Source organism: Flavobacterium sp. IMCC34852, assembly GCF_030643905.1.
Taxonomy (GTDB): Bacteria; Bacteroidota; Bacteroidia; order Flavobacteriales; family Flavobacteriaceae; genus Flavobacterium; species Flavobacterium rivulicola.
Genome location: NZ_CP121446.1, coordinates 865071 through 980413, shown reverse-complemented (window position 1 = coordinate 980413; position 115343 = coordinate 865071). Strand labels below are relative to the sequence as shown.

General features: G+C 38.1%; 93 protein-coding genes and 2 tRNA genes (2 of these 95 cut by a window edge). 51 read left to right on the top strand and 44 right to left on the bottom strand.

Annotation, left to right across the window (positions count from 1 at the left end; genetic code table 11):
• From P7V56_RS04335 to P7V56_RS04310, 6 genes are all read right to left on the bottom strand, one after another.
• Nucleotides 1-652, bottom strand: partial view of a hydroxymethylglutaryl-CoA reductase, degradative gene (locus tag P7V56_RS04335; RefSeq protein WP_171220911.1) — the beginning only. It extends 665 nt beyond the left edge of the window; the window shows 652 of its 1317 coding nt (coding positions 1-652); its start codon is at nucleotides 650-652; its stop codon lies off the left edge, out of view.
• A gap of 72 nt (nucleotides 653-724) precedes the next feature.
• Nucleotides 725-3502: an AsmA family protein gene (locus P7V56_RS04330; RefSeq protein WP_171220912.1), complete on the bottom strand. Its 2778-nt coding sequence runs from the start codon at nucleotides 3500-3502 to the stop codon at nucleotides 725-727.
• Nucleotides 3503-3622: 120 nt separating this feature from the next.
• Nucleotides 3623-6487, bottom strand: coding sequence for an alpha-amylase family glycosyl hydrolase (locus tag P7V56_RS04325; protein ID WP_171220913.1), 2865 nt, complete (start codon nucleotides 6485-6487; stop codon nucleotides 3623-3625).
• Nucleotides 6488-6548: 61 nt separating this feature from the next.
• Nucleotides 6549-7598 (bottom strand): SusE domain-containing protein, encoded by a 1050-nt coding sequence (locus P7V56_RS04320; RefSeq protein WP_171220914.1) that lies wholly within the window; start codon nucleotides 7596-7598, stop codon nucleotides 6549-6551.
• A gap of 18 nt (nucleotides 7599-7616) precedes the next feature.
• Entirely contained in the window at nucleotides 7617-9167 is a 1551-nt protein-coding gene (locus P7V56_RS04315; protein WP_171220915.1) for a RagB/SusD family nutrient uptake outer membrane protein, read from the bottom strand.
• Between the two features lie 19 nt (nucleotides 9168-9186).
• Nucleotides 9187-12273 (bottom strand): SusC/RagA family TonB-linked outer membrane protein, encoded by a 3087-nt coding sequence (locus tag P7V56_RS04310; RefSeq protein WP_171220916.1) that lies wholly within the window; start codon nucleotides 12271-12273, stop codon nucleotides 9187-9189.
• Between the two features lie 226 nt (nucleotides 12274-12499).
• Here P7V56_RS04310 and P7V56_RS04305 point away from each other — a divergent pair, with 226 nt between their 5' ends.
• The 12 genes from P7V56_RS04305 to P7V56_RS04250 all read left to right on the top strand — a co-directional run bounded on the left by P7V56_RS04305 (nucleotide 12500) and on the right by P7V56_RS04250 (nucleotide 31849).
• Entirely contained in the window at nucleotides 12500-13519 is a 1020-nt protein-coding gene (locus P7V56_RS04305; RefSeq protein ID WP_171220917.1) for a LacI family DNA-binding transcriptional regulator, read from the top strand.
• A 187-nt stretch (nucleotides 13520-13706) separates the two neighbouring features.
• A complete protein-coding gene (locus P7V56_RS04300) occupies nucleotides 13707-15236 on the top strand; it encodes an MFS transporter (RefSeq protein WP_171220918.1) in 1530 nt (509 codons plus the stop codon).
• Nucleotides 15229-15882: a beta-phosphoglucomutase gene (gene pgmB / locus P7V56_RS04295; RefSeq protein WP_171220919.1), complete on the top strand. Its 654-nt coding sequence runs from the start codon at nucleotides 15229-15231 to the stop codon at nucleotides 15880-15882. Before P7V56_RS04300 ends, pgmB begins: the two co-directional genes overlap by 8 nt.
• Before the next feature lie 34 nt (nucleotides 15883-15916).
• Entirely contained in the window at nucleotides 15917-18223 is a 2307-nt protein-coding gene (gene mdxK / locus P7V56_RS04290) for a maltose phosphorylase MdxK (protein WP_171220920.1), read from the top strand.
• A 61-nt stretch (nucleotides 18224-18284) separates the two neighbouring features.
• On the top strand, nucleotides 18285-20114 hold the full coding sequence (locus P7V56_RS04285) for a glycoside hydrolase family 13 protein (protein WP_171220921.1): 1830 nt from the start codon (nucleotides 18285-18287) through the stop codon (nucleotides 20112-20114).
• Nucleotides 20115-20118: 4 nt separating this feature from the next.
• On the top strand, nucleotides 20119-22539 hold the full coding sequence (locus P7V56_RS04280; RefSeq protein WP_240976548.1) for a glycoside hydrolase family 31 protein: 2421 nt from the start codon (nucleotides 20119-20121) through the stop codon (nucleotides 22537-22539).
• Between the two features lies 1 nt (nucleotide 22540).
• The gene (locus tag P7V56_RS04275) at nucleotides 22541-24202 is read left to right on the top strand and encodes an alpha-amylase family glycosyl hydrolase (RefSeq protein ID WP_171220922.1); all 1662 of its coding nucleotides are present in this window, start codon (nucleotides 22541-22543) and stop codon (nucleotides 24200-24202) included.
• A 2-nt stretch (nucleotides 24203-24204) separates the two neighbouring features.
• The gene (locus P7V56_RS04270; protein WP_171220923.1) at nucleotides 24205-24852 is read left to right on the top strand and encodes a glycerophosphodiester phosphodiesterase; all 648 of its coding nucleotides are present in this window, start codon (nucleotides 24205-24207) and stop codon (nucleotides 24850-24852) included.
• On the top strand, nucleotides 24849-26066 hold the full coding sequence (locus P7V56_RS04265) for a BaiN/RdsA family NAD(P)/FAD-dependent oxidoreductase (RefSeq protein WP_171220924.1): 1218 nt from the start codon (nucleotides 24849-24851) through the stop codon (nucleotides 26064-26066). The genes P7V56_RS04270 and P7V56_RS04265 overlap by 4 nt, the downstream gene beginning before the upstream one ends.
• On the top strand, nucleotides 26063-26560 hold the full coding sequence (locus tag P7V56_RS04260; RefSeq protein ID WP_171220925.1) for a nuclear transport factor 2 family protein: 498 nt from the start codon (nucleotides 26063-26065) through the stop codon (nucleotides 26558-26560). The genes P7V56_RS04265 and P7V56_RS04260 overlap by 4 nt, the downstream gene beginning before the upstream one ends.
• A 69-nt stretch (nucleotides 26561-26629) precedes the next feature.
• Nucleotides 26630-28639 carry a T9SS-dependent choice-of-anchor J family protein gene (locus tag P7V56_RS04255; protein WP_171220926.1) on the top strand — a complete coding sequence of 670 codons (2010 nt, stop codon included), beginning with the start codon at nucleotides 26630-26632 and terminating at the stop codon, nucleotides 28637-28639.
• A 57-nt stretch (nucleotides 28640-28696) separates the two neighbouring features.
• Entirely contained in the window at nucleotides 28697-31849 is a 3153-nt protein-coding gene (locus P7V56_RS04250; RefSeq protein WP_171220927.1) for a DUF7619 domain-containing protein, read from the top strand.
• Between the two features lie 49 nt (nucleotides 31850-31898).
• Here the strand turns inward: P7V56_RS04250 and P7V56_RS04245 are convergent, their stop codons facing one another.
• The gene (locus P7V56_RS04245) at nucleotides 31899-32375 is read right to left on the bottom strand and encodes a TspO/MBR family protein (protein ID WP_171220928.1); all 477 of its coding nucleotides are present in this window, start codon (nucleotides 32373-32375) and stop codon (nucleotides 31899-31901) included.
• Nucleotides 32376-32463: 88 nt separating this feature from the next.
• On the opposite strand from P7V56_RS04245, the gene P7V56_RS04240 reads away from it, so the two are divergent.
• The 6 genes from P7V56_RS04240 (at nucleotide 32464) to P7V56_RS04215 (ending at nucleotide 38764) form a co-directional block, all read left to right on the top strand.
• Complete coding sequence (locus P7V56_RS04240; RefSeq protein ID WP_171220929.1) at nucleotides 32464-33552, top strand: diphosphomevalonate decarboxylase; 1089 nt, start codon at nucleotides 32464-32466, stop codon at nucleotides 33550-33552.
• A gap of 4 nt (nucleotides 33553-33556) precedes the next feature.
• On the top strand, nucleotides 33557-34495 hold the full coding sequence (locus P7V56_RS04235) for a mevalonate kinase family protein (RefSeq protein WP_171220930.1): 939 nt from the start codon (nucleotides 33557-33559) through the stop codon (nucleotides 34493-34495).
• 10 nt (nucleotides 34496-34505) lie between these two features.
• Nucleotides 34506-35432 (top strand): geranylgeranylglycerol-phosphate geranylgeranyltransferase, encoded by a 927-nt coding sequence (locus P7V56_RS04230; RefSeq protein WP_171220931.1) that lies wholly within the window; start codon nucleotides 34506-34508, stop codon nucleotides 35430-35432.
• A 171-nt stretch (nucleotides 35433-35603) separates the two neighbouring features.
• The gene (locus P7V56_RS04225) at nucleotides 35604-36503 is read left to right on the top strand and encodes a pseudouridine synthase (RefSeq protein ID WP_171220932.1); all 900 of its coding nucleotides are present in this window, start codon (nucleotides 35604-35606) and stop codon (nucleotides 36501-36503) included.
• A gap of 64 nt (nucleotides 36504-36567) precedes the next feature.
• Nucleotides 36568-36930, top strand: coding sequence for a nuclear transport factor 2 family protein (locus P7V56_RS04220; protein ID WP_171220933.1), 363 nt, complete (start codon nucleotides 36568-36570; stop codon nucleotides 36928-36930).
• A gap of 67 nt (nucleotides 36931-36997) precedes the next feature.
• Entirely contained in the window at nucleotides 36998-38764 is a 1767-nt protein-coding gene (locus P7V56_RS04215) for a DUF885 domain-containing protein (RefSeq protein WP_171220934.1), read from the top strand.
• A gap of 37 nt (nucleotides 38765-38801) precedes the next feature.
• On the opposite strand, the gene P7V56_RS04210 is transcribed toward P7V56_RS04215, so the two are convergent.
• Nucleotides 38802-39566: a hypothetical protein gene (locus P7V56_RS04210; protein WP_171220935.1), complete on the bottom strand. Its 765-nt coding sequence runs from the start codon at nucleotides 39564-39566 to the stop codon at nucleotides 38802-38804.
• A 152-nt stretch (nucleotides 39567-39718) separates the two neighbouring features.
• A tRNA-Leu gene (locus tag P7V56_RS04205) sits at nucleotides 39719-39800 on the bottom strand.
• Nucleotides 39801-39906: 106 nt separating this feature from the next.
• On the opposite strand from P7V56_RS04205, the gene P7V56_RS04200 reads away from it, so the two are divergent.
• Complete coding sequence (locus P7V56_RS04200; RefSeq protein WP_171220936.1) at nucleotides 39907-41295, top strand: dipeptidase; 1389 nt, start codon at nucleotides 39907-39909, stop codon at nucleotides 41293-41295.
• Between the two features lie 96 nt (nucleotides 41296-41391).
• Nucleotides 41392-41778 carry a hypothetical protein gene (locus tag P7V56_RS04195; RefSeq protein WP_304986238.1) on the top strand — a complete coding sequence of 129 codons (387 nt, stop codon included), beginning with the start codon at nucleotides 41392-41394 and terminating at the stop codon, nucleotides 41776-41778.
• A 31-nt stretch (nucleotides 41779-41809) separates the two neighbouring features.
• Here P7V56_RS04195 and P7V56_RS04190 read toward each other — a convergent pair whose 3' ends face one another.
• Nucleotides 41810-42625 (bottom strand): hypothetical protein, encoded by an 816-nt coding sequence (locus P7V56_RS04190; protein ID WP_171220938.1) that lies wholly within the window; start codon nucleotides 42623-42625, stop codon nucleotides 41810-41812.
• Nucleotides 42626-42925: 300 nt separating this feature from the next.
• Between P7V56_RS04190 and P7V56_RS04185 the strand changes: the two genes are divergently transcribed.
• The gene (locus P7V56_RS04185) at nucleotides 42926-44026 is read left to right on the top strand and encodes a DUF4407 domain-containing protein (protein ID WP_171220939.1); all 1101 of its coding nucleotides are present in this window, start codon (nucleotides 42926-42928) and stop codon (nucleotides 44024-44026) included.
• Nucleotides 44027-44135: 109 nt separating this feature from the next.
• Here the strand turns inward: P7V56_RS04185 and P7V56_RS04180 are convergent, their stop codons facing one another.
• From P7V56_RS04180 to P7V56_RS04155, 6 genes are all read right to left on the bottom strand, one after another.
• Complete coding sequence (locus tag P7V56_RS04180) at nucleotides 44136-44843, bottom strand: PH domain-containing protein (RefSeq protein ID WP_171220940.1); 708 nt, start codon at nucleotides 44841-44843, stop codon at nucleotides 44136-44138.
• 45 nt (nucleotides 44844-44888) lie between these two features.
• The gene (locus P7V56_RS04175) at nucleotides 44889-45260 is read right to left on the bottom strand and encodes an MmcQ/YjbR family DNA-binding protein (protein ID WP_171220941.1); all 372 of its coding nucleotides are present in this window, start codon (nucleotides 45258-45260) and stop codon (nucleotides 44889-44891) included.
• Between the two features lie 3 nt (nucleotides 45261-45263).
• Nucleotides 45264-46037 carry a cyclase family protein gene (locus P7V56_RS04170; protein WP_171220942.1) on the bottom strand — a complete coding sequence of 258 codons (774 nt, stop codon included), beginning with the start codon at nucleotides 46035-46037 and terminating at the stop codon, nucleotides 45264-45266.
• An 11-nt stretch (nucleotides 46038-46048) separates the two neighbouring features.
• Nucleotides 46049-47182: a radical SAM family heme chaperone HemW gene (gene hemW, locus P7V56_RS04165; RefSeq protein ID WP_171220943.1), complete on the bottom strand. Its 1134-nt coding sequence runs from the start codon at nucleotides 47180-47182 to the stop codon at nucleotides 46049-46051.
• A gap of 63 nt (nucleotides 47183-47245) precedes the next feature.
• Entirely contained in the window at nucleotides 47246-47800 is a 555-nt protein-coding gene (gene ruvC / locus P7V56_RS04160) for a crossover junction endodeoxyribonuclease RuvC (RefSeq protein ID WP_171221568.1), read from the bottom strand.
• A gap of 99 nt (nucleotides 47801-47899) precedes the next feature.
• On the bottom strand, nucleotides 47900-51163 hold the full coding sequence (locus P7V56_RS04155) for a zinc-dependent metalloprotease (protein ID WP_171220944.1): 3264 nt from the start codon (nucleotides 51161-51163) through the stop codon (nucleotides 47900-47902).
• Between the two features lie 163 nt (nucleotides 51164-51326).
• Here P7V56_RS04155 and P7V56_RS04150 point away from each other — a divergent pair, with 163 nt between their 5' ends.
• Together P7V56_RS04150 and P7V56_RS04145 are read left to right on the top strand one after the other, a co-directional pair.
• Nucleotides 51327-52244, top strand: coding sequence for a hypothetical protein (locus P7V56_RS04150; RefSeq protein ID WP_171221569.1), 918 nt, complete (start codon nucleotides 51327-51329; stop codon nucleotides 52242-52244).
• Nucleotides 52235-53368: a glycosyltransferase family 2 protein gene (locus tag P7V56_RS04145; protein WP_205959298.1), complete on the top strand. Its 1134-nt coding sequence runs from the start codon at nucleotides 52235-52237 to the stop codon at nucleotides 53366-53368. Before P7V56_RS04150 ends, P7V56_RS04145 begins: the two co-directional genes overlap by 10 nt.
• Nucleotides 53369-53569: 201 nt before the next feature.
• Here P7V56_RS04145 and P7V56_RS04140 read toward each other — a convergent pair whose 3' ends face one another.
• From P7V56_RS04140 to P7V56_RS04120, 5 genes are all read right to left on the bottom strand, one after another.
• On the bottom strand, nucleotides 53570-54046 hold the full coding sequence (locus P7V56_RS04140; protein WP_171220945.1) for a hypothetical protein: 477 nt from the start codon (nucleotides 54044-54046) through the stop codon (nucleotides 53570-53572).
• A gap of 118 nt (nucleotides 54047-54164) precedes the next feature.
• The gene (locus tag P7V56_RS04135) at nucleotides 54165-57476 is read right to left on the bottom strand and encodes an FIDD domain-containing protein (protein WP_171220946.1); all 3312 of its coding nucleotides are present in this window, start codon (nucleotides 57474-57476) and stop codon (nucleotides 54165-54167) included.
• Nucleotides 57477-57774: 298 nt separating this feature from the next.
• Nucleotides 57775-57848: transfer RNA gene (locus P7V56_RS04130), tRNA-Asp, on the bottom strand.
• 86 nt (nucleotides 57849-57934) lie between these two features.
• Nucleotides 57935-58861, bottom strand: a complete 927-nt coding sequence (locus P7V56_RS04125; RefSeq protein ID WP_171220947.1) for a DUF58 domain-containing protein — start codon at nucleotides 58859-58861, stop codon at nucleotides 57935-57937.
• 63 nt (nucleotides 58862-58924) lie between these two features.
• On the bottom strand, nucleotides 58925-61132 hold the full coding sequence (locus P7V56_RS04120) for a phage tail-like protein (protein ID WP_171220948.1): 2208 nt from the start codon (nucleotides 61130-61132) through the stop codon (nucleotides 58925-58927).
• A gap of 135 nt (nucleotides 61133-61267) precedes the next feature.
• Between P7V56_RS04120 and P7V56_RS04115 the strand changes: the two genes are divergently transcribed.
• A complete protein-coding gene (locus P7V56_RS04115; RefSeq protein ID WP_171220949.1) occupies nucleotides 61268-61972 on the top strand; it encodes a LytR/AlgR family response regulator transcription factor in 705 nt (234 codons plus the stop codon).
• A complete protein-coding gene (locus P7V56_RS04110) occupies nucleotides 61969-63957 on the top strand; it encodes a tetratricopeptide repeat protein (RefSeq protein ID WP_171220950.1) in 1989 nt (662 codons plus the stop codon). The genes P7V56_RS04115 and P7V56_RS04110 overlap by 4 nt, the downstream gene beginning before the upstream one ends.
• 47 nt (nucleotides 63958-64004) lie before the next feature.
• Here P7V56_RS04110 and trxA read toward each other — a convergent pair whose 3' ends face one another.
• On the bottom strand, nucleotides 64005-64322 hold the full coding sequence (gene trxA / locus P7V56_RS04105; protein WP_121312549.1) for a thioredoxin: 318 nt from the start codon (nucleotides 64320-64322) through the stop codon (nucleotides 64005-64007).
• Between the two features lie 187 nt (nucleotides 64323-64509).
• On the opposite strand from trxA, the gene P7V56_RS04100 reads away from it, so the two are divergent.
• Nucleotides 64510-65829, top strand: coding sequence for an O-antigen ligase family protein (locus P7V56_RS04100; RefSeq protein ID WP_171220951.1), 1320 nt, complete (start codon nucleotides 64510-64512; stop codon nucleotides 65827-65829).
• Here P7V56_RS04100 and dnaE read toward each other — a convergent pair.
• The 3 genes from dnaE to P7V56_RS04085 form a co-directional block, all read right to left on the bottom strand.
• Nucleotides 65816-70315, bottom strand: a complete 4500-nt coding sequence (gene dnaE / locus P7V56_RS04095; RefSeq protein WP_171220952.1) for a DNA polymerase III subunit alpha — start codon at nucleotides 70313-70315, stop codon at nucleotides 65816-65818. The two genes, P7V56_RS04100 and dnaE, sit on opposite strands and share 14 nt — an antisense overlap.
• Before the next feature lie 174 nt (nucleotides 70316-70489).
• Nucleotides 70490-70810 (bottom strand): RNA-binding regulator, encoded by a 321-nt coding sequence (gene rbp / locus P7V56_RS04090; protein WP_171220953.1) that lies wholly within the window; start codon nucleotides 70808-70810, stop codon nucleotides 70490-70492.
• Nucleotides 70811-70941: 131 nt separating this feature from the next.
• A complete protein-coding gene (locus P7V56_RS04085) occupies nucleotides 70942-71658 on the bottom strand; it encodes a DUF6252 domain-containing protein (protein WP_171220954.1) in 717 nt (238 codons plus the stop codon).
• Nucleotides 71659-71857: 199 nt separating this feature from the next.
• On the opposite strand from P7V56_RS04085, the gene P7V56_RS04080 reads away from it, so the two are divergent.
• From P7V56_RS04080 to P7V56_RS04070, 3 genes are read left to right on the top strand one after another with little or no spacing between them, the layout of a single operon-like run.
• Nucleotides 71858-72505 (top strand): 30S ribosomal protein S16, encoded by a 648-nt coding sequence (locus P7V56_RS04080; protein WP_171220955.1) that lies wholly within the window; start codon nucleotides 71858-71860, stop codon nucleotides 72503-72505.
• Between the two features lie 14 nt (nucleotides 72506-72519).
• On the top strand, nucleotides 72520-73044 hold the full coding sequence (rimM, locus tag P7V56_RS04075) for a ribosome maturation factor RimM (RefSeq protein ID WP_171220956.1): 525 nt from the start codon (nucleotides 72520-72522) through the stop codon (nucleotides 73042-73044).
• A 54-nt stretch (nucleotides 73045-73098) separates the two neighbouring features.
• Nucleotides 73099-73809, top strand: a complete 711-nt coding sequence (locus tag P7V56_RS04070) for a tRNA1(Val) (adenine(37)-N6)-methyltransferase (protein WP_171220957.1) — start codon at nucleotides 73099-73101, stop codon at nucleotides 73807-73809.
• 1 nt (nucleotide 73810) lies between these two features.
• Here the strand turns inward: P7V56_RS04070 and P7V56_RS04065 are convergent, their stop codons facing one another.
• On the bottom strand, nucleotides 73811-74632 hold the full coding sequence (locus P7V56_RS04065) for a hypothetical protein (RefSeq protein ID WP_171220958.1): 822 nt from the start codon (nucleotides 74630-74632) through the stop codon (nucleotides 73811-73813).
• A 134-nt stretch (nucleotides 74633-74766) separates the two neighbouring features.
• Between P7V56_RS04065 and P7V56_RS04060 the strand changes: the two genes are divergently transcribed.
• The 4 genes from P7V56_RS04060 (at nucleotide 74767) to P7V56_RS04045 (ending at nucleotide 78571) form a co-directional block, all read left to right on the top strand.
• Entirely contained in the window at nucleotides 74767-75498 is a 732-nt protein-coding gene (locus tag P7V56_RS04060; protein WP_171220959.1) for a BamP family beta-assembly machinery protein, read from the top strand.
• A 247-nt stretch (nucleotides 75499-75745) separates the two neighbouring features.
• Complete coding sequence (locus P7V56_RS04055) at nucleotides 75746-76924, top strand: acyl-CoA dehydrogenase family protein (protein ID WP_171220960.1); 1179 nt, start codon at nucleotides 75746-75748, stop codon at nucleotides 76922-76924.
• Nucleotides 76925-77040: 116 nt separating this feature from the next.
• Nucleotides 77041-77823, top strand: a complete 783-nt coding sequence (locus P7V56_RS04050) for a DUF3050 domain-containing protein (protein WP_171220961.1) — start codon at nucleotides 77041-77043, stop codon at nucleotides 77821-77823.
• Between the two features lie 43 nt (nucleotides 77824-77866).
• Complete coding sequence (locus tag P7V56_RS04045; RefSeq protein ID WP_171220962.1) at nucleotides 77867-78571, top strand: SGNH/GDSL hydrolase family protein; 705 nt, start codon at nucleotides 77867-77869, stop codon at nucleotides 78569-78571.
• Here P7V56_RS04045 and P7V56_RS04040 read toward each other — a convergent pair whose 3' ends face one another.
• From P7V56_RS04040 to trmB, 7 genes are all read right to left on the bottom strand, one after another.
• Nucleotides 78572-78904: a 2Fe-2S iron-sulfur cluster-binding family protein gene (locus tag P7V56_RS04040; protein ID WP_171220963.1), complete on the bottom strand. Its 333-nt coding sequence runs from the start codon at nucleotides 78902-78904 to the stop codon at nucleotides 78572-78574. It lies immediately after the preceding gene.
• Between the two features lies 1 nt (nucleotide 78905).
• On the bottom strand, nucleotides 78906-79964 hold the full coding sequence (locus tag P7V56_RS04035) for an NAD(P)/FAD-dependent oxidoreductase (RefSeq protein ID WP_171220964.1): 1059 nt from the start codon (nucleotides 79962-79964) through the stop codon (nucleotides 78906-78908).
• A 164-nt stretch (nucleotides 79965-80128) separates the two neighbouring features.
• Nucleotides 80129-80368 (bottom strand): NifU family protein, encoded by a 240-nt coding sequence (locus P7V56_RS04030; RefSeq protein WP_171220965.1) that lies wholly within the window; start codon nucleotides 80366-80368, stop codon nucleotides 80129-80131.
• 96 nt (nucleotides 80369-80464) lie between these two features.
• Nucleotides 80465-81598, bottom strand: coding sequence for an Mrp/NBP35 family ATP-binding protein (locus P7V56_RS04025; RefSeq protein WP_171220966.1), 1134 nt, complete (start codon nucleotides 81596-81598; stop codon nucleotides 80465-80467).
• Between the two features lie 169 nt (nucleotides 81599-81767).
• The gene (locus P7V56_RS04020) at nucleotides 81768-82094 is read right to left on the bottom strand and encodes an MGMT family protein (protein ID WP_171220967.1); all 327 of its coding nucleotides are present in this window, start codon (nucleotides 82092-82094) and stop codon (nucleotides 81768-81770) included.
• A 1-nt stretch (nucleotide 82095) separates the two neighbouring features.
• Nucleotides 82096-82722 (bottom strand): lysine transporter LysE, encoded by a 627-nt coding sequence (locus P7V56_RS04015; RefSeq protein WP_171220968.1) that lies wholly within the window; start codon nucleotides 82720-82722, stop codon nucleotides 82096-82098.
• The gene (trmB, locus tag P7V56_RS04010) at nucleotides 82723-83397 is read right to left on the bottom strand and encodes a tRNA (guanosine(46)-N7)-methyltransferase TrmB (protein WP_171220969.1); all 675 of its coding nucleotides are present in this window, start codon (nucleotides 83395-83397) and stop codon (nucleotides 82723-82725) included. It lies immediately after the preceding gene.
• 116 nt (nucleotides 83398-83513) lie between these two features.
• Between trmB and P7V56_RS04005 the strand changes: the two genes are divergently transcribed.
• Nucleotides 83514-84335, top strand: a complete 822-nt coding sequence (locus P7V56_RS04005; RefSeq protein ID WP_171220970.1) for a UDP-2,3-diacylglucosamine diphosphatase — start codon at nucleotides 83514-83516, stop codon at nucleotides 84333-84335.
• Between the two features lie 5 nt (nucleotides 84336-84340).
• Nucleotides 84341-85396 carry a glycosyltransferase gene (locus P7V56_RS04000; RefSeq protein WP_171220971.1) on the top strand — a complete coding sequence of 352 codons (1056 nt, stop codon included), beginning with the start codon at nucleotides 84341-84343 and terminating at the stop codon, nucleotides 85394-85396.
• Here P7V56_RS04000 and P7V56_RS03995 read toward each other — a convergent pair.
• Both P7V56_RS03995 and P7V56_RS03990 read right to left on the bottom strand, forming a co-directional pair.
• On the bottom strand, nucleotides 85370-86413 hold the full coding sequence (locus P7V56_RS03995; protein ID WP_171220972.1) for a sensor histidine kinase: 1044 nt from the start codon (nucleotides 86411-86413) through the stop codon (nucleotides 85370-85372). The two genes, P7V56_RS04000 and P7V56_RS03995, sit on opposite strands and share 27 nt — an antisense overlap.
• The gene (locus P7V56_RS03990) at nucleotides 86414-87097 is read right to left on the bottom strand and encodes a response regulator transcription factor (RefSeq protein ID WP_171220973.1); all 684 of its coding nucleotides are present in this window, start codon (nucleotides 87095-87097) and stop codon (nucleotides 86414-86416) included.
• Nucleotides 87098-87289: 192 nt separating this feature from the next.
• On the opposite strand from P7V56_RS03990, the gene P7V56_RS03985 reads away from it, so the two are divergent.
• From P7V56_RS03985 to P7V56_RS03960, 6 genes are all read left to right on the top strand, one after another.
• Nucleotides 87290-90058: a TonB-dependent receptor gene (locus P7V56_RS03985; protein WP_171220974.1), complete on the top strand. Its 2769-nt coding sequence runs from the start codon at nucleotides 87290-87292 to the stop codon at nucleotides 90056-90058.
• Between the two features lie 159 nt (nucleotides 90059-90217).
• Nucleotides 90218-91378 (top strand): beta-helix domain-containing protein, encoded by a 1161-nt coding sequence (locus P7V56_RS03980; RefSeq protein WP_171220975.1) that lies wholly within the window; start codon nucleotides 90218-90220, stop codon nucleotides 91376-91378.
• A 102-nt stretch (nucleotides 91379-91480) separates the two neighbouring features.
• The gene (locus P7V56_RS03975) at nucleotides 91481-91792 is read left to right on the top strand and encodes a T9SS type A sorting domain-containing protein (RefSeq protein ID WP_171220976.1); all 312 of its coding nucleotides are present in this window, start codon (nucleotides 91481-91483) and stop codon (nucleotides 91790-91792) included.
• Nucleotides 91793-91896: 104 nt separating this feature from the next.
• Entirely contained in the window at nucleotides 91897-93627 is a 1731-nt protein-coding gene (locus tag P7V56_RS03970) for a T9SS type A sorting domain-containing protein (protein ID WP_171220977.1), read from the top strand.
• Between the two features lie 87 nt (nucleotides 93628-93714).
• Nucleotides 93715-94695, top strand: a complete 981-nt coding sequence (locus tag P7V56_RS03965; protein ID WP_171220978.1) for a LuxE/PaaK family acyltransferase — start codon at nucleotides 93715-93717, stop codon at nucleotides 94693-94695.
• A 39-nt stretch (nucleotides 94696-94734) separates the two neighbouring features.
• The gene (locus P7V56_RS03960) at nucleotides 94735-95403 is read left to right on the top strand and encodes a hypothetical protein (protein WP_171220979.1); all 669 of its coding nucleotides are present in this window, start codon (nucleotides 94735-94737) and stop codon (nucleotides 95401-95403) included.
• 28 nt (nucleotides 95404-95431) lie between these two features.
• Here P7V56_RS03960 and tyrS read toward each other — a convergent pair whose 3' ends face one another.
• Complete coding sequence (gene tyrS, locus P7V56_RS03955) at nucleotides 95432-96727, bottom strand: tyrosine--tRNA ligase (RefSeq protein ID WP_171220980.1); 1296 nt, start codon at nucleotides 96725-96727, stop codon at nucleotides 95432-95434.
• Nucleotides 96728-96925: 198 nt separating this feature from the next.
• On the opposite strand from tyrS, the gene P7V56_RS03950 reads away from it, so the two are divergent.
• On the top strand, nucleotides 96926-97918 hold the full coding sequence (locus P7V56_RS03950; protein WP_171220981.1) for an NAD-dependent epimerase/dehydratase family protein: 993 nt from the start codon (nucleotides 96926-96928) through the stop codon (nucleotides 97916-97918).
• Between the two features lie 2 nt (nucleotides 97919-97920).
• Here the strand turns inward: P7V56_RS03950 and P7V56_RS03945 are convergent, their stop codons facing one another.
• From P7V56_RS03945 to P7V56_RS03935, 3 genes are read right to left on the bottom strand one after another with little or no spacing between them, the layout of a single operon-like run.
• Complete coding sequence (locus tag P7V56_RS03945; protein ID WP_171220982.1) at nucleotides 97921-98298, bottom strand: DUF4296 domain-containing protein; 378 nt, start codon at nucleotides 98296-98298, stop codon at nucleotides 97921-97923.
• A gap of 10 nt (nucleotides 98299-98308) precedes the next feature.
• Nucleotides 98309-99649 carry a dihydroorotase gene (locus tag P7V56_RS03940; protein WP_171220983.1) on the bottom strand — a complete coding sequence of 447 codons (1341 nt, stop codon included), beginning with the start codon at nucleotides 99647-99649 and terminating at the stop codon, nucleotides 98309-98311.
• Nucleotides 99650-99661: 12 nt separating this feature from the next.
• The gene (locus P7V56_RS03935; protein ID WP_171220984.1) at nucleotides 99662-100387 is read right to left on the bottom strand and encodes a polyprenol monophosphomannose synthase; all 726 of its coding nucleotides are present in this window, start codon (nucleotides 100385-100387) and stop codon (nucleotides 99662-99664) included.
• Nucleotides 100388-100494: 107 nt separating this feature from the next.
• Here P7V56_RS03935 and P7V56_RS03930 point away from each other — a divergent pair, with 107 nt between their 5' ends.
• From P7V56_RS03930 to P7V56_RS03920, 3 genes are all read left to right on the top strand, one after another.
• Nucleotides 100495-101169, top strand: a complete 675-nt coding sequence (locus P7V56_RS03930; RefSeq protein WP_171220985.1) for a DUF4271 domain-containing protein — start codon at nucleotides 100495-100497, stop codon at nucleotides 101167-101169.
• A 10-nt stretch (nucleotides 101170-101179) separates the two neighbouring features.
• Nucleotides 101180-101929 (top strand): uroporphyrinogen-III synthase, encoded by a 750-nt coding sequence (locus P7V56_RS03925; protein ID WP_171221571.1) that lies wholly within the window; start codon nucleotides 101180-101182, stop codon nucleotides 101927-101929.
• Between the two features lie 95 nt (nucleotides 101930-102024).
• Entirely contained in the window at nucleotides 102025-104007 is a 1983-nt protein-coding gene (locus P7V56_RS03920; RefSeq protein WP_171220986.1) for an O-antigen ligase family protein, read from the top strand.
• A 58-nt stretch (nucleotides 104008-104065) separates the two neighbouring features.
• On the opposite strand, the gene pckA is transcribed toward P7V56_RS03920, so the two are convergent.
• Together pckA and P7V56_RS03910 are read right to left on the bottom strand one after the other, a co-directional pair.
• Nucleotides 104066-105691 (bottom strand): phosphoenolpyruvate carboxykinase (ATP), encoded by a 1626-nt coding sequence (pckA, locus tag P7V56_RS03915; protein ID WP_171220987.1) that lies wholly within the window; start codon nucleotides 105689-105691, stop codon nucleotides 104066-104068.
• Between the two features lie 81 nt (nucleotides 105692-105772).
• Complete coding sequence (locus P7V56_RS03910) at nucleotides 105773-106159, bottom strand: DUF423 domain-containing protein (protein ID WP_171220988.1); 387 nt, start codon at nucleotides 106157-106159, stop codon at nucleotides 105773-105775.
• Nucleotides 106160-106285: 126 nt separating this feature from the next.
• Here P7V56_RS03910 and P7V56_RS03905 point away from each other — a divergent pair, with 126 nt between their 5' ends.
• The 5 genes from P7V56_RS03905 (at nucleotide 106286) to P7V56_RS03885 (ending at nucleotide 109804) form a co-directional block, all read left to right on the top strand.
• Nucleotides 106286-107038, top strand: a complete 753-nt coding sequence (locus P7V56_RS03905) for a DUF3108 domain-containing protein (RefSeq protein ID WP_171220989.1) — start codon at nucleotides 106286-106288, stop codon at nucleotides 107036-107038.
• Nucleotides 107039-107050: 12 nt separating this feature from the next.
• Nucleotides 107051-107374, top strand: coding sequence for a hypothetical protein (locus P7V56_RS03900; protein ID WP_171220990.1), 324 nt, complete (start codon nucleotides 107051-107053; stop codon nucleotides 107372-107374).
• 76 nt (nucleotides 107375-107450) lie between these two features.
• Entirely contained in the window at nucleotides 107451-108824 is a 1374-nt protein-coding gene (locus tag P7V56_RS03895; protein ID WP_171220991.1) for a saccharopine dehydrogenase family protein, read from the top strand.
• 226 nt (nucleotides 108825-109050) lie between these two features.
• Nucleotides 109051-109521, top strand: a complete 471-nt coding sequence (locus P7V56_RS03890) for an Lrp/AsnC family transcriptional regulator (protein ID WP_171220992.1) — start codon at nucleotides 109051-109053, stop codon at nucleotides 109519-109521.
• A gap of 28 nt (nucleotides 109522-109549) precedes the next feature.
• Nucleotides 109550-109804 carry a hypothetical protein gene (locus P7V56_RS03885; protein WP_171220993.1) on the top strand — a complete coding sequence of 85 codons (255 nt, stop codon included), beginning with the start codon at nucleotides 109550-109552 and terminating at the stop codon, nucleotides 109802-109804.
• Between the two features lie 145 nt (nucleotides 109805-109949).
• Here P7V56_RS03885 and P7V56_RS03880 read toward each other — a convergent pair whose 3' ends face one another.
• The 3 genes from P7V56_RS03880 to leuS form a co-directional block, all read right to left on the bottom strand.
• The gene (locus P7V56_RS03880; RefSeq protein ID WP_171220994.1) at nucleotides 109950-110651 is read right to left on the bottom strand and encodes a zinc metallopeptidase; all 702 of its coding nucleotides are present in this window, start codon (nucleotides 110649-110651) and stop codon (nucleotides 109950-109952) included.
• 71 nt (nucleotides 110652-110722) lie between these two features.
• Complete coding sequence (locus tag P7V56_RS03875; RefSeq protein ID WP_171220995.1) at nucleotides 110723-111397, bottom strand: hypothetical protein; 675 nt, start codon at nucleotides 111395-111397, stop codon at nucleotides 110723-110725.
• 176 nt (nucleotides 111398-111573) lie between these two features.
• A complete protein-coding gene (leuS, locus tag P7V56_RS03870) occupies nucleotides 111574-114408 on the bottom strand; it encodes a leucine--tRNA ligase (protein WP_171220996.1) in 2835 nt (944 codons plus the stop codon).
• Between the two features lie 261 nt (nucleotides 114409-114669).
• Between leuS and P7V56_RS03865 the strand changes: the two genes are divergently transcribed.
• A protein-coding gene (locus P7V56_RS03865) for a cell division protein FtsX (protein ID WP_171220997.1) crosses the window boundary here: on the top strand, nucleotides 114670-115343 show its 5' portion. It continues 202 nt past the right edge of the window; the window shows 674 of its 876 coding nt (coding positions 1-674); it begins with the start codon at nucleotides 114670-114672; its stop codon lies beyond the right edge, outside the window.

Genomic DNA, 115343 nt, shown 5'->3' with positions numbered 1-115343 from the left:
TCTTTTCTGCTTCGTTAAAGTCGGCATGGTTTTGTGCTGCTTCTTTTAACGTTTTAGCCAATTGCTCCAAACACGAATTGATGAAATTCGCTCCCATACTGTCTTTGGTTTCAAAGGTGGCATGGAGTTGGTAATAATTGTCTAACTCGGAAGTTTTATCTCGAAGTTCCAATCCTAAAATACCACCGCCACGCTTTTGCATGTTCTTGGTAATACTTTCGGTCGAATCGATTAATGTAGGCTTTACAGCATTAAAAAAGGCTTTCAGTTTAGCCGTTTCGCCCGGGAACAAAAAGTGAACTTGTCCAATCTTCTCCGTATTCAAAACGGTGGCTTTGAATCCGCCGCGTGTGCTCCAAAACTTAGCCGATTTGGCTGCCGCAGCTACAACAGAACTTTCCTCAATGACCATTGGCACCGAATAATATTTTCCGTTGATGAGGAAATTGGGAGCAATACCCATCGGCAAATAGAAATTGGTAATAGTGTTTTCTATGAATTCGTCATGCAATTGTTGCAATTGGGCATCGTTGTTCCAATATTGTTTGATGGTAGTAATCGCTTCTGTCGGATTACTGAAATACTCTTGGGCAATCCAATTGATTTTTTCTTCTTTGGACAATTTGGAAAAACCGGCAACTGCATTATTCATAGACAATAAAAGTTTGTTGGCTACAAAGATAAGTTATAGCGTTTGAATTTTTTTCAGAAAAACTATGGTAAATTACAACGGTTTAGGCTCGGCTGAAATGGGTTGCGGTACTTCGCCTTCGTATTCGGTTTCTTGTAAGTCTTCGGTTTGTTTGCCCAATTTCACTTTGGGTTCATCTTGCGTTCCGGTCACTTTAATCGGAATACCGATGATGCCGAATGGCGGTAAACCCAAACGCATTTTGATATTCAACTTCCCGTCAAAACTGGTTTGTCCTTCAATTCTCGGACGAAAACCCGCGACTTTGAACTTGAAACGCTCAATATTGATGATGTTATTTTTAATGGTGGTTTTGATATCCACTTGAGTAACATCGGGGTTTTTGATGGCGTCTTTGCCTGTCTTTTTGCTTACGGCGCCAAACATTTTAAAGCCTTTCATTTTGACTTTCTTTACAGACAAGGTTCCTTTTCCGGTTAGAGATGGATAAATAGGTGCCATATTCGCATCGAGAATTCCGGCTACTTTATAGTCTAAGGAAACGATTCCTTCGGCACTTTCGGCTGCAGTAGCCATTTCGCGGAACATTTTTACTTCGTTGTAAGCGCGTTTGATGTCAAATTCTTTGGCGAGGATTTTAAAGTCGAAAAAGGCTTTTTCTGTGGATTGACTACCGTAAACCAAATCCATTTTAACATTGGAACCAATCAAATCAAAACCGGATTGTTTGAGTTCCAATTGGCCTTGGTTGATTTTCATGTTGCCTTTGAGATTGTCAATCGCCAAACCATCCAAATTGATTTTATTCGCCGTGGCATTGAACTGCAAATCGAAATTAGACGGAATAACGACTACGCCTGAAGCTACAGTTGGTTCTGCGGTTTTGATAGTATCAGAAACCGTTGTCGCTTTGGTTTGTGTCATGAATTCATCGACATTGATATAATCCGAATGCAATTGGAAATTGCCTTTCAGTATGGCTTTATTGGTTAGCACAAAATCGATTACATTTTGCAAATAGCCATTCATTTTAAAATCGGATTGACCATAGGTCGCTATAAAATCATTAAAGTTCATTTTGTCTTGGTTAAACACAAATGTCCCGTCTTTGATTACAAATGGTTTGGGTAAATATTCCGAAGTGGTTTTAATATTTCTCAGCTTCAGTGTTCCGCTGTTTTGCAACTTGTCATATCTTCCGTTCATGGCGTCATCTTGCGCACCTTTGAAGGCAACATCGGCGTTGACATAACCTTCAAGGTCTAATCCTTTTTGGGAAAAGACTTTATAGATTTTGCCTAAATCTAATTCGCCTTTGGCTTTGATATCGTACTTGATATTTTCGAAATTCTGTAACTTGGCATTGACAAAAATCGGTTTGCCCTCGAACTCAAAAGAAGCCGGCGTAATATTGATTTTCAAGTCATCGAGAGAGCCTTTTTGGTCTAAAACCGTCGCGACGACATTGATGTTCTGAATCGGATTCGGATAATAATCGGTTTTTACGTAACCGTTTTTGAAATTGATTTTCCCATTGGTTACCGGAATCTTACCGTTTTTTTGGTCGTAAACACCATTCGATTTAATATCCATATTCAAAACACCGCGTAAATCCATGTTTTGCAACCCCAGTGCTTTGTCCATTTGGGCTAAATCGATTTTGGAGTTGATTCTGGCAGAGATATTCGGCGTTGACAAACCTTCCGATTTAATAATGGCTTTGACGTAATCTTTATCGACATTGAAGAAAATCGAATCGATGTTGACTCTTAATTTCTCGGTATCTAATGACGGTAATTTGGTGTCGAAATTCAGGAAGATATTGGATACCGGAAACGGTGCATCTTTGTATTCAATCAAACCGTCACGAATTTTCATATTGAAAGCCACATCGGGTTTTTGATTTTTAGAAGCGATGTATTTTCCTTTTAACGTAAAGGACAAATCGGTACTGCCTTTGACTTTGGTTTTATCGAGCCAAGTGACATACGCCGGAGGCAAAGCAGTAAAGAAATCGTTGAGTTTGCTGTCTTCCGATTTGATATTGAAATCCATATCGTAGCCATTGCTTAGGAAGTCGAATTTCCCGTTGAATTCTACCGGAAGTTTGTTAATTTTTAAATTGTTTTGTTGGAAGACAAACGCCAGGGAATTGGTGTTGATTTTGGTGATCAAATCGGCTTTTACTTTTTTGTTTTTGAGGTATTGTTGCCCATCATAAGCAAAATCAAAGTCTTCGATTTCAGCTTCGGTATAAATATCGAAAATGGCTTGGTCTAAGTCGCCGTTTCCTATATAATTAAAGCCATTGGCATCAATTAAAATTTTAGTCGATTGATCGTTGTAAACCAAATGACTGTCTTCGATGGCAATTTTATCCAAACGAAGCGAAGTGTTCCCGGTGGTATCTTTTTTAGTGGTTTCTTCTTCGGAAATATAGACGTTATAGTTGGCTTCTCCTTTGGCATTGACTTTTACATTGATTAAAGCATTGGAGACGTAAATCTTATCAATGGTGACACTTTTGTCAAAAATAAGAGACCCTAAATCGATTCCGAATGCCACTTCATTGGCGGAAACTAAGGTTTCTTTTTGGTAAGGCGCTGAACCTTTTAGGGAGAAATCCGTAAGGGTTAAAGTCAATGACGGAAAGTGGTTGAAGAAAGAAAGATTGGCTTCTTTGAAGTCTAATTCACCATTCAGCTTTTTGTTGGCGAAAGCTTTTACTTCTTCGGCAATTTTTCCGGGAAAAAGAATTGGCATCAAAAACATCAGCAGGATAATTGACCCGAAAGTAATTCCTGTAATCTTTAAAATCCTGACTATTATTGACTTTGACGGTTTTTTCATAGTTCAAAAGTACAATTCCGCTGAAAGAGAAAAAAATTTAAGGGGAAAAATTTTATAAAAAACAGTAGCCACGTTTAAAAAACGTGGCTACTGCAAAATAATTATATAACTAATCTAACCTTATTGTTTGATCAATTTCATAGTAGATGAATTATTATTGGCATCGATAGCTTTGACTAAATAAACGCCGCTGTTTAATTCATTGATATCAAATTGATAGTCTTCAGAGGAAATATTTTCAAAAGATTTAACTCTTTGTCCGGTGATGGAATAGATTTCCACTTTGGCTACTTGTCCTTTGATATTGAAAGTTCCTGAAGTTGGATTTGGATACAAACTCACTTGATTTGCAACTTCAAAATCATTAGCTGCCAAAGCAACCGGTTGATTACCATATACTCTGAAACCTCCCGGCGGCAAGTTGATTGTTGCCGTGGTGTTGGTCACATTATATGGAGTATTATCCATTAGGTTATACCAATTTCCGGTGTACGGGAAACTTGGATTAATGTTTTGAGCAGCCACCGACATATTGGCAATAATGACTACATTTTTCAATTGCGTTGACGGTAAAGAATTGTCATAAACATAAATTCTTTGTCTGATGTTATTTCCGTCAGGGCTAATGGCGTAATCACCTTCAAAGACTTGTTCTTCGATTTTCATTTGGATTAACCTTTTCCAATCGTTGTACACTTGTTGTCTGTTAGGGGTAGTCATTGTCAACCAATTGTTTACCCATTGAGGTTGTGGTTTGGTGGCTAATTTACAATCTCCTGTAGTGACATCGCTCTCCGAATTTACAGTTCCGTTTTCACAGGTGTAAATAGAATTATTCATGCCTAATTCTGCGAAATGCCAAATCATTTTTGGTCCCGGAACTAAAATAGATAATGCACCAATGGCTGACATTCTGGCCACTGCATTATTCAAATTGTTTAGTGGTGGTGCTGTTCCGCCTCCGTTTCCGAAGGTAACTGCTTCATAAACCAATCTGTCTTTGTCATGACTTTCAGGGTAACCCAACAAACGTTTGCCTGAAAATCCTCTGCTCACGTGACCCATTCTTGTAATATCGGCATTAGTGGAGTAACCCATGGTAAGTTGTTTGTAGGCTTCGTGTAATTCGCCCCACATCATGATTCCTTTACTTGGTGTTTCACCTATACGGTAATTGGCCCATTGTTGTTCTTCACTGTCACCTCCTAAATGTTCAAAAATAGCATAGTGAGTTGGGTCTAATAGCCAAGAGTAATCAGCATATTCTTTAAGAACAGCGACACGGTCAGCTTGATAGGCGTTAGTACATGTATCATCACCACCGGAACAAGCTTGGGTAAATCCTTTGGTTAAATCCCAACGGAAACCATCAATTTTAAATTCTTGTATCCATTGTTTAATGACTCTTTTGGTATAATATTTCGTTCTTGCTGAAGCGTGATTGAAATCGGAGCCAACACTATAACTATGTTTGGCAAACTCATTAAAATAAGGATTATCGGCAGCCGGATCACCCCAGCCGTCACCATCAGCATCTTTCATCCACATTCTAACCATAGGATTTCTTCCGAAAGCATGATTTAAAGCTAAATCCAGAATAACTGCTATACCGTTTTGGTGGCATAAATCGATAAACTCTTTAAACTTATCAGCGTTACCATAGAATTTATCCAAAGCCAAATGGAAAGAGGTATTGTATCCCCAGCTTTCATTTCCCTCGAATTCCATTACCGGCATCAATTGGATAGCATTGACTTTTAGATTTTTGAAATAGTCAATTTTATCGATTAAATCTTGGTAATTTCTATCGGCATCAAAATCTCTTACTAAAACTTCATAAACCACTAAATCTTCTTTTTTTGGTTTTACGAAATTGATAGTGGCTGAGCTCCAGTTGTAAGGTGTTTGACCGGTTTGCAAAACAGTAACTTCTCTTGATTGTCCGGCCGGATAAGTTGGCAAGTTAGGATAAGAAGTCGCCGGAATATAGGGGTCATCAAAAGGAGATAATACTAAAGTTGAATAAGGGTCAGCTGTTTTTACAACTGCCGGTGAATTGGTTGTTGGTGTAGCATCCACTACCCAATATTGATAAGTATATTGTTGACCCGAGGTTAATCCGGTTAATTCTAACCAAAACTTTCCTGTTCCGGGGTCTTTTTTCATCAAATAATTAGTTCCCGGTTGCCAGTTGTTAAAACTTCCGGCTAGGTAAACAAAATCTTTCCCCGGTGCGTCCAGAACAAGTGTAGCTTTAGTGGCGTCGGATGAATTATAATTGATTCCATCCTCGAGACCGGACGCCATTGTTTCATTGGTAGTTCCTGCGTTTACAATAACGCCGAAAGTTTTTGAAAAGAAGGTAGCGCCTTGTGTAATTTGCAGTTCATAAGTTTTGTTAGCCGTAATATTTGGATCGGTATAATTATAGCTTGTTCCTGAAAAAGTATGGATACTAACTCCATTCGCCAACAAGTTATAATTAGCCGTACCATTTGTATTATTAGCTGTTATAGTCAAACTTTGACCACTATTAATAATAGTATTACTATTTTCAACCGGAGTTACTAAAGCCGCCTGAAAAGCACCTACATCCAAAGTCAAATCTACCGTTTGTGCATTACCGGCTGCATTTCTGAAAACCATATTAACCTTGGTCACCGAACCGGATGTTACATTGTAATACTGAAGTATTGTTGGAGTTAAGTCTAATTTATAAATATTACCCGAAACCAAAGTCAGCGCCGGTTGTGTAGTATTATTACCCCAAGACCCTTTTACATTTTGCCAAGGAGTTCCGTTTACCGTTAACCCTGTGTGGGCGTATATTGTTCCGGTGTAAGTAGCTAAACCTGTACCTGTTTTATCGAACAGTATGGTAGCTGCAGCTGTTGCATCGGGATTGGAACCACCTTGCCAAGAAACTTGGGCAAAAGATGAATTTCCAACAAGGACAGCAAAAAGAAATAAAATAAAGTTTTTCATAGCTTAAAATTTAAAAAAAGGGTCTCTAAAAGAAACCCTTTTTTAGTTATTCTTAATTTACTTATTGAAGTGTCACAGAATAGGTATATTGTCTTGGATTACTTAAATCTAAAACAACATTGTAGGTACCGTCAGCATCAACAGTTAAATCCGGTCCACCATAGTTCATTGAACCATCTAAATCTGAGTCTGCACCTAAGTTAATATCCCAAGCATTATTAGCTCTGAACTTGTAAGCTCCGGCAGTCATAACAATTGTTCCTTCCCATTTCTTGGTAGTTGCATTGTAAGTCAAAGGTGTACTATTATCCCAACCTCCAGCGGTTGCAGCTCCTACAATTCCCCAATTGGTTGGTACAATATTGTATAATAAAGTAGTGGTATTAGCAGTTACTCTGTAATAACCTGCAGTAGCAGTGATATCTGATTCTCCTGATTCTGCAAGCACACCTGAGAAAGAACCATCATCACCCCAATCCGTATTACCCCAAGCAAAGGCACCGGCTGCATTAGGTCCAACAAATTTAAATGCTCCATCTAACCAAACATATCCTTCGTAATCAGTTTCTCCAAATCCTGAAGAAGCAATTCTTGGAGCTGTCGGAGGATCCCAACCTTGGTGATTACCCGGAACTGCCAATTTAGGCAACTCAGTAGTGTAGGCTGTTACTGTTATGGTAATAACATTAGAAAAACTCTCCATTTCAGCATTAGCGCCTAAAGTTCCTCTTACTCTAACATCTAAATTTCCCGGAGTGTATGGTGTCAAACCTGCATCTATAGCCACTTGATTTAAAGCAGCAACTGACCAAGTAAAAAATCTGTTAGTGGTAGTTCCACCAGAGATAACTTCAGCGAAGTCTGTTCCGGCTAACGCTACTTGAACTTCATAATTTACTTCTGTTTGAACATCATAATCGGCATGATTCCAAACTAAAGTTGTAGCTTCGTTGGTTTCATTGGCCGGAGACAATTCATACTCTGTTCCTGAAGCCGGAGTAATTAATTCTGGCCCACCTACAGCCTGAGCTATTGTTTGATCATCATTTTCACAAGCAACTCCTGCTATTAACAAGAAAGCTAAACTAGATATTTTTAATATTTTTTTCATTTTTAAATATATTTTTTATTAATAACCTGGGTTCTGAGTTAAATTTGGATTGGCTTCTAAAGCTTGTTGAGGGATAGGGAAAAGTTTGTAAGTAGTAGAAATTGAAGCACCATTTAAAGTGTTTCCTTTCCATGGCCACAAATAACTACCTCCTGTAAATTTATCAAAACGAATAAGATCCGTTCTTCTGTGTCCTTCAAACATCAATTCTCTTCCTCTTTCGTCTAAAATAAAATCTAAGGTCAAATCTCCTGCGCTAATGGTATTAGCACCGGCTCTTGTTCTAACTTGATTCACATAGTCAACGGCTTGAGAAATTGATCCTCCTCCTGCTCCTCTAACAACACATTCAGCATACATTAAATAAGCATCTGCTAATCTGTATAAAGGGAAATCAGTGCTTGAAAAAGAAGTTGGTGAAGAACTAGAGAAAAAGTTAGAGTTTCTAAATTTAGTCGAAGGATATCCATTCTCCCATTCTCTGTAATCAGTCATTTCATAAGTATGTCCGGATGTCCAAAACAAATGTGCTCTTTGGTCAGGAGAAGAAGCTAATTCACCAGCGCTAGCACCAAATAAACCATACCAAGCTTTTGTAGCTCTGTGACCACCCCATCCGTCAGTTGCTCCGTAATCAGACAAAGTCATTGTAGCAGAGTTCAAACTTCCATTTACCAAATAAGTAGTATTACCATAACTTTGACTCACTAAAGCGTCAGCAATTAAAGGGTAAATAATTTCAGGCGAAGTATTGTTATCTCCTGAAAAAATGTGTTGAAAATTTGGATCCAAAGTATAGCCTCCTTCATTGATCACTTTAGAGATGAAGGTAAGAGCTTCAGTGTATTTAGGCGTACCTGTATAAACTTCTGCATTAATGTACAATTTTGACAATAACATTCTACCCACTGCTTTATTAGCTCTACCATACTCATTGGTAGTTGGCAAAGTATTCTCAATGGCCAACAATTCTGACTCAACAAAGTTGAACAACTCTTGTCTTGATGATTGAGGCAATGGTGTTCCGCTACCTAAGTTGTCCTCGGTTAATAAAACCCCTTTCCCAAAACAGTCAATCAAATAAAAATAAGCTAAACTTCTTAAAAATCTAACTTCACTTACAACAGCTTCTTTGTTAGGAACATCAACACTGGACAACACCGCTAATAAGTTATTACATTGCGGAATAGTGTAGAAAGCTCTGTTATATAAGTATCTGAAAAACTTGTTATTGGCATCCCAATTAGATGTTGTGGTTAACTGATCTAATCCATCGTCACCCCATCTGTTTTTCATTCCGTCTGCAGTAAATTCCTGAAGATTGATAATTCCTCTCAAAAAAGGCGATTCTCCTGCGTCATCACTGATATCTGAACTTCCCGGGCCATTAGCCCCTGAAAGTGCAAATGAACCATACAGTTTTGACATAATACCCGTAATAGCGTTTGGATCTTCTTGCAACAACTGTTGAAGCGATAATTCTACTAAAGGTTCTGTATTTAAATCTTCGGTACATGACAATGTCCCAAAGAAGAGAATACAGATGCTAAACAATTTTAATTTTTTCATTTTTTTCATAGTTTTTTAATTAAAAATCTAAACTCAAACCAAAGGTGTACATTCTAGGTCTTGGGTAGAAATTATTGTCAATTGAATTGAAATTCTCAGGATCCTGACCTTTGTACTTGGTGATGATAAAAGGATTATTTAAAGCTCCATACAATCTTAATGATGAAGATTTAATAAACTTGTTGAATCTATAGCCTACTACGATATTTTCACAACGTAAAAAAGTAGCGTCTTCTAAATAGTAATCTGATAAAGGTACGTTTCCTTGAATGTTTTGGATTGAAGAATCAGCTTCTCCGCCATAAAAATTAAGTACGTTTGTTAAACTATTAGTGTTTATAGGTAAGGCTGCATCAACCCATCCCAAACTCATTTTTCTTTGATTATAAGTTTGACCGCCGATTTGTCCTCTGAAATTAGAACTTAAATCCCAGTTTTTGTAATTGAAATTAAATCCGAATCCAAAAGTCCAATTAGGACGTAATGCTTTATAATATCTATCATCATTAGTAATCACACCATCATCATTTCTATCCACAAAAGCACCGGGAATCAATGATCCATCAGGTGAATATAATTGTTGGAACACCCAAGCAGAATAAGGTTGGAATCCTACAGCATGACGTGCTAAAAACACTCCAGTTTGTGTACCAATACCCGACTCAAAAGCTGTAATTTGAGTTACATCATTTAAATCAGTTACTTCTGTGTAGTTATAAGCTAAGTTTGATGTAATCTCGAAACTTGTATTATCTGTTTTGAAAGGTTTGATGTTTAAATTCAACTCAAATCCTTTTCCTTCTGTTGCACCAACATTTTTCACGAATGAATCGGAAAGTCCTTGTCCCGGTGGTAAAGCAACTCTGGCAAGCAAATCGGTTGTTTTTCTCTGGTAGATATCAAAACTTCCTGACAAGAAACTGTTTTTAAACAAATCGAAATCAATTCCTAAATTGTAAGTAGTTGTTTTCTCCCAAGTCAAATCAGGATTGAAAGCAATAGCAGAATACAAATTAGTACCTGATAAATACTGACTAGAGTTACTTCCGATAGCAAATAAAGGAGTAGAAGGATAAAAACCTACCGCATCTGTAATATTTTGTTGTCCGGTTTTACCGTAGCCAATTCTGATTTTGGCATCATTTACCATACTTACATTTTTCAAGAAGCTTTCTTCTTTAAGTTTCCATGCCAATGCTGCTGCAGGGAAATAACCCCATCTTTTATCTTCTCTGAATAATGAAGAACCATCAGCTCTGAAGGAAACCGTAAGTAAATATTTATTAGCAAAATCAATGTTAGTTCTACCGAAATACGATTGTAAGTTTAGAACATTGAAATATCTGTTATTCGGATTATTAGGGTTGATTACTAACTCTCTGATACCGGTATCATTGTTATATTGGTAAAATTCTCTGTGGCCGTCATTTTTGAAGTTTTGATAAGAGTAACCTCCTTGTAAATCAAACTTGTTAACAAATCCTTTTAATTCTTTAGCATACAAGAAATAAGAATCCCAAGTGGTGTTAGTAATTCTTTGTGCTTCATAATAATTTCTGCCCGGGTTAAACACATAATTCGTGTTAGGATCCGTTCCTTGGTTAAATCGGTAAGTCGCAATAGAGTTGTCAGAATACTTTTCTTCAATAACAGCTCTTGAACCATCCAAACCAAAATTGTTTACAAAATGTAAGTCCGGTAAAAAGTGGAATTTATAGTCAAACTCAACGTTTCCTAAAAATCGGTACACTCTTTCCGGTCTGTCTCTTTGCTCTAATATGGCCAACGGGTTCCATGCTCCGTCCAAAATATAACGTCCTCCGTTTAATCTGGTATTTTGATAATAGCCGCCAAATCTGTTATCCGGAGAATTGTCATAAACAGGTTTTGTTGGATCCATGTAAACTGCGCTACCTAAAGCACCGCCTTCATCAACCGCATTTTTCTTACTTGAAATACCCTTAGCGTTTATGTCTACTTTTAGATGTTTATTAAAATATGACGGAGTCAATTTAAGTGACATAGTCGTTCTTTGGTAATCATTTGTTTTGATTAACCCTTCGGTTTTATTGAATCCCAATGAAGCTCTGAAAGGCACATCCCCAAAAATATTAGCTCTGGCACTGAAAGCATGATCCGTAGAGAAAGAGTTTCTGAAAATTTGATCTTGCCAATCTGTATTTGAAAGTATTCTACCTTCAATTTCAGGTGTACCTAAATCATCAGATAAAGAACTGTTCGGATCATCTATACCTAATAAGTTTGTGTAAGTTGGATGGTATTCCTGAATGAACTTCACAAAAGTAGTTCCATCCATAATTCCAATTTTTTTACCTACTTTACCGCCTGTGAAATTAGCTGAGTAATTGAATTTAATATCGCCGGTAGTTCCTTTTTTAGTGGTGATGATAATTACACCATTGGATGCTCTTGATCCGTAAATTGCCGTTGCACTAGCATCTTTCAATACTGTAAAACTTTCAATATCATTTGGATTAATAAGCGAAAAAGGGTTACTAACTCCGGCAGGACTATTACTGTCGATTGGAATTCCGTCAATCACAATCAAAGGATTGTTACTGGCGCTAAGAGAAGCTCCTCCTCTAATTCTAATGTTTGGTGCAGAATCAGGCTGACCACCATTGGTGGTAATTCTAACACCTGCTACTTTACCGGTTAACAATTGGTCAGCAGACACAATCGCACCTTTATTAAAGTCTTTTGCAGTTACTGTAGTCACAGAACCCGTTGCGTCTTTTTTCTTAACGGTTCCGTAACCCACCTGAACTACAACCTCTTGTAATTGGTTGGCACTTTCATCTAAGCTGATGCTTACCGATTTCTGACCTGAAAAAGTAACCGTTTTAGAGTCATAACCGATAAACGAAAAGACTAATTTGTCTCCGTTTTTCAGACCTCCTAACTGGAATTTTCCGTCAAAATCTGTTGTGGTGCTGTTGTTGGCACCTTGAACAATTACATTTACTCCCGGCAAGGGTTGGTTTGACTTGCTGTCAATCACAACGCCACTCAAAGTGCTCTGTGCAAGAGCGCCAAAAGGCAGCAGCAAGAATAAAAATAACAACTTTTTGTAAATTGTTTTCATACGTTTTGTTTAGGTTAAAAAATTTAATTTTGTGCTTGTATTTATACTTCGAATGTTAAATTTATGCAAAATTTTCAATCTCAAGAACAAACAAGCGTTAAATGTCTGCCGAAAACGTTTTCGTGTTGAAAACTTTTCCATAATTTCATTATTTTAAGCCTAAAATTGACAGAATAAAAAATATCCTATATCTTTATTCAGAAAACAATATTCACCTTCTCAAACTATGAAAAGAAAAGTCACTTTAAAGCAAATCGCCAAAGAATTGGACGTATCGATATCTACTGTATCCAAATCACTTCGAAATAGTTTGGAAATCAGCGAAGATACCCGTCAAAAAGTACAGGCTTTTGCCAAATTATACAACTACAAACCCAACAATATTGCCCTCAGTTTAAAAAACAAAAAAACCAAAACCATTTGTATTATTATTCCTGAAATTATCCATCATTTTTTCGCCACTGTCATCAGTGGTGTGGAACATGTAGCCAATGAAAACGGTTATAACGTATTGGTGTGTTTGTCTGATGAATCATTTGACAAAGAGGTAATTAACATGGAAATGTTAGCTAACGGAAGTATTGACGGATTCATCATGTCGCTTTCCAAGGAAACCCAACAAAAAAAAGATTTTCACCATATCGTAGAAGTCATTAATCAAGGAATGCCGGTTGTAATGTTTGACCGTGTAACCAATGAAATTCTCTGCGATAAAGTAATCATCGATGACAATCTCGCCGCTTTTAATGCAACCCAGCATTTAATAGACAAAGGCTTTAAAAAAATCGCCCTAATTTCAACGGTTGATTATGTAAGTGTTGGAAAATTAAGAACGGAAGGCTACATCAAAGCCTTAAAAAACAACGATATTAAAATAGACGAAAATCTGATTTTAAAAATAGAAGACACCGAAAACTTCGAAGAAGCTATTGCCGGTTTATTAGCTAATAATGATATCGACGCCATTTTTGCCGTTAATGAACTTTTTGCAGTAACCGCCATCAAAGAGGCTAACAAATTAGGTAAAAAAGTGCCTGAGGACATTTCGATTATAGGATTTACCGATGGGATTATTTCCAAATATTCTTCTCCAAGTATCACTACCGTTAGTCAAAACGGTGTGAAAATGGGTGGCAAAGCCGCCAAAATGCTGATAGAAAGACTGGAAGCCGAAGAAGAAGACGAAGAACAATACAGAACGGAAGTAATCGAAACCGAATTGGTCGAAAGAGAGTCCACCAAATAACGGTGTTTTTATCAACAAAAAACGTTTGCGTAACTTGTCAATGTCATTTTTTTTAAAGAGAATCATCACAATATAAATTCTTTATTATCTTTACCCTAATTATCAAAGCTTGTACTTTACTTCGAAAATAGATTAAAGTTTTGATAAGCAAAGCGCTTATCGTTTTATAAATCAATACATTACGATAATGGAAAAGCGTAAGTTAGGTTTCTGGGAAATCTGGAACATGAGTTTCGGTTTCTTAGGGATACAATTTGGTTTTGCCCTGCAAAACGCAAACACTTCAAGAATTTTTGACACCTTAGGCGCCGAAGTTGATAAAATAGGACTTTATTGGCTTGCCGCTCCGTTAACCGGTTTAATCATCCAACCAATTGTTGGCTATTTTTCAGATAGAACTTGGACTCGATTAGGCAGAAGAAGACCTTATTTTTTGGCCGGTGCCATTTTATCTTCCATCGCACTGATTTTTATGCCCAATTCACCAACCCTTTGGATTGCCATTGGAACCTTGTGGATTATGGATTCTTCTATCAACATTTCGATGGAACCTTTCAGAGCTTTTGTAGGAGATAATTTATCCGAGAAACAACGTACACTGGGTTTTGCCATGCAAAGTTTCTTTATCGGACTTGGTGCAGTTGTTGGTTCGGCCTTACCTTACGTTTTTACCAATTGGTTTGACATCAAAAATACTGCACCGGAGGGAATTGTCCCACCGTCAGTAAAATGGTCGTTTTATGTTGGCGGAATTGTTTTCTTTTTAGCGGTTTTATGGACTGTTATGAAATCCAAAGAATATTCTCCCGAAGAATTAGAGGCTTTCGAAAACGCCAAAAAAGACACTCAAAAAGCAAATGAAAACGACACTGAAACAGGTTGTACCGAAAAAAGACAATTTAACATCGGTGTGATTTTATCCGTTATCGGATTGATATTGTCTTATTTTGTTCATGACATGAATGCCAAAAGTGAAAACAGCCACAAAGAATTATACATTCTTTCCATTGGAATTCTCGTGGCAGGTGTTTTGTTCGCTCTGGTCTCCCTACTGAGAAAAAACAAAGTCCGCAACGGTTTTACCATTATCATTACTGATTTATTAAACATGCCAAAAACTATGAAACAATTGGCTTGGGTACAATTTTTCTCGTGGTTTGCTTTATTTGCCATGTGGATTTATACTACCAAAGCCGTTACCGGCCATGTTTTTGGAACCAATGACACCACCTCAAAAGTTTACAATGACGCTGCCGACTGGGTTTCCGTGATGTTCACTGTTTACAATGGCGTGGCTGCTGCTGTCGCTTTCTTATTACCTGTTTTAGCCAAAAGAACAAGCAACAAATTCACTCACATGCTGGCTTTAATTGCCGGAGGATTAGGGTTGATTTCTGTTTATTTTTTGTCGGACAAAGTTGGTTTATTATTAGCCATGGTTGGAGTTGGTATTGCTTGGGCAAGTATCTTATCCATTCCTTATGCTATGCTTTCGGGTTCTTTACCTTCAAGCAAAATGGGATACTATATGGGAGTTTTCAACTTCTTTATTGTAATCCCGCAAATTGTGGCCGGAACCATTTTAGGCTTCTTGGTCAACACATTTTTTAATGACAAACCCATTTATGCCCTCATAATTGGCGGAATCTCTATGATATTGGCAGGTTTATTAACCCTGACCGTATCGACAAACAAAAAGATTGATATTAATGAGTAAAAAAGCATTCATTTTCGACCTTGACGGAGTTATTGTTGACACAGCCAAATACCATTTTTTGGCGTGGCAAAAATTAGCTCAGGAACTGGGAATCGAATTTACCCCGGAACACAACGAGGAATTAAAAGGCGTTAGCCGCGTTCGTTCTCTTGACATTATTTTAGCCTTGGGCAACGTCCAAGCTTCACAAGAAGACAAAAACAAGTGGCTAATCAAAAAAAACGAAGAGTATTTATCCTATTTGGTAGATATGGACGAAAGCGAATTATTACCGGGAGTAATCAACGTTCTTCAATTTATTAAAGAAAAAAAACAACTGATTGCCTTAGGTTCGGCCAGTAAAAACGCCCGACCTATTTTAGAAAAAACCGGAATTTTGCACTTTTTTGATGCCATCGTTGATGGTAATGATGTAGCCAATGCCAAACCCGATCCGGAAGTTTTTCTGAGAGCCGCCAAGTTGGTAAAAGCCAACAATAAAAACTGTATCGTTTTTGAAGACAGTGTTGCCGGAATTCAAGCCGCCAATGTGGCCAACATGATAAGCGTCGGTATTGGTGATGCCGAAATATTACACGAAGCAAAATACAATTTTAAAGATTTTACGTTTATGGATCTTTCTTTTATAGAAGCGCTCCTCGACTAAAATTGAATGATAAAAGGACAATAAAAAAATTACAATGAACCAAGATTATATAAAACCGGACAACTGGTCGATTATTGAAGAAGGATTTGATTTAGAAAGAGTGAAATCCTCCGAAAGTTTATTCAGCATCGGAAACGGTGCCATGGGTCAACGCGCCAATTTTGAAGAATTCTATTCCGGAAATACTTTCCAAGGAAGTTACATCGCCGGGATTTATTATCCGGACAAAACCAAAGTAGGTTGGTGGAAAAACGGCTATCCGGAATATTTCGCCAAAGTGCTGAACGCACCGGTTTGGATTGGCATTTTAATTGAAATCAATGGCGAAACATTGGATTTAGCAGCTTGTAAAGTGACTAATTTCAAACGCGAATTGAACATGAAAGAAGGTTGGTATAATCGCTCTTTCTCCGCCACATTGTATAACGGAATAGAAATTGATGTCAACGTTAGAAGATTCTTGTCTTTGGATTTAGATGAATTGGGCGTAATCAAATACGAAATCACGCCAAAAAATCATGACGCGACTATCGTTTTCAAACCTTATTTGGATGCCGGAGTACACAACGAGGACGCCAATTGGGAAGAAAAATTTTGGGAACCCTTAGAAACCCAACATCAAAACAACGAAGCTTTTGTCGTAGCGCGTACTTTCAAAACCCATTTTGAAGTAGCAACTTATATGCACAACAGCATTTTTATCAATAACGAAAATCAAAACGCCAACCCAACCTTCGTTGATACTACTTCTGACAAAGTAATTTTTACCTACGAACAATTGGTTTCCAAAAGCCAAACGGTTGCGTTCCAAAAATTAGGTGGCTACACCGTTTCGATGAATCATGCTGCTGCCGAATTGATTCCGGCAGCACAAAAAGTTATCCAACAAGGATTGGCTTTAGGCTATGATACTTTATTACAAAATCAAATCGACGCCTGGGCTAAAATCTGGGAAATGAGCGATATTACCATTGATGGCGATGTCAAAGCGCAACAGGGAATTCGTTTCAACATTTTCCAATTGAACCAAACGTATTTAGGCAAAGATTCCCGCTTAAATATTGGTCCGAAAGGATTTACAGGAGAAAAATACGGCGGTTCTACTTATTGGGATACTGAAGCCTACTGTATTCCTTTTTACATGGCCACTAAAGACCAACAAGTAGCGCGAAATCTTTTAGCTTACCGCTATAACCAATTGGACAAAGCCATCGAAAATGCCGAAAAATTAGGTTTCAAAAACGGTGCAGCTTTGTACCCAATGGTAACCATGAACGGGGAAGAATGTCACAACGAATGGGAAATCACTTTCGAAGAAATCCACCGAAACGGAGCTATCGCTTTCGCCATTTTCAACTACTACCGATTCACCGGAGATTATAGCTATATTCCTGAAAAAGGATTAGAAGTCTTAATCGGCATTGCCCGTTTTTGGCACCAAAGAGCGACATTCTCAACTTACAGAAATCAGTACGTAATTTTAGGCGTAACCGGTCCGAATGAATACGAAAACAACGTCAACAATAACTTCTATACCAATTATATTGCCAAATGGTGTATCGATTATACCATCGAGCAAATCGAAAAAGTAAAACAAGAATACGCTTCTGATTTCTCCAGAATTATGAGCAAAGTAAGTTTGGAAGAAACTGAAATCCTTCACTGGAAAAAAGTAGCTGATCACATGTATTTCCCCTATTCTGAAGAACACGGCGTGTATTTACAACAAGACGGTTTCTTAGACAAAGAATTGGTCAAAGTACATGATTTAGACAAAAGCCAAAGACCAATCAACCAAAAATGGTCTTGGGACAGAATCCTGCGTTCGCCTTATATCAAACAGGCCGACACTTTACAAGGTTTCTATTTCTTTGAAGACCATTTCAGCAGAGAACAATTAGAAAAACATTTCGACTTTTACGAACCGTTTACCGTTCATGAAAGTTCATTATCACCTTGTGTTCACTCGATTCAAGCCGCTGTTTTAGGCCGAATGGAACAAGCCTATACTTTCTATTTGAGAACGTCACGTTTGGACTTAGATGATTACAACAAAGAAGTCGAAGAAGGTTTACACATCACGTCAATGGCCGGAACTTGGATGAGTATCGTTGAAGGTTTTGGTGGAATGAGAGTAAAAAACGACACTTTGCACTTCGAACCAAGAATTCCTAAAGACTGGAACGGCTATTCATTCAAAATCAATTTCAGAAACCAAATTTTAAAAGTTGCTGTTCACCAAAACGAAACCAACTTTACCCTGGAAGGCGAAACAGCGATTTCTGTTTTCGTCAACGGCAAAGAGGTTTTGGTAGAGCCGAATAGCCTGGTAACGGTATAATTCAAACAATCAAAACCCTTTCGGATAAAACTCTGAGAGGGTTTTTTATTTAACAAACAACATGAAAAAACTACTCTTCTCTCTCTTGATTTCTGTTTCGGCTTTCGCCCAAGTAGACAAAGTTGAGCCACCATTTTGGTGGAATGACATGACACTTTCCGATGTACAGATTATGTTCTACGGCAAAAATATTGCCCAAAACGAAGTCACTGTTTCCAACGGCATCATTATCAAAGGCATTCAAAAAACCGAAAACCCAAATTATCTTTTTGTAACCATTGAAACGAAAAACAGTCCGGCTCAGGATTTTGTCTTTACTTTCAAAAATGGCAAAAAATCTTTTACTCAAAATTATTCGCTTAAAGCCAGAAGAGAAAATTCACGCTTCCGCAAAAGTTACGACAGTTCAGATGTAATCTATCTTTTAATGCCGGACCGATTTGCCAACGGAAACCCAAACAACGACAATAATGTAGCCTTGACCGAAAAAATGGATCGTTCCAAAGACAACGGCAGACACGGTGGCGATATCGAAGGCATCATCAAAAACTTAGATTATATCCAATCGCTTGGTGCGACAGCCGTTTGGCCAACACCACTTTGCGAAGACAACGACGAAAGAGGTTCGTATCACACTTATGGTCAATCCGACGTTTATAAAATCGACGCACGCTTCGGAACTAATGAAGACTATGTTCGTATGAGCGCCGAATTGCACAAACGCGGCATGAAAAACATCATGGATTATGTAACCAATCATTGGGGTTGGCAACACTGGATGTATAAAGATTTACCTACACACGATTGGGTTCACCAATTCCCGGAATTTACAAATTCTAATTACAGAATGACGACGCAATTCGACCCGAATGCTTCCGAACGCGATGCTCAATATTGTATGGACGGTTGGTTTGTCAAATCGATGCCCGATTTGAATCAGTCGAATCCTTTAGTCTTAAATTACCTGACGCAAAACGCCATTTGGTGGATAGAATACGCCGATCTAGATGGTTTCCGCGTGGATACTTATTCGTATAATGATAAAGTTGGTATCGCCAAATGGACCAAAGCCATCACCGATGAATACCCGCATTTCAATATTGTAGGTGAAGTTTGGATGCAAGACCAAGCGCAAATGGCCTATTGGCAAAAAGACAGTAAAATTGGCGCCATTCAAAGTTACAATTCCTATTTGCCAAGCGTAATGGATTTCACTTTATACAATGCTTTGGAAAAAGTGTTCAACGAAGACAAAGGCGAATGGGACAAAGGAATGATTAGAGTCTATGACAATTTAGCCAATGACTTTTTGTATCCCAACATCAACAACATCCTAATTTTTGCCGAAAACCACGACACCAATCGTATCAATCAAGCTTATAAAAACGATTTCAAAAAATACCAAATGGCCATGACTATTTTGGCAACCATGAGAGGAATTCCGCAATTGTATTACGGCTCCGAAATTGCGATGGCAGGTGACAAAGGCAAAGGCGATGGCGATATTCGTCACGATTTTCCGGGCGGATGGAATAGCGATACCAATAATGCCTTCACCAAAGCCGGTCGAACCGAAGAGCAAAACAAATTCTACGATTTCACGGCGAAAATATTCAATTGGAGAAAAACCAAAGACGTTATTCATTTCGGAAAAACAACGCATTATGTTCCGGAAAACAACGTCTATGTTTATTTCCGCTATAACGAAAAAGAAAGCGTAATGGTCGTGGTTAACAACAGTAATGAAAAACAAACTTTCAAAACCAATAGATTTCAAGAAAATCTAAAAAATTACAAATCAGGAAAAGATGTGTTAAGCGATGTTTCTTTTGATTTGAAAAATGACATTTCGATTGAAGGAAAATCAGTTTTAGTCTTAGAATTAAAATAACACAATGAAATCGAAGATTCACGAATACCAGAAAAACAATATTTTAGGCATGAGTAAAAAAATACTTTTTCTTTTACTTGTCTCTTCTCTTGCATTCGCCCAAAACGCGAATAGAAATTACCTTTCCCACAGCTGGAAAAACAACCAGTTGGAAATAAAAACCAGTGACGGAACTTATCGCATAAAACCTTATTCCGATAAAATTATTGAAACATCATTTGTCCCGAATGGAGAATTATTTAATCCGAATTCGCATGCGGTAATCAAAACACCCGAAAAGGTAAAAACCACTGTTTCCAAAACAGCCAATTCCGTTTCGCTATTTACTAATAATATCACTGTTGTCATCAACAAATCGCCATTCAGAATTACATATTCCAATAACGGAAAAGTTCTATTGTCCGAGAAAAATGGCTACATCAAAAAAGACAGCACCGAAGTTTTACAGTTCAACTTAGACAATTCAGAAATTTTATTTGGCGGTGGCGCAAGAGCTTTGGGCATGAACCGTCGTGGGAATCGCTTGGCCTTGTACAATAGAGCGCATTATGGCTATGAAACTAAAGCCGAATTGATGAACTTCTGTATTCCACTGGTTTTGTCTTCTAAATTGTACGCCGTACATTTCGACAACGCCGCGATTGGCCATTTGGATTTAGACAGTAAAAAGAACAATACGTTAGAATACGAAACCATTTCGGGCCGAAAAACATACCAAGTTATTGTAGGCGATACTTGGGAAGATTTGGTAACCAACTACACCGATTTAACCGGAAAACAACCGATGCCGGCACGCTGGACTTTGGGGAATTTCTCAAGCCGATTTGGATACCACACCCAAGAAGAAGTGGAAAAAACCATCAATCGATTTAATGCTGACGGAATTCCCGTGGACGCGATTATCCTCGACTTGTATTGGTTTGGCAAAACCGTTCAAGGCACGATGGGCAATCTCGAATGGGACAAGGACCAATTCCCGAATCCCGAGAAAATGATAGCCGATTTGAAGGCCAAAGGCGTTAAAACCATTTTAATAACCGAACCTTTCATCCTGACAACCTCATCGAAGTGGCAAGAAGCCGTCGATAAAAAAATATTGGTCACCGATAAAACCGGAAAACCCGCCACTTGGGATTTCTATTTCGGAAACACTAGCGTTGTCGACATCTTCAACCCCGAAGGCAATCAATGGTTTTGGAATGTTTACAAACGCTTAATCAACCAAGGAGTTGGCGGCATGTGGGGCGATTTGGGCGAACCGGAAGTTTTCCCTTCCAAAGCCATGACAGCTGCCGGAAAAGCGGATGAAGTGCATAATATTTACGGTCACAATTGGGCCAAATTAATCGCCGATGGTTACCAAAGAGATTTTCCTAACCAAAGACCATTTATCCTAATGCGTGCCGGCTATTCGGGTTCGCAACGTTTTGGGATGATGCCTTGGAGCGGCGACGTTTCAAGAAGTTGGGGAGGTTTACAATCCCAGATGGAAATCGCGATGCAAATGGGAATGCAAGGTATGGCGTATATGCATTCTGATCTTGGCGGATTTGCCGGAGATTATTTCGACAACGAATTGTATTTGCGTTGGTTACAATACGGTGTTTTCAACCCGATTTTCCGTCCGCATGCGCAAGAAGACGTGGCTTCGGAAGTCACTTATAAAGATGTTCACACCAAAGCCAAAGCCAAAAAAGCTGTGGAGTTACGCTACCAATTGATGCCTTATAATTACACTTTGGCTTTCGATAACAACCAAAAAGGAACACCATTAATGCGACCTTTATTCTTTGAAGAGCCAACGAATGAAAAATTGCTCAACGAAAAGGAAAGCTATCTATGGGGAAATGCGTTTTTGGTAAAACCAATCACTAATTCGATTGGACCAGAACCAACTTATCATGAAATTTATTTCCCCAAAAGCAACAATTGGTTTGATTTTTACACTGGTGAAAAACATTTTGGAGGAAAATCTGATTTTGTAAAAATAGAGGAAGACCATATTCCGACATTTGTTCGCGGTGGCAGTTTCGTCCCAATGATTGAAACGATTCAAAACACTTCAAAATATTCGTTAGAAAACTTCAATTTGCATTTCTATTTTGACGAAACGGTTAAATCTTCCACCGGAAAATTGTACAACGACAACGGGGAAACCCCGCAAGCTTTTGAAAAAGGACAATATGAAATGCTCAATTTCAATAGCAACAACAATGGCAAAGAATTGGTTATAAAACTAACTTCAACCGTTGGAAAAAACTATACCGCAACCGACAAAACTGTTTCGGTATTGATTCACAATTGTAAAGCCAAACGCATTTTTGTCAACAGCCAAGAAATGGTTTTCAAAACTTTTAACGAACCTTTACAAATTCCGATAACCTGGAAAAAAGGAACAACTCCTGAAATTAAAATTGAATACTAACATGAAAAACATACTGCTTACTTTATCCGCTTCACTCCTATTGTTTGGTTGTAATTGTACCAAAGAAGCGGCAACAAAATCACATGTGTCAACTCAAACCCCATTCGTTTGGGAAAGTGCCAACGTCTATTTCCTTTTAATCGATAGGTTCCAAAACGGAAATCCGGCCAACGATAAAATCATCAACCGCAACAAACCCACCGGAATTTTACGCGGATTTGAAGGCGGTGATATCCGTGGCGTAATTCAGAAATTGGATGAAGGATATTTTACCAATCTCGGCATCAACGCCATTTGGATGACGCCGGTTGTTGAGCAAATTCATGGCTCTGTCGATGAAGGAACAGGAAATACTTATGGTTTTCATGGGTATTGGACCAAAGATTGGACTGCGGTTGACCCAAGTTATGGTACTCGCGAAGATTTAAAAGAATTAGTCGAAAAAGCACACGCCAAAGGCATTCGCATCATGTTGGACGCCGTAATCAATCACACCGGACCGGTAACAGATATTGACCCTGTTTATCCAAGTGATTGGGTTCGAACTTCGCCAAAATGTACTTACCAATCTTACGACACTTATATCAATTGTACGCTGGTAGAAAATCTTCCTGACGTCAAAACGGAAAGTAATGCCAATGTGGCTTTGCCGCCAATGTTAGCCGAAAAGTGGAAAAAAGAAGGTCGATACGACCAAGAAGTAGCCGAATTGGATGCCTTTTTCAAAAAAACCGGCTATCCGAGAGCACCGAAATATTACATCATGAAATGGCTTTCGGATTATATTACCGATTATGGTATTGATGGATACAGAGTCGATACCGCCAAACACACCACCGAAGATGTTTGGGCCGATTTCAAAAAAGTTTGTGACCAAGCTTTCGCTGATTTCAAGAAAAACAACCCATCAAAAGTGATGGACAACAATGGTTTCTTTACCGTGGGAGAAGTGTATGGTTATAATATCGGTGCCAAAAGACAATATGATTTCGGAGACAAAAAAGTAGATTATTACGCCAATGGTTTCACGGGATTAATCAATTTCGATTTCAGAAATGAAGCCAAAATGAACTATGAAGAATTGTTCTCTAAATATTCAAAAATCTTGCAAAACGACTTAAAAGGCAACACCGTAATGAACTACGTAACGTCACATGATGACGGTTATCCATTTGATAAAAAACGGGAAAAAACCTTTGAATCGGGAACCAAATTGTTATTAGCACCCGGAATTTCACAAGTCTATTACGGAGACGAAACTGCTCGTAATTTGGAAATCGAAGGCAGTCAAGGCGATGCTACTTTGCGTTCGTTTATGAATTGGGACGATTTAAAAACGGACAGAATCAAAAACCAATTATTGGTGCATTATCAACTTTTGGGAACATTCCGAAAAAACCATCCTGCCGTTGGTGGCGGAGTTCATCAAATGATTTCGCAATCTCCGTATGTCTTCAGTAGAAGTTACAGTAACGGTAATTATACCGATCAAGTAGTCGTTGGTTTGGATTTACCTATAGGCAAAAAAGAAATCTCGGTCGGAACTGTTTTTGCCAATGGCACTAAAGTGAAAGATGCTTATTCTAATGTAACAACTGTGGTAGAAAATGGCAAAGTAACTATAGACACTAATGCTACGATAGTTTTATTGGAAAAATTATAACCATGCTCAAAATCGGTCATCGCGGTGCGAAAGGTCATGCTGCCGAAAACACTTTAGCTTCCTTCCAAAAAGCCATTGCTTTAGGCGTTGACATGATTGAACTCGATGTACAATTGAGTTTGGATAAAGTGCCGATAGTCATACACGATGAAACCATTGACCGTACGACTTCGAGCGTGGGCTTGGTTACCGATTATTCCGCTAAAGAATTGCAAAAGTTAGGTATTCCGACTTTACGCGATGTATTCGAACAAGTGGACAATCGCTGCGAAATCAATGTAGAAATCAAAACGTTTTCGGCCACCCAAGCTGTTTTGGATTTGATAGATAAAAACAAAATCGACAAAACTAAAATCCTGATTTCGAGTTTCGATTGGAATGCGTTACAGGAAGTTCGTTTTCGCGATGAGGAAATCCGAATTGGCGTTTTGACAGAAACCGATTTAGACTTGGCTTTGGCTTTCGCCAAATTCATCAAAGCCGAGGCTATTCATCCATACTTTCATTTACTAACTGCTGAAAATGTTTTGAAAATCAAAGAAAAAGGTTTTAAAATTTTCCCGTGGACCATAAATGAGCCGGAAGATATTACCTTTGTGACATCGTTAAACGTTGACGGTATCATTACTGATTTTCCCGAGCGACTATGAACTCAAACTATGACATCATCATTGTAGGCGGCGGTGCGGCAGGTTTTTTTACGGCCATTAACATCGTTGAGAGCAATCCGAAACTTAAAGTCGCCATTTTAGAACGCGGGAAAACCGTGTTGGAGAAAGTGCGGATTTCCGGCGGCGGCCGTTGTAATGTTACTCATGCATGTTTTGTGCCGAATGATTTGGTCAAATTCTATCCGCGTGGCGAAAAGGAATTACGCGGTCCGTTTCACCAATTTTGCTCAGGCGATACAATTGAATGGTTTGAAAAGCACGACGTCGAATTGAAAATCGAAGACGATGGGAGAATGTTTCCCACTACGGATTCCTCACAAACCATCATCGATTGTTTTTTGGGCTTGACCCAGAAACTAAAAATTGAGGTCTTGACAGGGCAAAGTGTACAATCGCTTTTTCATGGCGACAATTACTGGAAAGTAGAAACCAATCACGAGACATTTTCATGTCAAAAACTGGTCATGACCACCGGTAGCAATCCCAAGATTTGGGAACTGTTGGAAAACATGAATCACACGATTATTCCACCGGTTCCTTCGCTATTTACTTTTAATATCAAAGACACCCGAATCAAAGATTTGATGGGCGTTTCGGCTTTCGCCCATGTGAAAGTCAAAGGCACCAAACTGGAAGCTTCCGGACCATTATTGATTACGCATTGGGGCATGAGCGGCCCGGGAATTTTAAGACTGTCGGCTTGGGGCGCCAGAATTTTGGCAGAGAAAAAATACCAATTTGTGTTAGAAGTCAACTGGCTCAACGACATCACTTTTGACGAAGCCATGGAAAGTTTGAAAGAACTCAAACAAGAACACGCGAAGAAAATAGTGAGTAAAAAATCTCCTTTTGAATTCCCTAACAGACTTTGGGAAAGTTTGGTTTTAGCTTCCGCAATAGATACCGAAACCAAATGGGCTGATTTGACTAAAATGCAACTGACGAATTTGGCGAACCAACTCACCAATGGCCAATTTCAGGTGAATGGCAAAAGTACTTTTAAGGAAGAGTTTGTTACCGCGGGAGGCGTCGACTTAAGAGAAATCAACTTTAAAACGATGGAAAGCAAGTTGCATGAAAATTTATTTTTTGCCGGAGAGATTGTTAATATCGATGCGATTACGGGCGGATTTAACTTTCAAAACGCCTGGACCAGCGGGTTTATTGTGGCTAATTCAATTACAACATCATGAAAAAAATCATTCTTTTATTGACCCTTATTGCATGTTCGATAGTAGTAATCAGTTGTGGCATATCAAAATCAAACGACTATCAACTGACCAAAAACTATACACCGGACAATCCTGAATTGTTTAAAGCCATAGCTGAACAAGACAGTATTTTCTTTGACGCTTACAATCATTGTGATACAAAATTTGAAACCTATGCTAATTTCTATGCAGAGGACATCGAATTTTATCATGACCATGGCGGATTGTCTAATTCGAAAAAAGACATCCTCGAAGGCACCAAGAAAAATATCTGCGGTAAAGTCACGCGAACACTGGTTCAGGGCAGTATTGAAGTCTATCCGATCAAAGATTATGGCGCGATTGAAATTGGGTTACATTCTTTCAGTAACAATACCAATCCACCAGATGAACCTAAAAAAATAAGTCGGTTTACCATCTTTTGGAAAAAAATAAATGACCAATGGAAAATTGCTAAAGTGATAAGTTTGCATTAAAAAAATTCTTATGATTTTACAGTAGTTGATTCAAAATCAGTTAACTTTGGGTTGCAAAATTACTGACCTATGAAAAAACTACTACTTCTTTTGTCTTTAATGTTGAGTATAAATTCTGTTTCTGCCCAATTTTACGAAGGCTTTGAAAACACCAACGGTCCCGATCCTTTACCCTCAACCAACTGGACATTGGACAGTGGAAATTGGGCGGTATTTGATAATGGTGTCGGACAAGTCTATCACTGGGAAATAAATAATAGTGTATCCGTTCCTCCAACGCCACCATTTGTGTATGCAGGCGCAAATTCTGCTTATATCAACCGGGAAAACATAGGCCAAGGAAATGTTTCCGAGGATTATTTAGCCACTCCGGCAATTACCGTTCCGGGTAATGGTGTGCTGGCTTTTTATAACAGAAGCTACACTTCAGGTGATCAAGGTACGTTATACCAAATAAAAATTGCTCCGGCATCAGCGCAACAAAATGATCCAAATGCTTATACTTTATGGATACAATTTACAGAAGATGAGCTCAATACATCTTTTAACATCTATGAGCAAAAATTTGTTGACTTATCGGCCTATGCTGGCACAAGTATTTATATTGCTTTTGTTAGAAAGTATACTCAAACCTCTGGCTCGTTAGATGGGGATCGATGGTTAATCGACGAAGTTACTGTCCAGGAAAACAGCAATTGCCTTATTAATAACAGTTGTTCCAACATTATTGTTTTATCCGCTTTTATAGACAGCAACAACAATGGCATTAGAAATACTGGTGAACTTCCTTTCAATCAAGGTAATTTTGTTTATCAGGTCAATGATTCAGGGACGAATTTAAACGCTAATTCAAATTATGGCGATTTTTACATTTACAATCCTATCCTAACCGATTCTTACGATTTTAGCTATGAGGTAAATAGCAATTATAGTCCCTATTTTAGCAGTAATACTACTTACACAGATTTTACAGGCAATAATAATATTTCTTTCCTCTATTTTCCTATTATTCTAACCAATCCTTATATAGACACAGAAGTTCGTTTTATCACTGAGATCCCACCAAGACCGGGTTTCAATTATCGTGTCAGGATTTATTACCAAAATACCGGAACTACTGTTATTTCAAATGGAACTTTAACTTATGTTAAAGACCCTAACTTAACCATTAGTTCTATATCTCAATTGGGAACAGTAGCTACTCCTACGGGATTTACCTATGATTTTACGAATTTGGGAGCTTATCATGCTGGTTTTATTGATGTTTATTATTTAATCCCAACAATACCAACTGTTTCTATTGGACAATTGGTTAATCATCAGGTATCTATTCAAGTTTCAGGTGACATTCTAATTAGTAATAATAGCGATCTGTTAACACAAGTAATTGTGGCTTCTTGGGATCCGAATGACATAACCGAATCGCATGGTGAAAGAATTGTTTTCGCTGATTTTGGTGCCAATGATTATCTGAATTATACCATTCGCTTTGAAAATACCGGTACGGCTCCGGCGGAGTTTATAAGAGTCATCAATCAATTAGACAATCAATTAGATGAAAGCACTTTTGAGTTAATCGGATCAAGTCATAATGTTGACGCTTTAAGAAATGGAACCCAGCTGGTTTTTAATTTCAATCAAATCAACTTACCGCCAAGCAGTATCAATATTGATGATGGTCATGGTTATGTGCAGTACCGAATCAAACCAAAACCAGGTTATGCTATTGGCGATATAATCCCGAATACCGCTTCAATTTACTTTGATTTTAATCCGGCCATAGTTACCAATACTTTCAACACAGAGTTTGTGGAGAATTTGGGAACTGACACTTTTGAAGCCGATTCCGTAAGATTATATCCTAATCCTGCGCAGGAGCATGTCACCATAACTAATACAAACGGAACAATCACCGCGGTAAACATTTTTGAAGTTTCAGGAAAAAGAATTTACAGTCTTGCTGAAAACCTGACGGCCGAAATGAATATCAACACTTCAGCCTTTGCCAAAGGCCTGTACCTGATAGAAATTACTACACAAGATAACCACAAATTCAACAAGAAGCTAATTATTAAGTAGATAACTGTAAAACTAAAAACAAAATCTATTATATTTGGTTGTCAAAACCAACCAATAATGAAAACAAAACTACTTTTTAGTCTTTGGACTATATTCTTTACATCCATTTTAAGTTCTTATGCTCAAAATTTCCCTTCGTGCGGAGGAACGTTTACAGATCCGGCAGGACCTAATGCCAATTATGCCAGCAATACTGATAGTACCGTAACCATTTGCCCGGACAATACAGGCGACAATGTTACCGTAACCTTCACCGCTTTCGATGTTGAAGCCACTTGGGATGCCCTTTACGTTTTTAACGGTGACTCCACCTCAGCTACTCAAATTGCAAGTACTAACGGAGCTGCCAATGTACCAGGAGGATTGGCCGGAGGATTTTGGGGAACAACATTACCGGGACCATTTACCTCTTCGAACGCCAGCGGTTGTCTCACCTTCAGATTTAGGAGTGACAATGCCGTAAACCGTGCGGGATGGGTAGCCAACGTAACTTGTACATCGCCACCAGCTTGTCCTCAACCTTTTTCATTAGCTTTAACAAATGTTACCCCTTCGGGTACAACTTTAACTTGGACAGAAGCGGGCGCAGCTACCGAATGGCAAGTCATTGCTTTACCTTGTGGGTCAGCTCCACCAACGGCTAATACTTCCGGAACAAACGTAACAACAAACTCTTATTCATTTACAAGTTTGAGCTCTTCTACTTGCTATAATACTTATGTGAGAGCTATGTGCAACGCAACCGAAGTGAGTGATTGGTCAGGACCTTTAACTTTTACAACATTAATGGAACCTGTAGTTTGCGGCGGTTTATTTGTTGACAATGGCGGTTCAAATGCAAACTATTTAAATAGTTCAGATGTGACAACAACTATTTGCCCAAATAATCCGGGTGATTTAGTGACAGTAACTTTTACAGCCTTTAACACTGAGGCGACTTGGGATGCTTTATATGTTTATAACGGAAATTCTATTGCTGCATCTCAAATAACAAGTACAAATCCTGCAGGAAATGTTCCTGGAGGTTTGCCCGGTGGATTTTGGGGAACTGCGATTCCCGGTCCTTTTACTTCTTCAAGTCAAGATGGCTGTTTGACATTCCGTTTTAGAAGTGACAATACTGTCAATCGACCAGGGTGGATAGCCAATGTGACTTGTGCTCCACCACCAACATGCCCAAGACCAACAGCCCTAACTATTTCCGGAATTACAAATACCTCGCTTACTGTAGGCTGGAATGAAATTGGTTCAGCTACCAATTGGGATATAATCGTCCTTCCAACAGGCAGTCCGGCACCTAATGCTAATTCAACCGGATTTATAGCAACTACTGTAAATCCTTTCGTTATCACAGGACTTTCTCCCAACACCTGTTACACCATTTATGCCAGAGCAGTATGTTCTGCTAGTGATTTAAGTGATTGGAGTGTAGGTGTTTCTGCCTGTACCCAACCTTTGCCTCCTATTTGTGGCGGTCAATTTGTTGATAATGGTGGTCCTAATGCCAATTACGCTAATAGTTCTGATAACACATATACTATTTGTCCAACTATTCCCGGAGAACTTGTAACGGTGGTGTTTACCTCTTTTGATACTGAAGCCACTTGGGATGCTTTATACGTTTTTGATGGAAATTCAATTAACGCGCCACAAATTCCAAGTTCAAATGCAGCTGCCAATGTTCCGGGCGGTTTACCCGGCGGATATTGGGGAACAACAATTCCCGGTCCATTTACTTCTTCAAGTCCTGATGGTTGTTTGACCTTCCGATTCAGAAGTGACAATACTGTCAATCGACCGGGGTGGATAGCCAATGTTACCTGCGCTCCCGATGCAGACAAAATAGTTTTAGTAGCCTTTGTCGATGACAATAACAATGGTATTAGAGATACCGGCGAAACACTTTTTCCTAATGGGTCATTTATCTACCAACAAAATGATTCAGGAACCAACATCAGCGGTTATTCTCCAACAGGTCAGTATGCCTTATATGACACTAATCCTAACAATACTTATGATTTCAGTTATGAATTGTTACCAGAATACACAACCTATTACGCAACAACCGGAATAACCTATAATGATATGAGTATCGCTGTAGGAAGCGGAACTCAGTTCTTGTATTTCCCGGTGACATTAACCCAAACTTATGCTGATTTAAGCATTTCAATAGCGCCTTTGAGTCCGCCAAGACCTGCCTTAACTTATCAAAACAGAATTATTTATAAAAATATTGGACTAGCGGCTTCAGACGGCACAGTTACTTTTGTAAAACCTTCTCAGGTAACGATTAACACTGTAAGTCAGGCAGGAGTTGTAAACAATGCAAATGGATTCACCTATAACTTTACCAATCTTCAGCCAAATGAAACCCGAATTATCACGGTTACTATGACTGTTCCTCCTAGCCCGACAGTAAATTTAAACGATTTATTAACCGCAACTGCTACCATTACAGCTATCGCTAGTGATATTAATTTGGTTAATAATACCAATACCAATTCACAGATTGTGGTGAATTCATGGGATCCTAATGATAAAATGGAAGCGCATGGCGATAAAATTCGCATTAATGAGTTTACCGCTGACGATTATTTGTATTATACTATAAGATTCCAAAACAACGGCACCGCCAGCGCTATAGATGTACATATTGAAGATTTATTGGATTCGCAACTAAATGAAGAAAGTGTTAGAATGGTTAGTGCCAGCCACAACTATACCATGACCAGAAACGGCAATCATTTGGAATGGGAATTCAAAAACATCTATCTTCCTTCCTCTTTAGTAAATGTGAACGGAAGCATGGGATTTGTTCAATTTAAAATCAAAGCCAATCCGGGATTTCAAGTGGGTGATATCATCCCGAACAATGCCTCGATTATTTTTGATTCTAATCCGGCTATTGTTACCAATACCTTCAACACCAAATTCTTGAACGCGTTGAGCAATACCACTTTTGCCGATGGCAATTTGGTTTTATATCCTAATCCGGCAACCAACAATGTTCAAATCAGTTTAACAAATACTACTGAAACTATTGATACTATTGTACTTTATAATCTTCTAGGAAAAACCGTTAAAACCGTTCAGGCACAATCAAACGAGCTTATCAATTTAAATGTAAGCGACTTATCCAAAGGCGTTTATTTGGTAGAAATTAATACTGAAAACCATTTAAAAACCATTAAAAAACTAGTCATTCAATAATTAAAATAGAATTATAAAAAAATCCCGTCTCATCCAGACGGGATTTTTTTTATTTATTCAACCACCAAATACTCGCATTGAGAACCGTGGCAAAACTGACCCATGCCAAATACGGAATAAACAACATACCGGCCACTTTGTCTATTTTCTTAAACTGTGTGTAAGTCTCAAATATCATCAACCACAACAAAACAATTTCGATTAAAGCCAATAACGGATTTTGCAATCCAAAAAACAAATAAGACCAAAGCGCATTCAAAGCCAATTGGTATATAAAAAACTTAAAAGCCTTCTTAACATTCTCTTCATCAGTATCAATTCGATTCCAAATCATACCGCCGGCAACACCCATCATTACATAAAGCATGGTCCAAACCGGTGCAAAAATCCAATTCGGTGGATTAAAAACAGGCTTAATTAATGTCGGATACCAAGTCGTAATACTCTCGCGAGTAACGATACCCGACAAATAACCGATAGTCAAACAAGTGAACACCACCAATATTATTCTTAAAATCCTTTGCATATTATTTTTGTTTAAATATTGTTCAAATATACTAAACAAAATAATGTTCTTTTTATAAAAAATGTATCTTTGTCTAAATTTCAAATCTATGCTTTCCGAAAAGGATTTTATTTCAAAACCATTTTCAACAGTAATCGAAAACGGAAGTTTTCAATGGAGCGCACCCAGCAATATCGCTTTAGTCAAATATTGGGGTAAAAAAGAGCACCAAATTCCGGCCAATCCCTCTATCAGTTTTACTTTGAACAATTGTAAAACGATTACGAAATTGGCTTTCGCCAAAAAACAAAACGACAGTAATTTCTCCTTCGATTTGCTGTTCGAAGGCCAACCCAAAGAAGATTTCAAACCGAAAATCCAAAAGTTCTTAGAACGCATCGAAATCTATTGTCCTTATTTAAAAGACTATCATTTCACTATCGACACCGAAAACAGTTTTCCGCACAGTTCCGGAATTGCTTCCTCAGCCTCGGGAATGGCGGCTTTAGCAATGAATATTATGAGTTTGGAAAGAAAGTTGTATCCTGAAATGACCCAAAATTTCTTCAACCTAAAAGCTTCTTTCTTAGCCCGATTAGGTTCAGGTAGCGCTTGCCGAAGCGTAAAAGGAAATATAGTAGTTTGGGGAAATCACGCCGAAATTGAAGGCAGTTCCGACTTATTCGGAGTAGAATTTCCGGCTAAGATTCACGACAATTTCAAAAATTACCAAGATACCATTCTGTTAGTTGACAAAGGCGAAAAACAAGTTTCGAGCACAGTCGGACACGATTTAATGCACCATCATCCGTTTGCCCAACAAAGATTCGCACAAGCGCATGAGAATTTATCGGCCATTAAAAAAGTTTTAGAAAAAGGCGATTTAACCGAGTTTATCAAGATAGTAGAAAGTGAAGCTTTGACTTTACATTCAATGATGATGACCTCGATTCCTTATTTTATCCTAATGAAACCCAACACCTTGGAAATCATTAATAAAATTTGGCAATTCAGAAACGAAACGAAAATTCCTATATGTTTTACCCTCGATGCCGGTGCCAACGTACATGTTTTGTACCCCGAAAACGTTAGAGTCGAGGCGATGCAATTTATTACAACAGAATTAGTTGGCTATTGTCAAAATGGTAACTATATTTGTGATCAAGTTGGCGATGGAGCCATAAACTTTAGTATATAAAAATATGAAAGGACCATTATTTTACTCAAAAATTCTTCTCTTCGGAGAATACGGAATTATAAAGGATTCTAAAGGTTTATCCATTCCTTACAACTTTTACAACGGCGCTTTGAAAGTGGACGAAAACCCATCTGAAGAAGCGATTAAATCTAATGCGAGTTTACGTCGTTTTGTAACCTATTTGGAGCAACTCCAAAAAGACCAACCCGAATTGGTGACTTTCAACTTGGACGCTTTAAAAACCGATGTGGAGCGCGGCATGTATTTCGATTCCAGTATTCCGCAAGGATATGGTGTTGGGAGCAGTGGTGCTTTGGTTGCCGCTATTTATGACAAATACGCTAACGACAAAATCACGGTCTTAGAAAATCTAACCCGCGAAAAATTATTGCAACTCAAAACGATTTTTTCTCAAATGGAGTCTTTCTTCCACGGAAAAAGTTCCGGTCTTGACCCGTTAAACAGCTATTTGAGCATTCCGATTCTCATCAATTCCAAAGACAATATCGAAGCCACCGGCATTCCGTCACAAAGCGCGACAGGAAAAGGTGCCGTATTTTTATTAGACTCAGGAATCGTAGGCGAAACCGCTCCGATGGTCAATATTTTTATGGAAAATCTTAAAGAAGAAGGATTCCGTAAAATGCTCAAATCACAATTCATCAAATATACCGACGCTTGTGTGGAAAATTTCCTCGGCGGCGATATGAAATCTTTATTTGCCAATACCAAACAATTGTCGAAAGTAGTCTTAAACCATTTCAAACCCATGATACCGGAACAGTTTCACGGCGTATGGCAACAAGGCATTGACACCAATGACTACTACCTAAAACTTTGCGGTTCCGGTGGTGGCGGTTATATTCTGGGCTTTACCGAAGATTTAGAAAAGGCAAAACAATCCCTGAAAGATTACAAATTGGAAGTGGTTTACCAGTTTTAATCGCTCCTAAATGTTAAGCCGAAAATCCAAACACACCTTACTTAAAATCATCAGTATGTTTTCGGTGGTTCGCGGGTATAATATTCCCGTAATTGCCTTAGCCCAATATTTATCGGCCATATTCATTTTGGCTCCCGAAAAAAGAGCCCTCGATGTCCTACTCGATTTTAACTTGTTTGTCATTGTCATCGTTTCCGGATTAACCATCGCTTCGGGTTATATCATCAATAATTTTTACGACAGTAAAAAAGACTTAATCAATCGCCCCAACAAATCTCAATTGGATCGACTGGTCAGCCAAAAAACCAAACTACAAGTTTATTTTACTGTCAATTTCATTGTCTTTTTGTTGGCTTTCTTGGTGTCGCTTCGTGCCGTTTTATTTTTTTCCGTTTACATTTTCCTCATTTGGTTCTATTCTCATAAACTCAAAAAAATAGTAGTCATCGGAAACCTAACCGCCTCATTCTTGGCCGTCTTACCATTCTTTGCCATTCTGCTGTACTATAAAAATCTTTACCCGCAAATCTTTGCCCACGCTACCTTTTTATACCTGCTCATTCTCATCCGAGAAATGATTAAGGATTTAGAAAACCTAAAAGGCGATATTGCCAACGATTACCAGACTGTTCCGGTGCTTTTTGGCGAAGCTTTTTCTAAAAAAATCATTACACTATTAACGATTTCTACCGTTATACCGATTTATTTTTTAATCGAAATCTTTGAAGTCGGCTACATGGACATCTATTTCTATCTCAGTATGATTGTCCTCATTTTCTTCCTGCAAAAACTCTGGAAATCCAATTCCAAACCCGATTACCTGAAACTGCACAACATCCTTAAATTTCTGGTAGTTTCAGGCGTATTTTGCATTGTACTCATCAATCCGTCAGTCTTAATTCACGGCAAGAAAATAGTAGAAACGATTGTTCGTTAGGAGCGAAAGTGATGGGCAATTGCTAAACCATTTTCCCGCCATCCGCATTACATGGTAATTGACTCCTGTCGGGGCTAATTTCAATCCATGGTTTTGTAGCCTTTAAAACCGTATCTTTGCAACCACCTAAGACCAAAATGGTCGAATGGAAAGAAGTTAAATACAGCATTTATGAACAAGAAGGAAGGCAATAACAAAAGAGGCGGTTCACGACCAAACAGCTCGCGACCAAGCTCCAATAAGCCTAAACCAGCCATGCCGAAAAGAGCGCAAGGTCCGAAAAAGGCTAAGCCGTCAACCGATGGAGCCGCACCCAAAAAAACAGCTAAACCGGTTAACAATATCCCGAAACCTTTAAAATCAGACGACATTCGTTTGAACAAATACATTTCCAACTCGGGTGTTTGCTCGCGTCGCGATGCCGATATTTACATCCAATCGGGCAATGTAAAAGTCAATGGTGAAGTCATTACCGAAATGGGATACAAAGTAAAACCGGGCGATGTAGTTAACTTTGACGGCTCTGTTTTAACCCCGGAACGCAAAGAATACATCTTGCTCAACAAACCTAAAAACTTCACGACTTCCAACGAAGACGATGCCGATCACCGCAATGTATTGGAATTGGTTAGAGCAGCCACAAAAGCTAAAATCCAACCGATTGGCCGTATGGATAAAAATACTACCGGTTTATTGGTTTTTACCAACGATACCGATATGGTTCGAAAATTCAGTTTGCCGAATCAAAAATCCACCAAGATTTACCAAGTTACTTTAGACAAAAACCTGAAGTTTGAAGATTTAGAAAAAATTGCCGGCGGTGTAACACTTGACGGACACAAATTATATGTTGATGAAATCTCCTATATCGAAGGCGAAGCCAAAACAGAAATAGGACTCAAACTCAGAACACCCAATGTAAAAGTAGTTCGCGCCATTTTTGAAAGCTTCAAATACGATGTTTTAAAAATTGACCGCGTTGCTTTTGCCGGTTTGACCAAAAAGAATTTACCTCGCGGCAATTGGCGCTTCCTGACCGAACAGGAAATTATCAATTTGAAAAACGTATAAAAAATTATCATACATTTACCATGATAAAAGCCTCAATTAATTGAGGCTTTTTATTTCTAACATTATGTCAGCAGAAAAAAACTTATCCATTGCCCATCTTTGGTTTGAAGCGTTCAACGCCCACAACCTTGAAAAATTATTGTCGCTTTATGACGATGAAGCCGAACACTTTAGTCCAAAGCTAAAAATCCGCCATCCGGAAACCAATGGTTTAGTCACCGGTAAAGATGCCTTACGCGCTTGGTGGCAAGACGCTTTTGACCGATTGCCAACCTTGCATTACAAAGTCACTTCGCTAACTTCAAACGCAGACCGCGTTTTTATGGAATACATTCGCACCGTTGCCAACGAACCCGATATGTTAGTAGCCGAAGTCCTTGAAATTAAGGAAAACTGTATCATCGCTTCTCGAGTATACCACGGATAATTTATCATTCTGTTAACAATTCTATTACCCAAAAACTTATAGTTTTATACCAACTAAACCATTAACCATGAGAAACTTATATTTGTTTTCTGCACTGATTATCACTTCATTGCTTTTAGTAAACTGCAAATCGGAAGAAAAAGCAGGTGACATCAACACTATTGTCAAGTCGTATTTTAACGATAAAAATGCGCTAAACCCTTTGGAAGCCACCTTAAACGGTCAAACGGAATTCAATGACCAACTGGCTTTTGAAATGACCGATTCACATCGCAACAAGCAAGCTGTTTTTTATGATAAATATGAAAAAGAGTTGGCAACCGTTGATACAACAGCATTGTCTGAAGAGCAAAAAAACAGCTTTGACATTATTGCTTGGGAAGTTTCAATAGGGAAAGATTTACTAAAACAAAATGCTAATTTAATGCCGATTCATCAGTTTTGGGGAACGCATTTAACTATGGGACAATTTGCCAGCGGAGAAAGTGCGCAACCATTCAAAACGGTAAAGGATTATCAGAATTTCCTAAAGAGAATGGACAACTATTCCGTTTGGATTGACTCAGCCATGGTCTACATGAAAAAAGGAATTCAGGAAAAAGTAGTCTTGCCAAAAGCATTGGCCGAAAGAATTGTACCGCAGTTTCAAGAGGTAATTACACCCAAAACTGAAGACCATTTATTCTTTTCGAGTTGCAAAAAGTTTCCGGCAGATTTCTCTCCAATGCAAAAAAACAAATTATCAAAGGCTTATGCCAAGGTGATCAATACCAAACTAAATCCGCAATTCGAAAAATTCATAGCCTTTATGAAATCAGAATACATTCCGGCTTGCCGAACTACCAGCGGTATTGGCAGTATTAAAGGCGGAAATGAATTGTACAAAGTATATGTAAAACAATGGACAACAACCGATAAAACACCTGAAGAAATCCACGAGTTGGGTTTAAAAGAAGTCGCACGTATCAAAGCCGAGATGGAAAAAGTAAAAACCCAAGTCGGTTTTAAAGGCACTATCATTGAGTTCTTTGACCATGTAAGAAACAAACCCGAACTAAAACCGTTTAAAACACCGGAAGAGGTGATTGCCAATTTTGAACGTATCCATAAAATCATCGAGCCTAATGTGAACAAATTTTTCTCTTTACAACCGAAAACTGCTTTCCGAGTTAAAAGAACAGAAGCGTTCAGAGAAAAAACCGCCAGTGCAGAATATGTTCAAGGTTCGGCCGACGGTTCGAGACCGGGAACCTTTTATGTTCCAATTCCGGATGTAGCCAATTACAATTATTATGGTGATGAAGATTTATTTTTACATGAAGCCATTCCGGGACATCATTTTCAAATTTCACTCCAACAGGAAAATACCCAATTGCCCGATTTCAGAAAGTTCAACTGGTTTGGGGCTTATGGCGAAGGCTGGGCTTTATACACTGAAAGTTTGGGGAAAGAATTGGGCTTATACAAAGATCCGTACCAATATTTTGGAATGTTAGGCAACGAAATGCACCGCGCGATTCGATTGGTAGTAGATACCGGCATTCATGCTAAAGGTTGGACACGTGAGCAAGCCATCCAATATTCATTAGACAACGAAGCCGAAAGCGAAGCCAGTATCATAGCTGAAATCGAACGCTATATGGCCATTCCCGGACAAGCGTTATCTTATAAAATAGGTCAGATAAAAATTTTAGAATTACGCCAGCAAGCGCAAGATAAAATGGGAAGCCAATTTGATATCAAAGTTTTCCATCAAAAAGTTTTAGAATCCGGCGTAATGCCTTTAGCCTTGCTGGAAAAGAAAATCAACTCTTGGATTACCTCCGGAAAATAATCCTAAAAAAACCTCTCCAAATGGAGAGGTTTTTTTATTAATTGCTGATACTCTTTTCGAGATTATTAAAATCAATGGTATTGCCGTTGACATCAAAAAATTCGTAATTGTATTTTAATTTACCGTCAACTTCTTCAATCTTGATAAACATTTGGTAAAAACCTTGACTCCATTCTACCACCAAATGATATTCGTAATCTGCAACACCGAAACTTCCCGGTAGATTGCTCGTGTAGAGCAATTTTTTGGACTTTAAATTAAGGGTGTTGATTTCAATATTTTCATACTCACCCATTTCCTCATCATTTACTTTTTTGCCCAAATAATCAAAACTGGCTACTGCTTTAGCCATTTTCTTTTTCTCCTTGCCTTTGTTGTAATCATCCTTGATAGAAAAGATGACGTCTTTCAGGGCGCTTTTTCCGGCATTGACTAAAGAAAATTTGATTTGGTGATGGTACATTAATTTGTGTACTTTTTTGTTCCCTTCTTCGGTTGGAGTTCCCTCACTTAAATCGTTATCTACTATTTCAATGATGGGAATATTTTGTCCGGGAGCCAAAGTAAAAACATCAAACTTATGGCTTTTTAACTTTTGTTCCGTTTCATCCACAATCTTGTCTTTCTCAACTATTTCCGCATTTAAAACCTCGATTTGTTTGATGGCTTCATCCAATTGCTTTTGCTTTTCCGCTGAAATGGAATTGGAACTGTTTCTATACAGCAAAAAACCTGACACTGCTAATAAAACAAATCCAAAAATTCCCAGTACCACAGTTATCATAAGCTTTTTCCCTTTCATTAGAATAAAAGATTTTTACCTCAAATTAATATTGATGGTGTAAAAATAATCGAATTTTCAAAAATTAAAACACTCTAAAACAACAAACTGTGAACATATTATTAACCAATACTACCAATAAAAAAGCCCTAACTTTCGTTAGAGCTTTTTTGTGCGGGTAATAGGACTCGAACCTACACGCCTTGCGGCACCAGATCCTAAGTCTGGCACGTCTACCAATTTCGCCATACCCGCAAAATGGTGAGTGCAAATATAATCATAACTTCAAACTTTCAAAGGAAAATTATTAAAAAAAATAACCGTCATTTTTGTACTTTTGAAGCACAACAAATTTAAACCCATGGACAACATCAAAAACTACGTTCAACAAAATAAACAACGTTTTATAGACGAACTTATTGAACTTTTAAAAATCCCTTCAGTAAGTGCTGACAGTGCTTATGCTCAAGATGTGATTAACACTGCAGATGCGGTAAAAGCCAGTTTGGAAAAAGCCGGTTGTAACTTTGTCGAAATATGCGAAACGCCGGGTTATCCTATCGTTTTCGGGGAACATATCATCGACAAGAACTTGCCAACCGTTTTGGTTTACGGTCATTACGATGTGCAACCGCCGGATCCGATGGATTTATGGACTTCGCCACCATTTGAACCCGTAATCAAAACCACCGAAATCCATCCTGAAGGTGCCATTTTTGCCCGTGGTGCTTGTGATGACAAAGGTCAGATGTACATGCATGTGAAAGCTTTTGAATACATGATTGTCAATAATTGTTTGCCTTGCAACGTGAAATTTATGATTGAAGGTGAAGAAGAAGTTGGGTCAAAAAGTTTAGGCTGGTTCGTAGAAAGAAACCAAGAGAAACTGATCTGCGACGTAATTTTAATTTCCGATACGGGAATGATTTCTAATCAACAACCGAGTATCACAACCGGTTTGCGTGGTTTGAGCTATGTAGAAGTGGAAGTTACCGGACCCAATCGCGACTTACACTCAGGTTTATACGGTGGCGCAGTGGCCAATCCAATTAATGTGTTGACCAAGATGATTGCTTCGTTGCATGACGAAAACAACCACATTACTATTCCGGGATTTTATGACAAAGTAGAAGAGCTTTCGGCTGCCGAAAGAGCAGAAATGGCCAAAGCACCATTCTCTTTAGAGAAATACAAACAAGCTTTGGATATCGCCGATATTTATGGGGAAACGGGTTATGTAACCAATGAAAGAAACTCTATTCGCCCAACCTTAGACGTGAACGGAATTTGGGGCGGATACACCGGTGAAGGGGCAAAAACAGTTATCGCCAGTAAAGCTTACGCTAAAATTTCTATGCGTTTAGTACCAAACCAAGACTGGGAAGAAATTACCGAATTGTTTAAAAACCACTTCGAAAGTATTGCCCCAAAAGCAGTAAAAGTAAAAGTAACACCACATCACGGTGGTCAAGGTTATGTTACGCCAATAGACAGCATTGGTTATAAAGCCGCAAATAAAGCTTATACTGAAACCTTCGGTGTACAAGCCATTCCGGTACGCTCCGGCGGCAGTATTCCAATTGTGGCTTTGTTTGAAAAAGAGTTAAAATCAAAAACAATCCTAATGGGATTTGGTTTAGACAGTGACGCGATTCACTCGCCTAACGAACATTTCGGGGTTTTCAATTACTTAAAAGGGATTGAGACGATACCGTTATTTTATAAATATTTTGTGGAGTTATCTAAATAACAAGACAATAAAACCATGTGAAATCCGTTTAGTAATAGACGGATTTTTTTTAGGCTTATGAATTTAAAACGACTCTTACTGCTTTTAACTTGTACTTTGACTTTTGCACTTTACAGTTGTAAAACCAACAAAACCATTAATCATCATCGGGAAGGCAAATGGGTTTACAAAGACACCGTCAACGGCGTACTTTACAAATCAAAAGGCCGATATAAAAAGAGTATAGAAATCAAAACTTGGAAATATTTCGAAAACCGAAAACTGGTCAAAACCGAAAAGTACAAAGACGGCATTTGTCACATCACCACCTTTGACCTCAAAGGCCGAATCACCTCAACCGGTCAATCGATGATGGTGGAAGAAAATGATGAAACGCATTGGTATATAATTGGTGAATGGACTTTTTTTGACCAAAACGGTAAAGTTATCGGAATTAAAAAATTTGAAAAAGGCGAGCTGATTTCAGAAACAAAAGTAAATTAAAAAAGGCGACTAAATGGTCGCCTTTTTACTTCTATTTACTCAGTTCGTGTATCAATTTATAAATGTAATCGCTGTGTCTTCCGTCGTCATATTTATTTCTTTTATCCCAAAAGGCTTTCCGTTTGGCATCATCATTCCAAGTTGCTCTGAACAATTCTCTGTTTTTCTCCAAAGCTTTTTCTAAATCGGCCAAAGTTTCCACCACATACACTTCGGTAAACTCCGTATTGTCTGCACCCCAAGCATGACGGTTGGGATAATAAGCTTTAATCAAATCGTTTTTATTAATTACGGCATCGAAATATTGTTTGCTCAACTCGGTAAATTCTTTTTCGGTTCCGTCTTTGGGATAGGCAAAATGACTTACCCTTACATAATACAACATGTCTTTGTCAAAATTAGCTTTGGGTAATTTGGCTCCGGGAATGGTGGCATAAATTTCATCTGAATGATGGTGCGCATAGTATAGTGCTTTCTTTTCAAAAAATGCTTTTCGGGCTTTTTCATCAGGCCAAGCGGCTTTGACCAACTCATCATCACGATTACCTGCTTTTTCTACAGCTGACCAATTTTCATAAGTGGTGACCAATAAAATTTCGGTATTGTCCGGCGTAAAATGATGCATTAAAAACTCTTGTCCTAGTATGAATTCATTTTTTTTAACGACTTTGTCTAAGTATTCTTTCTCTGTTGCCTTCCATTCATCCATAGAAAAATTTTCCAACTCCATATTCCAATGCAGTTTAGTTACCGTAATTAAGTAACTTTTCTCTTCCTGAGCGAAACTAGTGTTGCTCATTAGCAGCCCGAAGATGACTACTAAAAAAATGCTTTTCATTGTTTTCATAATTTCAAAATTTGTTGTTTATAATTGGTTTACAGTTACAAATTTGAAACTTGGGACAGAAAAAGACTTGAGGGGGAAATTTTTGAGGAGCACTAATTTACAAAATTTTATTGAATGTATCTATTTGATAATAAAATATTTACAGTTTTTAATTTTAAAAGCAAAAAAACAGCCCCTAAACCGCGCTCCATTAAAAAAAGATAAAAGAATAACAACACTTTGTAATTTTTGGCATCAAATTGGTACTAACAGCTAATCATCAACCTGACCCGAAACTTTCGGGTTTCAAAACCAATCATCATGTTAAAACGCTTTTTTCTCCTTTGTTCCGGTGTCGATAGCGACATTGTGAACTCTTGTTCCAATGGTGAACAAAACAAATACGCAGGTATTGGCGCCACCGTATTTTTTACCGCAGTTATGGCTTTTATAGCCGGTAGTTATGCTCTTTACACGGTTTTTGACAATCTCTACACAGCTATTTTCTTTGGACTGATTTGGGGATTTTTAATTTTCAATCTCGATAGATTTATTGTCTCCACCATCAAAAAAAGAGATAGTTTTTTAGATGAATTCATCCAAGCTTCCCCGAGAATTGTGTTAGCTATTATTATTGCTATAGTGATTTCGAAACCGTTGGAAATCAAAATTTTTGAAAAAGAAATCAATACCGTTTTATTGAAGGAGAAAAACGAATTGGCTATAGCCAATAAAAATCAGGTGACCAATTATTTCAAAGGCGATGTCACTAAAAACCAAGCTGAAATCGACAGCTTAAAATCATCCATTGCCAAAAAAGAAAAAGAAGTTTCCGCTTTATACAATTCGTACATCACCGAAGCCGAAGGTTCAGCAGGAACCAAAAAAATGGGGAAAGGCCCAATTTACAAAGAAAAACGCGCTGCTCATGATTTAGCCGCCAAACAATTGGATTCCTTGAAAATTTCCAATGCCAAAATCATCGCCGATAAAGAAACCAGAGCCAAAACACTACAGACTGATTTAGACAAAAAAGTTACCGAAGGCCAACCCATCATTGACAGTTTTGATGGTTTAATGGCACGAATTAATGCTTTGGGGAAATTGCCTTGGATGCCTTCTTTCTTTATCATGCTACTATTTTTAGCGATTGAAACGTCGCCTATTTTTGCCAAATTATTATCGCCCAAAGGCGAATACGATTTGAAACAAGAAGACCAAGAAATGGGCATCAAAAGTGTACTCTCGCAAAATCGTTACCAAAGCGAACTGCAGAAGAAAACCGATGCAGAAATCTATGATAAAGTCTATGCCGATATCAGAGATGACAAAGAAATCTACAATTACAAGAAAAAAGGCGCTATCGAATTACTCAAACTCCAAGCCGATGGTTTTGTAGATAAGCAGAAGAAATCGATGTAGAAAAAGGGATAAGGGAAAGCAAAAAGGGAATAGTTAAAAATATAATTAACTATTCCCTTTTTGCTTCGCTCAATTCGGCTTCGCCTCGGGTCATTACTAATTCCCTAAATTACATATGGCTTAGGATTTCTTTCTTTAAAGCATCGTATTCACCTTGCAGAATCAAACCATTATCTAATAATTTTTTGTAGTTCTGTAATTTTTCGAACAATTCATCCTGTGATAATTCGGCCAAACCAGATCTATCATCCGGAAATTGCTTTTCATCACGATACCCTGATTGCTCTACCGGAATGATTTCGGCAAAACTAGTCACTTCTTCTGTGGCTACTTCTTCTATAATTTCGGCTTCTGCAACTATAGGCGTTTCTGCATCTTCAAACGGTTTGGGTTGCTCAGCAACCGGTGTTTCAACCTTCGGATGCTTGAGTAAATCCAATTGCTCTTTGGCAAAAGTATATAATTTTCGCGCTTGATTTTTAGGCAAATAATCTACGGTATGCGTTAAATCTGATTTGGTTGAAAACGTAAAATCGGCTCCTAAAATTCCTTCCTTTACAAAACTAGCTTCAATATCATCCCAATCATAATCAATGAATTCCATCGACAAACCCAAATTTTTAGGCTTGCAAAGGATGATTCTTTTATTGGTCACGACTATGCTGTCGGGAAAAATGTTTACCGCCGGTTTTTTCTGTACCGCGATGTAACCCACTTCTTCATTAGACATCAATAAATTATCCAACTTAGCGGTGATTTTCTCAATCGCTTTTGGGTCTTGGTCTTCGTTTAATATCTTTTTTAAATTGTCTAACATGGTTTGTGTTTTAATTTGATGCAATATTTTTAGCAAAAGTAATGCCTAATTCTCATTTTGAAGAATTTCGTTTTGAGTTTTTTTAGTCAAACTTTTGAAAACCAATTCATAGGAATGATTAATCAGTTCACACATCATTTTATCGGTAACATCATTGTTAAAACTTATGGTATTCCAATGGATTTTGCTCATGTGATAACCGGGTTGTATCGCCTCGAATTCAGCCCGAAGTTCTTCAGCGCGTTCCGGGTCACATTTTAAATTGAGTGAAGGTGTATTTTTTTCCCATTCTTTTAAAGAAGTGAGGCAAAACATTTTACTACCGACTTTAAACACCAAAGTATCTTCGTCGAACGGAAAGTGCTCGGTAACGCCTTTTTTGGAAAGACAGAATTCGTAAAGCTGTTGGACGTTCATTTTTTAGTGTTCAATTCTATACAAAACCGGTTTGCTTGGCGAAGCATCATTTTCAAACGAAGCAATTTGTAAATTCAGAATATAACTTCCGTCTTTAACATCGTCTTCCACATAAATCATTTCGGTAATCGTGCAGTTTAATCGTGCGTCAGCATTAAGATTGTTGATATCCTTTACATTCCAAAAGGCCTTGTGTGCCAATAACTTGCCTTCATCTTCTTCCCTATCCACGCTTGGCAAATCAATGAGTAAATGTTGGATACCGCTTTCGCGAATAAAAATCGCTGCGTCTTCGGCTAAATACGGCGGATTGGTATGAGAGTAATTTTTGTGCTTTTTCGCTTCCAGATTTGGTAAAGTCCTGATAATTAAAGCTTCTTTTGGAACGCCATTCTTTAGTGTCACATCGAGCGCAGTCGAGATACTTTCCAAAGTAATAACGAAATCATTATTCATTTCTTTTGGTACAATCGAAATCAATTCGGCAGTAAAGAAAAACTGTTTCAAACATTGATTAATACTGTAAAATTCTTTGGTAATATGTCCGAGACATTCCGTGTGCGTGCCATGTCCGTGTGGATTGAAGAAAATATTATTAAAATTGGTCGAACTGCCTTCGGATACTTTTCCAACCCAATCTCCGAATTTTACCGGTTTGATTTCGGGTTTGTCAATATACCACGCAATCGGATTGGCCTCAGTATTTGATAATGGAAGGGAAATATCAATGGGTTTAGATAAGTCGATTTGGAATTTATTGTCGATTAATGCTTTCAATGGATTTGATTTTACTCCAAATTTAGCAAAAATAAATCGGACGCAATTCCGTCTCCCAAAAACTTCCCGCTTTTGGTGGTTCGCAAAATATTGTCATCAATAAAAAGCAAATGGTCTTCGATGTATTTGGCCGATTGTTGGTTCAAATAGTCAATATATTTTGGCCCAAACTCAGTCTCGATTCTATCTAAAGAAACACCCCAAATGGTGCGCAAACCCGTCATAATGTATTCGTTGTAACGGTCGGTTTTGGTTAAGGTTTCGGTTTCGATCGGGACTTTATTTTCGGCTAAAGATTTCAAATAAAGTGAATTATTAGACACATTCCAACCTCGTTTTTCGCCATCATAACTGTGTGCTGACGGACCAATTCCGATATACTTTTTGCCCAACCAATAACTCGAATTGTTTTTGGAAAAATAATTTTCTTTGCCAAAATTGGACAACTCATAATGAATGAATCCGTTGGCTTCTAATTTGTCTACCAAAAGGTGAAAATGTTCTTGCGCCAATTCATCATCGAGTGGCGGAATGATACCTTGCTTAATAAACCTGTGCAAAGCCGTTTTCGGCTCAACAGTGAGCGCATAACTCGAAATGTGCGGAATATTATAAGACAAAGCCGTTTCGATGTTCTGTAGCCATTTTTCGTTACTCATATTGGGCATGCCGTAAATCAAATCGATGGTGATATTATCGAAATATTGGGTGGCGATCTCCAAACATTTTTTGGCTTCCTCGACATTGTGTGCGCGATTCATCAGTTTCAAATCGTCTTCAAAAAAAGATTGGATTCCGATGCTTAAGCGGTTAATTCGGTTATTCGCCAATTCGGTTATTCGGGTTTCTGTAAGGTCATCCGGATTGGCTTCGACGGTAATTTCTGGATTATCGATTACATTATAATTCTGAAACACCTCATCAATCAACAATCTTAAATCTGCAATCTCTAATATACTCGGAGTTCCGCCACCGAAGTAAATAGTTTCAACTGTTTCATCTTTAAACTCGTCTTTTCGCAAGTCAATTTCTTTGGCCAATGCCAAAACCATTTCGTCCTTTTTCTTTAATGAAGTCGAAAAATGGAAGTCACAATAATGACAAGCTTGTTTGCAAAAGGGAATATGGATGTAAATGCCGCTCATTTTAGTGATCAGTGGTCAGTGGTCAGTGGTCAGAACTGCATACTGAACACTGTGCGCCGAACACTATTTTTTTATTCGTTCTTCATTCTGTTTTACAAAAGCGTCCCAACCGCTGTAGCTTTTTCCGGCGGTGACTTTTCCGGTATTAAAGAAATGACAAACCGCTGCGGCCAAACCGTCTGTTGAGTCCAGATTTTTAGGTAATTCTTTTAAGCTTAAAAGTTGTTGGAGCATTTTGGCTACTTGTTCTTTGCTGGCATTTCCGTTACCGGTGATGGCCATTTTGATTTTTTTAGGTTCGTATTCGGTAATGGGAATTTGGCGCGATAACCCGGCTGCCATTGCCACGCCTTGTGCTCTGCCCAACTTCAGCATCGATTGTACATTTTTGCCAAAAAACGGAGCTTCAATCGCAATTTCATCCGGATGATGGGTTTCGATGAGCTCTATAGTACGTTCAAAAATGACTTTCAGCTTGGTATAATGGTCATCGTATTTGCTCAAAATGAGTTCGTTCAATTGAAGGAATTCCATTTTCTTGTTGACCACTTTAATCAATCCAAATCCCATGATGGTTGTTCCGGGGTCGATTCCTAATATGATGCGTTCGTTGGCCAAAATACGATGATTTATTTCGGTAAAAATAGGAAACAATAATGGATAATATAAAAAAAGGCCGTTTAAAAAACGACCTTTCCATAATTAAGTTTTTACCAATTATTGCTTGATGAATTTTTTAGTAATTTCATTTTTACCGTCTTTTACTTTTACTAAATAAACGCCGGACTGTAAATTGTTTAATTGAATATTTTCGTTAAAGAAGCCATTATTGGCATAAGTATTCAAATAAATTTGTCTTCCTCTAACGTCATATATTGAAAGTTCAATTTTTTCAGATGAAGTTGAGTTGAATTGAATGTTGAAATCTCCGTTGTTTGGATTTGGATACAAACTAAAATCTTTAATAGTATTTTCATCAACCCCAAGCGGAACTGCAACAGTACTGCACAATCTCAAACTCCAACTGTTGATGGCACCACCATCTTGGTTAAACGAATCTAAAACTCTAAGAGTCCAAACACCGTTCATCGTCTGACCATTGAAAGCGGTTAACGATTGAACCGGTTGAATAGTTCCTGAAATTGCCGGATTAACTTGACATACTAAAGGAATTCCCGAATCGTCAAAAGTGGCGTTAATATTTAACAAACTATCACTAACACAAGGTTGGGCAACTAATTGCACTTGAGTTCCTGTTGGGCTTATTAATGTAATGGTCATATCGTTTACCCAAGTATGAGCAATATTCATGGTTACATTTACATCAGAAATAACATTGGTTGAAGCAACGTTAAGTGTCGAATTAACTGTTACGTTTGCTGTAGTTGGAATGTTTATAGGTACGTTAGTTGAACTAAAAACAGTACAATCTGGCTGTCCTGTTTTAAACAGATTAGCGGCGCTATAATTACCCACACAAGAATTGTTCTTTGGTAAAACTCTCCATACATATTGCGTTGAATCTGATAATCCTGTCACATTATATGAGTTGGTTGTAACGGTAGCAGAAGCCACTATATTGCTGAAGTTATCATCGGTGGCTACTTGTACATCGTAAGCCGTCGCATTTGAATTGGCCGGCCAAGTCAACGTAATTGTAGTTGGAATTCCAATTTGTAAATGTGCCGGATAAGTTAAAGTTTGAGTTGGAAAATTAGAATTAAACAACTCTAAATAAAAAGGTACAGTTCTGGAGGTAGCACCTGAAGTTGCCGTTACCACAATGGAATAGAATCCCGGGGCAGCTGCATCTGTATTGCTTAAGGTTAAAGTAACTTCTCCGTTGGCCGAAAGACTATTTGGCGTTAAGGTTGCGGTTACTCCTGCCGGCTGACCGGTAACTGTGAAATTAGTGGCATCACTGAAACCGCCATAAGTTGTATATGGAATAATATATGACACTATGCTTCCGGTACAAATTTGCTTGTTTTGTTGCTCAGCTATTCGATTAAAACTCACCCCGAATGTTGTTGTCGGAGCCGTTATGGTGAAGTTGGCATTAGAAATGTCATAAAAAATATGACGATATCCTCTAACCATTACCCTATTGGTTGTACCCACATTATTAGGTACGGTTATCGTTTCCGAACCATCATTAGGTACTTTACTGGCTAATAATATCGGATAAGTATTTCCTCCATCAGTAGAAAGGTAAATATCAACATATTGAGCGTTTACGCCATTTGCTGTAGTTCCGGCCACAGCCCAAGTTACGTTTTGATTGGTTCCAACTGTCCAGCTAACTACCGTATTGGGTTCTGAAACTAAAAATGGTCCGGCTGTCCCGTTTACGGTTACTGTCATCCCATCAGAAGCAGTCTGACCGGCTCCGGCATAATTATCTCTGGCAGTAAAAACAAAGTTTAATGTTCTGGCTACCGAACTCAATGCTTCCACAACAATATCAGTTCCTTGAGTTGTAGATTGATTAGCGATTACTCTTGCCAAAGGAGGAAAATAACGGCTTGGTGAAGTACTCGGATTGTATGAACGCCAGTTTGGTCCGGCTGTTTTAGTAGCTGACGCAGCACTGGCTGCACCGGTTTGATTGGTAGCAGAATCATTTTGTTCCCAACAGTAAGTCATTGCATCTCCATTGGCATCAGTGGCTGTTCCTGTTAAGATAAAAGGCGTACTTTTTGGAATAGTATAATCTAAACCTGCACTTACTATAGGCGCAATATTGGTCAAAGTAATTCTGGTTGGGCAAGTTTTACCAACCATGTTATCTTCAATTTGTTTGATAGATGCATACACAAAATAAGCATCGGAATTAGGCTGAACATCTTGTCCTGTAATACCGGCATATCCCATGATGGTTGATCCAGAACCTACTTCAACATTGACTCCACTACCTTCCACATTATGAGAAAAAGTATGATTCCCGCCAAACTGATGTCCCAATTCGTGAGCTACATAATCAATATCAAAAGTGTCACCCATTGGTACCCCATTTGAAGGTGACGTAATTCCCCTTCCTTTGATTCCGTCAACACATACACAACCGATACATCCGGCATTTCCTCCACCACCGGTGGAACCAAACATGTGTCCAACATCATAATTATCTTCCCCGATTATATTGGTCAAAGTTGTTTGCAATTGGTTATTCCAATTGTTCATAGTGGTATAAGGATCAGTACCTGCATTAGTATAGATTACAAGCGCATTGTTATCAATCAAGTTCATGTGAATAGACAGATCTTTTTCAAATACACCGTTTACTCTTGTCATAGTTGCATTCATTGCTGCTAAAGCATTGGCTACTGTACCACCAAAAAAGGCAGTATATTCACCATTACAAGACAAAGCCAATCTGAAAATAAGCAACTCACCCGAATTTGAGTTGGGTGATAATGAATTTTGTCTTTGCAAACTGTTAGAAAGTCTTACATCGTCTGTTGAACAAGTAAACGGCAAGCCGCCATTTTCTCTACTCGATTGATATACCGCGTAAACAGTACCGTCTGTAGAATAAGGTTCGATAAACTCGTTTCTTCTACCTGTTCTGAAAATCATAGCTTGCATACCGCTATCATCCATACTAAGTCGGATTTGCGCTTTATTATCATCTATTCCCACTCCGATATACGAACGAATATTCGGAAATTGCATTTGGAGTCCGGGAGAAAAATTAGAAAATTCAAACATTTGAAAACGTTCTGTAATCCCGTCTACATTGGGCACCGAAATCACTACATTAGATTGTTTTGCAGTCAGTCTGTTTGGTGCAGTTCGCAATGCTGCTTTAACATCAGTTAGATTCGCATCATAAAGTTTGAATTCTCTTGGGAAATTTGAACGTTGAACCTGCGTTAAAGGTTGAATGTTCTGGCGTGAGGTGATTTCCCAAGCTTTTGACTTTTGAGAATATCCACTGAAACCCACCAAAACAAGAAGCAAAATTGTAATTTTTTTCATCATTAATTTTTAGTTTTCTGTGTTATTTTAGTAGTTTTTTGAAGAATTTTTTAAATAAAGGCGTAAAAATATGATTTTTTTTCAAGAAAACAATTTTTCAAGCTTAAGATTATGGAGAACAGATATTTTAGGTTTCAAAGCAGGATATCCTTTACTTTGCGGTATGAAAAATCTTCTCCGAAACCGATACTTTCTTTTTGCTGTAAAACTCACTATTGTTTTACTGTCTTTTTATTTTATCTACGGAGAATTAAAAAACAATAACCAACTGGATTGGCCAAAATTCTATCTTTTGCTCTCTGAAAAATGGTCTGTTTTGGGCATGTTTTTTTTGCTTTCGTTTAGTTTTGCCAATCGCTTTTTGGAAATTTTGAAGTGGCAAAATTTGGTACTGTTTATTAAACCAATTTCTGTTGGCGAATCGACAAAACAAGTGCTCGGCGCTCTCACGGCGAGTATTTTTACACCTAACGGCTTGGGAGAATACGCAGGGAAAGCATTGTTTTTTGATAAAAAAAAGACCAAAAAAATCATTTTTCTCAACTTGATTTGCAACGGCATTCAAATGATTTTAACGGTACTTTTCGGCACAATCGGATTATGGATTCTGGGTTTCAAGTTTTGGGTTCTTGCTATTGTCGGTATTTGCTTTTTACTTTTTGGCATTTCTTTTTTATCAAAATCTATCAAAATCAAAGGCTATTCTATTGAAAAACTTTTAGCCAAACTCAACGAAATTCCAAAAACCATTCATCGTAAAAACATCTTCTTGGCCATTGGTCGTTATTTGGTTTTTTCTCACCAATACTATTTTTTATTTCTGGCTTTTGGTGTAGATTTACCTTATCTAACTTTGATGGCTTCTATTGCGGCTGTTTATTTTTTGGCTTCTTGTTTGCCTAGTTTTCAGTTTTTGGATTTTGCTATCAAAGGAAGTGTGGCACTTTTTTTCTTCGAAAAATTAGGTGTCAACGAATGGATTGTAGTTTTTATTTCCACGCTGATGTGGTTTTTGAACGTAGTGTTGCCGGTGGTTATCGGAAGTTATTTTGTCTTAAAATTTAAACCCAAATGGAATTGATTACAATAGCACTTTCCCTGATTTTATTAGTTTATGTTGCACTAATGGTTCAATTGATTTTGGGCTATGACAAAGTCAAAACTTTCAAAAGAACGGCTGTTGAACCTAAAACAGCTTTTTCTATCATCGTTCCGTTTCGCAATGAGGAAAAAAATTTACCGAGACTATTGCAGTCATTTTCTAAACTGAATTATCCTTATAAGTTAATCGAAATTGTGATGGTGGATGACTTTTCTACCGACCTTTCCGAACGCGTTTGTATCAAATGGCGATTGGACCATGAATTTTTGGACACAACACTTTTGGAGAATTTACGCTTATCAAATTCGCCTAAAAAAGACGCTATCGGACGAGCGGTTCCCATCATCAAACACGATTGGATTATTACTACGGATGCGGATTGTACTGTTCCTGAAAATTGGTTGCTGACTTTGGACAATTACATTCAAAAACACCAACCGGAAATGATCGTCGGAGCGGTAAAATACAAAACCAAAAACAATTGGTTTCACAAGTTCCAACAACTGGATTTGTTGAGTTTACAAGGCACAACTATAGGCAGTTTTGGGATTAGAAAACCGTTTATGTGTAACGGTGCCAATTTTGCTTATACCAAAAAACTCTTTAAAGAAATTGGTGGTTTTGAAGGCGTTTCCAAAAATGCCAGCGGCGATGATGTTTTCTTGTTACAGAAGGCGACAAAGAATCACTTAGACAAAATTCATTACTTAAAAAACACGGAAAGCATCGTTAAAACAAAACCCGAAAATGATTTGTTTGATTTCTTTATGCAACGGGTTCGTTGGGCAAGTAAAACAAGCGGTTATCAAAGCAGTTACGCGAAGTTCTTAGCGGTTATAGTGTTGTTGATGAACCTTGGGTTGGTTATCTGTTGTCTGTTGTCTGTTGTGGGGAACTTTGACTGGAGTATTTTGCTTGGGGTTTTTTCGGCTAAATATTTGGTGGATTACTGGTTGTTACATAAAACCAACAAATACTTACTCAAAGGCCAATGGATTTTACCTCTTACAACAAGCATCATTTATCCTTTTTACTCGAGTTTGGTTGGCGTTTATTCTTTGTTTGGCAACTTTTCTTGGAAAGGCAGACAATTTTCTAAATAGCCCATTTGAGATTAAGAGGAGGAAGCCCAGTAGGCTTCAGGTATTTTTGCATAGCAAAGTCTAGCCCGGATAGTAGTGGAAATCCTTTTTATGGTTTGAAAAAAGCCCTTCGTCTGCGCTCAGGGTGACAAACCATAAAAAGATTGGAACGCATAGCCGAAAAGAGCTTCTGAAATAAATTCAGAATAAATCCTAAAAAAATTATTCTTGCTTAATAATCACCGGAAGCACAAACTGCGTTTTTACCGGAATACCTCTTTTTAAAGCCGGATTTACTTTGGGAAAACCAATCAAACGTGCTCTGAGAATGCTGTCGATTTTGATAGTATCGTAGGCTACGGAATCTTTAGGGAATTCGGGATTAAACTCTAAAGTCGCATCGGGTAAAATGGTTACTCTGACTTCTATGGTGTCTAATTTCGGGAACATGGTAGCCAACGTATCGATGGCTAATTTTTGTTCAATAGTAGCGGTTAAAAAGTCGAAAAAGCATTGTTTGCGTTGGGCCGCATCCGTCAGTTTTTCACAATCGGCTACTGATGGATATTCGTCGACTTCTTTCCAATTGATTTCCTTTATTTGTTGGTTGAGCAACTCCTGTTCGGAAGGTGCTTTCTTCTCCAAGTATTGGCAGGAAAAACTAAAGGTTAGTAACAATAAAGCGAGTGCTTTTTTCATGTATGGTTTCCATCGGATTAACAGTTTCAAAAATAAGAAATTATATTCACCAAGCTACGGTTTGCCTAAAAAAGAAAAGCCTTCTCGAAAGAAGGCTTTGTGGTTTTAAACTTTGTATTTATTCTACAATTAACTTTTTCACTACTTTTAGGTTTGAATCAGTTGTTACTTCTAAAAGATACATGCCTTTGGAAACCGAAGACAAATCGAGTGTTTGTATTGATAACGCATGGGTTGGTTTTTGGGCCATAATCATTTTGCCTGACACATCGTAAACGGCTATGTTGGCAATGGTTCCTTCGTTTTTCACTTGAATCGTCACAATATCGGAAACCGGATTCGGGAAGAAAACAAAATCGGCATTCTCAAATTCGCCTACGCCTAACTGTTGTACAAACTCTGTATTGAAAGTATTGGTAATAATAGGCGGATTGAAATCGAAATAAATAGAAGCTGTATTTGGAATAATATCGCCTACGGCATAACCCGACATAGGTTTTATTTGGAACGTTATGTATCCTTTTCCAATATTGGTATTCGCTACAGACGGCGGCAACATGATATTGTCAAAAAGCCAATTAATATTGTTTCCTATTCTGTCCATAATGTATGGATGACTTGCACTTACCATTCGAATTGAACTTGAGTCCAGTTGAGAATTCAAGACATCATTTACCCTAACATTGATGGCACTGGCTGTTCCCGTATTTTCAAAACGGATGGTATAAGTTAAATAATCGTTAGCGGTGAATGTTGAATGCAAAATTTGTTCTCCATGAGCTTCCATTTTGTCATTCGGGTCATAAGCTCCGATAATAATTTGGGTATTGGTAGCCGAATTATTGGCCGGAACCACATCACCGGTAAGCGGAATTATTGAAGCTGTATTGGTTAATAATCCGCCAATGTTTACCGTTGGAAGGGTTGGTACCTGCATTGTTACCATAATTTGTCTGGACTCAAAAGGCAATAAGTTGGTAAAATTATGAGTAAAACCATTAGTAATTGGTGTTGTCCCCGATTGTGTATTACCCACTATTGAAACCAAAGGATCATGATTAAAAGTCACCGTTCCTGAGGCTATGGTTTGGTTACCATTATTGGTATACACTATTTTATTCATATAAGTAAAACCAGGTCTCGGTGCATTTACAGGGACAATATTTACGGCCAAGTCATTGTAGGTTTGCGTTACGGTAATCGGGAAATTATAAGTTTGCATTCCGCCACCGATTACTACATTCACATTGCTATAGGAAGCCGTGGTTATGGCGTAAGAAGCAGCATAATTGGGGTCAATGGTATAACTCAAATCATATGAATTAGATCCATTAGTATCATAAATATTATAAACTCCGGTTGGAGAAATTATGTTGTGCACATTCCCGTTGTTGTTGATTTCATAGGTGAATTGTCCTAATGGGAAATTTTGTTCACCGGTGTCTTGTGTTCCATTACTGTTAACATCTAAAAAGGCATTTAAACGCAATCCGGAACAGTCAATAGCTCCTGTATTGGAGGTATTTGCTTCTGTGATGGTGATTAATCCCGGGTTGTTGCTAAAGTTAGTTACCATCAATAAATAATATTGACCCGGTAATGCGTTTGGAATAAACGGATATTCCACTGCCGCAGCAGAGTAGCTACAAGACACTACATTACTTAGTAACATACTTTGATTTCCGCAAGCTACGGTAGGTGATGTAAAAGGACCATACATAATGTAATCAACATCCAAAGGTTGTCCGTTATTAGATACTTGATTTACTTGAAAAGTAATATTGCCCGCCTGACTCACCGGTAAGAAAAACCATGTAGGGTTTGGTGTAGTTCCCAAACAATTAGCAGAACCGCTTCCGTTAACATTGACAGTGTTTGCAAACGGAACTCCTAAGGCATTACACAACGAATTGGCTTGTGAACATGTGTAAGCCAAATTACAGTTAGGATACGCCAACAACTCAAAGCTGTAAATTTGGTCACAACCGTTTTGAATAATTTCACGGGCAAAAACCATAGTTACCATGTTCTGAGTACTTAAGTTAAGTTGAGATGGATTGGCAAAAGGCACTACTTGATTTTGAGCGTTGGACAAACTCGGATAGTATACCACAACATTATTTGAGTTTAACGCGGCTTCAATACTGGTTAAATCAAAAGTGACAAAACCGTCATTATTGTCATCACATTGTTGCAATGAAGGTAATGACATAGTTCCGGGGAAAAAATTATCTACAATCAAAGCGAAAGCGAAGAACTGATATTCTTGAGTCGCATTATTTTCTAAACGAGCGTAAATTACTGCTCCATGTTGGGCACAATAATTCGCCGGAGTTGTAATTACGGCCACATCATTTTCCGCATCTGGTTGTGTAATATGGTAAGTGATTGTATATTCTGATGGATTTAAGTTACCAATGATATAAAAATCATTTTCAGTCAAATCAAAACATGCTTGAGAATCATCACCACATTCATTAAGATTTATAGGCTGTCCGGGTTGCGGATTACACGCGGATGTAGTGTAAGTAATCCAATTTGACGCTGCGCTCATGCCATTACTGCCACAATTAGCACTAACCGAGAAAACATAATTGGAATCACAAAGCAAGTTAGGAATAGTAACGGAACTCACCATTTGAGTAATAAGTGTCATAAAAGGTCCACCATTAACCGAATAGGTTATGGTATATGAGGTTGCTCCTGCACTCTGTGCCCAATCAAGGGTTATAGAGTCTGAAGTTGCACTATCAATGATAAATTGTGCCGGTGCGGGACAATTTGGGTTTTCACAAGTAATAGTAATCAATTCAACTATACCGATAGCAAAACATCCGGTATTCGGAAATTCAACTCTGTAAAAAATCGGTGGCTGAGTCGGAGCGCCAACAGCGCTTATGTAACAATTCGGGTTGGCAATTTGATTAATATTAGCTTGTGCATCAAACTGAGTCATAAAAAAGGAAACCAATAAACTTGGATTACCATTAAGAATTTGCGGAACAACAGTTGTCAAATCCCAACAAGGAAAACTAGTGATAAGACTGGCACAATTAGTTACTGTAACAGTCGGAGCTTCCGGTGTTGGATTAACCGTTAAATTATAGGTCAAAATCGTAACTTCATTGGTGGCTACGGTTACTATTCTAACAAAAATAGTTTGGTTAAAAGGATTAATATTTAAATACGGACTTGATAATGCGTTGGCACCTGTGGCCGCATCTGTCTGAGTTTCGTGATGGGTTATCACATAATCCTGAGCATTTAAATTTCCTAAGATTTCAAAGGATATTTCTCCCAACCAGAAGGCTGCAATACCATCATTATCATCATCACACACATTATTAAATTGTGAAGGCTGATTAAAATTTTGGGCTACTAAAATGGAGGTTGAAAAAAATAAAATAAGTACAAGTAATAGTTTTTTCATGTTTTGAATTGGTTTGGTTGATTGACAATTGGCAATATTTTAAAATAAAGCAACGCAAGTTACAAATTTTCAATGAATTATAACACAAAAAAACCAAACCTCTGTAAAGCAAAAAAGCCATCCCTAAAAAAGGGAAAGCTTTTCATTGGTCTAACTACTAAACCTTGATACGAGTTACAAATTCGTATCGAAACAACACAACTAATCTTAGATACTTTATTGGAACCTAAACAAGTTTTTTAAAAACCTATTTTGGGCAAAAAAGGTTTTCGTTTCCGAAAACCTTTCCCAATTTTAGCGGTCTGGACGGGACTCGAACCCGCGACCCCATGCGTGACAGGCATGTATTCTAACCAACTGAACTACCAAACCATCGCTTAATTGCGGTTGCAAATATACAACTGATTTTCAATTCTGCAACATTTTTTATCTAAAAAAACGAAAATGATTTTGACGGACTAACCAAACATTTGTTTTTCAACCAAGTATGTCGTTAAAATTTTTTCAAAAGAATCCTCTACAGCCACCGGGACATACTTAATTTTGTTTTGAGCACAAGTCATAGCTAAGGTTTTGAAATACTCATTAACCTTTTCTTCGTAGACGTCTTTGATGGAATCTGCAAAAATATTAATCTGTTCTCCTGTCTCTAAATCGATAAATTTTCGCGGTGCATTGTCGAAATTGAAATTGATTTCGGTTTTTTTATCGATGACATGAAACACTACTACTTTATGTTTGTTGTGTTTTAGATGTTGTAAAGCATTAAACAACGCTTCACTATTTCCCGTTTGAAACATATCGGTAAAGAGAATAATCATCGAACGACGGTGAATTTTTTCGGCTATTTGATGTAGAAATGTTACGGTGTCTGTATTTTTAGACACTTTGGGATTTTCTAAAAGGTCTTCGAGCTTATTCAAAATCATTCGGTGGTGACGGTCGCTTCCTTTTTCCGGTGCGTAATATTCGTAAGCATCTGAATAGACACTCAAACCTACAGCATCGCGTTGCTTCTTTAACAAATTCATTAAAACGGCGGAAGCCAATACGGAAAAACCTATTTTATTGTGGTAAAATGGTTCGTTGCTTTTTAGTTTGGGATAATGCATCGACGAGGAGTTGTCTATAATCAAATGACAACGGAGATTGGTTTCTTCTTCGAATTTTTTGGTGTAAAGCCGGTCGGTTTTGGCAAACAATTTCCAATCGATGTGCTTAGTGCTTTCGCCTGAATTGTAAACTTTATGTTCCGCAAACTCGGCGGAAAACCCATGAAAAGGCGATTTATGCATCCCCGAAATAAAGCCTTCGACCACTTGATTGGCCAATAATTCCAAATGCTTAAAACCGGAGACGAGTTCTTTTTGTTCTTCAATCTTCATTCTTCAAATATACTATGAAAAACAAATTATCGAACTCCTCTTAACATAAAAATATGCCATTCACTATTCTTCATAAGTAACCAGAACACGAATTGGTTTGGATAAAATATTGGCTGAATTCGCCGTTTTATTCCAAACCACCACACTGGTGCCTGAAATATAATAATCGTACTCATAACCAGCAGAACCCGTATAAGAAGGCGGTACAGAATTCCCCGTACTGTATTCCACCAAGACACTCGCTGATAAAATTTTTGAACTGGTTAATCCGTGAACTAGTTGAACAAAGCCTCCTTGAGTATTACTAGTTGTACCTGTTAGCTTAATCATTTTCACGGCTGGTGCTGTAGTCCCCATTTTGGTAAAGCCGTTAACCTCCAATTCTGCCGTTGGAGTACTAGTTCCAATACCAACTTCACCACTTCCTTTAACACGCATCGTCTCAGTGAAAGCAGCACTGCTGCCATAACCAAAAGCAATATCATCACTAACTCCAGCTGAATGTATTTGCATTAAGAAACCTTGAATCCCAAATCCATAATGGGCTCCAGCACTACCCCATAAGGAAATTTTATCTCCAACAGTTGACGGAAAATGCAAAGGATAATCTGGTGTGAAGTTTCCTATAGCCACATTTCCAGTTGAACCGATAACCATTCTGTTAGTATTCCCACCTGTTCTTAGCAAGAGACTATTAGGATAGGTAGGAGAATTGTAAATCACACCTCCATTATTGGAAGCGCCACTAGCGCCAAACAAGACACCCGTTTCCTGGGTAGAGAGCACATTCACGTAAGCATTTGTACCGCTAGTTTCAGCGGTTATCATCGCACTTCCGTTGGCCGTAATTGCTGAAGATCCATTTTGAACATGCAATCTTGAGGAAGGTGTTGAAGTTCCAATACCAACATTTCCGGTCCCCTTAATCCGCATCCTTTCAGTAAAAGCGCTACTATTTCCATAACCAAATGCAATATCGCTGAAATCGTAATCGGCGTGAATTTGAAGCAACATGTTTTGAATGCCGAAGCCATAATGATTACTGATTGTGCTTCCCCATAATGACACCTTATCTCCATATCCATCATTGAAATGTAATGGAAACTGAGGTGTGAAATTACCTAATGCAACATTACCCGTATCCGAAATAATCATTCGATTCACATTTCCATTCGTTCTTAAAGCCATACTCTTTGGATAAGTAGGAGACCCATATATAATTCCCCCATCAGTGGAAACACTGTCGCTCCCAAATAATATACCTGAATCTGTTGGAGATAATAAATGCAAAAAAGTATTATCATTATTTTCAACCGTCAGCAATGCGCTTGCATTAGGTGTCATACCAGAGTCATTATACTTGACATGCAATCTTGTAGAAGGCGTAGGCGTACCTATTCCAACATTCCCTGTACCTTTAATTCGCATTCTTTCGGTTAAAGCATCTGTTGTTCCATATCCAAATGCGATATCGTTGTTGACTGCGGGAGTATACATTTGCAACAATGATGATTGTATACCAAAACCATACATATTACCGGTTTGTCCAAAGAGACAAATTTTTTCACCGTGCACATTGTCAAACTCTAATTGCACCGTTGGGACGTAATTTCCTAATGCCACTTTTCCGGTTGGACCAATAACCACCCTATTAATATTACCATTTGTTCTCAGCAGCATGCTATTTGCCAAACCAGAAGGATTATAAATGATTCCTCCATTGGTGGCATTTGAATTAGCCCCAAATAATACGCCTGACTCACCTCCTGAAAGTAAATTGAAATAAGTACCGTTACTACTTTCAATAGTTGCCACTGCCGTTGGATTTGGCGTTAAACCTGAATCACTATTTTTGACATGTAATTTAGATAACGGATTAGCCAATCCAATCCCAACATTGGCCATGTGATACATATCATCAGTATTTGATGGTGTAAGCGTTGTCCCAGCTTTATACCAATCTTTATCTCCATTAGCTGTCGAGGAAATACCTATCCAACTAGTAGTAAGGTTATCCCAATAATAAAGACCAGGCGGATTTACTCCTGAGGTTACCATCAAATAAACCATCATGCCTTGTTGAGCAGCGGTTGGGTTAGTAGCCGGAAAATCATCTACCCGTGGAATTAACAATCCATCTTTATTGGTAGGACTGGTTTGACTGCTGGCTTTAATATCAAGTTGTGCATCGGGTGCAGTAGTATTAATCCCAACTTGCGCCTGCATTTGAAAAAAGCAAAATATAAATACTAATCTGAGAACCGTTTTCATTCCAAAATCTTTTTATTGCCAAAATTCAAAATTTAAACCACACTAAATCTGACATTTATACCAACGACATTTATTTTATACGAATGACATATTTTAACATTTTTCATTATTTTTGAAAGATAAAGTGGGTAAAAAATGAAACATTGGAATTGTTTAATTGTGGATGATGAAGATATCGATCGTTTGATGACTTTGTCGTTTGCAAAAAAGTTTCCGCAGCTCAACATTATTAGCACTTGCGCTTCTGCAGAAGAAGCAATCTCTATTTTAGATAAAACTTCCTTAGATATTCTTTTCTTGGACATTGATATGCCCGGTTTAAGCGGCGTTGAACTTCGAAAAAAAGCTATGGAAGTTCCGGTCTGCATTTTTATCACCGGTCATCCGGAATATGCTGTAGAAAGCTTCGAATTGGAGACGCTCGACTTTATTGTAAAACCCTTACGCTACGAGAGATTTGAAAAAGCAATGCAGCGTGTAGATCAGTTTTTGGAGATCAAGGAAAAGGCTTCTCTCTTTGAATTAAGTATAGGAGATGATGTCATTTACATCAAGGAAGGCAACGAAAAATCCAAAATTAAACTGTTTGATATTTTATATTTGGAAGCTTTAAAAGATTATACCCTTTTGGTTACCGAACAAAAAAAACACTGCATTTGGTCGAATATCGGCTCGCTTTTGAAACAAGACCCTTTTCAGTCTTTTACCCGAATTCACCGAAGTTTTGCCATTCAAAAACAATTTGTAAAAAAAATTTCGGCACAAGAAATCATGTTGAGCAATAATGCCTTAATTCCTGTTGGGAGAAGCTACAAAGAAAGTGTAAAAATGTTGTTATGAAAAAAAGTTGTTTTCTTGTACTTCTTTTTATTCCGGTCTTTTTGTTTTCGCAAAAAAAATCTACTGTTGAAGAAAAGTTGCGTTATCTGGAAAGCATGAAAGAGGACACTTCGAAAGTAAATCAACTCAATAAAACCGCGCTCTATTTTAGTAATTCTGACACTGCAAAAGCTTTCTTCTACAACAAAAAGGCGATACAACTCGCCAAGAAACTCGATTGGAAAGAGGGAATGGCCTCCTCTAACTATTGTCTTGGAACGATTTACAATGCACAATTTAACTATAATAAAGCACTGTATTTCTTTAATCAATCATTACAAACTTCTATTCAAAAAAATCGAAGTAAAGCATTGCAAAGCATTGGGGAAGTGTATCTCCTTACCAGCAATTTTTCTAAAGCATTAGAATATTCCTATCAAGCACTCAAAATTGACGAAGCCATTGGAAACAAAAAAGGGATTGCAAAGATTTATGCCAATTTGGGCTCTATAAATTATGGTTTTCAACAATATTCTAAAGCTTTAAACTATTACAATAAAGCAGCAAAATTGTATGGAGAATTTGAAAACAATAAAGAATTAGCGATTGTCAATAGAAACATAGCCGGCGTATATAATAGTTTGACGCAATATGACAAAGCACTGCTATACTATGACAAAGCATTTATTTTATGCAAAAAGGCGGGCGACAAATCTTTGCAAACTCGCCTACTGTCAGACATTTCTCTTGTTCACTTTTATCTCAAGAACTACGATAAAGCGCTTGATTATTGTTATATGTCTTTGAATTCCATTCCAAAAGGAACCCAAGACAAACAAACTGCTGCTTTTTCGCATGGTGTTTTAGGAGATACATATATTGAAAAAGCAAAATCCAAGAATAACAATAGGGTTTTATTGGATAGTGCCATTTATAATTTAAACAAAGCGGTCAAACTTCACCAAGAACTTAATAATAGTCGTGATTTGGCATATGACTTTTCAAGCATTACCCAAGTCTATAAACTAAAAGGCGATTTCAAAAAAGCATTAGAATCTTATGAAATCGCTATGGTTTATGAAGATTCGGTTTTTAATTTTAACAATAAGGAAACCATCAAAAACCTGGAAGACCAAAGAACCATTGAACTTCGCAATCGGGAAATCAAAATCAAAAAACTACAACTCGATGCTAAAGAAAAACAAAAATGGATGCTGATTTCAGGATTGGTCTTACTGGGTGTAATCGGAGGATTGCTTTTTTATCAAAGTTCTAATCGAAGAAAAGTTAATAAAAAGCTGCAATCCTTAAATCTCGATTTAGAAAAAAAGAATACAGAACTAGACGAAGCCAACAAAATAAAAGCGCGTTTTTTTAGTATCCTCAACCATGATTTACGAAGTCCTGTTTACAACTTAATTCATTTTCTTCATTTGCAAAAAGAGAATCCCGAATTATTGGACGAGGAAATGAAAAGTACTATTGAAAAGAAAACCGTTTCCTCGGCAGAAAACTTGCTAACCTCTATGGAAGATATGCTATTGTGGAGCAAAAGCCAAATGGAAAACTTCAAACCTCAGCCTAAAAAGATTCTAATCAGTACTCTATTTGAAGATACCGCAAAACACTTCGCCGGTGAAGAAAAAATTAAACTCACTTTTGAAAACCCAGACAATATCGAAATCACAACCGATGAAGATTACCTGAAAACTATCATTAGAAACCTCACCGGAAATGCCTTAAAAGCTTTAGACAAAACCGAAAACCCGAGTATTGTTTGGAAAGCCTGGAAGCAAAACAACATAACCTATTTATCTGTTACCGACAATGGTCCGGGAGCTAGTCAGGAGAAACTTAAAGCACTTTATGATGACAAAGAAGTTGTTGGAATAAAAACCGGTTTAGGATTGCATTTAATTCGGGATTTAGCCAAAGCAATTTATTGCACTATTACTGTAGACAGCAAAATTGATATTGGCACTACTTTTACTTTAACCATTCCATAAAAAAAGGCCTAACTCACGTTAGACCTTAGTTTCTTTTTCATGGTATATTACAATAATGCATCGATAGCATCAGTATAGGTTTTTTTAGGAGCAACGCCTACTTGACGACCTACTACTTCCCCATTTTGGAAGACCAAAACGGTAGGTATATTACGAACGCCGTATTTGGCCGCAAACTCTTGGTTAGCGTCAACGTCCACTTTTCCAACGACTGCTTTGCCTTCGTATTCTGAGGATATTTCGTCGATAACCGGACCAACCATACGACACGGACCGCACCAAGCTGCCCAAAAATCGACTACAACCGGTTTATCTGATTTTAATACTACTTCGTCAAAAGTAGCATCGGTAATTGCTAAAGCCATATTCTGTATTTTTAAAATTATTGTATTTATTTGAAGACAAAATTAGACATTTTATTTGGTATTTCTTTACTAAAAAAATTAGATTTGACTATGACTGCATTTGAAAAGCTGATTAAAGCTTAAATTTTCATTCAGCCTTTGTAGGCTTATATTTTAAGTTATATTTGTTTCTACTATCTTACTTTTTATGACCGACAAAGACTATCTCAAACTTATCATAGGCCATGTAGGCATAGGCGTTTTAATTTCGATTTTCCCTTTTTTGGCCAAAATTTATGCTTTACTGATTTTGATAATCGGATTGTATTTTGTCATCAAAAACAAAAACAAAAATCATGAAGTTCTCTATATAGCAGCTTATTTGGTTGGCAGCGAAGTTTTTTTGAGAACAACTCAGGGCAATCCTTTTCACGAATACGGCCGGTATTTTGTGATATTTTTTATGCTTTTGGGATTGTATTACAGCGATTTTTCTAAAAAAGCTTATCCGTATTGGGCTTTCTTATTGTGCTTGATTCCCGGTATTTTCATTGCCGTAAACAATTTGGATTCTGATGTGAGAAAAAAAATATTTTTCGACATTTTAGGACCGGTTTGCTTGGGAATTTGCGCGCTCTACACTTACAGAAGAGCCATTTCCCGCAGAGAAATTGACAACATTTTGCTCAGCATTGGCTTGCCTGTTTTGGCTTGTTGTACTTTTTTATTTTTGAAATATCCTTTAAGTGAAGCCGTGATTAAAAATACCGAATCCCAAGTTTTTCTCTCCGGTGATTATGCGCCAAATCAGATGGCAACGACTTTAGGATTGGGCATGTTTGTTTTCTTTTTACGGTTCTTTTTGTCATCCGCTTCGGTTGGAATGCTGCTGCTGAACGGATTACTTTTCTGCTTTATTTACTACAGAGGTTTATTGACTTTCTCCAGAGGCGGCATGATCACAGCGATGGCTATGGTAGTCATTTTAGTGATTTTCATTTTGATAAATTATAAGAAACACATTCCGGTTAAATTGAAACTTGTGTTCGTATCGTTAGCTTTTCCCTTGATATTTGTTTTGGGTTCATGTCAAACCAATGGACTTTTGTTTAAGCGATACAACAATCAAAATCCTTCAGGTTTGTACAAATCTTATGAAACCGAAGGCAGAAATGATATTGCTTTGGATGAAATAAAGCAATTCCAAAAAAATCCAATTGTGGGTGTTGGTGTAGGAAAAACTAAAGAAACTCGGAGCTTGAAACAAGGCTCCAGTATTTCAACGCACAACGAAATAACCAGAATGTTAGCCGAACACGGACTGTTTGGAATAGCCGGTATTTTGATCCTGCTTTTCACACCGCTGTTTCTTTTTTTAAAGGATAAAAAAAACGTTTATTTGCTCTGCCTTTTTGCCTTTTGGCTACTAACCATAAACCATACCGGAATGCGGGTTGCTGCACCTTCCTTTATCTATGCCTTGGCGCTTTTGAGTCTCAAAAAAAACCCTGAAATTAATTCAGTTTAAAGCTCAATCCCATCTTTTCTAATTCTTGGAGTAATTCGGTTGAGATTTTGATTTTCAGTTTTCTGCTTGGCAGTGTAACCTTGGTGATTACCTGAATTTCTTCTTCTATCGTTGGCAATTCTATTTCGATATTTTCAAGGTTTTCAGCCTCTAAATTGGCCTCATCCTCTACCACAATTTTGGTTACTGCTTCTACAACCTTTTTAACTTTTTCTTGCTCGATGATTTCAAAAGTAACCGTATTATCGCCTTTATTGGACGTAAATATATGATTCAATTGTTGGATGAAATTTTGATGCAAATCATTAATATCCATTTGAATACTCAACTTTTTGGCAAACTGTGGCAACACATCCTGAAGCTGTTTGACATCAGCAAATTGGATTCTTGGTTCCGATTTCTTCCCGGTTTCGCGGTTGACCCAACCGTCTTTAACGGTAACTTTGAAATAGACGAATTGATTATTAACCAAGAAATGACGAAACTTGAGATACTCTTCATCGAAAATTCGGAACTCATGGCTTTCATCATAGCCTTCTAAGGTAAACATCGCCCAGTCTTTTCCGTTCTTGGCGGTTTTGTATTGCACATTGGTTACAATGCCGGCAAAAGTTAAAGTCTTCCCGACATAGCTGTTCAAATTTTTCAAATGCTCTAATTTGCTGCTGCAGAAGTATTTCATTTCAAATTTAAAATCGTCCAAAGGATGACCCGAAATATAAATCCCCACCACTTCTTTTTCTTTGGCTAATTTCTCCATCGTACTCCAATCCTCACACGGCGGCACTGTTGGTTCGGCAATTTGAACATCACTCGCATCACCAAACAAACTTACTTGGGAGGAGTTTTCATTTTCCTGAAACTTCGCCCCATAGCGAATGGCTTTCTCGTAAAATGTGATGTTATCGCCATCGGTATGGAAATATTGCGCTCGGTGGGTGTCCGAAAAACAGTCAAAACCACCTGCTAAAGCCAGGTTTTCGAAAGCTTTCTTATTCGCTGCGCGTAAATCTATTCGCTTGGCCAAATCAAAAATCGATTTGTATTTACCTTCTTTTCGGTTCTCTACTATGGTTTGTACTGCGCCCATTCCAACGCCTTTGATAGCGCCCATTCCGAATCGAACGGCATAGTTTTCATTGACGGTAAATTTGTAATAACTCTCATTTACATCCGGCCCTAAAACTTGCAAGCCCATGCGTTTACATTCTTCCATAAAGAACGACACTTGCTTGATGTCGTTCATGTTGTTCGAAAGTACCGCTGCCATGTATTCAGCCGGATAATGCGCTTTAAGATAAGCCGTTTGGTAGGCAATCCAAGCATAGCAAGTGGAGTGTGATTTGTTAAAAGCATACTGAGCAAAAGCTTCCCAGTCTTTCCAGATTTTTTCTAACTTTTCGGCATCATGGCCATTAGCCACGGCTTGGTCGATGAACTTGGATTTCATTTTGTCCAAAACATCTTTTTGCTTTTTCCCCATCGCTTTACGTAAAACGTCGGCGTCACCTTTGGAGAAACTGGCTAATTTCTGGGACAAAAGCATTACTTGCTCTTGGTAAACAGTAATCCCGTAAGTATCTTTTAAATATTCTTCGCAAGCTTCTAAATCATATACTATTTCTTCTTCGCCGTTTTTACGTCGCACGAAGGACGGAATATATTCTAACGGACCGGGACGATAAAGCGCGTTCATTGCAATCAAATCACCGAAAACCGTTGGCTTTAAATCTTTCAAATACTTTTGCATTCCGGGCGACTCGTATTGGAAAATCCCAACCGTTTCACCTCTTTGGAACAATTCATAAGTCTTTACATCATCTATTGGAAATTCATCCGGATTGAGTTCGATTCCGGTTCGGTATTTAACCAACTTAACTGTATCCTTAATCAATGTTAGGGTTTTCAACCCCAAGAAGTCCATTTTGAGCAAACCGGCACTTTCTACGACTGAGTTGTCAAACTGAGTCACATACAAATCGGAATCTTTGGCCGTGGCTACGGGAACAAAATTGGTTATGTCATCGGGCGTAATAATCACACCGCAGGCATGAATTCCGGTGTTTCTGAGATTTCCTTCTAATATTTTGGCTTGCTGAATGGTTTCACTACCTAAATCATTCCCATTGGCTAACTCGATTAATTCTTTGACTTTATCAAATTCCTCGGCTCTCAGAGCCGCTTTTAATTTGTCATTATCTAGAGTAAAAATTTTGGCCAAATTTAAAGTCGTCGGAATCAACTTGGCAATTTTATCGGCTTCGAATAGCGGCAAATCTAAAACTCTCGCAGTATCACGAACGGATGATTTAGCGGCCATAGTACCGTAAGTAATAATTTGGGCCACTTGCTTCGAGCCGTATTTATTGATTACATAATCCATTACGCGGCTTCGGCCTTCGTCATCAAAATCGATATCAATATCGGGCATCGACACACGATCGGGATTTAAGAAACGCTCAAAAAGCAAATCATATAATAATGGGTCGATATTGGTAATCCCCAGACAATAAGCTACTACTGAACCCGCGGCCGAACCACGGCCGGGACCAACGGAAACATCCATTCTTCGGGCAGCGGCGATGAAATCCTGTACAATCAAAAAGTAACCGGGATAACCGGTGTTTTCGATGGTTTTTAATTCAAAGTCTAACCGTTCCTGAATTTCCGGAGTAATTTCTCCGTAACGTCTTTTGGCACCTTCAAAAGTTAAGTGCGCTAAGTATTTATTCTCACCTCGTTTGCCGCCATCGGTTTCATCTTCTGGTACTAAAAACTCTTCGGGTATGTCAAATTTCGGAAGTAATACTTCACGAGACAAATCGTAAATTTCTATTTTATTGACAATCTCTTCTGTGGTAGTAATGGCTTCGGGCAAATCGTGAAACAACTTTTTCATTTCGTCACCCGATTTAAAATAGTATTCCTGATTGTTAAATCCGTAGCGATAACCACGACCGCGACCTATGGGTGTAGATTGTTTTTCGCCATCGCGAACACACAACAGAATATCGTGTGCGTTGGCGTCTTCTTTATTGATATAGAAAACATTATTGGTCGCAACGGTTTTTACATGATGCTTTTTGGCCAAGGAAATCAAGGAAGCATTCACGCGATTTTCATCTTCCTGATTGTGCCGCATCAACTCGATGTAAAAATCATCGCCAAATTCCTGTTTCCACCAAAGCAAGGCTTCTTCCGCTTGGTTTTCGCCTATATTCAACACCTTACTTGGAATTTCTCCGTAGAGATTTCCAGACAACACAATGATATCTTCTTTGTATTGTTGGATGACTTTTTTGTCAATTCTTGGCACATAATAAAACCCTTCGGTGTAAGCAATAGAGGATAACTTTGCCAAATTGTGGTAGCCTTTTTTGGTTTTGGCCAAAAAGACAATTTGGTAACCGTTGTCTTTACGCGACTTGTCTTTCAGATCATCACAAACATAAAACTCGCAGCCTACAATAGGTTTTACGATGGTTTCTGTTGGTGCTTCGCCGTTTTCTTCTGCTTGCTTGTTTTTGGCTTGAACCGATTTATTGTGGTATAAAATATCTCTAACAAAATGAAAGGCACCCATCAAGTTGGCGTGATCGGTCATGGCCACTGCCGGCATTTGGTTTTGCACCGCAGCAGTCACTAAATCTTTGACACTGATGGTTGATTGCAGTACAGAGAATTGGGTATGATTGTGAAGATGAACAAACTGAACAGCTGCAGTATCGTGATGAATTTGTTTTTCATCATGGGTTGGCGTGGCTACTTCTTGCGGTTGAAATTGTTTTCTGATTTCTTCCGAAGCTTGTTTGAGATTGATGTGCTGTAATCCGATTAATTGAATTTCTTTCGGATTATTTTCGCCAAATTCTTTAAAATATCCGGCCGGAACATCGAGCTCTTCTTTGGTAAAAATTTCTCTTCTGATTAACTCCAGAAAACAACGTGTTGTGGCTTCAACGTCGGCTGTCGCATTGTGTGCTTCGGCAAACGGAACACCAAACAAATATCCGTGTAATTCCGTTAGCGTTGGCAATTTAAACTTTCCGCCACGTCCGCCGGGCAACTTTAAAAGTTCGGCGGTAACTTCTGTACAAGTATCTAAAACCGGCATGGCTGCCATTGGAGAGTTTACGCCTAAGCGGTAAAATTCACATCCCATAATATTGACATCAAAGCCAACATTTTGCCCGACTATGAATTTGGCTTTGGCCAAAGCAGCATTGAACTTTTCTAAAACTTCTGCTAAAGAAACGCCTTGCTCTTGTGCCAATTCGGTAGAAATACCATGAATTCTTTCGGCATCATACGGAATGTTAAAACCTTCGGGCTTTACCAAATAATCCTGATGTTCCATAAGATTTCCCATTGCATCATGTAACTGCCAGGCAATTTGGATACAGCGTGGCCAATTGTTAGTGTCTGAAATGGGGGCTGCCCAATTTCGGGGCAAACCGGTTGTTTCGGTATCAAAAATTAAATACATAGGTGTAAAATCCCAAAATTAAAATTCCAAATTCCGATTGGTATTTGGACAAAAGAATAACCATCGGAACAGTTTCAAAAATACGTTTTCAGGCTTAGGAAATCAATTTTAGTTATCAACAAAAAAAAGCCAACTCAAATGAGCTGGCTTTTAAAGTATCTGTATAGAAAAGAATTAGTATCTTCCTCTGTTTCCACCACCGTTATAACCACCACCTGAACGGTTGTTGTTAAAACTTCTTCTTTCACCTTCCGGTTTTGGTTCTGATTTATTTACCACAATGGTACGGCCTTCAACAGTTGCACCGTTTAATTCGTCGATTGCTTTTTGAGCCTCAGCGTCATTTTCCATTTCAACAAAACCGAATCCTTTACTTCTTCCGGTAAATTTATCAGTAATAATTTTTACGGAATTAACCGTTCCATAGACCTCAAAAGAATCTCTTAAATCTGCTTCGTCTATACTAAACGGAAGACTTCCAACAAAAATGTTCATATTGTATATTTAAAATTCAGCCACAAAGGTAACCTAAATAAACCGTAAACCGCTATAAATTTGGATTTATTACCATTTTAATAAAAAAAGCCATCCGAAGATGGCTTGTATTGTTTAAAGTAAATTGACAATTATAAAGACGGATAAATCGGAATTCTGTAGAATTCTCCGTATTGGAAATTCATAATAGGACCTCCAAAAGGACTGTTATTAACATTAGCCGCATTGAACTTAAATTTTCCGGAAATGGTCATATTCACATTATCGTACTCGGTAATTTGAATTTCACCATTACTATTCTGTACGTTTTGAATTCTGAAAGTACAATTAACATTACCTCCTGACACCGTGATTAAATCTCCGGCCATATAGGCGTTACCTCTTGAGGCAAGGGTTAATCCTGTCACTACTCCTGAACTATTAGCCGTAACATTAACTAACAATCCGCTTCCCGTTCCGCCGGTTGTTGGCACAGAAGAACCACTGGTATATCCTGTTCCGCCTGAAACTATTGTAAAAGTTGAAACCGGTCCCGGCACCATCGTTGTAGCATATTCTAAATTTATGCCATCCAAACTTGAAGTATAACTCGCAGCATTATTGGTATTGGTTGTACCTAAAATATAAGTACCTAAGTTGGCATTGGTAGTACTCAAAGTAACTTGCTCATACTCGGTTAAAGCTTCTATTGTAAGTCGGCCTGCCGATGACAAGTAGGCTCTTGCGTCATTGGCTCTCCAATAAACATCATCCTTCAACCCCTGAAAACCCGGGTCGTTGGATTTCAAGTCTTCTTGACAAGAAGTCATTGCTGCCGCAACTAAAATAAGGGACAAAATTCTTTTCATTTTTTCAATGTATTTCTCCACAAAAATAACTTTTTAATATAAAAATGCTAATTAAATTTTAAAAAAATAACGTTAAAGTTAGATAAGACAAGAACTTAAGTCTAAAAATATAACTTTCAATTAGTTTGTTTCCAAAAAATAACTATCTTTGCGCCCTTAAATAACCGAGGTCGAGTACCTCAAATTAATCAAAAAGATTATGTCAGTAAAAATTAGATTACAAAGACACGGAAAAAAAGGGAAACCTTTTTATTGGATCGTAGCTGCTGATGCTCGTTCAAAAAGAGATGGTAAATTCTTAGAAAAATTAGGCGTTTACAATCCAAACACTAACCCTGCAACTATTGATTTAAACCTTGACCAAGCGGTTCAATGGTTACACAATGGTGCTCAACCAACCGATACTGCCAGAGCTATCCTTTCTTACAAAGGTGCTTTGATGAAACACCACCTTGATGGCGGCGTTCGCAAAGGTGCTTTAACGCAAGAACAAGCTGATGCTAAGTTGGCTAAATGGTTAGAAGACAAAGCCGGTAAAGTAACCGCTAAAAAAGAAGGTTTATCAAAAGCACAAGAAGCTGCCAAAGCCAAAGCTTTAAAAGCAGAAAAAGAAGCTAATGACAAACGTGCTGCTGCCGCTTTAGAAGCTGCAAAAGTAGAAGAGGAAGTAGCGGAAGAAGTTGCCGTTGAAGAAACTGTAGCAGAAGAGACTGCTGAAGTTGTTGCTGAAGTAGCGGTTGAGGAAACTCCTGCTGCGGAAGAAGCTCCAGAAGTGGTAGCTGAAGAAGCTCCTGCTGTTGAAGAAGCTCCTGCTGCTGAAGAAACAAGCGAAGAAACAGAAGCTTAACATTTTAGGCAATCATGCGTAAAGAAGATTGTTTCTATTTAGGTAAAATTGCCAAAAAATTTAGTTTCAAAGGGGAAGTTCTCATCTATTTAGATACCGACGAACCCGAATTATATGAAGATATGGAATCAGTATTTGTTGAATTCAACAAAGATCTGATTCCATTTTTTATTGAAAACAGTAACCTGCACAAAAACGATTTCCTTCGCGTAAAGTTTGAAGATGTCGATACTGAGGAAGAAGCCGACAAAATGATTGGCTGTGAAATTTATCTTCCCCTAAACATGTTGCCCAAACTGGAAGGCAACCAATTCTATTTCCACGAAGTCATTGGTTTTGAGATTGAAGATAAGCGTTTGGGCGTTTTTGGAAAAATAGTTTCCATTAATGACTCATCTGCCCAACCACTTTTTGAAGTGGTTAACGGCGCTGTAGAAATTCTTGTCCCAATGATTGACCAATTTCTGGTAAAAATCGATAGAGAAAACAAAAAGGTCGTGATGGATTTACCGGAAGGCTTAATCGAAATGTACTTGTAAAAGTTAATTCGGTTATTCGTTCATTTGGTTATTTGTAAAACCCCAAACACCTCTATGTTTCAATTCAAAAAATTTACCGTTAACCAAGACCGTTGCGCTATGAAAGTCGGCACCGACGGCGTTTTGCTTGGCGCTTGGGCTCCGATTGACCATCGTCCGTTTTCGGTATTGGATATTGGCGCCGGAACCGGAATTTTGGCTTTGATGCTGGCTCAAAGAAGTCATGCCGAGCAAATCGATGCCATCGAAGTTGACGAAAATGCCTTTGAACAATGCGTAGAAAACTTTGAAAATTCGCCATGGAATGACCGCTTGTTCTGTTTTCACGCTTCACTCGACGATTTTATGGAAGACTTGGAAGACGAAGAATATGATTTAATTGTTTCCAATCCGCCATTCTATAGCGAAGATTACAAAACCGAAAGTGAACAAAGAGATTTGGCGCGATTTCAAGACGCTTTGCCATTTGAAGATTTGATGGAAGCCGCTTCGGTTTTACTTTCTGAACATGGTATACTCGCTGTGATTATTCCTTATAAAGAAGAAGCCAGATTCATCTCCTTAGCCCAAGAATGCAACTTGTTTCCGTTAAAAATTACCCGAGTTAAAGGTACACCGACTTCCGAAACCAAAAGAAGCTTACTCGCATTTTCCTTTGCCGAAAAAACCAATTTCCCTATCGATGAACTCATCATTGAAACAGCTCGTCATCAATACACGGAAGGCTATATTACCTTGACTAAAGATTTTTATTTGAAACTGTAAATCAGTCCGAAACCAGCAGTTCAACATTTAAAGAATAACTCTTGCTTCTTTTCCATTCTTCTTGAAAATACCAACTGTCCGTAAATTCATTTGTGACATCAATCGAAATTAACGGCTCATAAAAAAAGCCGTTAGGGTGACTATTATCTTTACTGTAGTTTTTATTCTGTTCCAACAACGGATGCTGAATAATGATAAAAATTCCGTTGGCCGGATATTCAATATTTAAGGCGTTCAAATCGGCCTCAACTGTATGCGTTCCTTTTTTAAGTTTGTAAATAAGAGTCTCCTTATTCAGTATCTCGTTTGGCTTCCCATCATCGCCAACCGAATACACCATCACACTGATTAATCGGTTTTTAGAAGTTGCTGTGGCAAAAAACTTGGCTTTACTGAGATACTTTCCTTTGATTCCGTTATTGGGAAAATATTTGGCGGTCATCGCCATTTTGGTGTCCCATTGAACACCATAATGATTGTCGCCTCTTTTGGCTTTGCCCAGTTTTAGTGTTTTCTCGAATTTGCGTTGGACCAACTTTACTTCAGCTAAGTCAATTTTATTAGGGCGAAGCAATATTTCGGGGGTAATCTCGGCAATTGTATCGTGATAACCGACACAAGTGATTTTAAAAAAGTTAGTCTTATCATTGTCATCAACACTAAAAACACCCGTAGAGTCGGCAGTTCGATAAAGTGATTCGGCTTTCCAGATATTGGCATAAGCTACCGGCATTTTGGTCTCTTTGTCTTTTAAATGCACTGCCGTTTGCGCCTGAAATAAAGTACACACCAAACAAAACAACACCGTTATTTCTTTTCTCATAAGATTAATTAAAAGGAGTTCCAAGATACCTTTTTTAAGTTTAACTTTTTGTACTATAATTTTTAACAAATTCTTCGGAATATGCACTGACCGCTTTGTCTAATTTAGTATTGACAGTTTTCAATTCAAAGTCTATGGTGAAAATTACTTTTGGGTTCTTTCTTTTCTTTTCCATTTTGGGTTTTTCGCAAAGCGGAAAGCTACTTCAAGGCAAAGTGTTGTCAGAGGGGAAAGTTGTTGGTCTGGTTGATGTGGTCAATATGAATTCGAAGAAAAGCAGCACTAGTGATGGCGAGGGAAACTTTAGTCTTTGGGTTACAGCCGGTGACGAACTTTATTTTCTTACTAAAGACTACGCCGATTTAAAAATGGTGATCACGCCAACTGATTTAAACCAAAATCCTCTGGTTATCAGTTTAAACAAGAAACCTGTTGAACTGGAAGATGTTGAAATCGTCAAAAAGTCGAGCCTAAAAGTGCAAATCACTCAAGGTGATATTGATGCCATCAAATTATCCAAACAAGCCAATGCCCTTAAGGTCACTAATGTTTATGACGGCACTATTGAAAACGGGGTCGACTTTGTGAGAATGTTTAAAGGCATCGCGAATTGGTTCAAAAACAAAGACAAAGAAAAACCCGAAAAACCACTACCGCCGATTACTTTTAAAGACTATCTAGCCGGGCATTTTGACGAAGCTTTTTACCTTACAAAACTCCAACTTAAACCCGAAGAAATTGCCTTATTCATTGCTTATTGCGAAGCGGATTCAAGAGCTAAACCTTTGGCTGAACGACAAGACCTATTGGAAATGGCCGACTTTTTATTTGAAAAAAATAAAGAATTTAAGAAACTCGAGCGTTAATTTAAAGCCGACTACCCTAGCCCAGATGGAAGCGGCATCCTTTTTCTTTTTTATTTAAAAAAGAAAAAGATATAGTGGACAGCTGGACCCGAGCTCCTGACAAGGAGTGAACTGGCGAAGCAAAAAGCTTCAAAAAATTATAACAATTGTTGATTGAGATTTTAAGTAAGATTATGTAGCTTTGCAAACGATTTCGTAACTGGTTTTGGCTAATTACTAATCACTAATTACTAATCACTTTTAGAAAATGAAACCAGATTTATTTCAAGCTCCCGATTACTATAATTTAGATGATTTATTAACGGAAGAACACAAATTAGTGCGTGATTCTGCTCGTGCGTGGGTGAAGCGTGAAGTTTCTCCTATCATTGAAGACTATGCACAACGTGCCGAATTTCCTAAGCAAATCATTAAAGGTTTGGGAGAAATTGGTGGTTTTGGACCATACATTCCGGAAGAATACGGCGGTGCCGGTTTAGACCAAATTTCGTATGGTTTGATCATGCAGGAAATTGAAAGAGGCGACTCGGGTGTGCGTTCTACCTCATCGGTACAATCATCTTTAGTGATGTATCCGATTTGGAAATTCGGAACCGAAGAACAACGTCAAAAATATTTACCCAAATTAGCCACCGGAGAATTCATGGGTTGTTTCGGATTGACCGAACCTGATCACGGTTCAAATCCGAGTGGCATGACCACCAACTTCAAAGATATGGGCGACCATTATTTGTTAAACGGTGCTAAAATGTGGATTTCAAATGCACCTTTTGCTGACATCGCCGTAGTTTGGGCCAAAAATGAAGAAGGCAGAATTCACGGCTTAATCGTAGAGCGAGGTATGGAAGGCTTTACTACTCCTGAAACGCACAACAAATGGTCACTTCGTGCTTCGGCCACCGGTGAATTGATTTTTGACAACGTAAAAGTACCGAAAGAAAACTTAATGCCCGGAAAATCAGGTCTTGGCGCACCAATGATGTGTTTGGATTCTGCTCGTTACGGAATTGCCTGGGGGGCGATTGGTGCTGCAATGGATTGTTATGATACGGCTTTGCGTTATGCAAAAGAAAGAATACAATTTGACAAACCTATTGCCGGAACCCAATTGCAACAAAAGAAATTGGCAGAAATGATTACCGAAATCACCAAAGCACAATTGTTGACTTGGCGTTTAGGTGTTTTGAGAAACGAAGGCAAAGCGACAACCGCTCAAATCTCTATGGCAAAAAGAAACAATGTAGATATGGCAATTAACATTGCTCGTGAAGCCCGTCAAATTTTGGGTGGTATGGGAATCACCGGTGAATATTCTATCATGCGTCATAGTATGAATTTAGAAAGTGTAATTACTTATGAAGGCACACACGACATTCACTTACTGATTACCGGTGCCGATATTACCGGTATTCCGGCCTTTAAATAAAAGATTAAACAATCAATAAAATTGATACAAAATGCTTCTCTTTTCGGAGAAGCATTTTTATTTTTGTTATGTGAAACCCGATGCGTTTCGGTTACGTAAATTCTATAAAAAAAGCTATGACTATTTCTATTATTAACGAAAAAATACACCCGCAGAAAAACAGTTTACTGCAACATCCGCTTTATGAAAAAGTAAAAACCATAGACGACTTGCATAAATTCCTCGAAAGTCATGTATATGCGGTTTGGGACTTTATGTCGCTTTTGAAAGCCTTGCAAAGCAAATTGACCTGTACCACAACGCCATGGTTTGCCTCGGAGAATCCGGAGACTCGGTATTTGATTAACGAAATTGTTTTGGCAGAAGAAAGCGATTTGACCATTGACGGCAAACGCTTAAGTCATTTCGAAATGTATGTCGAAGCCATGCAAAGTTGCGGCGCTTGTACCCAAGAATTAGAGGCCTTTTTGCAAAAGGTAATTGATACAAAAAATGTCTTCATCGCTATCAAACAAAGTGATTTACATCCTGAGGTGAAAGCGTTTCTCGACTTTACTTTCCGCGTAATCGAAGAAGGTAAAGTACATAAAATTGCGGCGGCGTTTACATTTGGCCGAGAAGATTTGATTCCGAATATGTTTACCGAAATCTTGAAAAACTTCCAACAAAACTTCCCGGATGTTGATTTGTCTAAATTGATTTACTACTTCGAAAGACACATCGAATTAGACGCCGATGAGCACGGACCAATGGCGATGCAAATGATTACTGAACTTTGTCAAGACAACGCTCAAAAGTGGAAAGAAGTGGAAGAAGTTTCAATTATGGCTTTGGAGAAAAGAATCGGACTTTGGAATGCTATCGAAGAAAAAATAGCGTCAAGCTTGGCATTGGTTTAAACCATCGCAGTGGCTTTACCGTAATTGTATTGAAATCATCCTTATGAAATACTCGGCTAAAATATTCTTTTCGTTTTTACTTTGTTTATCATTGATGGGCTGCAGTTCTGATGAAGACAATACCACTACTGAAGTTGTTCCGGTACAGTATAAATACTTGGCTTTAGGCGATAGTTATACTTTTGGTCAGAGCGTTTGCGAAACTTGTCGGTTTCCCGAACAGTTAAAAGACAGCCTTGAGCAATTCTTAAACCCGGAAGATACCTTTAACATCAAACTCATCGCCCAAACAGGTTGGACAACTACAAATTTGAAAACGGCCATTGCCAATGAAAATCTTCAGAATACTTATGATTTGGTTACACTTTTAATTGGTGTCAACAATCAGTACCAAAACAGACCTTTTAGCTTATACGAACAAGAGTTTCCTGAATTGGTTAACATTGCCATTACCAAAGCCGGAGGAGATATAAACAAACTGATAGTAGTTTCGATTCCTGATTATGCTTATACGCCTTTTGGACAAGGTTCAATAGCCATTTCGGAAGGGGTTTATCAATACAATGCTTTTGCAAAAAATTATTGCGAAACTAACAACATTACTTTTGTAAATATTACTGATATCACGCGATTGGGATTGGCACAACCCGAATTAGTAGCCAATGATGGTTTACATCCCTCAACTATTGCCTATTCTAAATTTGTAGAAAGGATTTTGCCTGAGGCGAAAATTAAATTAGGACTTTAATTAAGCTTCCGGAGCCAATTCTATTTCTAATCCGTCAAGGTCTTCAGTGATGTGGATTTGACAACCCAAGCGGCTGTTTTCTTTCACATTGAAAGCTTCCCAAAGCATGGCTTGCTCATCGTCACTTTTCTCAGGCAAAGGGAAATCATTTAATACATAACACTGGCAAGAAGCACACATCGCCATGCCGCCACAAATTCCGATAGTGCCTTCGGGTGCTAATTCATAGGCGCGAACGAGTTCCATGATGTTCATGTTCATGTCGGTTGGTGCTTGCACTTCGTGACTGATGCCTTCTCTGTCGGTTATGGTTATGGTTACGTCGTTTGCCATCTTATTCTATCGATTTTACTACCGCTTTTTCTGCTTCTTTACGAGTACCGTCAAATCCGTCAACGCCGGAAACTGTAGTGTATTTTAAGACATATTTCTTGCCCGGATTCAATCGTTGGTAAACACTTTGGCACATCAATGTCGCTTCGTGGAAACCACAAAGAATCAATTTTAATTTGCCCGGATAAATATTCACATCACCGATGGCGTAAATGCCTTCAATGTTGGTTTGATAATCTAAAGCGTTGTTAACTTTAATCGCATTCTTTTCAATTTCCAATCCCCAATTGGCGATAGGTCCCAATTTTGGTGTCAAGCCAAATAGCGGAATAAAATAATCGGTTACCACATTCATACGAGCACCGTTGACTTCAATGTCCACGGATTCTATTCGTTCCGAACCTTTAAAGCCTATAACTTCTCCCGGAGTGATTAACTTAATTTTTCCTGCCGATTTCAATTCCTGTACTTTTTCAACAGAATCTAAAGCGCCACGGAATTCATTTCTGCGGTGTACCAAAGTTACTGAAGCGGCCACATCAGAAAGGAAAATACTCCAATCCAAAGCAGAATCACCACCACCGGAAATCACTATGTTTTTGCCTCGGTATTTTTCGGGATCTTTGACGAAGTAATCTACGCCTCTATCTTCTTTTTCGTAAAACTCTATGTCTTTTAAGATAGGTTTTCTTGGCTCGAATGTTCCTAAACCACCGGCAATTGCTATGGCTTTGGCCAAGTGTTTTGTGCCTTCATTCGTAGTTACAATAAAACTACCGTCTTCCAGTTTTTCAATGGTTTCGGCGGTTTCTCCTAAGGTAAATCCGGGTTGGAATTGTTTGATTTGCTCCATCAAATTGGTCACCAAATCACCAGCCAACACTTCGGGATAACCGGGAATATCGTAGATAGGTTTTTTGGGATACAATTCTGCTAGTTGTCCACCGGGTTGCGGCAAAGCATCTATAATGTGGCATTTTAATTTTAATAATCCGGCTTCGAATACGGCGAACAATCCGGTTGGTCCGGCACCGATAATCAATATATCTGTTTCAATCATTTTTTGAGGTTCTGAGGTTCTGAGGTTCTGAGGCGCTAAGGTCTTTAAACCGGAACTTTTATTTTATGATTTTTGTCATGCTTAGCAAAGTATGCGTTAGGGATGGGAGCAAGTACCGTGTACTGCGGACAGCCCGACCCGTTTTTTCAACGGGTAACGCCCAACTATGCTACGTTCTCAACAGTTTCTATCTGTGGCGCGTATTTTTTAATTGTTGTTTCCACACCGGCTTTCATTGTGCTGATGCTTAAACTGCAAGAAGTACAAGCTCCTTGAAGACGCACTTTTACGTGCTTTTCATCCTCTATAGAAACCAAACTGATATCGCCGCCATCGGAATTCAGAAATGGTCTGATTTCGTTGAGTGCTTTTTCGATGTTTAAAATCAATTCTTCGTTAGTCATAATTTTGACATTTTAGATGGTTAGATTGTTAGACCTTTTAGATTTTTAGATACTTCATTTTCTGAGTAGTCTAATAATCTAAGAAGTCTAACCGGTCTATTTTTTTACAGCAGAACAACCTGCCATGGTAGTTATTTTGATTGCTTCGGTTGGTGGTAAATCATTGTTTCTGTTTACCGTTTCCTGCACAACATTTCTGGTGATTTCTTCGAAAACCCTTTCGATTACCGAAGCCGTTTGCAACGCTGCCGGACGACCGTAATCGCCAGCTTCGCGAATGCTTTGTACCAATGGCACTTCACCTAAAAACGGCACTTGTAAATCTTCCGCCAGGTTTTTGGCACCTTCTTTTCCGAAGATGTAATATTTGTTATTTGGCAATTCTTCAGGAGTGAAATAAGCCATATTTTCTATGATTCCTAAAACCGGAACATTGATACTGTCTGATAAAAACATCGATACTCCTTTTTTGGCATCCGCCAAAGCTACTGCTTGTGGTGTACTTACTACAACAGCGCCGGTAATTGGCAACGATTGCATAATCGATAAGTGAATATCACCTGTTCCCGGTGGCAAATCAATTAGCATGAAATCTAATTCGCCCCAAGCGGCATCGAATATCATTTGGTTCAAAGCTTTGGAAGCCATTGGACCACGCCAAATTACAGCCTGACTCGGAGCAGTAAAGAATCCGATAGAGAGCAATTTGATTTCGTAGCTTTCAACCGGTTTCATTTTGGATTTTCCGTTAACTTCAACAGAGATTGGTTTTTCGTTTTCCACGTCGAACATAATTGGCATAGAAGGTCCGTAAATGTCCGCGTCCAGGATTCCGACTTTGAAACCCATTTTAGCTAAAGTCACGGCTAAGTTTGCGGTCACGGTAGATTTTCCAACGCCGCCTTTTCCTGAAGCAACCGCAATAATATTGCTGATACCCGGAATGGCTTTGCCTTTGATTTCGTTCGGATTTTGGGTTGGTGTTTCTACTTTGATGTTGACTTTAACCTCAGCATCCGCAGAGAATTTTTCGTGGATTAATTTTTTGATATCGTCTTCCGCACGTTTTTTTATATGCATCGCCGGTGTGGTGATTACTAAATCGACTACGACTTCATTGCCGAAGGTCAGTACGTTTTTTACGGCACCGCTTTCGACCATATTTTTTCCTTCGCCTGCGATAGTAATGGTTTCTAAAGCTGCTAAGATTTCTTTTCTATCTAGTTTCATTTCGAATGATAATTAAGCTTTTCAGTTTCTTTTATTTAAACTGAATTTAGATTGCAAAGATAGTTTGAAAATAGTTAAAAGGGAAAAGGGAAAAGGGAAAAGTTTTTGATGGTTGGATAATTACAATCTATCGACAAAAAACAGCTTGCCAACTGATTACCAACACTACCTACTGCTCACTAATTTCCGGTTGCCAAAAGTGCTTTTCGAAATCTACAATCTGATTATCGATGACTTCAATGCCTTCGTTTTCAAGGAGTTGTTGCATTAAATTGGTTCCGTCAAAATGGTGTTTCCCGGAAAGCACACCTATTCTATTCACCACTCTATGTGCAGGAATATCCTCTCTGCCATGACTGGCATTCATGGCCCAACCTACCATTCGGGCTGAACGAGCTGTGCCTAATGCTTTGGCAATAGCGCCATACGAAGTCACTTTTCCTTCGGGAATTTGTCGGGCAATGGCGTAAACTCTTTCAAAAAAATTATCTTCCATTTTAGCCGTAAAGTAATTTAATCAAAGTAACCACTGCCATAAATGTCGTCACCGAACCTATGACAATATTGATGTTTTGCATTAGGAATTCGGTCTTTTTTTCAATTTTTTTGAAGGCAACAATATAAAGGTAAAAAACACTGAAAGAACCTAAAACCACTCCTATTACAAAAGAATAAACCGGAATTTTATCAAAGCTGAAATAACCGGCGGCAGCCAAACCCATACTCGCAAACACATAGAACGGAATGGGTAACAAATTGAGCATTGACAACAACATGCCAAAAAAGAAACGGTTCGATTTTCCTTTGACGATTCGGTCGGCTTTCAGTTTTTTGGGTTTTTTGGCAATCCAGAAAAAATAGACGCTTAATCCGGTAAAAATAAAAATGCCTATTTCTTGTAAAGTCGCCACAATTTCGTCATGATTACTGATGAATCGGGCAAACATTACGGCGATGAAAGTTTGAAAAAAAACAATCGTAGCCGCGCCGGCAGCAAAGCTTATCGCTTCATTTTTACTCTCTTGCAAACTGATTTTAGCAGCCGTCATATTGATTAAACCCGGAAGAATAACCGCCAAAAACGCAATGCTGAACCCTAAGACAAGAGGCAAAATGTAAGACATCTATTTGATTTTGAAACGAATATACGTAATTGCTTTGTTGATTTCCAAATATTGTTTTTCATAAAACGTTTGGATGCCAATTACTTCCTCGGGCGCTCCTTCATTTTTGTAAACATGATGGTTGGCATACAAAACTTCGTGTCCTTCGCCATGTAATAAGCCTAAAGTATAACCGTGCATAAATTCGCTGTCGGTTTTCAAGTTCACCACACCATCCGGTTTTAAAATTTTTTTGTACAATTTCAAAAACTCGCTATTGGTCATTCGGTGTTTGGTTCTTTTGTATTTGATTTGCGGATCGGGGAAAGTAATCCAAATTTCGGATACTTCTTGTGCGTCAAAAACACCTTCGATTAATTCGATTTGGGTACGAACAAAAGCCACATTGTGCATGCCTTCCTCTACCGCGGTTTTTGCACCACGCCAAAATCTTGCCCCTTTAATATCAATTCCAATAAAGTTTTTATCCGGATATCTTTCGGCTAAGCCTACGGAATATTCGCCTTTACCACAACCTAATTCGATGATGATGGGATTATTGTTTTTGAAAAAATCGCTATTCCATTTGCCTTTCAACGGAAATTCACCGCCTACTACTTCTTCTCGTGTTGGTTGGAAAACATTTTGAAAAGTTTCGTTTTCCTTAAATCGTTTTAATTTATTCTTACTGCCCACAAACTTAAATTTTCGGTAAAATTAAGGAAATAAAAGTCAGTACAAATAAAGTTTTGATAATGTTTAAGTAACCTAATTGTTTCGGGAAAATACTTTCTTTGATAAACTGATTTATTTTGAAAAAAAGAAAAGTAGAAGTTGTGGTTATATCCGATGTTCATTTGGGAACATATGGTTGTCACGCCAGAGAATTATTGAATTATTTGTCTTCCGTTAAACCGAAAACTTTAATTCTGAACGGAGACATCATCGACATTTGGCAATTCAGAAAATCTTACTTTCCGGCTTCGCATTTGAAAGTGATTAAGAAAATTATTTCCCTGAGTTCCAAAGGTACAAAAGTGTATTACTTAACCGGAAACCATGATGAATTCCTGAGAAAGTTCACCGATTTGCATTTGGGCAATTTGAGTTTACTCAACAAATTGGTCTTAGATTTAGATGGCAAAAAGGCCTGGATTTTTCACGGTGATGTATTTGATGCTTCGATAAATCATGCTAAATGGTTAGCTAAATTAGGCGGTTGGGGTTATGATTTGCTGATTGTAATCAATCGCTTTTTGAATTGGGTTTTGGCCAAAATGAACAAAGAACCTTACTCCTTATCTAAAAAGATCAAGGACAACGTAAAATCGGCCATAAAATTTATCACTAATTTTGAAAATGTTTGTACCGAATTGGCCATAGAAAACCATTACGATTACGTAATTTGCGGACACATTCACGAGCCGAAAATTAGTGTAGTGGAAACCGAAAAAGGAACGACAACCTATTTAAATTCGGGGGATTGGGTTGAAAATTTAACCGCTTTGGAATACAACAATAAAAAGTGGAAATTGTACAAGCACAATCTGAATGATTCGTTTTTGGAAGACGAACCACATTTTGAATATGAAGACAAATTGGCTGAGCAATTCATCAGCGCTTTGAACAAATAAAAACAATGTCAAAAAACATACTTGTTGCCCCTTTAAATTGGGGTTTAGGACACGCCACTCGCTGTATTCCGATTATTAGGGAATTAGAGTCGTTTGGTTTTACCCCACTCATAGCTTCGGATGGCATTGCACTTCAAATTTTGCAAAAAGAATTTCCGCATTTAGAATCATTGGAATTACCGTCTTACGAAATTGAATACGCCAAAGACGGTGCCGATTTCAAATGGAAACTGATTAAAAACAGTCCGAAAATGATTCAGGCTATTTTTGAAGAAAAAAAATTGGTCAAGACATTGGTCAAAAAATACGAGTTGAAAGGCATTATCTCCGACAATCGTTTAGGTGTTTACAGCAAAAAAGTGCCCAGCATTTTTATCACGCACCAACTGAATGTTTTGTCGGGCAAAACCACTTGGATTTCGAGCAAATTGCATCAGTATTTTATAGGCAAATTTACAGAATGTTGGATTCCTGATATGAAGGAACAACCAAACTTAACCGGGAAATTAGGGCATTTGAAAAACAGTGATTTGTCATTGAAATATTTGGGTCCGTTAAGTCGTTTGGAGAAAAAAGATTTGGAAACCAAATATGAATTAATGGTCATTCTTTCCGGTCCGGAACCTCAGCGAACGATGTTGGAAGAAAAACTAGTGGATGAACTTCAAAACTTCAACGGAGACGTGATTTTTATCAAAGGTAAAGTCGAATCGGAACAAAAAACGGAAACCTTCAAAAACATCACTTATTACAATTTTATGACCTCAAACGAAATTGAAACGGCTTTTAACGAAAGTGAAATGGTACTCTGTCGTTCTGGTTACACAACAGTAATGGATTTGGCTAAATTAGAAAAGAAAGCATTCTTTATCCCAACTCCGGGACAATTTGAGCAGGAATATTTGGCCAAAAGATTCAAAAGAAACGGGATTGCGCCTTATGCCAAACAAGACGAATTCAGAATAGAAAATTTATTGGAAATTCCGTTATATAAAGGATTACCTTACCTGAAGGAAGCCGTCAACTGGAAGCAATTATTTATACTTTTCGAGGGTGAATGAGAATTCGGAACCTTTGCCAAATTCGCTTTCTACATAGATTTTTTCGCCATGCGCTTCAATGATGTGTTTGACGATTGACAAGCCTAATCCCGAACCGCCTTCGCTTCTGGCGCCGCTTTTATCAACCCTGAAAAAACGTTCAAACAATCGCGGAATGAACTGCTTTTCGATACCTTCGCCATTGTCTCTGAAACGGACTATAATTTTGTCATTGACTAAATCTTCAATCGTCACTTCAGTTGTGCCGTTTTCTTTACCGTATTTGATAGAATTCATGACCAAATTGGTCACTACTTGTTGGATTTTTTCTCGGTCGGCGAAAACCTTAATCGGTTTGCTGTACTTTCGGTCAAACATTAAGATGATGTTCTTTTTATCGGCTTTCATTTCCAATAAATCGAAGACATTTTGAATTAATTCGACAATGTTAAACTTAGACAACTCGAGATTCAAATCTCCCATTTCGAGTTTGGAAATCATGTCTAAATCTTCTACAATGTAGATTAATCTTTCTACACCTTTTTCGGCACGTTCCAAGTATTTTTTGCGAACGTTTTTATCATTCATAGCGCCATCTAACAAAGTAGAAAGATAACCTTGAACGGTAAACAAAGGGGTTTTCAATTCGTGCGAAACATTGCCCAAGAACTCTCTTCGGTATTCTTCCCGGACTTTGAGTGTTTCGATTTCCATTTTCTTATCGGTGGCAAACTTTTTTACCTGTTTGGTTAAAGTAGCCATATCGGTTGTAATGGGTTGGCTTCTAAAAGAAGTGGACTCTAGAAGGGAAACATCGTCGTATATTTTTTTTACCCTTCGGTATATAAAATGCTCTACACGGTATTGGATAACAAAAAAAGAGAAAGTTGCTATCGAAACAGCAAATACTATAATAATCAGCCAAGAAAACTCGTGAAAAAACCACAATAAAATCGCAAGAAAACCGGTTGAAAAAGCAGTGATATAAAGCGTTGAAATTAAGGCAAACGCATAGGTTTTCTTGAAATTTACAGCCATTTATACTTCTAATTTATAGCCAACTCCTTTGATGGTTTTGAACAAATCTTCGCCTATTTTTTCGCGAAGTTTTCTAATGTGAACATCGATGGTTCTTCCGCCTACGATGACTTCATTGCCCCAAACTTTATCCAGAATTTCTTCGCGCTTGAATACTTTTCCGGGTTTAGACGCCAATAAATAGAACAATTCAAATTCTTTTCTTGGCAGAACAATTTCTTTGCCTTCTTTGATGATTTTGTATTCTTCGCGGTTGATTTCTATGCCGCCAACGTTAAGTGTTTCCGTATTTTGTTCTTCGTTTTTCAAACGACGCAACAAAGCTTTTACTTTGCTGACCAATAATTTGGGTTTGATAGGTTTGGTGATATAATCATCGGCACCGGCATCAAAACCGGCCACTTGAGAATAATCTTCGCTTCGGGCAGTTAAAAAGGTGATGATTACATTACTCAATTCGGGTAATTTTCTAATATTTTCACAAGCTTCCATACCGTCCATTTCGGGCATCATCACATCCATAATGATGAGTTGCGGCAATTCTTTTTTAGCTTTCGTAATGGCTTCTTTTCCATTGGTAGCGGTTACGATTTGATATCCTTCTTGGGAAAGATTGTAGCCTACAATTTCCAGGATATCCTGCTCATCATCTACTAATAAAATCTTAATGTCTTTTTTTTTCATACGGACACAATTGTTTTTTGTCGATGTAAATGTAAAGATAATACAAAATGATTACATACGCCAGAGTTTGAGTTAACCGTAATTTAATCTATTAACAATTTGGTAATAGTAAAGGAACAAAAAGGTAATAATGAACTAACACGACCTTTACAATGCGGTGGTTTCTTTGCACCAAAATTAAACAAGACAAAAATGAAACTTAAATTTATTGTTACTTTTTTATTAATCAGTGTTATAGGATTTGCGCAAGGCAAAGGAACCATCACGGGTACATTAACCGATAAAGATTTAAACAACGAACCTTTACCTTTTGCTAATGTAGTGATTAAAGGAACCACTACCGGGGTAACCACAGACGAAACCGGTAAATATACTATAGCAGTTGAAGCCGGGATTTACACTATACAATTCAGCTTTTTAGGATACGAAACTATAGAAGAAAAAATTGAAGTAAAAGCCGGAGAAACCCTTACCATTAACAAAGCATTAGGTTCAGGAAGTTACCAATTGCAAGATGTGGTTATCCAAAACACGGTGAGTCGTGAAAAAGAAACTGCGTTATTACTGGAACAGAAAAAATCGGTAGAAATCAAACAAAGCATTGGTGCCCAAGAAATGTCGAGAAAAGGCGTGTCTACAGTAGAAGAAGGATTAACTAAAATAACCGGTATTTCTAAAGTAGAATCAAAAGGATTGTTTATCCGCGGATTGGAAGACCGTTACAACAGTTTACTATTGAATGGCTTAGCTGTTCCGTCAAATAGTCCATTCAAAAAAATCATTCCATTAGACCAATTCCCAACCGATGTTGTGGGTTATATGGATGTGTTCAAGACGTTCAATCCGGATATCTATGGTGATTTTGCCGGCGCAACGATTGATGTAATCACGAGTCAAACCCAAGAAAGTCAAACCAAGTTAAGTTATGGTGTTGGTTATACAACAAACAATAACGGCAGCGATTTTTTACTATCTACCGATGCGGATAATACCAAAAGCTTTTTTGGATTTGGCGGACAAGAGCGACAATTGCCTTCAGGTTACGGCGCTATTCCTAACGGAAGAATTGAAAACGACTATAAATCAAGTTGGGATGTAAACAAAACCACTTCACCTTTAAATACTAGCTTTGGAGTTAGTCATTCGGGGAAATTCTATTTAGGAAAAGAAAAAAATAAGTTGAATTATGTATTCGCTACCAATTTTGACAACACTTATCAAATCAGAAAAGGTGTTGACAGAACGTTTTCGCAAGGACAAGGAATTTACGACAATAATTTGGTTAAAGAAGAATACAAGTTTCAAACACAATCATCAGTGTTGGTTGGTTTACAGTACAAAACAGACCGTATGAAATTGTTGTACAATACATTATACCTAAAGTCAACAGAGAATTTGATTCAAGATCAAGTAGGTTACACCCGAACTGCCGTTGATAATCCAAACGAGTTTATTCGATTGAACCAATATGAGCAATCGGATTATTTATCCCATCAATTTTTTGGAAACTACAAGATTACGAGTGACGACAAGCATTCGGTAAAAGGAGGTTTATCGTATACCCGAACCCAATACAGCCAACCGGACAGAAAATTTATCACCGGAACCAGAATTAGTGATACCGAAATCAATACCCAATATGGCAGCAACAACTTATTGCGTCAGTTTTTTAACATTGACAATAACTTCCATCTTTCGGGGAATTTGGAATACAACTATAAGTTTGGTAAAAACGAAGACAAGAAACACAAATTCTCTTTCGGATATAATGGTTTTGCTGAATATATGGTTTCAAAATTCCGATTTACTTTTGGAGTACCTAATTCGGGAGCAGCACCATACAACGTAGTGGTAAATGAAATCGACCAAGCCATTCAGGATGATATCGCGAGTAACTTCCTATCATTCACAGAACAATCTTCTGCGGAATGGAAAACCAAAGTAGCCCAAAGAGCCGATGCTTTGTACACCAAATTGCTATTCAACTTCACTGAAAAATTAGAGTTGAATGTTGGACTTAGAGCCGAAAACACCATTCGTGAATACAAATACAAATCGATTGTTGACCCAATCAACAATCCGTACCGAAAGAAAAACAATGAAAACTTGTATATCTTACCTTCAGTCAATGTTAAGTATGCTGTGAATGATAAGAGCAACCTTCGTTTAGCCGCTTCAAAAACCTATACCAAACCGGTTCTTTTTGAAAGTTTAGACATCAACTTAATCAACGCTGACGGCACAACGGAAAGAGGGAATTCGGATATTGAGAACAGTGAAAATTATAATATCGACTTGAAATTTGAAATGTTTCCCACCAAAAACGAATTGTTCGCCGCGACTTTGTTTACTAAATACATCGACAATCCGATTGAAAGAACAGTTCAGGCCAGTGCTACAGGAAGTGGACAAACCATTACTTATTTCAATAACAAAAGCGCTACCCTTTTTGGTGCCGAGTTTGAATTTATTGTTCAGTTAAGCCGTTTACATAAAAGTCTTGAAGGATTTTCATTCGGAACCAATACATCATTAATGATAACGGAAGCCACCGTTAATAAAAATCGCGATGGTTATTTTGACACTTTTGAGAAAAGAAAACTGCAAGGTGCGTCAGGTTGGTTAGTGAATTCCGATTTAAAATATGAATTTGAGTTGAATTCCAAATGGAAAAACACAACCTCTCTAGTATATAATGTATATGGTGAAAGAATTTACGCTGTTGGGGTTGCCGGAAATGATCACATCTACGAAAAACCATTCCACAAATTGGATTTTGTTTGGGGAAGTAATATCAATAAAAAGTGGGATATTAAATTTTCTATAGACAATATTTTGAATCCGACTTACAAAAGAGTATTGGGTGACAATAGCGAGATCAGCATCAACGAATCTTCCCTTCTTTTGGAAAGCTATAAAAAAGGTGTCGGATTTTCAACCAGTTTATCTTATACCTTCTAAAAACAAAAAGAACTCTCCGGAGTTCTTTTTTGTTCATACTAAGGAAACATTCGATTTACAATTAAATAATTTACCGATAACTTTTATATAATGATAACCAAACATTTAAAAAACAACCCTGAGTTAGTTTTGTCAAAACAATTTAAAACACAATTTACAATGAAAAAATTACTTTTAAGTCTTACTATTTTATCTGCATTATTTGTTGGTTGTTCGACAGATGATGATGAAGGAACTGTTCAACCGGTAGAAGGAGAATTAACCGGATCCATCACAACGAATCAAACCTATGCTTTTGGTAATTATACCTTGAATGGAATTGTAACCATTGAAAACGGAGTAACCGTAACTTTTGATGCAGGTTCTACTATCACTGCTAATGCTGCCAATGGTGTAGATGCAATTGTAGTAAAAAATGGCGGGAAATTAATCATGAACGGAACAGCTGCTCAACCAATTGTATTAACTGAGCCTTCAGCAACGCCGGGTTCTTGGGGTGGGATTATCATTTATGGTGATGCGCCAATCAACGGTGCCGGTGGTGTAACTACCAAAACTTCTGAAGACGGATTGAACCTTACTTACGGCGGAACCAATGCAGCACACAATGGCGGTACTTTGCGTTATGTTAGAGTAGAATATGCCGGAAAGAAAATTACTGACGGAACCAGCGAAATGAATGGATTTTCATTTTATTCTGTTGGAACCGGAACTACTTTAGACCACTTAGTATCCTACAAAGGTGCTGATGACGGATTTGAATTTTATGGCGGAACTGTTAGCGCTACCAATTTAGTTTCTTACGGAAACTACGATGATTCATTCGACTGGCAAGATGGTTGGAAAGGACAAAACAATTCTAACTGGTACGCTTACCAAGTAGGCACCGGAAACTTCGGAATGGAAATTGAAGCTTCAAATAACAACAACGCTTTTTGGCCGGTAATTTCAAATATCACTTTGATAAGAGCTGCCGGAACAGTAACTGAAGGTGGATCATCGGCTGCAGAGTATGATGCTATCCAATTCAAAAAACAAGGAAATGGCGATTTCACTAATGTTGTAATTTCAGGATATACTACTGCCAATTCAACAGCCGTTAGAATTCAAGACGCTGCTACCAATACAGACCAAGTAAACGGGAACAAAATAAAGTTGACTTCGGTAAAAATCAATGACGGAACTTCACAGTTTGCAGGTGCCGGAACTTTAAGCGTTGCTTTTCCATCAGGACAATACACAACTAGCGAGAGTGCTACAGGAGCCAGCATAACAGCAGGTATTTGGGCAACAGTTAACGGAACAACTTTGATTCCTTAATTACTAAAAAAAATCTAATTAATCCCTCAATAACAATTGAGGGATTTTTTTGGTATAATATTTGAAATAATTTTATATATTTGTAATAACCAAATTAGAGTCATGGCTAGAAACTACTTTTTAACAACTTTATCTTTCTTTTTGTTCTCACTTGTGTCCATGGCACAAGACGGAAAACAACAAGGGGAAACGCTTGGTTTTTATCCAAATCCTGTTAGTAACGGCAAGATTTACATTACCTCTAAAACGTCTCTTGATAAAGAGATACTTATCTTTGATGTCTTAGGGAAAAAAGTATTGCAAACCACTATCTCTTCTAAGGAATTAAACATTACTTCTATACCTCCGGGTGTCTATATCATCAAAATTACCGAAGGCGAAACTACTACAACTAGAAAACTAATTGTCAGATAGTTAAAATTTAGTTTTTTAAGCTTTATTTAATCATTTTTTTACATTCTTTTTTTTTGGCTAACAAATATTGTCATTATATTTGTAGGCTAATTAAATTTAAAAAAATGAAAAAAATCTACTCTTTATTATTTCTTGTTATGACTTCTTTGTCCTTCGGACAAGCTTCTGACCTTTATTTCAGCAAGTATGGAGAAGGTTCAAGTAACAACAAATTCCTTGAAATTTACAATGGAACTAGCGCTCCTGTTGATTTGGCAGATTACACTGTTGAATTGTATGCCAATGGTGCTACAACTGCAACGAACACTCAAACATTTACAGCTGGAACTATTATAGCTGCTGGTGATGTTTATGTTTTAAGAAACGGGTCTGCTGCTAATGCAACTATTATTGCTGCAGCTGATGCCACATCTTCAACATGTAACTTTAATGGTGATGATGCCATTGTTCTGAAAAAACTTGGAAATATACTTGACGTTATCGGTCAGGTTGGAGTAGATCCGGGAACTTCTTGGCCAGTTGGTTCGACAGCAGCCGGAACTCTTGATCACACTTTAATCAGAAAACTAACTGTTTGTTCGCCAAACGCAACTAACTTAGCTTCTTTCGGAACTGACGACGCTACTTCAGAATGGACTGTTTACGGAATTGACGCTGAACTTGGCCAATTAGGAGCTCATGTGGGTTGTTCTACTAGCCCAAGCTTACTAATTTCTGCTCCTGCTAACAATACTGTATTTTCTCCTGAAACTACAAGTGTTAACATTAGCGTTGCTGTAAATAATTTTGCTGTGGCAAACGGAACAGGTGACGGTCACATACATTATACAATTAACGGCGGTGCAGAAATCATGAAATATGATACAACACCAATTGCATTACCAACTACTCCCGGAACTACCTATGTAGTATATATGGAATTAGTTGACAATGCTCACAATCCAATTACTCCTGCCGTAAATGCTACAACTACGTTTACGGTTGCTGCGTACAATGTAGTTGCCAATTTGGCCGCTTTAAGAGCTGATGTTATTGCAAATGGCGCCGGAAGATACTACCAAGTAACCAGTAATCCTGTAATTACTTATGCCAGAACAACCAGAAATCAAAAATACATTCAAGACGATACTGCTGCTGTTTTGATAGACGATAACACAACTGTTATTACAACAACAATGGTTGCCGGTGATGCTATCTCAGGATTAAAAGGACAAACTTCTTTGTTTAGCGGTGTATTACAATTATTACCTATTGTAAACGCAACTGTTGCTTCATCAGGGAACGTTGTAACACCACAGACCGTAACGGTTGCTGACCTTCTCGCTAATGTAGAAGCTTACGAAAGCGAGTTAGTTCAATTGAGCAATGCTTCTTTCACTACCGCTGATGGTACTTTAGCTTTTACTACCAGCACCAACTTTAACTTAAACGATGGTAGTGGTGATGTTGCTTTCAGAACTCTTTTTGCTGAAGCCAATTACATCGGTCAAGTTGTTCCTTCAGGGCCAAATAATATGGCTGTTTTAGTAGCAGAATTCAACACTGCTGTACAAGTGGTAGCTCGTTCTTTATCTGACTTAACTTTAGCTTCTGAAAGCTTTGAAATTACAGGTTTAAAAGTATACCCTAACCCGGTAACTAACGGAACTTTATTCATCGAAACGGCTGCTAATGCTGAGAAAACAGTAACTGTTTTTGACGTATTAGGAAAACAAGTTTTAAGCACTACAACTTCTGAAAATACTATCAATGTAAGCAACCTTAATGCCGGTGTTTATGTTGTTAGAATTACCGAAGAAGGTAAAACTGCTTCAAGAAAATTAGTAATTGAATAATTAGTATTCTTTATACCAAAAAGCCCTGACGAAAGTTAGGGCTTTTTTTATTTTCCTTACTTTTGCATCGCCGAAACAATATTATCTTTGATCAATCCACACGACATATTCACCATTTCTTCCCAAAAGCAATTTGAAAAAATGGCGCTAAAGGTTTTTCGTTACCAACACGAAAACAACTTGGTCTATCGTGAGTTTTGTGATTTCTTGAATACTGATGTCCAAAAAGTAAAATCATTACAACAAATTCCTTTTCTTCCGATTCAGTTTTTTAAAAGCCATAACGTGGTTTCTAATACTGATGTGATTCAGGAAACTTTCACCAGCAGCGGAACGACCGGAGTGGTCACCAGCAAGCATTTAGTAACCGATGTTTCGCTATACGAGCAAAGTTATCGCTTAGCGTTCTCCGAATTCTACGGAAACATCGAAGACTACGCGGTTTTGGCCTTGCTTCCATCCTATTTAGAACGCAGCGGTTCGTCTTTGATTTATATGGTCAAGGATTTAATCGAATTGTCCAACAACGAGCATAGCGGTTTTTATCTCAACAATTATGACGAATTAATTTCGAAACTGATTGAATTGGATAATTCAGGGCAAAATGTAATCCTAATTGGCGTCACTTATGCTTTATTGGATTTAATCGAAAAGCAAAATTTTCAGCTCAAAAACACCATCATCATGGAAACCGGCGGCATGAAAGGCAAACGCAAAGAAATCATCCGAGAAGAATTGCACGAAATATTGTGTAAAGGTTTTGGAGTTTCCAACATCCATTCTGAATATGGTATGACCGAATTATTATCGCAAGCGTATTCTTTAGGCAACGGTATTTTCGAATGCCCAAGCTGGATGCAAATTTTAATCCGCGATACCGAAGACGCTTTAACTTACATAGATTCAGGTAAAACCGGTGGTGTGAATGTGATTGACTTGGCCAATATCAATTCGTGCTCCTTTATCGCTACGCAAGATTTGGGCAAAAAACAGCCCAATAATGCTGTAGAAATATTGGGCCGCTTTGATAATTCTGATATTCGAGGTTGTAATCTGATGGTGCTATAATAAAATTCGTTTTTTTGCGTTTCTATAAAAATCAAAGCCATGAAATTCATTATTTGCTTCCTTTTTTCGATTACCGCATTTACCCAAACCAAACCGATTGAATTGAAAATCGATTCTATAAATTCTACTGAAACTGAGGATGGCAGAAGAGAATTCAAATTGCAATACCATATTACTAATCTGAGTGACAAAGCTATTTCCTTTATTTTAAACACCAAGTCATTGATTCCTATTGGAGCCGGTTCGTTAAATCCTGCTGTATATTATAAGCTTTATGAGAATGAGAATTCAATTGACGTTAGCGGAATCTTTACTGGTGAAAGAAAAATACGTTCTTTCAAAAACGAAACTGAATTGAAAAAATACACAGATTCATTGATGAATTATATGAAAAGTCGAACACCAGAACAATTGTCTCAAATTAGAAAAGAAGGCTTCTTAGAAAATATTCAAAAATTGGCTCCCAAAGAAACCAAATATTTAACGGCAATATTTGCTTGGGACAAAAAACGATATCATAAAAACGATGTAATCGAATACTATATTGAAGAAAAAGAAAAACACTTTTTCGAACTCCATATCAATCTGATGGCCGAAGAACTACTCATGAATTTTTCTGAAGAAGAAAAAAAAGAACTATTAAAAGACAAAGTCCTAACTAAAGGCTGGTTTACTTCCAACAAAATGGAAATCGATTTAAGCGAATAAAAAAGGAACCAAATTGGTTCCTTTTTTATTATATCACTTTGATCAAATAGTAATTCTTCTTTCCTTTTTGCAACATCAAAAACTGACCGTTGATTAAGTCTTTTTCTGTGATTAAATAATCTGCCGCCACTTTTTCTTTGTTCAGCGAAATCGAATTCTGTTGCAACTCGCGACGCGCATCACTATTCGAAGCCAAGAAACCGGTCTTAGCCGAAAGCGCTGCAATCATATCCAAACCATTTGCTAAATCTGACTTCGCTACTTCCGCTTGCGGAACGCCTTCAAAAACTTCTAAGAAAGTCTTGGTGTCCAGTTTTTTCAAATCATCCATAGTCGGACTAAAAAAAGCTCCCGAAGCAAAAACCGCTTTCTCCAATTCTTCTTTCCCGTGAACAAAAGTAGTTACTTCTTCCGCCAAACGTTTCTGCAACACACGCAAATGCGGTGCCGTTTGGTGCTCAGCAATCAAAGCATCAATGGTTTCTTTATCTAAAAACGTAAAAATCTTAATGTATTTCTCCGCATCAACATCGGTAGTGTTCAACCAAAATTGGTAGAACTTGTACACCGAAGTCTTATCAGCCGTCAGCCAAACATTCCCGCCTTCAGATTTCCCAAACTTAGAACCGTCAGCTTTCGTGATTAACGGACAAGTCATCGCGTAAGCTTTCGCACCTTCGCCATTCATTCTGCGGACTAATTCCGTTCCCGTGGTAATATTTCCCCATTGGTCTGAACCACCCATTTGCAACAAACAGTGGTGGGTTTTGTATAAGTGATGGAAATCGTACCCTTGAATCAATTGGTACGTAAACTCAGTAAAACTCATGCCTTCACCGCTTTCTCCGCTCAAACGTTTCTTCACCGAATCCTTCGCCATCATGTAGTTCACGGTAATTCTTTTACCTACATCACGCGCAAAATTGATAAACGAAAAATCCTTCATCCAATCATAGTTGTTCACTAAAATCGGAGCATTAGCAGCAGTCGAATTAAAATCTAAAAATCGAGACAACACCGCTTTGATTCCGGCCACATTTTTCTCCAAAGTCGCTTCATCCAACAAGTTTCGCTCATCCGATTTCCCCGATGGATCGCCAATCATACCCGTAGCACCACCAACCAAAGCAATCGGCTTGTGCCCAAATTTTTCTAAGTGAACCAACAAAATAATCGGCACCAAACTCCCAATATGCAACGAATCACTGGTTGGGTCAAACCCAATATAAGTCGTGGTCATTTCCTTTAAAAGTTGCTCCTCAGTTCCGGGCATCATATCGTGAACCAAGCCACGCCATTGCAATTCTGCTACTAAATTTCTCATTGTGTAATCAAATTTGCGCAAATATAATGAGAATTGATTATTTAGGAGCGAAAGGCTCGGGATTTATCAGTAATCCGTGTTCCTGCTTTCCGCACTACGCGGTAGTCGCTACAATCAGGGCTAAAAGAAAGTCTTTCCGCTTGCTTAGAAGCACAAAATAATTCATAATTCGTAATTTGTAATTCGTAATTTAGCGACATGATTTTAGTCACAGGCGGAACAGGTTTAGTTGGCTCACATTTGCTGCTGCAATTAGCAGAAAGTGAAGCAAAAATTCGTGCCATTTATCGAAATCAAAAAAACATTGACAAAACCAAATCGCTTTTCCGACTGTACCAAAAAGAAGCTTTATTCAATAAAATCGAATGGGTTGAAGCCGATATCATCGACATTCCGTCCTTAGAAATTGCCTTTCAAAATATAGAGTGCGTTTACCACTGCGCCGCTTTGATTTCGTACGACCCTAAAGACGAAGACCGCCTACGAAAAACCAACATCGAAGGCACGGCTAACATTGTTAATTTTTGTTTGGCTTATAACATCAAAAAACTTTGTCATGTGAGTTCGATTGCCGCTTTGGGCGACTTAAAACCTCACGAAAAACAAATCACCGAAGAAACAGAATGGAATCCCGAAGCGCCACACAGCGATTACGCCATCTCAAAATACGGTGCCGAAATGGAAATTTGGCGCGGGCAACAAGAAGGTTTGCAAGTCGTTATTGTCAATCCGGGCGTGATTTTCGGAACAGGCTTTTGGGGACAAGGAAGCAGTGTTTTCTTTTCTGCTGTTAAAAAAGGATTCCCGTTTTACACCAAGGGTTCCACCGGCTACGTTGGCGTTACCGATGTTGTGAAAATCATGATTGCTTTAATGCAAAGCAATATTTCAGGCGAAAGATTCTCCATCATTGCCGAAAACCTGACTTTCAAAGAGGTAATTTATACCATAGCCGAAAAACTAAAGGCCAAAAAACCAAAAACAGAAGCCAAACCTTGGATGCTGGCCATAGCCTGGCGTTTGGATTGGTTCGTCGCGACGGTTTTCAGAACCAAAAGACAACTGTCTAAATATAGTGTTAACGCCATATTATCTGATGATATTATCTCCAATGACAAAATAAAAAATGCTCTGAATTTTGAGTTTCAAAGCATTGATTCGGTGGTTCAGGAAGTAACCGATTTCCGTTAAGATTATTGAATTTGGGGAGTGTCTGCATTTGGCGGTCCGTTAGTCGGTGCCGGATTAGCTCCCGGTTCTTGGGTTTGTTTTGCTAACCTGCTTTTTACTTCTTCAAACATTTTTTTGTACTCTTCCACATCGGCTGCATAATATTTGTTGTTTTGAACCAATTGAATACTGTCGATTTTATATTTCTTATAGAGATAGTCATTGGCACTTTCATTGCTGATACCACCATTAATATTTTGAGATTTGATGGCTTCCAACAAAGAGAGATCATACAAAATATCGACCATCTTGTCTTTCTCAATTAGTTTTTCAGGCTTCTCCACGGTGCTTTTACAACTGATTAGCGAAAACAATAAACAAAACAATATACTCTTTTTCATATTTTCTCTTTTATCTGTCAAACAACAATCGTTTTCCGACCGGATTTTCAGTTACTTTAAAGTTCTTGTAAACCAATTCCCCGTTCACAAAAGTATGGGTAATTCTCGATTTAAAAGTATAACCTTCAAAGGGCGACCAACCACATTGGGCCAAAATATTTTCTTTCTTCACATTCCAAGGCAAAGCGGTATTGACTAAAACCAAATCGGCATAATAGCCTTCTTTGATAAAACCGCGTTTCTCTATTTTAAATATCTTCGCCGGATTGTGACACATTTTCTCTACGATTTTTTCAATCGAAATCTTGCCTTGGTGATGCGCTTCAAACATGGCAACTACTGCATGTTGTACCAATGGCCCTCCCGATGGCGCTTTGGTATAGCTTTGGCTTTTTTCTTCTAAAGTATGCGGCGCATGATCGGTAGCAATCACATCGATTCTGTCATCCAGTAAAGCTTTCCACAACGCGTCTCTGTCGGTAGCCGTTTTTACCGCCGGATTCCATTTGATGAAATTGCCTTTGGTTTTGTAATCTTCATTTGAAAACCATAAGTGATGTATGCAAACTTCGGCTGTAATTTGTTTTTCTTCCAACGGGATTTTATTGGTAAACAAATCCATTTCTTTTGCCGTTGACAAATGAAAAACATGCAATCTCGCTCCGGTTTTCTTAGCCAAGGCAATCGCTTTTGAGGAAGACAAATAACAAGCTTCTTCACTGCGAATTAAGTGATGACATTCCACCGGAATATCTTCCCCAAACTGCAATTTATACCGTTCCAAATTGGTTTTAATGGTTGCTTCATCTTCACAGTGAACCGCAATCAGCATTTTGGTCGATGAAAATATTTTTTCTAAAGTTTCCTCATTATCCACCAACATATTTCCCGTTGATGAACCTAGAAACAACTTGATTCCGGCTACATTTTTCGGGTTGGTTTTCAATACTTCTTCCAAATTATCATTGGTACCGCCCATCATAAACGAATAATTCGCATAGGATGTTTTAGAAGCAATTTGGTATTTATCTTCCAGAAGTTCTTGAGTAACGGCATTCGGAACCGTGTTGGGTTGCTCAATAAATGAAGTGATTCCTCCGGCAACGGCGGCCCGACTTTCTGAAGCAATATTACCCTTATGGGTTAATCCCGGTTCGCGAAAATGCACTTGGTCGTCAATGGCTCCCGGGATTAAATATTGCCCTTCAGCGTCGATGATTTTACAATTCACCGCCTTTGGACTGATACTTTCGGCTATTTCGACTATAAATTCGTTTTCAATCAAAACATCGCCTTCTACAATCTTTCCTTCATTTACAATTTTGGCATTCTTAATTAAAACGGTATTCATTTTAGAGTATTTTTATAATCGGTTTAAAAACTTTCTGAATCTCAGCGAAATTACGCCAAAGATGGCTTCTTTGATAATGGCACCACTCATTTTAGATTGTCCTTTAGTTCTGTCGGTAAAAATAACCGGTACTTCCTGGATGTTGAAATTTTTGGCAAAAGCCCGATATTTCATTTCTATTTGGAAAGCGTAACCAATGAATTTTATGGCATCTAAATTTACTTTTTCTAACACTTCGCGTCGGTAACAAATAAATCCGGCGGTCGCATCCATGATTTTCATTCCGGTAATCATTCTAACATAAACCGAAGCAAAATAAGACAACAATACACGACTCAACGGCCAATTCACTACATTAACTCCGGTAACATATCGCGAACCAATAGCCAAATCGGCTCCGTGATTATGACAGGCATCGTATAATTTTTCCAAGTCATTTGGGTTATGCGAGAAATCGGCGTCCATTTCAAAAATATACTTATAGTCATTTTGCAATGCCCATTTAAATCCGTGTACATAAGCTGTTCCTAATCCGGCTTTTTTCTTTCTTAAGGCCAAAAACAATTGATTGGGAAACTCCTTTTGCAATTCGGTTACTTTGTCGGCCGTTTTATCGGGTGAATTATCATCCACAATTAAAATGTGAAAAGTCTTCGGCAAGGCAAAAACCGCACGAATAATACTTTCGATGTTTTCAATTTCGTTATAGGTAGGAATAATTACAATGCCGTCGCTCATATAGATACAGTGATACTTCGTTGCAAAAATAAACTTTTTATCAGCGCATAATCTTAATAATTATATAATAATTTAACAAATAAAAAATTAGTAATTTTGTCGGAATTATGATTGAAACCGTTTTATCGCCGAGAGTTTTAGAAGCTAAAGATTGGGCTACCTTTCTTTTTGTTTTTTCATTTGCTTTGATTGCCATTACGCGAACCGCTTTTGAAACCAGGTTCAATGATTTTCTGAAGATTTTAGTTTCGGACAAGTACATCAAAATGTACAAAGACACTTCTCACTTGATGAGTGGATTTACTATTCTTTTGTTTATTGTTCAAGTAATTTCCTTTTCGTTTTTTATTCAGCTGGTGTTGAGTCATTTTGGCTATGTTTCTAAAACAGATTGGGTTCTTTTTATTCGAATTTTTACTTTCTTCGGCGTGTTTGTTCTTTCTAAATTTTTGATTGAAAAGATAATTGCTACGGTATTTAACATCGAAGAATTTACCGAACAGCTCAATTTACAGAAAGTAAGCTACCGAACCTTTATCGGATTGCTACTGTTACCGGTAAACATCTACCTGTTTTATAACGATACTTCATCAAATGTTTTAGTTTTTTGCATTATTGGTGTCATTTTAATAATAAACTTGTATTCTTATTTGGTTTCTTTGAAGATTTATCAAAACTTAATTATCGGGAAGTTGTTTTATTTTATTTTGTATCTTTGCGCACTTGAAATAGCACCGTACTATTTTATATATTATTTGATTACAAAAAATTTAGCGCATTAAAATGTCAAATTTGAAAGTGAAAACAATTCTGGTATCGCAACCGGAACCCAAGGTAGAGAATTCACCTTATTTTGATTTGCAACAAAAACACAAAGTAAAAGTTGATTTCCGCTCGTTTATACATGTAGAAGGTGTTAGTGCGAAAGACGTTAGAGCTCAGAAAATTGACCTCAACAACTATACGGCCATAATCTTGACCAGCAGAAATTCGGTAGATCATTTCTTTAGAGTGGCGGAAGAAATGCGTTATAAAGTACCCGAAGATTTAAAATATTTTTGTCAATCCGAAGCGATTGCTTTTTACTTACAGAAATATGTAGTGTACAGAAAACGCAAGATTTATGTGGGTCAAAAAGACTTTGTTGATTTATCTCCATTGATCAAAAAATACAAAGAAGAGAAATTCTTGTTGCCGGCTTCTGACCAATTGAATTATGACGTGCCGCAAACGCTAAACAATTTAAAAGTAGATTGGACTCAAGCTACTTTTTACAAAACCGTGATGAGCGACTTGTCTGATCTAGCCGATGTATATTATGATGTTTTGGCTTTCTTTAGTCCAACCGGAATCAAATCCCTATTCAAAAACTTCCCCGACTTTAAGCAAAACAACACCCGTATTGCAGTTTTTGGAAGTACAACTCAGAAAGAAGCTTTAGAACATGGTTTGCGAATTGACATCCTAGCACCAACTCCGGAGACACCTTCGATGACTATGGCTTTGGAAAAATATATCGCTGACGCCAATAAAGGAAAATAGATTTTAAAAATATTTACCCTAAGTCCTGTTAAGTTTATTAGCAGGACTTTTTTTATACCAATAATGTTTACTTTTGAAAGACAAACAGCAAAATTATGGGCGATAATCAAATTGAGAAATTATACTTCGGGTTTTTATTGTTATTGCCTATAGTCTTTTCTACATCCATTATTGATCCTGTTTTGATTCCGAGACAAATTTTGCTAACCTTTTTTCTTTTGGCAATAATTATGGTCTTGATTTGGCAAAAGAAAGCAATATTGTTTCCTTTCAAAACGCCACTTTTCTTGGCGATTACCGTTTTTTTGACGCTTAATTTTATAGCGCTCTTTACTTCCAATATAGCCGGCGAAAGCCATGCTGTTTTGTCAAAATTAGCGGTGTTGTTTACCTTCTTTTTACTCACCACGCTTTTGCTTTATAACAACCTGATCAGACTAAACCAACTCATCGTAGCAGTCATTGTTTTCGGTGTAATTTCATTGTTTTTCTCCTTTTTTGACATTATCAATAAGGCGCAACAAGGGCAACATTTACTCCGAAAAATTGAGGTTATCAAAGGAACTTCAGCTAATAAGAATTTGCTTTCTTCTATACTGTTCCTCTGTCTGCCTTTTTATTTTACAGGATTACAACAAGGTAAAACAATGCGTTTCTTGTCAATTGGCGCGATACTTTCAACTCTGTTTGTTTTGATAACCGTAAGAACCAGAGTTGTTTTGTTGGCTTGTTTTATTTTCTTCACCCTGCTGATTTGTTACAAAATCAAAGAGCACTTCACGATTAAAAAGCGTTATTTTTTGATTTCCGGTATAAGTGTATTGCTGCTTTTATTCGGGTCTTATAAATTCTACTTAGAAAACAAAATTGCCAATCTGAAATCCTCATCCACCGATATAACCCAACAATATCTTTACCGCTTATCGGATTCAAAAACACTCGAGAGCCGAATCTTATTTTGGGAAAACTCCATGCAAATGGCAAAAGAAAATCCCTTATTAGGCGTCGGCTTAGGCAATTGGCAAATTCTTTTTCCGAAATATGGCTTGAATCGCTTTGATGATTACGCCACAGCAAACGGTGAAAGCACTCTACAAAGACCTCATAATGATTTTATTTGGATACTTTGCGAAACGGGAATTTTGGGATTACTGGCTTACTTAATGATTTTTGGGGCGATTTTTTACCAATTGTATTCGCTCATCAAAAGCACAACCGACTCCAAAGAAAAATGGAAATTCTTCTTTATTCTCAGTACTTTGATTGGCTATTTAGTGATTGCTTTTTTCGATTTTCCTTACGAAAGAATCGAACACCAAGTCATAGTTATGCTGCTTTTGGCCATTGTTGCTTCGGCTTATTGCAAATCTGTTGCTTATACGACAAAGAATTACAAATCATGGCTTTGGTTGTTGTTGGTTCCTATTGGCTATTCTTTTTTAGTCTCATTTTACCGATTCAACGGCGAACAACACGCAGTAAAAATGTATGCTGCCAGAGCCAACAAAAACTGGAGTGAAACCATTTATGAAACCCAAAAGGCCAACCATTATTTTTATCCTCTTGACAACACTTCTATGCCTTTAACATGGTATGAAGGTATTGCGCATTTTAATGAAAACCGCATTGTGGAAAGTCAAATTTGCTTTGAAAAAGCTTACCAATTAACGCCATACAATATTCAAGTAATAACCAATTTAGCCAGTACTTATCAAGCCAATGGGAAAATAGAGGAAGCCGTTGCCTTGTATAATGATGCCTTGAAAATTTCTAAGGAGTTTGATGAGGCCAAACTCAATTTAGCAGCGCTATACTACAATAAAAAAGAATTTGACAAAGCTTATGCTTTGATTAATGAGATTAAAGTCACTTCTAAAAACCCAAAGTATAAACTCTACTTGGTACCTATTCTAAACCACAAAATCAATGCTTACTTGAAAACAGCGACTGATAAAGTTGTGATTGAAAATTTGGTCAAAAATGTAACCACAAAAGAAGCTTTATTGCAACTGTTTTTTGACGCCAAAAAGAAAAATATGGCTTTTGAAACTTATTTGGCGCAGGCAAAATTTAAATAAAAAAACCGTCTCGCAAAAACAAGACGGAATTTTCAACTGGTTAGGTTTAGTTAGTTTGTTATACCTGTGGCCCGGCTTTTACCAAGCTTTGCCCTTGCTCATTATCGGTATATTGAGCGAAATTTTTAATGAATCTTGACGCTAAATCGGTTGCTTTTTCGTTCCAATCTGCGGTATCTGTATAAGTATCTCTCGGATCTAAAATCGCCGGATTCACATCGTGTAAAGCTGTTGGCACAGTCAAATTGAATACCGGAATCGTTTTAGTTTCCGCTTTTTCAATCGAACCATCTAAAATAGCATCAATAATCGCACGAGTATCTTTTATAGAAATGCGTTTTCCGGTTCCGTTCCAACCGGTATTTACCATGTAAGCCGTCGCATTATTTTCTTCCATTTTCTTAACTAATTCTTCTCCGTATTTCGTAGGATGCAAAGTTAAAAAAGCTTTACCAAAACACGCTGAGAAGGTTGGCTCAGGTTGTGTAACTCCTCTTTCAGTTCCGGCTAATTTAGCGGTAAATCCTGAAAGAAAATAGTACTGTGTTTGCTCCGGTGTTAATTTAGAAACCGGTGGCATTACACCGAAAGCATCTGCGGTTAAGAAGATTACTTTAGTCGCATGACCGGCTTTAGAAACCGGTTTTACAATATTGTGAATATGATAAATCGGATAAGAAACACGGGTGTTTTGCGTCACCGAACCATCTTTGAAATCGATAATTCCATCAGCATCAACGGTTACGTTTTCTAACAACGCATCTCTTTTGATAGCGCCGTAAATATCAGGTTCATTTTCTTTGCTTAAGTCAATGGTTTTGGCATAACATCCGCCTTCAAAATTGAAAACGCCTTCATTATCCCAACCGTGTTCATCGTCACCGATTAATTCGCGTTTTGGGTCGGTAGACAAAGTGGTTTTTCCTGTTCCCGACAATCCGAAGAAAACTGCAACATCACCGTCTTTTCCTTTGTTGGCCGAACAGTGCATTGACGCAATTCCTTGTAATGGCAAATAGTAGTTCATCATAGCGAACATCCCTTTTTTCATCTCGCCACCGTACCAAGTACCGCCAATCAACTGCATTTTTTCGGTTAAATTGAACGCTACGTAAACCTCAGAATTCAAACCGTGAGCAGCGTAATCTTTAAACGAAGTCTTAGAACCATTCATTACAATAAAATCCGGTTCACCAAAATTTGCCAATTCTTCTTCCGTCGGACGGATAAACATATTGGTTACAAAATGCGCTTGCCAAGCCACTTCCATGATGAAGCGTACTTTTAATCTGGTATTTTCATTGGCACCGCAAAAAGCATCTACCACATATAATTTTTTTCCTGAAAGTTGGTCAACTGTAGTTTCTTTTAAAGCTTCCCAAGTATTTTGCGTAATCGGTTTGTTGTCGTTTACTGCTTTTTCTGAAGTCCACCAAATCGTATTTTCGGTGATATTGTCTTTAACGATGTATTTGTCTTTTGGTGATCTTCCGGTAAAAACTCCGGTCATTACATTTACCGCTCCAAGTTCTGTAAGTTGCCCTTTTTCGTAACCTTCTAAGTTCGGATTCAACTCGTCATTGTATAATTTTTCGAAGGAAGGATTGTGGATGATTTCGTTAACGTTTTTGATTCCGTATTGTTCTAACGAAATCGATTTCGTAATTTGAGCGTAGTTCTCCATAAAATTTAGTTTGTGTTGTATTATGAATCAGACGACAAAGGTAAAAATTAAAATTTAGAAACTATTTTTTTTATTAAAATATTATCTTTTATCTTTTAAAATCTGCCACAACAAAACCGCCCAGCCCAATATTAACAAGGTTCCGCCGATAGGCGTTACAATTCCCAAAGGTTTAAAATCAATTCCGGTTATGGTTTTGGTAGCCAATAAGTAAATGGAACCTGAGAAGAAAATTACGCCAAAAAGAACCAATTGAAAGATGGTTTTTTTACTTTTTTCCGTGACCAAAGTAGTGAGTCCCAAAAACAACAAAAACAGCGCATGATACATTTGGTATTTGACACCGGTTTCAAAAGTTACGAGTTCTTCAACTGTCAAATGTTTTTTCAAAGCGTGAGCCCCAAAAGCACCTAAAATGATGGCCGTCATTCCCAACAAGACCGCAGTAACCGTTATTTTTCTTTCCATTTTTTTTTTTGAATTGAATACTTATCGGCAAATTTATCCGTTATCTGATTAGAAATAAAGAAATTTCACTTTTCTTTTGGTTACAACTTTTTTTTAAACTTTATATTTGCACCTTAAATTTCCATCATGAAGAAATTACTTTATATACTGACCGTCATTTTTATCTTTAGTTCAGCTTACAGTCAAACCATCAAATCGGGTGAAAAACTAGTTTTCGCCGGCTCTTACAATATGAGTGGATTAATGACGCAATTGGCGCAAGTCACCATGAGTACCGAAACTGTTTCAACGTCCAAAAACTCCTATCTGCATTTGAATTGTGAATTATCCACTTACAGCAAATGGGATTCTTTTTTCAAAATCAGAGATATTTATGAGTCTTATGTCAACCCGGTGAATTTGAAACCGAGTTTGTACAAAAGAAGCATAGACGAAGGCGGTTATACCAAAAAAGAAAAATACACTTTTAAAGGCAATACTGTAAACAGTACAGTCAAAAGAAAAAACAAACCCGAAACCCAAAAAACCTTTACCATAGGTGGTTCTACACAAGATGTAGTTTCGCTTTTGTACAAAGTCCGAACCATGGATTTCAGCAAATTTAAAGTCGGGCAAACACAATCGTTAATGATTGTCTTCGATGAAAAACAAATCCCGGTTACTTTAAAATACATGGGGAAAGAAACCATTAACTGTGGTAATTTAGGCAAAAAGGAATGCTACAAACTTTCGATTGGTGCTAAAACCGATGCTTTACGGGGAAAAGACAAAAACTTAATTTGGCTGACAGCCGATTCAAAAAAAGTACCGGCTTTGCTTAAATTCAGCATTCCTGTCGGCACCGGGCAATTGGCTTTAACCTCAGCAACGGGAATTTAATTTAGTAAAACCATGAGAAAACTATTTTTAATTTTAACCGTTATTTTTAGCGCATTGGGAATAGCCTTTACCATTTTGCCAATGGATACACTTGCTTTTCTTCCCATTGGTTTAGCTTTAATTTTTGGGCTACTGACCTTGAAAAAATCAGAAGAAAGCGAAAAAAAATTCCCCAAAATATTACTTGTCATTGGCGCTTTATGTTCTTTAGTAGTTATAGGCAAAACTTTACTTATTGAAGATGAAATAGCGACTGATACTCAATTTGAACAACAAAAAATTGAGACCAAACAAGAAGCCCAAAAAGAACTCGAAGAATTGGAAGGTTTAGAATAATAAAAAGCTCATCACTACGATGGGCTTTTTTGTTTGAATCAAATATTCATACCTTTGTAGAAGAACAAACAAACGAATGAGAAATATACTAATCATAGGCGCCGGACGCTCGGCCTCATCACTTATAAAGTACCTTTTAAGAAAATCTCCTCAAGAAAACTTAAATGTGACCATAGCCGATTTATCTATAGAATTGGCCCGAAGAAAAACCTATAATCACCCAAATGCAACGCCTATTGCTTTAGACATCAACAATGTTGAACAACGCCAAGCCGAAATCCAAAAAGCCGATATTGTAGTCTCCATGTTGCCGGCTCATATGCATATTGAAGTGGCTAAAGACTGTATAACCTTCAAAAAAAATATGGTAACCGCTTCCTATATTTCAGAGGAAATGCAAAGCTTAGACGAAGCGGTAAAAGCCAACGGACTAATTTTCATGAACGAAGTCGGACTCGACCCCGGAATAGACCACATGAGTGCGATGAAGGTGATTGATGAAATCAAAGCCAAAGGAGGCAACATGATTTTATTCGAATCGTTTTGCGGTGGTTTGATTGCCCCCGAATCCGATGACAATCTTTGGAATTACAAATTCACTTGGGCACCAAGAAACGTAGTGTTGGCGGGTCAAGGCGGCGCAGCTAAATTTATCCAAGAAGGCAAATACAAATACATACCATACCACAAATTATTCCGTAGAACCGAATTCTTCCACGTAGAAGGTTACGGCAAATTTGAAGGCTATGCCAACCGAGATTCTCTGAAATACCGAAGCATTTACGGGTTAGACGATATCTTAACTTTGTACCGAGGTACGATTCGAAGAGTTGGGTTTTCCAAAGCTTGGAACATGTTTGTGCAACTGGGCATGACCGATGATTCTTATGTGATGGAAAATTCCGAAAGCATGAGTTACCGTGATTTTATCAACTCGTTTTTGCCATTTCACGCTTCAGATTCAGTAGAGTTAAAAACCCGAATGGCATTAGGCATCGAGCAAGACGACATCATGTGGGACAAATTAATGGAACTCGATATTTTCAACGCCAATAAAATTGTCGGGCTCAAAAATGCCACACCGGCCCAAATTTTAGAGCGCATCCTAAACGACAAATGGACGCTGCAACCTGAAGACAAGGACATGATTGTCATGTACCACAAATTCGGCTATGAACTCAACGGTGAACGCAAACAAATCGATTCCAAAATGGTTTGCATCGGCGATGATCAAATTTACACCGCGATGGCCAAAACCGTAGGTTTACCGGTAGCCATGGCGACCATCCAAATCCTAAACGGCAACATCAAAACGCCCGGCGTACAATTGCCTATCAAAAAAGAAGTCTACGACCCGATTTTGAAAGAATTGGCGCTGCACGGCATCGTTTTCCACGAAACCGAAATGCCTTATGTAGGTTATAATCCTGATAAGTTATTAGGGAATTAGTTGTGGAGAGACTGAGTTATTGGGAGCGAAAGGTTCAGGCATTTTTGGTATGGTAATTCCTGCTGTCCATTGCAATCTCTACGAGGATTTCCATTCCCATCAGGGCTAAACAGGATTCTATTTTCTTTTCAGTAAACGTCAATATAAAACCAAAATCTTAATCGATTTTGGTTTTCTTGTTTAAAATCTAAAGTAAATCACTATTTTTACTTTAAATTTATTAACCATGAAGATAAATCAACTACAAATAGAAATTGACGGCATCGACAAAGAAATCCTTCGCGACTTGATGGAAGATGCCCGAAAACCCATTTTACAAATCGCCAACAAAATCGGAATTTCCGGTGCGGCCATTCACCAACGGTTGCGTAAACTCGAGGAGGCCGGCGTGATTTCGGGTTCCAAATTTATCATTGATAACAAAGTTTTGGGATACAAAACCATGGCGTTTATTGGGGTTTACTTAGAAAAAGCGTCGAGCAACTCCGATGCGGTAAAAGAACTGAAAAAAATTCCCGAAGTGTTAGAATGTCATTATACCACAGGAAACTGGAGCATTCTTATCAAAATCATTTGCCGCGATAACGAACACTTGATGCAATTGCTCAACAAAAAAATCCAACCCATTGAAGGCGTTTCGAGAACAGAAACGTTTATTTCTTTGGAACAACAGATTGAAAGACAGATACAGTTGTGATTGAGTTGGGAGTTTAAAAAAGGAAACTATGCGAAAAGAAATTAAATGGATTTTGTTTTACATTATTTATGTAATTATAATGCTTATTACCGATAAAATGGCTCCGAGTGGTCCGTGTACACCGGGACCGGGATTTTTCCTATTCCTTTTATTGATTCCTATCAGTGTTATTTTATTGCTGAAAGATTTGTATAAATATTATCGCGAGCCGGAAAAATCAAGATTGTATTGTATCCTTATTCACCCTATCGTTTGGGTGCTTATTTTATCTTTTTATAGTTAAATGGTTAACTCTTTAGCCCCGATTGAAGAGGTTACCGCGTAACCCGAAAAGCGGGAATTACCCCCGAAGCTTCGGGGCTGAAACTGCCCGAGCCAATCGTTCCCAAATAAAAAACCCGCTACTTTCATAACGGGTTTTGTTTTATTTATTCGTCTCTGGAACCTCCGAAGACTTGCAAAGCCCAATATAAGAGCGAAGCCAAAGCGCCAATCGCGGCGACTACATAAGTTCGGGCGGCCCATTTCAGCGCGTCTTCGGCACCGGCGTATTCTTGTTGGCTGACCATGTTTTTATTTTTTAACCAGGCCAAAGCGCGGTTACTGGCGTCGTATTCTACCGGAAGTGTAATGAAGGCAAAGGAAGTGGCAATCGCCATTAGCACCAACCCTATTACAGCGATGTAAAATCCTAAACCCAATCCGGAGGCGGCACCCAAAATCAGTCCGCCAAAGATTAACCATTGGGATAAAGTAGAAGAAACATTCACTATGGGTACCAGTTGCGAACGCAATTGCAACATATTGTAAGCCGTGGCGTGTTGGACAGCGTGACCACATTCGTGTGCGGCAACTGCTGCGGCAGCGGCGTTTCTTTGGTTGTAAACGCCTTCGCTTAAGTTTACCGTTTTGTCAGCTGGATTGTAATGGTCAGTCAATTGTCCGGGTGTGGAAATGACTTTGACATCATAAATCCCGTGGTCTTGTAGCATTTGGGTGGCAATTTCGGCACCGCTCATCCCATTGCGCAAATGCAGATGAGAGTATTCTGCGAATTTGCTCTTAAGTTTCGAGCTTACGGCAAAACTGACTAAGGCAATCAAGCCGATTAAAATATAATATCCTAACATGATTTGTAAATTTTAGTTTCTGAAACTGCATCAAATTACACGCCAAAGGATTGACAATGACAGCTTGTCACTTACAGCAGTGTAATTCCAAACACAAAGCGATTGTTCCCGGATTCGTTTACGTTGTTTAAAATACTTCCGAATTCGGATTGGTATCTTCCGCGGGTTAAGCCCAACTCATAACCGGCATTGACTTTCACTTGGAAACTCGATTTTTTAAACAAATACATAGAAACCGATGGTCCGAAATACAGCATTTGGTTGGTAATGTTTACATGCCCGCTGTTGTTATTGGGTTCCAAATCGTTTAAATCGATGGTGTTATTTTTGGAGTAAATATCGTATTGGTTGCCTAAATAAGCCAAGGAAAGACCGGCAGTGAAGGCAAATTTCTCTTGGTTTACTACATTATAATGAACGCGCATTCTGGTGTTGAAACCACGGTATTTCATTTCGTTATTGCCTTCCGCAGGTTTGGCAAACAAAAATCCAAACTCAATATCGCCGGAATACTTTTGGCCAAAATAATTCAAACCAAAAGTCAGCTCTGGCACAAAACTGTCTAATTCCGGAAGATTGGCATTGCTGAGTTTTTTGTTGAGATTGGTTTTGTCATTGATATTCCCGTTGAATCCAAAATAACCGTCGATTTTGAAACTTTTAGTTTTAATTGAATCTGTTGGTTTTTCTTGGCTGTAGCCGATAAAAGCCGTAAGTAATAGTAAGTAAAGGATTTTGTTTTTCATGATGATTGATTTAATGTTTGAATCAAAAATAAACAGAGAAAATGGCTATAAAGAATGGTTTAACTTTTTATTTGCAAATGGTGAAGGGAAAAGTAAAAAGTAAAAAGGGATGAGGGAAAAGTAAACCAACTTATCCCTTATCCCTTTAGGCTTATCCCTTTAAACGCTCTGTGTTTTTATCCCACTAAGTTAATCACTTTACCTGGTACGATAATCACTTTATTAGGCGTTCTTCCTTCTAGTTGTTTAATGGTTCTTTCATCGGCCATTACGATTTCCTGTATTTGGGCTACGGTTAAATCCAAAGGTAATTTGATGGTGAAACGCATTTTACCGTTAAACGAAACCGGGTACTCTTTTTCGGATTCGACTAAGTATTTTTCGTTAACTAATGGAAATTCGACTGTTGAGATTGACCCTTCGTGTCCTAATTGACTCCATAATTCCTCAGCGATGTGCGGTGCATAAGGCGAAATTACTACAGCTAATGGTTCTAAAATCGCTCGGTGGTGACATTTCATCGAAGCCAATTCGTTCACACAAATCATAAACTGCGATACCGACGTGTTGAACGAGAAGTTCTCGATATCCTCAGTCACTTTTTTGATGGTTTTGTGGAGCGATTTGTACATTTCTGCCGTTGGTTCCTCGTTGGTCACAATCAAACCGTTGTCGTCAAAATACAAACGCCATAGTTTTTTTAAGAAACCTGACACTCCGGTGATTCCGGCGGTATTCCAAGGCTTGGCTTGTTCTAATGGACCAAGGAACATTTCGTATAAACGTAATGTATCTGCGCCGTAGTCTTCACAAATATCATCCGGATTGACCACATTGTATTTGGATTTGGACATTTTTTCGACTTCGCGACCTACGATGTATTTGCCGTTTTCTAAAATAAATTCGGCGTCTTTGTAATCTGAATATAACGGATGATTTTTGAAGGCTTCGATATCTAACTCGTTGGTGATGTCGTTGATAACGGCTAGGTCAACATGGATTGGATGCACTTTTTCACCCGCAATTAATCCTTTTGAATATAGTTTTTTGGAATCTTCAGAACGATATACAAACGCACTCATCCCCAAAATCATTCCCTGATTGATCAACTTTTTGAACGGTTCTTCCGTTGGCGCGAAGCCTTTGTCTTTTAAGAATTTGTTCCAAAAACGAGAGTACAACAAATGGCCGGTGGCGTGTTCGCTTCCACCTATGTATAAATCTACGTTTTCCCAGTATTTTAGGGCATCAGCTGAGGCGAATTCGGCGTCGTTGTGTGCGTCCATATAACGCATCCAATACCACGAACTTCCGGCCCAACCCGGCATAGTGTTGAGTTCTAGAGGAAATATCGTTTTGTGGTCAATCAACTGGTTACTGACTACTGAACACTGAACACTATCCCACGCCCAATCCGTAGCGTTTCCTAATGGCGGTTGGCCGTCTTCGGTGGGTAAATATTTTTCTACTTCGGGTAAAACGATTGGCAAGTGTTTAGGGTCAATCATTTGCGGTAATCCGTTTACGTAATATACCGGGAACGGTTCACCCCAATATCTTTGGCGAGAAAACACGGCGTCGCGCAAACGGTAATTGGTTTTGCCTTTTCCTTGTCCGATTCTCTCAAGCTCTTCGATGATTTTTTTGGTGCCGTCTTTGTAACCCAAACCGTTTAGGAAATCGGAGTTGACTAACTCAAATCCTGATTTTTCGCCATAAGCGGCTTCTGATATATCTTGGTTGAAAATATTTTTGATTTCGGGCATGCCTTGTTGGCCTTTGAAAAAATTGGCAAACGCATAATCTCTTTCGTCGCCACAAGGAACAGCCATTACAGCTCCGGTTCCGTAACCTGCTAACACATAATCGCCTATCCAAACCGGAATCGGTTCTTTGGTGAACGGATGTTCGACATAAGCGCCGGTGAAAACACCTGAGATGGTTTTTACATCAGCCATTCTTTCACGTTCTGAACGTTTGGCAGTGGCTTCCACATAAGCTTCTACGGCTGCTTTTTGTTCCTGTGTTGTGATTTGGGCCACCAATTCATGTTCGGGTGCCAAAGTCATAAACGTCACTCCGAAAATGGTATCAGGACGTGTCGTGAAAACCTCAATTTCGTACTTCGTACTTTGTACTTTGAACTTTACGGATGCGCCAACCGATTTTCCAATCCAGTTTCTTTGGCTTTCTTTGATGGATTCGCTCCAGTCGATGGTGTCTAACCCTTGTAGTAATCTTTCGGCGTAGGCTGAGATTCTCATGGACCATTGCGTCATTTTTTTGCGGATGACCGGATGACCGCCGCGTTCGGAAACCCCATTTACGATTTCGTCATTGGCCAATACTGTTCCGAGTGCCGGACACCAATTGACTTCGGTTTCGGCCAAATAGGTTAATCGGTATTGCAATAGTATTCTTTGTTGTTCGTCGGAAGAAAAAGCGTTCCATTCTGCGGCTGAAAATGGCATGATGTTGTCATCGCAAACTGCGTTTACAGTCGCGTTTCCTTCTTTTGAAAATATAGAAACTAAAGTCGAAATGTCTTCTGCTTTGTTGCTATCGTTGTTGTACCACGAGTTAAATAATTGGATAAAAATCCACTGCGTGTGTTTGTAATAATCGGCGTTGGAAGTGCGCACTTCTCTACTCCAATCGAAAGAAAAACCGATTTTGTCTAATTGCTCGCGGTAACGGGCAATGTTTTCGCGAGTGGTTTTCTCCGGATGTTGACCGGTTTGGATGGCGTATTGTTCTGCCGGCAATCCGAAAGAATCATAGCCTTGCGGATGCAACACATTGAAGCCTTTATGGCGTTTGAAACGCGCCACGATATCGGAAGCGATATAACCCAGCGGATGCCCAACGTGTAAGCCGGCTCCGGATGGATAAGGAAACATGTCGAGTACGTAATACTTAGGCTTGTTGGAATTATTGGTGGCAGCAAAAGTTTGGTTTTGTGCCCAATACTGTTGCCATTTGGCTTCGATTTTTTCGTGATGGTATTTCATTCTCAGTGTTTGTTGTTTTCTACACCTGGCAGGTTTTAAAAACCTTTCAGGTGTTATTGCGTTTACTTTTTAGCCCTGATTGGAGAGGTTACCGTGTAACCCGGAAAGCGGGAATACGGATGGCAGAAATTGCCCGTACCATTCGCTCCTAAAAAATTTTAAGCTGCAAATTTACATTTAATATAATAAAGTTAAAAGTTTGTACGTTATAAAGGGGAAAAACAATTTTCTTTATTATTTTTACCCCATAAAATACAGTCTATGTCATCATCATTTGAAAAGTTTCAGAAGCGCAGAGTGATTACCTCCTATTTTTCGGTAGTGTTGAGTATCTTTTTGGTGTTGTTTTTATTGGGCACTTTGGGTCTTTTTGTGATTAATTCCAAGCGATTGTCAGACAATTTCAAGGAAGAAATTGCGATGACGGTTTTCTTTAAAAATGAAGCCAACGACTCAGTGATGAAAGCTTTTACCGAAGAAATGAAGACGGCCAAGTTTGCCAAATCTTTTGAATATGTTTCTAAAGAACAGGCGGCTGCACAGCACAAGGAAGTGATTGGCGAAGATTTTATGCAATTTTTAGGCGTGAATCCGTTGCAGAATTCGTTTGACATTCACTTGAAAGCCGATTTTGTAACCAATCCTGAAATAGCTAAAATTGAGAACCGTTTGCGCAAAAACGAAATGGTGGCGGATATTGTTTACGACAAACAATTGGTGACTTTGGTCAACGATAATGTAAAAAATATCAGCATGTGGATTTTGATTGTTACCGGTGTATTTGCGTTTGTTTCGGTGTTGCTGATTAACAGTTCGCTACGACTATCCATTTACGCCAACCGATTTATCATTAAAACGATGCAAATGGTGGGTGCCACCAAATCATTTATTAGAAAACCATTCATCAAAACCAGTGTAATTCTTGGCTTTATTGG

What these genes read in the sequence shown, in the direction of transcription:
- P7V56_RS03890 (WP_171220992.1), top strand. Translation starts at nt 109,051, where the DNA reads ATGAAGATAAATCAACTACAAATAGAAATTGACGGCATCGACAAAGAA.
- P7V56_RS04180 (WP_171220940.1), bottom strand. Translation starts at nt 44,843, where the DNA reads ATGTTAGACAATTTAAAAAAGATATTAAACGAAGACCAAGACCCAAAA.
- P7V56_RS04085 (WP_171220954.1), bottom strand. Translation starts at nt 71,658, where the DNA reads ATGAAAAGAATTTTGTCCCTTATTTTAGTTGCGGCAGCAATGACTTCT.
- P7V56_RS03900 (WP_171220990.1), top strand. Translation starts at nt 107,051, where the DNA reads ATGAGAAAACTATTTTTAATTTTAACCGTTATTTTTAGCGCATTGGGA.
- P7V56_RS04150 (WP_171221569.1), top strand. Translation starts at nt 51,327, where the DNA reads ATGAAAAATCTTCTCCGAAACCGATACTTTCTTTTTGCTGTAAAACTC.
- P7V56_RS04015 (WP_171220968.1), bottom strand. Translation starts at nt 82,722, where the DNA reads ATGTCTTACATTTTGCCTCTTGTCTTAGGGTTCAGCATTGCGTTTTTG.
- pgmB (WP_171220919.1), top strand. Translation starts at nt 15,229, where the DNA reads ATGAGTAAAAAAGCATTCATTTTCGACCTTGACGGAGTTATTGTTGAC.
- P7V56_RS04320 (WP_171220914.1), bottom strand. Translation starts at nt 7,598, where the DNA reads ATGAAAAAAATATTAAAAATATCTAGTTTAGCTTTCTTGTTAATAGCA.
- P7V56_RS04220 (WP_171220933.1), top strand. Translation starts at nt 36,568, where the DNA reads ATGTCAGCAGAAAAAAACTTATCCATTGCCCATCTTTGGTTTGAAGCG.
- P7V56_RS04235 (WP_171220930.1), top strand. Translation starts at nt 33,557, where the DNA reads ATGAAAGGACCATTATTTTACTCAAAAATTCTTCTCTTCGGAGAATAC.
- P7V56_RS04260 (WP_171220925.1), top strand. Translation starts at nt 26,063, where the DNA reads ATGAAAAAAATCATTCTTTTATTGACCCTTATTGCATGTTCGATAGTA.
- P7V56_RS04045 (WP_171220962.1), top strand. Translation starts at nt 77,867, where the DNA reads ATGAAATACTCGGCTAAAATATTCTTTTCGTTTTTACTTTGTTTATCA.
- mdxK (WP_171220920.1), top strand. Translation starts at nt 15,917, where the DNA reads ATGAACCAAGATTATATAAAACCGGACAACTGGTCGATTATTGAAGAA.
- P7V56_RS03920 (WP_171220986.1), top strand. Translation starts at nt 102,025, where the DNA reads ATGGGCGATAATCAAATTGAGAAATTATACTTCGGGTTTTTATTGTTA.
- hemW (WP_171220943.1), bottom strand. Translation starts at nt 47,182, where the DNA reads ATGAGCGGCATTTACATCCATATTCCCTTTTGCAAACAAGCTTGTCAT.
- P7V56_RS04210 (WP_171220935.1), bottom strand. Translation starts at nt 39,566, where the DNA reads ATGAAAGGGAAAAAGCTTATGATAACTGTGGTACTGGGAATTTTTGGA.
- P7V56_RS04055 (WP_171220960.1), top strand. Translation starts at nt 75,746, where the DNA reads ATGAAACCAGATTTATTTCAAGCTCCCGATTACTATAATTTAGATGAT.
- pckA (WP_171220987.1), bottom strand. Translation starts at nt 105,691, where the DNA reads ATGGAGAACTACGCTCAAATTACGAAATCGATTTCGTTAGAACAATAC.
- P7V56_RS04175 (WP_171220941.1), bottom strand. Translation starts at nt 45,260, where the DNA reads ATGAACGTCCAACAGCTTTACGAATTCTGTCTTTCCAAAAAAGGCGTT.
- P7V56_RS03980 (WP_171220975.1), top strand. Translation starts at nt 90,218, where the DNA reads ATGAAAAAATTACTTTTAAGTCTTACTATTTTATCTGCATTATTTGTT.
- P7V56_RS04065 (WP_171220958.1), bottom strand. Translation starts at nt 74,632, where the DNA reads ATGAGAAAAGAAATAACGGTGTTGTTTTGTTTGGTGTGTACTTTATTT.
- P7V56_RS04110 (WP_171220950.1), top strand. Translation starts at nt 61,969, where the DNA reads ATGAAAAAAAGTTGTTTTCTTGTACTTCTTTTTATTCCGGTCTTTTTG.
- P7V56_RS04025 (WP_171220966.1), bottom strand. Translation starts at nt 81,598, where the DNA reads ATGAAACTAGATAGAAAAGAAATCTTAGCAGCTTTAGAAACCATTACT.
- P7V56_RS04240 (WP_171220929.1), top strand. Translation starts at nt 32,464, where the DNA reads ATGCTTTCCGAAAAGGATTTTATTTCAAAACCATTTTCAACAGTAATC.
- P7V56_RS03885 (WP_171220993.1), top strand. Translation starts at nt 109,550, where the DNA reads ATGCGAAAAGAAATTAAATGGATTTTGTTTTACATTATTTATGTAATT.
- P7V56_RS04215 (WP_171220934.1), top strand. Translation starts at nt 36,998, where the DNA reads ATGAGAAACTTATATTTGTTTTCTGCACTGATTATCACTTCATTGCTT.
- P7V56_RS04070 (WP_171220957.1), top strand. Translation starts at nt 73,099, where the DNA reads ATGTTTCAATTCAAAAAATTTACCGTTAACCAAGACCGTTGCGCTATG.
- P7V56_RS04315 (WP_171220915.1), bottom strand. Translation starts at nt 9,167, where the DNA reads ATGAAAAAATTAAAATTGTTTAGCATCTGTATTCTCTTCTTTGGGACA.
- P7V56_RS03945 (WP_171220982.1), bottom strand. Translation starts at nt 98,298, where the DNA reads ATGAAAAAGAGTATATTGTTTTGTTTATTGTTTTCGCTAATCAGTTGT.
- P7V56_RS03950 (WP_171220981.1), top strand. Translation starts at nt 96,926, where the DNA reads ATGATTTTAGTCACAGGCGGAACAGGTTTAGTTGGCTCACATTTGCTG.
- P7V56_RS04145 (WP_205959298.1), top strand. Translation starts at nt 52,235, where the DNA reads ATGGAATTGATTACAATAGCACTTTCCCTGATTTTATTAGTTTATGTT.
- P7V56_RS04280 (WP_240976548.1), top strand. Translation starts at nt 20,119, where the DNA reads ATGAAATCGAAGATTCACGAATACCAGAAAAACAATATTTTAGGCATG.
- P7V56_RS04225 (WP_171220932.1), top strand. Translation starts at nt 35,604, where the DNA reads ATGAACAAGAAGGAAGGCAATAACAAAAGAGGCGGTTCACGACCAAAC.
- P7V56_RS03875 (WP_171220995.1), bottom strand. Translation starts at nt 111,397, where the DNA reads ATGAAAAACAAAATCCTTTACTTACTATTACTTACGGCTTTTATCGGC.
- P7V56_RS04270 (WP_171220923.1), top strand. Translation starts at nt 24,205, where the DNA reads ATGCTCAAAATCGGTCATCGCGGTGCGAAAGGTCATGCTGCCGAAAAC.
- P7V56_RS03970 (WP_171220977.1), top strand. Translation starts at nt 91,897, where the DNA reads ATGAAAAAAATCTACTCTTTATTATTTCTTGTTATGACTTCTTTGTCC.
- P7V56_RS04285 (WP_171220921.1), top strand. Translation starts at nt 18,285, where the DNA reads ATGAAAAAACTACTCTTCTCTCTCTTGATTTCTGTTTCGGCTTTCGCC.
- P7V56_RS04190 (WP_171220938.1), bottom strand. Translation starts at nt 42,625, where the DNA reads ATGAAAACAATGAAAAGCATTTTTTTAGTAGTCATCTTCGGGCTGCTA.
- P7V56_RS04245 (WP_171220928.1), bottom strand. Translation starts at nt 32,375, where the DNA reads ATGCAAAGGATTTTAAGAATAATATTGGTGGTGTTCACTTGTTTGACT.
- P7V56_RS04310 (WP_171220916.1), bottom strand. Translation starts at nt 12,273, where the DNA reads ATGAAAACAATTTACAAAAAGTTGTTATTTTTATTCTTGCTGCTGCCT.
- dnaE (WP_171220952.1), bottom strand. Translation starts at nt 70,315, where the DNA reads ATGTATTTAATTTTTGATACCGAAACAACCGGTTTGCCCCGAAATTGG.
- P7V56_RS04230 (WP_171220931.1), top strand. Translation starts at nt 34,506, where the DNA reads ATGTTAAGCCGAAAATCCAAACACACCTTACTTAAAATCATCAGTATG.
- P7V56_RS04250 (WP_171220927.1), top strand. Translation starts at nt 28,697, where the DNA reads ATGAAAACAAAACTACTTTTTAGTCTTTGGACTATATTCTTTACATCC.
- rimM (WP_171220956.1), top strand. Translation starts at nt 72,520, where the DNA reads ATGCGTAAAGAAGATTGTTTCTATTTAGGTAAAATTGCCAAAAAATTT.
- P7V56_RS04325 (WP_171220913.1), bottom strand. Translation starts at nt 6,487, where the DNA reads ATGAAAAACTTTATTTTATTTCTTTTTGCTGTCCTTGTTGGAAATTCA.
- trxA (WP_121312549.1), bottom strand. Translation starts at nt 64,322, where the DNA reads ATGGCTTTAGCAATTACCGATGCTACTTTTGACGAAGTAGTATTAAAA.
- P7V56_RS04200 (WP_171220936.1), top strand. Translation starts at nt 39,907, where the DNA reads ATGGACAACATCAAAAACTACGTTCAACAAAATAAACAACGTTTTATA.
- P7V56_RS03985 (WP_171220974.1), top strand. Translation starts at nt 87,290, where the DNA reads ATGAAACTTAAATTTATTGTTACTTTTTTATTAATCAGTGTTATAGGA.
- P7V56_RS04300 (WP_171220918.1), top strand. Translation starts at nt 13,707, where the DNA reads ATGGAAAAGCGTAAGTTAGGTTTCTGGGAAATCTGGAACATGAGTTTC.
- P7V56_RS03935 (WP_171220984.1), bottom strand. Translation starts at nt 100,387, where the DNA reads ATGAGCGACGGCATTGTAATTATTCCTACCTATAACGAAATTGAAAAC.
- P7V56_RS04275 (WP_171220922.1), top strand. Translation starts at nt 22,541, where the DNA reads ATGAAAAACATACTGCTTACTTTATCCGCTTCACTCCTATTGTTTGGT.
- rbp (WP_171220953.1), bottom strand. Translation starts at nt 70,810, where the DNA reads ATGAACATTTTTGTTGGAAGTCTTCCGTTTAGTATAGACGAAGCAGAT.
- P7V56_RS03990 (WP_171220973.1), bottom strand. Translation starts at nt 87,097, where the DNA reads ATGAAAAAAAAAGACATTAAGATTTTATTAGTAGATGATGAGCAGGAT.
- P7V56_RS04330 (WP_171220912.1), bottom strand. Translation starts at nt 3,502, where the DNA reads ATGAAAAAACCGTCAAAGTCAATAATAGTCAGGATTTTAAAGATTACA.
- P7V56_RS04255 (WP_171220926.1), top strand. Translation starts at nt 26,630, where the DNA reads ATGAAAAAACTACTACTTCTTTTGTCTTTAATGTTGAGTATAAATTCT.
- leuS (WP_171220996.1), bottom strand. Translation starts at nt 114,408, where the DNA reads ATGAAATACCATCACGAAAAAATCGAAGCCAAATGGCAACAGTATTGG.
- P7V56_RS04020 (WP_171220967.1), bottom strand. Translation starts at nt 82,094, where the DNA reads ATGGAAGATAATTTTTTTGAAAGAGTTTACGCCATTGCCCGACAAATT.
- P7V56_RS03995 (WP_171220972.1), bottom strand. Translation starts at nt 86,413, where the DNA reads ATGGCTGTAAATTTCAAGAAAACCTATGCGTTTGCCTTAATTTCAACG.
- P7V56_RS03960 (WP_171220979.1), top strand. Translation starts at nt 94,735, where the DNA reads ATGAAATTCATTATTTGCTTCCTTTTTTCGATTACCGCATTTACCCAA.
- P7V56_RS04125 (WP_171220947.1), bottom strand. Translation starts at nt 58,861, where the DNA reads ATGAAGATTGAAGAACAAAAAGAACTCGTCTCCGGTTTTAAGCATTTG.
- P7V56_RS04000 (WP_171220971.1), top strand. Translation starts at nt 84,341, where the DNA reads ATGTCAAAAAACATACTTGTTGCCCCTTTAAATTGGGGTTTAGGACAC.
- P7V56_RS03895 (WP_171220991.1), top strand. Translation starts at nt 107,451, where the DNA reads ATGAGAAATATACTAATCATAGGCGCCGGACGCTCGGCCTCATCACTT.
- tyrS (WP_171220980.1), bottom strand. Translation starts at nt 96,727, where the DNA reads ATGAGAAATTTAGTAGCAGAATTGCAATGGCGTGGCTTGGTTCACGAT.
- P7V56_RS04185 (WP_171220939.1), top strand. Translation starts at nt 42,926, where the DNA reads ATGTTAAAACGCTTTTTTCTCCTTTGTTCCGGTGTCGATAGCGACATT.
- P7V56_RS04035 (WP_171220964.1), bottom strand. Translation starts at nt 79,964, where the DNA reads ATGATTGAAACAGATATATTGATTATCGGTGCCGGACCAACCGGATTG.
- P7V56_RS03940 (WP_171220983.1), bottom strand. Translation starts at nt 99,649, where the DNA reads ATGAATACCGTTTTAATTAAGAATGCCAAAATTGTAAATGAAGGAAAG.
- P7V56_RS03880 (WP_171220994.1), bottom strand. Translation starts at nt 110,651, where the DNA reads ATGTTAGGATATTATATTTTAATCGGCTTGATTGCCTTAGTCAGTTTT.
- P7V56_RS03930 (WP_171220985.1), top strand. Translation starts at nt 100,495, where the DNA reads ATGATTGAAACCGTTTTATCGCCGAGAGTTTTAGAAGCTAAAGATTGG.
- P7V56_RS04115 (WP_171220949.1), top strand. Translation starts at nt 61,268, where the DNA reads ATGAAACATTGGAATTGTTTAATTGTGGATGATGAAGATATCGATCGT.
- P7V56_RS04140 (WP_171220945.1), bottom strand. Translation starts at nt 54,046, where the DNA reads ATGAAAAAAGCACTCGCTTTATTGTTACTAACCTTTAGTTTTTCCTGC.
- P7V56_RS03905 (WP_171220989.1), top strand. Translation starts at nt 106,286, where the DNA reads ATGAAGAAATTACTTTATATACTGACCGTCATTTTTATCTTTAGTTCA.
- P7V56_RS04030 (WP_171220965.1), bottom strand. Translation starts at nt 80,368, where the DNA reads ATGACTAACGAAGAATTGATTTTAAACATCGAAAAAGCACTCAACGAA.
- P7V56_RS04050 (WP_171220961.1), top strand. Translation starts at nt 77,041, where the DNA reads ATGACTATTTCTATTATTAACGAAAAAATACACCCGCAGAAAAACAGT.
- P7V56_RS04060 (WP_171220959.1), top strand. Translation starts at nt 74,767, where the DNA reads ATGGTGAAAATTACTTTTGGGTTCTTTCTTTTCTTTTCCATTTTGGGT.
- P7V56_RS04265 (WP_171220924.1), top strand. Translation starts at nt 24,849, where the DNA reads ATGAACTCAAACTATGACATCATCATTGTAGGCGGCGGTGCGGCAGGT.
- P7V56_RS04080 (WP_171220955.1), top strand. Translation starts at nt 71,858, where the DNA reads ATGTCAGTAAAAATTAGATTACAAAGACACGGAAAAAAAGGGAAACCT.
- P7V56_RS04040 (WP_171220963.1), bottom strand. Translation starts at nt 78,904, where the DNA reads ATGGCAAACGACGTAACCATAACCATAACCGACAGAGAAGGCATCAGT.
- P7V56_RS04120 (WP_171220948.1), bottom strand. Translation starts at nt 61,132, where the DNA reads ATGAAAACGGTTCTCAGATTAGTATTTATATTTTGCTTTTTTCAAATG.
- P7V56_RS04305 (WP_171220917.1), top strand. Translation starts at nt 12,500, where the DNA reads ATGAAAAGAAAAGTCACTTTAAAGCAAATCGCCAAAGAATTGGACGTA.
- P7V56_RS03975 (WP_171220976.1), top strand. Translation starts at nt 91,481, where the DNA reads ATGGCTAGAAACTACTTTTTAACAACTTTATCTTTCTTTTTGTTCTCA.
- P7V56_RS04135 (WP_171220946.1), bottom strand. Translation starts at nt 57,476, where the DNA reads ATGAAAAAACTATTACTTGTACTTATTTTATTTTTTTCAACCTCCATT.
- P7V56_RS04100 (WP_171220951.1), top strand. Translation starts at nt 64,510, where the DNA reads ATGACCGACAAAGACTATCTCAAACTTATCATAGGCCATGTAGGCATA.
- P7V56_RS04155 (WP_171220944.1), bottom strand. Translation starts at nt 51,163, where the DNA reads ATGAAAAAAATTACAATTTTGCTTCTTGTTTTGGTGGGTTTCAGTGGA.
- P7V56_RS03910 (WP_171220988.1), bottom strand. Translation starts at nt 106,159, where the DNA reads ATGGAAAGAAAAATAACGGTTACTGCGGTCTTGTTGGGAATGACGGCC.